The following is a 110,921-nucleotide window of genomic DNA, read 5'->3' on the forward strand; positions in this document are numbered from 1 at the left end:
CCTGGCCGCGTCCGGCGCGGACGTGCTGGCCCTGGAGGAGATCACCGCTGAGGACCGGGGCGTGTACGAGACGGAGCTGGCGGAGGCGTACCCGTACCACGCGGTGCGGGGCACGGTCGGGGTGTGGAGCAGGCTGCCGCTGTCGGACACGCGGCCGGTCGACATCGCGACGGACGTCGGACCGCTGGCCGCCACGAAACCGGCCGACGTCAGGGCGGCCGGGGACCGGGCGCTGCGCACCACGGTGGCGACGGAGCGGGGGCCGCTGGCGGTGTACGTGGTCCACCTGGGCTCCGTGCGGCTGAACCCCAGGTCCGGGTTCTGGACGGGCTCGCGCGACCGGAACGCACAGGCCCTCGGCGAGGTCCTCGCCGCGGACCGGAGCGAGCGCGTGGTGCTGCTCGGCGACCTGAACGGCACCCCGGACGACCGCGCGCTGGGCGGCATCACCTCACGGCTGCGCTCGGCCCAGGAGGCGGCCGGGGACGGCTTCGGCTTCAGCTGGCCGGCGAAGTTCCCGGTGGCGCGGATCGACCAGATCCTGGTGCGCGGGGTGGAACCGGCCGGTTCGTGGGTGCTGCCCGCCACCGGCAGCGACCACCTGCCGGTCGCGGCCGCGGTCGACTGGTGAGCCTCGCGGGCTTCGCACAGCCGTCGACCTGAGACCGGCCGCCGTGACCCGCCACCTCATCGGCCTCGTCGTCATACCGGCCGAGGCGGGCGGGACAGCGGGCGACCGGGCGAGTGGGACGACCGGCGGGCGGCACGGCGGACGTCTGGGCGGCGGACGGCTGGGCGGCGGCCAGGAGGGCGGGACGGCCGGTGAGTGGTCCCGCGGGTGGCCCTCGTGGTCCCTTCCGGCGCAATCTGGGAGAGGATCTACGTGTCCTGCGCGCTCGCGGGGGGCCGACCGGGAAGGACCCAGCTCATGATCATTTTCGGCACCAAGGGATATCTCTACCAGCTCGCGATACTGACGCTGGTGTGCGGCCGGTGCGGCAACCCCTCCGCGCACACGCTCAGGAAGCGCGTCACGAAGTTCACGCTGTTCTTCGTGCCGCTGTTCCCCTTCTCCACGAAGTACGCGATGCAGTGCACCTTCTGCGGTGTCGAGCAGCAGGTGACCAAGGAGCAGGCGGAGCAGCTCCAGGCGCAGGAGACCGGCGGCCAGGGCGGCTTCCCGGGGTCCGGCGGCCAGGCGTACGGGCCGTCGGGGCAGCAGCCGTACCAGCGGCCGTGAGCACGCGGGCCGAGTCGCGGGGCGGCGGGCCCGGCGGCTGCCGCCCGAGGTGCGCGTTGCCGCCTTCCGGCAGCGTTGCCCGTTTCCGGCAGCGCTGACTACCCTCGCACCGTCGTGACACCGCGCACCGGGCGTGAGCGGCAGGGGAGGTGCGGGGTGACGGACCTGCGGACGGACGAGCCGGAGGCGTATCTGACCGGGTACGCCGAGATCCTCGCGGGGGTGGCCGACACGGGCCGCCGGCCGACCCGCGACGAGCTGGAGGAGCGGCGGCTCCTCGGCGAGCGGGCGGCGGAGGCGGGGCACAGTCTGCGCAGTCTCGTACGGCTCCACCTCGACGCCACGCGCACCTCCTGGCCCCGCGTCGGCCCGGCGGCCTCCGGCCAGGACGGCACCGGCACCGTGCTCGCCGCCGTCGCCCAGGCCGTGGACGCCTTCGCCGACGGGTACGAACGCGCGCAGCGGCTCGCCGTGCGCCAGGAAGAGGCCGCGCGGCGGGAGTTCATCGACGACCTGCTCTACGGGCGCAGCGATCTGGGCCGTCTCGCCGAACGGGCCGAGCGTTTCGGGCTCGTCCTCTCCCGTGCCCACGCCGTCGCGGTGGCCGAGGGCCCCGAGGCGTACGACGACACCGCTCCGGTGACCCGGATCGTGGAGGCCGCGCTCATCTCCCGGTTCGGTGACCGGCGGGTGCTGATCACCACCAAGAACGGGCAGTTGATCTGCATCGCGCCCGGCGACCAGGACGACGTCCTGTCCTTCTTCGCCAAGCAGGCCTTCGCCGCCACGGACGGCAGCAGGGTGGCCATCGGGCGCCCCCGGAGCGGTGCGGGCGGCGTGGTGCACAGCTACGAGGAGGCGCTCAGCACCCTCGAACTCGCCGGCCGGCTGAGCCTGGACGAGCCCGTGGTGCGCGCCGCGGACATGCTGGTCTACCCGGTCCTGGCCCGGGACCGGCAGGCGATGGCCGACCTGGTGCTGAGCGCGCTGGGTCCGCTGCGCGGGGCCCGCGGCGGTGCGGAGCCGCTGCTGCGGACCCTGGAGGTGTACTTCGACGCCGGCTGCACCGCGGCCGAGGCCGCCCGGCGGCTCGCGCTCAGCGTGCGGGCGCTGACCTACCGGCTGGACCGCATCCACCAGCTGACCGGGGCGAACCCGTCCGACCCGGTGCACCGCTACACGCTGCAGACCGCGGTCATCGGAGCCCGTCTGCTCCAGTGGCCCGCGCAGGAGCTGTAGCCCCCCCGGCAGTCCCCCTTCGCCCCCGGCACCCTTCGCCCCCGGCACAACGCCGTCGGGCGCCCACCGGCGCGGTCCGCCGAAGTCCAGCGACAGGGCGGGCGGCACGCCCCCCGTGCGGCCCGGTCCGAGAAGCCGGGCCCTGCGTGCCGTCCCCCGCCCGCCCGTCGCTGAGCTTCGGTGAGAGGGATCGTCACACGGGGCGCGGCAGCGCGTCACTGCCGGGTTCCGGCAGCCTTCGGGCGTCTTCGATGCCGCCTTCGCTCTCTTCCGCCGCCCCCTGGAACCGCACCGGGTGCCTGTGCTGTCCTTGCCCCAATGGGGACTCATACGGGGAACGTTCCGAACCAGCTTCCGCAGGCCGACGGTTACGCGCACATGGTGGTGTGCGGCGACGACGGGCTGGCGCACCGGCTGGCCGCCGAACTGCGCGGCGTCTACCGCGAACAGGTCACCCTCGTCGTCCCGCCCTCCGTACGCCGGGTGCGGCAGCCGGTGGTCGGACGGGCCCGCGCCGCCTCGGCGGCGCTCCTCGACCGGGTCAGCGCGGCCGTCAACCGGACGGGCAACGGCGATCCGGTCGGCCCGGGCCGCGAGGTGGAGGCCACCGAGCCGACCGAGGACGTGCTCGCCGAGGCCGGTGTGGAGCGGGCCACCGCGCTGGCCCTCGTGTACGACGACGACGAGACCAACATCCGCGCCGCCCTGACCGCGCGGCGGCTCAACCCCCGGCTGCGGCTGGTCCTGCGCCTGTACAACCGGCGACTGGGCCAGCACATCGAGGAACTCCTCGACCAGACGGCCGCGTTGGCGTCCGGTGACGGTACCGCACCGGGTTCCCCTCCCGGTGGCCGACCCGGTGGCGGCGAGGGGTCGACGACCGTGCTGTCCGACGCCGACACCGCCGCGCCCGCGCTGGCGGCCACCGCCCTCGTCGGGACCAGCAAGGTCGTCGATACGGACGGCATCCTGCTGCGCGCCGTCGAACGCGACCCGCCCCGCCCGGGCGAGGTGGCCGACCCGGGACTGTGCACCCTCGCGCTGCTGTCCGCGACGAGCAACGACCCGGCCGGCGCGGACGGTTCGGAGAACAGCGGCGCGCAGGGGCCGCAACTGCTGCCCGATGCGGCGGCGGTGAGGGCGGCCACCGGACGCGGGACCGTCGTCCTGGAGCAGGTGTCGTACTCCGGTCCTTCGCTGTCCGCCGGGCGGGCCGGGGTGCCCGCCTTCGGCGAACTGTTCTCGCGGCGGCTGCGGTGGTCGCTGGCCGGTCTGGGCGCGTGCGTGGTCGCGCTCGCCGTGGCGCTGATGGTGGTCACCGGGGACCATCCCCTGCACGCCACCTATGTGACGCTGCTCGACCTGTTCTCCATCAACGAGCCCGCCCACAACAAGGACTCCGGCCGTCAGATCCTCCAGCTCCTCTCCGGGTTCGTCGGGCTCCTGCTGCTGCCCGTCCTGCTGGCGGCCGTGCTGGAGGCCCTCGGCACCTTCCGCAGCGCCTCGGCCCTGCGCAAGCCCCCGCGCGGGCTCGGCGGGCACGTCGTGCTGCTGGGTCTCGGCAAGATCGGCACGCGGGTCCTGACCCGGCTGCGGGAGATGAACATCCCCGTGGTGTGCGTCGAGGCCGACCCCGAGGCGCGGGGCATGGCGACCGCGCGACGGCTGCGGGTGCCGGTGGTGCTCGGGGACGTCACCCAGGAGGGCGTCCTGGAGGCCGCCAAGATCCACCGCGCGCACTCCCTGCTCGCCCTGACCAGCGTGGACACGACGAACCTGGAGGCGGTGCTGTACGCACGGTCCGTACGGTCGCGGCTGCGGGTGGTGCTGCGGCTGTACGACGACGACTTCGCGACCGCCGTGTACCGCACCCTGCGGGCCGCGCACCCCTTCGCGCTCACCCGGAGCCGCAGCGTGACGCACCTGGCGGCGCCGTCGTTCGCCGGGGCGATGATGGGCCGCCAGATCCTGGGGGCGATCCCCGTCGAGCGGCGGGTGCTGCTGTTCGCCGCGTTGAGGGTGGCGGGGCATCCGCAGCTGGAGGGGAAGACGGTCGGGGAGGCGTTCCGGGCGGGGGCGTGGCGGGTGCTGGCGCTCGAGGTCTCCGACGGTGTCCTGGACGGGGAGCGGGCGGGAGGCGCCGCTCCCGAGGGGGCGGCGGGGCGGGGGTCGCGGTTGGTGTGGGAGCTGCCCGACACGTATGTCCTGCGGGGCTCGGACCGGGTGGTGCTGGCGGCCACGCGGCGAGGGCTGGCGGAGTTGCTGGGGCGGCGGGCGCGGCGGGGGGCGGACGTGTAGGGGCACCCGCCCCTACACGTCCGCCAGGGGGATCCGGCACTAGGACCCCGCCAGGAGGATCCGCCCCTTCGACCCGGCCGGGGGGAACCGTTGCTTCACCCCCGCCAGGGGCACCTCCCCCACGACCGCCGGCCCGTGCCCACCCGCCACCCGACTCGGTCGGCCGAGGAACCGGCGTTACGGCAAGTGCCTCCTGGCGAAGTCGAGTTCCAGGGAGACCTGCTTGATGCGTTCGTCGACGACCAGGGAGCCGTGGCCCGCGTCGTAGCGGTAGACCTCGTGGACGGCGTCCCTGGCCTCCAGGCGCTTGACGTAGTTCTCGACCTGGCGGATCGGGCAGCGCGGGTCGTTGACCCCGGCGGAGATGTACACCGGGGCCTTGACCGCGTCGACGTAGGTCAGCGGGGAGGACGCCTCGAAGCGCTCGGGGACCTCCTCGGGGGTGCCGCCCAGCAGGGTGCGGTCGAGAGCTTTGAGGCCCTCCATCTCGTCGTGGTACGCGGTGACGTAGTCGGCGACCGGCACCGCCGCGATGCCCAGCGCCCACGCCTCGGGCTGGGTGCCGATGCCGAGCAGGGTGAGGTACCCGCCCCAGGAGCCGCCGGTGAGGATCAGGCGCTCGGGGTCGGCGAGGCCCGAGGCGACCGCCCATTCCCGCACCGCCGCGATGTCCTCCAGCTCGATGAGGCCCACCCGGTGCTTGAGGGCGTCGGTCCACGCGCGGCCGTACCCGGTGGAACCCCGGTAGTTGACGCGGACGACGGCGTATCCGTGGTCGACCCACGCGGCCGGGCCCGCGGCGAAGGCGTCGCTGTCGTGCCAGGTCGGACCGCCGTGGATGTCGAAGACCGTCGGGAGCGGACCGGCCGCCCCGGCCGGCTTCTGGACCAGGGCGTGGATGCGGCCTCCGGGCCCGTCCACCCACACGTCCTCCACCGGGACCGAGCGGGGCGACTTCATGCCGGGCGGGTCCAGGACGACGCGCCCGGTGGTGGAGCGGACGGCCGGCGGCTCGGCGGCCGAGGACCACAGGTACTCCACGCTGCCGTCGGGGCGGGCCGTGGCGCCGGAGACGGTGCCGGGCGGGGTCTCGATCTCCGTCAGCCCGCGCTCGGCGAAGTCGTACCGGAACAGCTCGCTGCGGGCCTCGAAGCCGTGCACGATCAGCAGCCCGGAGCCGTCCGGATACCACTCCGCGCTCACGTCGCCCGGCAGCTCCAGGGCGAGGTCGGTCTGCTCCCCCGTCGCCACGTCCCACACCAGGGGCTCCCAGCGGCCCCGGCGCTGGTGGCCGATGAGCAGACGGGTGTCGCCGTCGACCGGCGCGAAGCCCAGGACCTCCAGGCCCAGCTCCTCCTCGCCGCCCCGGGTGTCGTCCAGCTCGGCGACCTTGCTCCCGTCGGGACGCAGGACGCGCAGCGCCGAGTGCATGGCGTCGCCGTGCTCGGTGTGCTCGATCGCGATGAGGGAGCCGTCGTGGGAGAGGTCGCCGACGCCCGCGGACTCGCGGTGCCGGTAGATCTCCGCCGGGGGCCCGCCCGCGTACGCGAGGTGGATCGTCGTGCCGTCCTCGTCCGTGGAACGGCCGATCACCGCCGTGCGCCCGTCCCGGCCGAGGGCGAGACCCGCCGGGTAGGAGGGGTCGAGGCCCGGCACGGCGAGCTCGTCCTCGCCGCCCGCGAAGGGCTGGCGGCGCCAGACGCCGAACTCGTCGCCGTCCTTGTCGTCGAACCACCAGATCCACTGCCCGTCGGGCGCGAGCACTCCGTCCGTCGTGCCGTTGGGACGGTCCGTGACCTGGCGCTGCTCACCGCCGGCGCGGTCCCACGCGTACAGCTCGTACGTCCCCGTCGCGTTCGACACGAACAGGGAGCGGTCCGGGGCGTCCTCGGCCCAGTCGGGCAGCGACACCCTCGGCGCGCGGAACCGCTTCTCCCAGTCGGGCAGCTGCCCGTCCCGCGTCCGCCGCTCGTCCGCGCCCCGCTCGTCCGCGTCCACGTCCCTGTCCGGCGGTACGGACCCGTTGCTCTCAGTCATGGCCCCATACTGCCCCGACCGGGCGACCACGCGCAGAAGAGATCCCCAGCCTGTGGACAACCTCCCCCGCCCCTCCCCTCTCCCCCACGTTTTCCACAGCCCCGAGGCAGGGGCGCCGGGTCGCGCACCGTACCGTGGAGGGCGTGTACCGGTTTCTGCTGACGCCCCGCTGGTGGGGGATCAACGTCTTCGTCGTCCTGGCCATCCCGTTCTGCATCTTCATGGGGTCCTGGCAGCTCGGCCGGTTCGAGGACCGGGTGCAGGACCACGAGACCGCCTCCACGCAGCAGGACTCGGCCCGCCGGGAAGCGGCGCGCCCGCTGAGCGACATGCTGCCCGTGGACAAGGCGACGGTCGGCGAGCAGACCACCGTCACCGGCCGGTACGACGATCAGCTGCTGGTCCCGGAGCGCAAGCTGGACGACCGGGAGGGTTTCTACGTCCTCACCCTCCTGCGCACCGACGACGGCGAGGCCCTGCCCGTCGTGCGCGGCTGGCTGCCGGGCGAGCCCGACCCGGCGAAGGCCCCGGCCCCGCCGGCCGGCGAGGTCACCGTGACCGGGGCGCTCCAGGCCGCCGAGTCCCCCGGCAGCAACGGTGTCAGCGGCCGCTCCGGCTGGCCCGCCGGGCAGACCGGCGCGATCAGCGCGGCGACGTTGCTGAACCTCGTGCCGTACGACGTGTACGACGCGTGGGTCACGCTGAACGAGGGCGACTCCGGGATGCGGACCGTGCCCGTGAGCGCGCCGCAGAACACGGGGCTCGACCTGAAGGCCTTCCAGAACCTCGGCTACACCGCCGAGTGGTTCGCCTTCGTCGGCTTCGTGATCTTCATGTGGTTCCGGCTGCTGCGCCGCGAGGTCGAACTCGCCCGCGACGCGGAGCTCGGCCTGGTCACGGAGGACGAGCAGAGCGCGCAGGACCGGCAGAGCGAGCAGGAGCGGCAGGGCGGGCGGGACCAGCGGGACGAGACCGACGGGGCCGACGGGGCCAAGGCGGGCCTCGTCTCCTGACCCGCCCAGCGTGACCCCGGGGTCACGCCCCCTGGTCCGCCAGCAGCCCCGTCCAGTACACGGTCCCCACGCACGCGTCGGTCACCGTGGCCGTCGCCGAGCCGGAGCCGCCCTCGGGGCTGTACGTCACCGACACGCTTCCCTCGGCCGGGCCGTCCTCGGTGAGCAGCTGCGCCGTGGGACCGGCCTCGCCGCCGCCCCCCGCGGAGCTGCCCCCCGCGGCGGTGGTGTCCCCGGTGGGCGAGGGCTCGGGCGAGGGCCCGCCCGTGCCGCCCCCCGTGGTACCGCCGGGAGTGGGACAGGTCTCCGAGGGCACCCAGGCGAACTGCACCTCGTACGCGGCCCCGGGCGCCAGGGTCAGCGCGGCGGCCTCCAGCGACGGGTCCGGCAGACCGGCCGCGGCGTCCCCGGCGGCGTGCCGCGCGGTGCCGATCCGGGAGGCGTCCGCGGCGCCCAGCGCGGCGGTGACGACGCTGCCGGGGCCCGTGACGGTACAGCCGGCCGGCGAGACGTTGGTGACCCGGAAGGAGCCGTAGACCACGCCGGTGGAGTCGGGCGCGGCGCTGCTCGCCACGGCCGGGCCGAGCGAGCCCGGCGCACACGCGGGGACGTCGGCGGGGGTGCTGGTGCTGGGGGCGCCCGAGGGGGACGATCCCGCCGCGGCGCCGCTCTCCTTGCCGCCGGGCGTCTCCTCGGGGTCGGCCTTGTCCTTGCCCTCGTCGGTGTCCCCGGTGCCCGCGATACCGCTCTGGCCGCCGGCCGGGTCCTTGCCCTGGGAGGCGCCGCCCTGGGCCTGCGAGGCGTTGCCCGCGACGGACGGGTCGGCGCCGGCGCCGGTGGAGTTGGAGACGTGCACCAGGGCCGGGACCGCCGTGCCCAGGAAGAGGACGGCGGCGGCCGCGCCGACGAAGGCCTGCCGCTTGCGGGCCCGCCGGGCGGGCACGGCACGCCGCAGGTGGTCCAGGGTGCCGTCGCTCGGCTCCATCTCGCCGACCGCGCGCCGCATCATCGCGCGCAGGGCGGCCTCGCCGGTGACCGGTCCCTCGGCCCCGGGAGCGTCGGCCCCCGGAGCGTCGGGGCCCAGGCCGTACGGTCCCTGCTCACCGGGGTTCAGCCCCTCCGGGCTCAGCCTCTCGGGAACCTGCCCACCGGCCCTCACGCCCTCCGGCCCCAGCACATCCGCACCCTGCTCATCAGGGTTCAGACCGTCGGAACCCTGCTCGCCGGGCTGGTCGACACCCTGCTCGGCAGGCTCGCCGGGCTCGTCGGGACCCTGCTCGTCGGGGCCGTGGTTCACGTTTCCGTTCCCAGCGTGCGTGTGCCTGTGCTGATCTCGCCCGTCCGGCCCGGAGGGCACGGGCCCCTCGGGGTCGTGCGGTCGGGCGTCGTTGCCGTCGCTCATGCCGGCGCCTCCATGGCCACCCTGAGCGCCGCGATCCCGCGCGAACCGTACGCCTTGACCGAGCCCAGGGATATGCCGAGCGTCTCGGCTACCTGGGCCTCCGTCATGTCCGCGAAGTAGCGCAGGACCAGCACCTCGCGCTGCCGGCGTTGCAGTCCCTTCATCGCCTTGATCAGGGAGTCCCGCTCCAGCTGGTCGTAGGCCCCCTCCTCCGCGCTCGCCATGTCCGGCATGGGCTTGGACAGGAGCTTGAGTCCGAGGATGCGGCGGCGCAGCGCCGAGCGCGACAGGTTGACGACGGTCTGACGCAGGTACGCCAGGGTCTTCTCCGGGTCACGGACGCGTTTGCGCGCCGAGTGGACGCGGATGAAGGCTTCCTGGACCACGTCCTCGCAGGAGGCGGTGTCGTCGAGGAGGAGGGCGGCGAGGCCGAGCAGCGAGCGGTAGTGCGCCCGGTAGGTCTCGGTGAGGTGGTCGACGGTGGTTCCCGCCGCCACGTCCTCGGCGCCGTCGCGCTGGTTCGGTATGCGGGCCGGCCGCGCTGCGGGCATGGGCGCGATCACCGGCATGCCACCGGCCGGGCCGGCCACACGGGGACGGACGGACCGGACGGGCGGGACGGGCGGGCGCAGTGCCGCTCCCCGTGCCCCTGCGGTGAATTCGAGAACCTCTGCCACGCCAGTTGGACACGCTCACCCCCGAGAGGGTTGTACGTGCCGGACGTCACGTTCCGGTGTCCGCCGGACAGCCGTCCGGACGGTCTTCCGGGCGGCCGCTCTCCTGACGGTGCGTCATAGGCCCTCATCGTCCCGCTCTTCCCCTATGTCCCATGGGCACGAGCGTCCCCACGCCCGTGCTCGGCGTCCCCACGCCGACCCACGCGTCTCCGCGCCCTGAATGGGTGACCGCAAAGACGCTCCCCGCCGCTCGCGCGGTTGCGGAGGGCGGGGAGGAAATCCTCTGACGGCTCGGGTGTCCGGTACAAGTAGTCCGGACCAACTTCCGGATCACATCTCGTCCATGGATCCTACAAACGACGCCCACGATGGCCAGGGCTTTTGCCCTACTGATCCGTTTCTGACCGCGGGTCAGCCGAACTCGGCCGCCACCAGTTCCGCGATCTGCGCGGTGTTCAGCGCGGAGCCCTTGCGGAGGTTGTCCCCGCACACGAAGAGTTCGAGGGCGGTCGGGTCGTCCAGGGCCCGGCGCACCCGGCCGACCCACGTCGGGTCGGTGCCGACCGCGTCGGCGGGGGTGGGGAACTCCCCCGCGGCCGGGTTGTCGAACAGGACGACACCGGGCGCGGTGGCGAGGATCTCCCGGGCTCCCTCGACGCTGACCTCGCCCTCGAAGCGGGCGTGCACGGTCAGGGAGTGGGTGGTGACCACGGGGACCCGAACGCACGTCACGGCGACCGGCAGCTGCGGCAGCCCGAGGATCTTGCGGGACTCGTCCCGCACCTTCATCTCCTCCGACGACCAGCCGTCCTCGCGCAGCGACCCGGCCCACGGCACGACGTTCAGCGCGACCGGCTCCGGGAACGGCCCGGTGTCGTCGCCGACGGCCCGCCGTACGTCGCCGGGGTGGGTCCCCAGCTCCGTCCCGGCCACCAGGGACAGCTGCCGGCGCAGGGTGTCCACGCCGTCCCGCCCGGCCCCGCTGACCGCCTGGTACGAGGAGACGACCAGCTCGCGCAGGCCGAACTCGGCGTGCAGCGCACCCAGCGCCACGATCATGGACAGCGTCGTGCAGTTCGGGTTGGCGACGATGCCGCGCGGCCGCATCCGCAGCGTGTGCGGGTTGACCTCGGGCACGACGAGCGGCACGTCCGGGTCCATCCGGAACGCGCCGGAGTTGTCGACCACCACCACGCCCTTGGCGGCGGCGACGGGGGCCCACTGCGCGGAGACCTCGTCGGGTACGTCGAACATGGCGACGTCGACCCCGTCGAGAGCCTCCTCGCTCAGCGCGACGACCTCGACCTCCTCCCCGCGCACGGTCAGCTTGCGGCCGGCCGAGCGCGGGGAGGCGATCAGGCGGATCTCGCCCCAGACGTCCGCGTGCTGGGACAGGATCTGGAGGATGACCGAGCCGACGGCACCGGTCGCGCCCACGACGGCGAGTGTGGGCCTGCCGGTACGGCCGTCACGGCCGTTGCCCTGCGCGGCGGACATCAGCGTCCGGTGCCTCCGTAGACCACGGCCTCGTCGCGGTCGGAGTCGAGCCCGAAGGCGGTGTGCACGGCGCGCACGGCCTCGTTCACGTCGTCCTTGCGGGTGACGACCGAGATGCGGATCTCGGAGGTCGAGATCAGCTCGATGTTCACACCGGCGTCGGAGAGCGCGGTGAAGAAGTCGGCGGTGACGCCCGGGTTGCTCTTCATCCCCGCGCCGACCAGGGAGATCTTGCCGATCTGGTCGTCGTAGCGCAGCGAGTCGAAGCCGATGCCGGGCCGGTTCTTCTCCAGCGCGTCGATGGCCTTGCGGCCCTCGGCCTTGGGCAGCGTGAAGGAGATGTCCGTCAGGCCCGTGGACGCGGCGGAGACGTTCTGGACGACCATGTCGATGTTGACCTGGGCGTCGGCAATGGCGCGGAAGATCGCGGCCGCCTCGCCCGGCTTGTCGGGCACCCCGACGACCGTGACCTTGGCCTCGGAGGTGTCGTGCGCGACTCCGGAGATGAGGGCCTGCTCCACGTGCTTTTCCCCTTGCTTGATCGGCTCGCTGCTGACCCACGTGCCCTGCAGTCCGCTGAAGCTGGACCTCACGTGGATCGGAATGTTGTACCGGCGGGCGTACTCCACGCAACGGTGGAGGAGCACCTTCGAGCCGGAGGCAGCGAGCTCCAGCATGTCCTCGAAGGAGATCCAGTCGATCTTCTTCGCCTTCGGCACCACGCGCGGGTCGGCGGTGAACACGCCGTCGACGTCCGTGTAGATCTCGCAGACGTCCGCGTCGAGCGCGGCGGCGAGCGCGACGGCCGTGGTGTCGGAGCCGCCGCGGCCCAGCGTGGTGATGTCCTTGCTGTCCTGGCTGACGCCCTGGAAGCCGGCCACGATGGCGACGTTGCCCTCGTCCACCGAGGTGCGGATGCGCCCCGGCGTGACGTCGATGATCCGGGCCTTGTTGTGGACCGAGTCGGTGATGACTCCGGCCTGGCTGCCGGTGAACGACTGGGCCTCGTGGCCCAGGTTTTTGATCGCCATGGCCAGCAGCGCCATGGAGATACGCTCTCCGGCGGTCAGCAGCATGTCGAGTTCCCGTCCGGCAGGGATCGGGGAAACCTGCTCGGCGAGATCGATCAGCTCGTCCGTCGTGTCGCCCATCGCGGAAACGACGGCGACCACCTGGTTGCCGTTCTTCTTCGCTTCCACGATCCGCTTGGCGACGCGCTTGATGCCCTCGGCATCGGCTACGGAGGAGCCTCCGTACTTCTGCACGACAAGGCCCACGTGCGCTCCTCGCTCAATCCGTCTCTTTCCGCAGGTACGTACATGTACCGCGGTCGGCTCATTTTACCGAGCGTCCGGATCCCGCCACTGCGGTATCGCATGGTGAGACCCGGGTACTCGCTCCGGTTGGCTCATGCCCAGGGCCACGCGGGTCACTCGGGAAAGTGCGGCGTGTCACACGTTCACAAGTGTCTCCCGGCCGCGTGAAAAGGGCTCGCGGAACGGGCAACCCTTGGGGCCGGTGGTGAGTCTGAGGGCTGTGGCGCGCGGTGCGCCACGTCCTGGGGAGGACCACCGCCTTGTCTCACGCACGCCCACCCGGCCGCCGGTTCGCGGCCGCCGTCACCATCGTTCTCGCCGTCACGGCCGGTCTGACCGGCCCGACCGGCCCGACCGGTCCGGTCCAGGCCGCGCCCGCGGCCCCAGCCGTGTCGACGGCCCGCGAGGCGGGGGCCGAGTCCGTCGCCGCGTTCCCGGTCGGCCACAAGATCGAGGGGGTGACCGAATCGGGCTACCTGACCAAGAGCGCTGGGGCCTCGGCAGCACGCACCTGGGTCCGGGCGTCGGACGCAGCCGTGACCGCGCTGCCGGACGGCCCGTCCGTGTCGCCCACCGGTGCAGGCGACCTGCTGGCGATGAACACCGGCTCCGAGGCCTGGCTCCAGGACGCACCCAGCGGTGCACAGCTCTTCAAGGTCCGGTTCAAGGAAGGCGGAGGCACCGGCGCCTACAAGGGCGCCGCCGGGCGGGCGCTGTTCAGCACGGCGGCCAGGCCCGAGGGGGGCGTCGACCTGCGCATGCACACCGAGGGCGACGTGACCTCGACGGTGTCCAGCTTTCCCCGTGAGTTCCACGGCTTCTCCGTCACCCCGGGCACGTCCGCACACGCCGTGCTCACCTACTGGTCCGACAACGAACCCGGCTCCGACGAGCACTGGGCCCTGATCGACCTCGCCACCGGCACCCTCACGGAAACCGGCACCCGCAAGAACGTCACCGCCGACAACATGGCCGTCTCGCCGACCCACCTCGCGTGGGTCGAGTACGGCGATACGGAGACCAGTGCGGTGGTCCGTACGCGCGCCACCGGAGAGACGCGCCGGATCCTCTTGACGGACCGGTGGGGCACCCCGAAGATCGGCCTCCAGGGCGACCACCTGCTCTACGGCCTTCCCGGTGGCCTGACCGCCAGGGCCCCCGACGAGCGCTTCGCCCTGACGGCCTACGACCTGACGACGGGCTCCAGGACCACGCTCCTGGACCATTTCACCTCGTCCGCGGTCTCGCCCGACGGTGTCTTCCACGCCCGCGGCGGCACCGTCGCCCACGGCGAGGGCCTCTACCGCGTCGATGCGGGCACCGACGGCGGGGCTCCGAGCGCGTCCCTGGTCGCGAGCACGGGCGAGCCGACGAGCCTGGCCCTGGTCGGCCACGACGTCCCGGACGTGATCGATCTCAGCCGCAGCGGACGGAAGCTGACCTGGACCCTCTCGCGGAGCAACGCGGTCATGTCGGCCACCTTGCGCCACGTTCGCACCGGGAAGACGGTGAGGCTGCAGTTCTACACCCCGGGCCCGCCACCACAGACCTCACCGCAGTTCACCGCCCACTGGAGCGGCGACCTGGAGGACTCACAACTCACCGCGTACAACGGCGACTACGAGTGGGAGATGTCCGCAAGCCCGCTCAACGGCATCGGCCCCGACATGACCGCCTCCGGCACCTTCAAGGTCGTCAGGTCGTCCGACGCTCCGCACGACTTCAACGACAACGGGACCCCCGACCTCCTCGCGCGTGACGCCTCCGGCCGTCTGTGGCGCTCGGACTGGCTCGCCGCGGGCTACGCGGGGAAGACCAACCTGGTCGGCGGTGGCTGGAACGCGTACGACCGGATCGAGGCGACCGGGAACGTCGGCGGTGCCGCGACGGGCGATCTGGTCGCCCGTGACAAGAGCGGCGTGCTCTGGCTCTATCTCGGCAAGGGCGACGGCACCTTCGCCACCCGCAGCCGGATCGGTGGCGGCTGGGGCGTCTACGACCAGATCGCCGCCGGCAGCGACCTCACCAACGACGGCAGGGCCGACCTCCTGGCCACCGACAAGAGCGGCGTCCTGTGGCTGTACAAGGGCACCGGCGACTGGCGCGCCCCCTACGCCGCACGCACCCGCGTCGGCGGCGGCTGGAACGTCTACGACCAGCTCACCGCGACCGGTGACATCGGCGGCGCCGCGAGCGGCGACCTGGTAGCCCGCGACAAGGCCGGCGTGCTCTGGCTCTACCTCGGCAAGGGCGACGGCACCTTCGCCACCCGTACCAAGATCGGCCGCGGCTGGGACATGTACCGGCACACCGTCGGCATCGGCGACGCGAACCAGGACGGACACCCCGATCTGCTCGCCTACACGGACTACGGGACCAACTACTATCCGGGCACAGGAAACTGGCACGCCCCCTTCAACACCAGTCAGCCGGCAGAACTCCCGGTCTGGAATGCGGCCTACACGGCGGTGCTCTGAGCGGCAGACCCCGGCCCGGGGGCGCGCAGACCCGGGCCGGGCTCAGTCGGCCAGCTCCTTGAGGAACTCGGTGTCGAGGGTGATGTCGACGGGAGCGGGGAGGTGGACGGTCGCGCCGAACGGCAGCCTCTCCTCGTGCTGGTAGCTGCCGTTCTTCGGTTGGTTGAACACGACGACGGAGCAGCTTTCCCGGTCGATGAGGAGGTAGACCGGGATCCCGGCAGCCGCGTACCCGTCGGGCTTGTCCACACGGTCCCGCCGCGCGGCATCCGCGTCCCACGAGGTGACTTCCACAGCCATCAGAGCGCCGTCGGGCGGCGACCACTCACCGTGCCCCTTGAAGGCACCCGGGGGAACCAGCACCCCGTCCGCTCGCGCCCGCCCGTTGCGGTACGCCTCCGTCTTGAGACCACGCTCCGCGTGCAGCCAGAGATCGGGGCGGTGCTGCATACAGAGCCTTTGCAGCCAAGCGACGATCTCACTGTGGTTGCCGTCCGGCATGGGCTTGACCGCGACCTTTCCCCTGATGAACTCCAGCCGCACCAGCTCTGGTGCACGGCGGTCGAGCTCCTCGAACTCCTCGACGGACATATCGGGCCGGTGCTCGGTCCTGGGGGTCATGGCGTCGCCTCCTCGACACCATGGTGCCCTGGCCGGCGCCTGCCGCACGCTCACAGCGCCCGCTCCGGCCCGGGGCGCAAGCCGGCCGCCGCGCGTACCTCGGCCGCGCGGCGGGGGACGTCCACGATCTCGTACACCGTGTCGGGGGCGGCCAGGAACGTGTCCGGCACGTACCCGACGTCCAGCAGACCGGCCGCCTCGGCGGCCTCGGCCGCCTTGAACTCGGCGTGGCAGTCGGGGCACATGCCGTCCTTGATCTCCACCGTCCGCTCGTCCGCGTCGCAGTCCATGCAGGCCATGACCGCACGGGTCACGCGGGCCCGGCGCGGGGCGGCCTTCTGGCGGATCTTCGCCTTCTTCGGGGGCATCCTGTTCTCCAGTCGGTTGCGGGCGAGACCGCCCGGGTTGTTCACGGTCGCGGGAAGGCCGTCGGTCACCGCGCGGGTGATGTCCTGGGGTGTGGCGCCGCGGGTCAGCCATTCCTCGGCCAGAGCCGCGAGGGAACGGCAGTCGGCCTCGGACAGGCGCATACGGGGCTCCGCCTCGCGGATCGCGGCGAGGGCGAGGTACGAGATCCTGGCCTCCGGGTCCGCCCCGGCGTCGGAACGCGGCTCGGGCTCCGGCTCCGGTTCGGGCAGCTCGGGCTCGTCGGTGCGGGCCAGGCCGGGGCGAAGGTCGCCGGGCACGATCCGGCCGCCCCGCCGCCGCGCGAACTCCGCCCACCACTGCGGTGACCTGCGGGTACGCGACCAGTACGTCCGCGTGACCCACCGCATGGTGTTGTCCTCGACGGTGAGGTGCTCCCTGATCCAGCGCAGGTGGCCGGCCTCGCTGATGCGGTTGAGGGACGTGCGGATCGCCTGCTGGCCGTAACGCGGGTGCTCCGCCGCGAGCACCTTGTGGCCCATCGCCTGACCGTCACCGAGGTGGTCGACGAAGACGGCGACCTCGGCCTCACGCGGGGACAGATGTGCGAAGTCCGGGTCGGCGTACGGGTCTTCGTCGCCCGCAGGGCGTTTTCCGTAGCCCGGATTGGCCATGGGGTGGGACGGGGAGGGCAGGGCGGGACTAGGCTTGGCGTAAGCCACCATCGAAATTACCTGTTCGTCGATGCGTCGGTTAGGTCCCGGATTGGTGTTGGCGCACCGCCGGGGCCGACTCATTTGTCGGTCATATGCCGCGAACCTAGAGCGGCTTGACGTAGCGACGCAAGCTGATCACGGAACGTCACCCTAACGAGGTACGGCGCCTCAACTCACGTTCAGACTTGGTTGGTTGGGTATTTCAACCAGACCAGAAAACCAAAGGAAGAGCTCGGATCCCGAGGCTCAAGCTCCGGGCTGAACTGCGGCGATAAACGCCGACCAGGCGGGGGCCGAGACCTGGAACTCAGGCCCTGACGGAGCGGACTTGGAGTCGCGGATGTGTATTGCACCGCAGCGCGCGACCTCTACGCAGTTGCCGCCCTCGTTGTCGCTGTAGCTCGACTTGACCCACTTCAACTGGTCGCTCACGACTGTTCGCCCATCCGCTCGATGAAACGGGCCGACTCATCGGGATCGAGCGCCCGCGTGCGGATCATGCTTAGCCGCTCGGTCACGCGGCTGACAACACCTGGTTCGGCCGAAAGCTCGCTGGCGAACGCACCCTCCATGAAGGCGAATCGCTCATGGTCCTGCCCCTCAACCAACACCATGGGCCCCATCAGCGCATCGCTGAAAGCCTGTCCGAAGGGGAGAACCTGCAACGCGACGTTGCGCAGCCGGGAGACGTCCAGCAAGCGATCCAACTGCTCCTCGTCCACCAACGGGCTGCGCAGCACCGCCTCGTACAGAACGAAACTCAAGCCCACCGGAGGCTTTCGTTCGGTAAGGATCGCCTGTCGCTCCATCCGGGCCGCGACCCGCTCCTCCACCGTCTCCTCGTCCAGGGGTGGGATGCGGTTGTCGATGAGCGCCTGAGCGTAGGCCCGTGTCTGCAACAGGCCAGGGACGAGCGCGACTTCGTACGTCCACAGGCTCGTCGCCTCCCGCTCCCGCTCGATGAAGTCGACGGCCCGGGCGGAGTACCGCTCCCTGCGGACGTACTCTTTCGCCGCGCTCAGCATCCCCTGTGCGCCGCACAGCTCGTCCGCGATGTCGAGGAGGCGGGGCGACGGCATCCGTACGCCGCGCTCCATGGACGAGATGGTCTCGGGGGCGTAGTTGGCGGCGGTGGCCAGGGCCTCGCGGCTGACGTTGGCCAGGGTGCGCCAGCGTTTGATCTGGTTGCCGCTGTAGCACCAGGCCGCGGGCGGCTGGGAGTTGTGGTTGGGGTTCGGCACGGCGCCCACCTCCGACTGCTCGTTGGCTACCGAGCGTAGGCGAGCGGAGCCACTTGCGTGACCTACTTCACCGGGCGCAGCCCCAGCGGGCCCGCGATCTCCCGCACCATGACGCGGCCCGCCTCGGACTCCAGGGCGTCGTCGCCGAGGTCCTGGTCGGTGTCGAGGCCGTCCAGCTCCTCCAAGGGCTGGTTCAGGCGGACGTGGGCCACGACCGACTGGAGCGCGCGCAGGGTCGCGGAGGCCGTGGAGCCCCAGTTGGAGAAGTAGGAGAACTGCCACCACCACAGGGCCTCCGTGGTGCGGCCGGCCTTGTAGTGGACCATGCCGTGGCGGAGGTCGGTGATGACGTCGGTGAGGTCGTCCGAGATACGGGCCGGGACCGGGGCCTTCCGCGGCTCGTAGGGGTCGAAGACCTCGGAGTACACGTCGATCGGGTCGAGGATGCGGGCCAGGTTCTCGCGGATCTCGTCCACGTCCAGCTCCGGTCCGGGGTCGGGCTCGTAACGCTCGTCGGGGACGATGTCCTCGTGGGCTCCGAGGCGGCCCCCGGCCAGCATCAGCTGGGAGACCTCCAGGAGGAGGAAGGGGACGGCCGAGGCGGGCTCGTCGCCCTTCGCGACCTCGGTGACGGCCACCAGGAAGCTCTCGATCTGGTCGGCGATCTGGACCGCGAAGTCGTCCGGGTTCTGGTTCGTCGCGTGCAGCGTGGCGTCAGACATCTAGGAGTCGTCTCCCCTCGAAGGCGCGGCCGAGGGTCACCTCGTCCGCGTACTCCAGGTCGCCGCCCACCGGGAGGCCGCTGGCCAGGCGGGTGACCTTGAGGCCCATGGGCTTGATCATGCGGGCGAGGTACGTGGCCGTGGCCTCGCCCTCCAGATTCGGGTCCGTGGCCAGGATCAGTTCCGTGACCGTGCCGTCCGCCAGGCGGGCCAGCAGCTCACGGATGCGGAGGTCGTCGGGGCCGACCCCGTCGATCGGGCTGATCGCGCCGCCGAGCACGTGGTAGCGGCCGCGGAACTCGCGGGTGCGCTCGATGGCGACGACGTCCTTCGGTTCCTCCACCACGCAGATGACGGAGGGATCACGCCGGGCGTCGCGGCAGATGTTGCACTGCTCCTCCTGCGCGACGTTTCCGCAGGTCGCGCAGAAGCGGACCTTGGCCTTCACTTCCATGAGGGCCTGGGCGAGCCGCCGTACGTCGGTGGGCTCCGCCTGGAGGATGTGGAAGGCGATCCGCTGCGCGCTCTTGGGACCGACGCCGGGCAGCCGCCCGAGTTCGTCGATGAGGTCCTGGACCACGCCTTCGTACAACGGACTGCCGTCCTTCCTGAGGTTGCTGCACTACGTACGGTAGATGGCTGGGGCCGGTCTGAGAAAGGCGAACCGGGAAAAGGCGCGGTCAGAAGGGCAGACCGGGAATGCCGCTGCCGCCGCCGCCCAGTCCCTCGGCGAGCGGGCCGAGCTTCTGCTGCTGGAGGGTCTGCGCGTTCTCGTTGGCCGCCTGGACGGCCGCGAGGATCAGGTCGGCGAGGGTCTCGGTGTCCTCCGGGTCCACCGCCTTAGGGTCGATCTTCAGGCCGCGCAGCTCACCGGAGCCGGTGACCGTGGCCTTCACGAGGCCGCCGCCCGACTGGCCGTCGACCTCGGTCTGTGCCAGTTCCTCCTGGGCCTTCGCCAGGTCCTGCTGCATCTTCTGGGCCTGCTGGAGCAGCTGCTGCATGTTGGGCTGGCCACCACCGGGAATCACGTTCAGCTCCCATCACGTCGGGTCACGACGGTTTTGCCGTTCGGCACGAGCCTACGTGGTCCGGGCGGCCCTCGCCCCAGCACTCTTTCGAGTGATGCCGCCGCAGCCCTATACCTGATCAACGCCCTCTTCCGGGCGGAAAAGCGGCGTAACCCGGCTCTTCGCCACCCATTGGGCGGTAGGAAGGGTTCCGGCACAGTGTTCCGGCGCAGGATTCCGGCGCATGAGTCCTCGCGGACGGCGAGCGGTACGGCGAGCAGGTAGGGAGTGCCGGGTGGGTCAGCCGGAGATGCAGCCCGAGGGGCCGGCGCAGTACGGGCGGGACGGCAAGGAGGCGGCCGGACCGCGGCCGGGCGACCTGACCGGGCGGCCGTTCCCCCTCGGGGACTGGGCCCTGCCCGCGGAGCGGCTGGACGAGCTGTACCGGTGGGTGGAGCGGGGCGCGCTGGACGCGGCGGCCTGGTACCTCGCGGACCGGGTGTGGAAGCGGCGCGGCGCCGTGCTGCTGCGGGCCGGGGCCGCGGCGGGCGCGGTCGCCGGGGCGGCGCTGCCGCTGCTCGACCTGTCCGGCGCGGTGGGCGGCGCCGCACGCTGGGGGTATCTGGCGCTGCTGTGGGCGGTGGCCTGCGTGGCGGGTGACCGGTATTTCGGGGTCACGTCCGGGTGGATGCGGGACGTGGCCACGGCGCAGGCGGTGCAGCGCCGGCTCCAGGCGCTCCAGTTCGACTGGGCGTCGGAGAGCGTGCGGGAGGTGCTGGGGCCGGCGGAGGGCACGGCGAGCGAGGCGGCGGAGCGGTGCCTGTCGGTGCTGCGGCGGTTCTCGGAGGACGTGTCGGAGCTGGTGCGGGCGGAGACGGCGGACTGGATGGTGAGCTTCCGTCCGGGGCCGGCACGGCTGGGTCCGCCCGCCGGGGCGGCGGACGGACCGCGCCCCGAGGGTGGGGGCGCGGGGGGCACCGGGCGCTTCGCGGTCCCGCCGCAGAACGGCTCCCGGCCGAACATGCCGCGCCAGCGCCCGCCGGAGCCGCGGTGACCGGGCCCCTGCGGCGGGCGGGGCACCGGCCGGGTCAGTACGCCGGGTCGCGGGTGTAGACCAGGGACTCGCCCGTGTCGTCGTTGGTGCGCTCCAGCCCGCCGCCCGGCAGCAGGGTGACCGTGCTCGCCCCGCCCGGAGCGCAGCTGCCGGACGGCCCGGTCGTGACCCGGGAGGGGCCGAGCCGCAGCGGCCCGTCACCGCCCGGATCGGCGGCGAGGGGGGCCTCGAACACGCAGTGGTACGTGCCGGTGTCCGTCGGGCCGTCCGCCACGAGGGTCAGCACCGTGTCGCCGACCTCGCCCTGCACGATGCTCAGCTTCCGGGGGTGCGTGCCGGACGTGTTGTCGATGGTGGTCGTCCAGTCACCCACGTAGGCGGCCGGGACCGTGCCCTCGTCGGCCGCCGGGGCGGTCGAACCGGTCGACGGTGATCCGTCCCCGGTCGTGCCGGACGTGCCGGACGAGTCGGTGCTCGGGTCCCGCGGCGCGCCGGTGGACCGGGTGGGGGCGGGGCCGCCGTCCGCCTGCTGTTCACCGTCCCCGCGCATCAGCGCGTAGACCGTGCCGCCGGCGCCCAGCGCGACGACCAGGGCGACGACGATCAGCAGCGCGGTGGAGCGGGCGTTCCGGGCGGGATCGCGCGGGGGGCCGTAGGGCGGGGGCCCGTAGGGCGGGGTGGCGTAGGGCGGGGTGGCGTAGGGAGCGGGCCCCTGGGGCGGGAGCCCTGGGGGCAGGGGCCCCTGGGGCGGGAGCCCTGGGGGCAGGGGCCCCTGGGGCGGGGTAGGGCCGAGGCCGCCTCCGGCGCCGTACGGCGGCTGGTACCCGGGCTGGGACGCCTGCCACACCGGGGCAGGGGCGTATCCCGGCACGGGCGGCTGGGGGTGGCCGTGGGCGGTGGGCGGAGGCGTGGGCGGGGCCTGGCCCGCGACCATCGTCGGGAGGTGGTTCAGCGGAGTGACGCCGCTGCCCGGCTCACGCGGGGGCGGCGGCCCCACCCGCGTCGGACCGTCCGACGCCGTGCCGTCCGGCGCCGTGCCGGACGGGTGCGCGACGCCGGGGGTCCCGGCGTTCGACGTCTCGCCGTGGGGCGCCGCGCCGTGGGGCACCTCGGCACCGGGGCGTGCACCATCGGGCGTCACGCCATCGTGCTCCGCACCACCGGGCGCCACGCCACCGGGGCGCGCGCCACCGGACACGCCACCGGTCCCCGCACTGCCGCTCCCCGCACCACCGGACGCCACGCCACCGTGCTCCGCACCGCCGGGGCGCGCGTCACCAGGCGCCACGCCGCCGGGGCGCGCACCACCGGGCGTCACCCCGCCGTGCTCCGCACCGCCGGGCCCCGCGTCTCCCGGCCCCGCACCCCCGCGCACCGCTGCCGCACCCGCGGCCGGCGTCCCGGGGGCGCCGGCGTGTCCGTGGCTCCCGGCGGGTCCGGGGTCTTCGGGGTTCTCCGTGTCCAGGAGCCGTACCGCGTGCCGGCCGAGCTGGGCCACCAGCGCGCTGGGCAGCCACGGGTCACGGGAGCGGCCGTCGGAGACCGTGTCCTGGGCGCCGGTGCGCTCCAGGACCTCGGCGAGGCCCGGCCGGGCGGCGGGATCCTTCTTCAGGCAGTCGCGTACGAGGTCGGCGATGCCCTCGGGCACCCCCTCCAGGACGGGCTCCTCCTGCGCGATGCGGAACATCAGCGCGTGCACGCCGCTGTTCGCGGTGCCGAAGGGCAGCCGGCCCGTCGCGGCGTAGGCGAGGACCGAGCCGAGGCAGAACACGTCGCACGCGGGCGTGATCCGGTCACCGCGCACCTGCTCGGGCGCCATGAAGCCGGGCGAGCCGACGAGCGCGCCGGTGCGGGTGAGGCCGCCGTCGGTCACCGTCTCCAGGGCCCGCGCGATACCGAAGTCGATGACGCGGGGGCCGTCGATGGTGACCAGGACGTTGGACGGCTTGAGGTCGCGGTGGACGATCCCGGCGGCGTGGATGTCCTGGAGCGCGTGGGCCAGACCGGCGCCCAGCGTGCGGACCGAGCGTTCCGGCAGCGCCCCGTGGTCGTGCCCGACGACCTGCTGGAGGCTGGGCCCCGCGACGTAACCGGTGGCCACCCACGGCACCGCGGCCTCGGTGTCCGCGTCCAGTACGGGAGCCGTCCAGTACCCGCCGACCCGGCGCGCGGACTCCACCTCCTGCCGGAACCGCTCGCGGAACTCGTCGAGCGCCGCCAGCTCCTCGCGCACCAGCTTCACGGCGACGGTGCGCCCGCGGTCCGAACGGGCCAGGTAGACGTGGCCCATGCCGCCCGCCCCCAGCCGCCCCAGCAGCCGGTAGGCCCCGATGTTCCCCCAGTACCTACCGCCCGGGGAGACCCCCAGTGGGTCCCCGTCCCCCAGTGCCCGCATGCTGCGCCGCCTTCCCCCGAACGTGAGCAACAGAGCGAGGATAGTGCGGGTGCGGGCCCGCGGAGCGCGGGCGATGTCCACGGTTCCGTAACGGAGCGCCGCCGTGCGCCGACCACGCGTCGCCGGCGCGTCGACAACCTGTCGTGGAAAGCTCCCGACCGCAGACAGGACGCCGATTCCGTTTCCGCATCGCGGACATCTACCCTCGGCCGCATGACCCCTCAGCCCTCCCCCCAGGCCGGCGCCGCCGTGAAGGCCGCGGACCGTGCGCACGTCTTCCACTCCTGGTCAGCGCAAGAGCTGATCGACCCGCTCGCCGTCGCCGGCGCCGAGGGGTCGTACTTCTGGGACTACGAAGGCAAGCGCTACCTCGACTTCTCCAGCGGACTCGTCTACACCAACATCGGCTACCAGCACCCCAAGGTCGTCGCCGCGATCCAGGAGCAGGCGGCGAAGATGACGACGTTCGCTCCCGCCTTCGCCGTCGAGGCGCGCTCGGAGGCGGCCCGGCTGATCGCCGAGCGGACGCCCGGCGACCTGGACAAGATCTTCTTCACCAACGGCGGCGCCGACGCCGTTGAGCACGCCCTGCGCATGGCCCGGCTGCACACCGGCCGCCCCAAGGTGCTCTCCGCGTACCGCTCGTACCACGGCGGCACCCAGCAGGCGGTGAACCTCACCGGTGACCCGCGCCGCTGGGCCTCCGACACCGGCACGGCCGGGGTCGTGCACTTCTGGGCGCCGTTCCTGTACCGCTCGCGCTTCTACGCCGAGACGGAGGAGCAGGAGTGCGCGCGGGCGCTGGAGCACCTGGAGACGACGATCGCCTTCGAGGGCCCGGGGACGGTCGCCGCGATCGTGCTGGAGACGGTCCCGGGCACCGCGGGGATCATGATGCCGCCGGCCGGCTACCTGGCCGGGGTGCGCGAGATCTGCGACAAGTACGGCATCGTCTTCGTGCTGGACGAGGTCATGGCCGGTTTCGGACGCACCGGCACCTGGTTCGCGGCCGACCTGTACGACGTCGTGCCCGACCTGATGACCTTCGCCAAGGGCGTGAACTCGGGGTACGTGCCCCTGGGCGGCGTCGCGATCTCCGGTGAGATCGCCGCGACCTTCGCCGAGCGGCCCTACCCGGGCGGTCTGACCTACTCCGGGCATCCGCTGGCCTGCGCCGCCGCCGTCGCCACGATCGACGTGATGGCGCAGGAGGGTGTGGTCGAGCACGCCGCCCGGCTCGGCGCCGAGGTCGTCGGACCGGCGCTGCGGGAGCTGGCCGAGCGCCACCCGAGCGTGGGCGAGGTGCGCGGGACCGGCATGTTCTGGGCGCTGGAACTGGTGCGGAACCGGGAGACCCGGGAGCCGCTGGTGCCCTACAACGCGACCGGCCAGGCGGCCGCCCCCATGTCCGCGTTCGCCGCCTCCGCCAAGGCCCACGGCCTGTGGCCGTTCGTGAACATGAACCGCACCCACGTGGTCCCGCCGTGCAACATCACCGAGGCGGAGCTGAAGGAGGGCCTCACGGCCCTCGACACGGCACTGTCCGTGGCGGACGAGTACACGGAGTAGGCGGGACGGGGCGAGGGGTCCGAGCGCGTAGGGTTGCGTGCTCGTACGCGGTAGACATGTGTACGAGCACGCCCCCGAACGCCGCTCCCGGACGCGTCACCTCCCCCACGACGCTCCGGCCGGCGCCCCGGACCCGACGAGGAGACGCCCGCCCATGCCCGGCCCCAGCGCCACCGGTGCCGTCACGCGCAGCACCCTGCGGCGGCAGATCGCCGACGCGCTTCGCGACGAGGTGCTGGCCGGGCGGCTCCAGCCGGGGCAGGAGTTCACGGTCAAGGAGATCGCCGAGCAGTACGGGGTGTCCGCGACGCCGGTGCGCGAGGCCCTGGTCGACCTGTCCGCGCAGGGGCTCCTCGACGCCGACCACCACCGCGGCTTCCGCGTCCACGAGTACTCGGTGGACGACTTCCGCGGCATGATCGAGGCCCGCAGCCTGGTGACCGACGGGATGTTCCTCGCCCTCGCCGCCGACCTGCCCGACCCGGCCGACCCGCGCATCGCCGCCTCCCTCGCCGGGGTCCGCCGACGCGGCGAGGAGGCCCAGCGCGCCGCCGCGGCCGGGGACCTGACCGTCCTGATCGGCTACGACCTGCGCTACTGGCGCGAGCTGGCCGCCCTCTTCGGCAACCCCTACCTCGCCGACTTCCTGCACCGGCTGCGCGTGCAGAGCTGGGTGTGCACGGTGCAGCACCTGCGCCGGCTCAGCGAGCTGCGCGGCGCGCTGTGGTCCGGGCACACCGAACTGGTCGACGCCCTCGCCCGCCGTGACGTCCCCGGCGCCCGCGCGCTGGTCGACGCGTACAACGGCCACTCGCTCGCCCTCATCGAGAGCCTCACGGCCGGATGACCAACGCCGGACGTGTCGTGCTCCGGCCCCAGATGGGTATGGGACCTGCACGCAACGCGCACCTACTACGCTGCCCTGACCACCGTGCTGTGTGAGGAGCCCTCTTTTGGCCTGTGACCTGTGGCTGGTACCGCTCGTCGACGTCTTGTGCCACACGCCGGACAACCCGTTCGCCGAGGAACTCGCGCAATACGACAAGGTGCTGGCCGAGGCCGGGCTGCCGCCGGTGCCCGTGTACCAGTACATGCCGGGTCTGTCCGGCGAGGTCGCGCCGGTGGCCGGTTTCGACTACGACGCACTGCATTTCCTGCGCCGGGCGTACCTCCTTCAGGTGTGCGGCCTTCCGGTGACCCCGGTGGACGAACTCGGCGGCGACTACGAGCAGTTGCTGGAAATGTTCGAGTCGACGGCCCAGCAGTCCCACCTCGTCTGGCACTACGACCACGCCGGCGCCTACGTCCCGGTCGACTTCCCGCACCCGCTCGCCGACGACGAACTCCTCGCCGGCGGCGGCCCGCTGGGCTCCGCGCACACCCTGCTGCGGGAACTGGAGGCCGTCGCCCCGGCCCTCGGCATCGACCCGGCCAACCCCCCGGCCCCGCCGCAGCCGCCGCTCGCCCCGACGGAGTTGGAGGAACCGGCCGTTCCCGCGCCGTACGACTCCAGCCCGTTCGCCCGGGAGCGCCATGTGTGGCTGGGCCTGCACGCCGCGGCGACGCGGAGCCTGGCGCAGGGGTCGATGATCGTCTTCAGCTGAGCCCGCGGGTCACCGCAGTCCGTCGAGGCCCTTGGCCAGGTCCTCGCGGTTCATGATCGGGCAGACCTCGACCTCGGCGTTCAACTCGGTGAAGAACGGCTCACCGACCCGGGGCATGTCCGAGTTGTCCTGCATGTCGAAGACCAGCAGGGCCGTCCGGCGCCCACCGAGGGCGCCGAAGTAGGCGGCCTCCGGCTTGATGTCGTCGAGCATCTTCTTCATGAGGTCCGGCATTCTGCCGCTGCGGACCAGGTCGTTCGACGTCTCCGTGTCCATCGTCGCCTTGAGCAGCATGCGCATCGCACTCACCTTCTTACACCGACGCGACGCGTGAAGCCTCGGCTCCAGCCTATGCCCGCGGGGTGCGGCCCGCTCAGCAGCTCCGGCCGAGCGACGTGGCTCCGTCACCGCACCAGGGTGATCCCCGGCGGCCACAGCACCCCGTCGGCCAGCAGCAGCGACGGTCCCAGGTGGACGGGGCACACCCGCAGCGGCGCCCGCAGGTGCCGGGCGACCTCGAAACGGGCGGGGTCGCCGCAGTCGCCGGGCCCGGTCTCGCCGCCGTACGGGCCCTGGCAGACAGCGGCGCGGTCACGGTCGGTCATGCCCCGATCCGACACCACCGCACGCGCCGCCGCCCGGCGGAGGGGGCCGAACGAAGGGCTACAGCGTGGTGTCGGCGTCGTCGAGGCCGATGCACTTGCGCTCCTGCGGGAGCCACTTCACGGCGGGGTCCAGGGCGGCGAGGATGCCGCCCACCTCCTCGCGCGGACCGGAGTACGTGAACTCCACGGCCGGTGAGCGGCCGTACGTGCGCAGTACGCTCACGCCGTCGCGCTTGAGCCGGGCCTCGTCCAGGACCCAGTCGACGCCGTCCGCGGTGACGCAGAGGTTGACGTTCGGCTGGAGTTCCTCGGCGCCGCAGCGGAACACCGCCTTCTGGCCGCCCCAGGACGCGACGCCGTTGCCGAGGGCCCAGTCGCGCGAGGCGCCGGGTATGCCGTCCGGGAGGCGGGAGACCACCTTGTCGCACTTGGGGTCGTCGGCGTGCGGGGCCGCGGAGACGCGGTGGCCGTCGACGTAGAAGGCGCCGCCCGTCACGGCGACGGCCGCCACGGCCAGCCAGATCCACGTCCGGGTGGTGGGCTTCCGCATGTTCCGCTCGCTCCGTGCTGTCGGTGGTGGCCGAGGCGGCCCTGGTGGCCCGGTGGCTCTGGTGGCCGTGCCGTCCGTGGTGGCCGTGGTGGCCGTGGTGGCCGTGGTGGCCGTGGCCCGTCCGTGTTGTCCGGCTCCTGCCGGTCCGGCCAGCGTATCCGCCGTCCGCACGCCGACGGCCGGGACCCCGTGCGGGGTCCCGGCCGTCGGTGCGCGAGCGCGGTGCGCGGGCGGTCTAGAGGAACGAGTTGATCTCGATCGTCTCGTCCCGGCCCGGACCGACGCCGATCGCGGAGATCGGGGCGCCGGACATCTCCTCCAGGGCCTTGACGTACGCCTGGGCGTTCTTCGGCAGGTCGGAGAACGACTTCGCCTTGGTGATGTCCTCGCTCCAGCCGGGCAGCGTCTCGTACACCGGCTTCGCGTGGTGGAAGTCGGACTGCGAGTACGGCAGCTCCTCGACGCGCTTGCCGTCGATCTCGTACGCCACGCAGACCGGGATCTGCTCCCAGCCGGTGAGGACGTCGAGCTTGGTGAGGAAGAAGTCGGTGAGACCGTTGACGCGGGTGGCGTAACGGGCGATCACCGCGTCGAACCAGCCGCAGCGCCGGTCACGGCCGGTGGTGACGCCGCGCTCGCCGCCGATGCGGCGCAGGGCCTCGCCGTCCTCGTCGAACAGCTCCGTCGGGAACGGTCCCGCGCCCACGCGGGTCGTGTACGCCTTGAGGATGCCGATGACCCGGCTGATCTTCGTCGGGCCCACGCCGGCGCCGGTGCAGGCGCCGCCCGCGGTCGGGTTCGACGAGGTGACGAAGGGGTACGTGCCGTGGTCGATGTCCAGGAGCGTGCCCTGGCCGCCCTCGAAGAGGACCACCTTGTCGTCGTCGAGGGCCTGGTTGAGGACCAGGACGGTGTCGGCGACGTACGGGGCGAGCTTGTCCGCGTAGCCCAGCAGCTCCTCGACGACCTGGCCGGTGGCGATGGCACGGCGGTTGTAGAGCTTGGTGAGCATCTGGTTCTTGACGTCGAGCGCCGCCTCGACCTTCTGGGTGAGGATCGACTCGTCGTAGAGGTCCTGGACCCGGATGCCGACGCGGTTGATCTTGTCGGCGTAGGTGGGACCGATGCCGCGACCGGTGGTACCGATCTTGCGCTTGCCGAGGAAGCGTTCCGTCACCTTGTCGACGGTGACGTTGTACGGCGTGATGATGTGAGCGTTGCCGCTGATCAGGAGCTTGGACGTGTCGACGCCGCGCTCGTTCAGCCCGCTCAGCTCGGAGAACAGGACCGACGGGTCGACGACGACGCCGTTGCCGATGACCGGCGTGCAGCCGGGGGAGAGAATCCCGGAAGGGAGCAGGTGCAGGGCGTACTTCTGGTCGCCCACGACTACCGTGTGGCCGGCGTTGTTGCCGCCCTGGTAGCGCACCACATAGTCGACGGAACCACCGAGCAGGTCCGTCGCCTTTCCCTTGCCTTCGTCACCCCACTGAGCACCGAGCAGCACAAGTGCGGGCACGCGCGTACACCCCTTCCGGGCGGGGCATGTCCATGGTCGAGGGCGTATGCGACGGATTTCCGCCACGTACACCGCGACCGTCGTTGGCCGCCAACCGTCGGACCGGGTGCCCCGGAATAGACGAAGCCCCTGGCGCAACAGCGCAAGGGGCTCTTGCACCAAGATGCTACCCGAGGAAGCGAGGCATGGCCGAGGTGGCGACTTCCGCGAGCTCTTCCGCGAACTCATCCGCGAGGTCCGATCCGCTTCTGGTGGTCGTCGATCCGGTCGCCCGACGGACGGACGGGGAGTCCGTCCGGATCGCGAAAGACGTGCTCAGCGCGGGTGCGTCGCACACGAAGGTGTGTCTGCCCGACGGTCCGGAGGAGTTCGCGCGGGCGCTCGGGCGACGCGGTTCGCGGCGCCCCGTGGTGGTGGGGGACGACAGCACCCTGCTGCGGGCCGTCGCCCTGCTGCACCGGCAGCGGGAGCTGGCGGAGTGCGCGCTGTCGATGGTGCCGGTGGGCCCGGCGCTCGGCCTCGCCCGCTCGCTGGGGCTGCCGACGGGCGCCGTGGCGGCGGCGCGGACCGTCCTCGACGGCGCGGAACGGCGCCTCGACCTGCTCGTCGACGACAGGGACGGGGTGGTGCTCGGGACGGTGGCGATTCCGCCGCTCCCGGTGCCGCTCCCGGGACGGGTACCGGGACGGGAGGACCCGGTCGCCGGCCCGGGAGGACCGGCGTCGCTCCGTCCCTGGCTGCGGACCTGCCAGTCGCTCGTCCGGACGCTGGCGTCCTCGCGTCCGGCCCGCACCGCTCTCGCGCCGGGGGCGGCCGGTCCGGCGCGGCTGCGGGTGGAGGTGGACGGCTCGACGCTGGTCGACCTGGACCAGCCGGTCGAGGGGGTGTCGGTGACGCCGGGCGCGGCGGGGGCGGCCGTGGTGGAGGTACGGCCGCTGTCGGTGGGCGCCCAGGCGTCGCCGCTGACGGTGAGCGGGCGGACGGTGACCGTGTCGGGGGCGCACTTCCGGTACCGGGCCGACGCGGTGGTGTGCGGGCCGGTGGGCACCCGGACGTGGGTGGCGCGCGAGGGGGCGTGGGGGCTGACGCTGCCGGCGACCTGAGCGGCGGGGCCGGGCGGCGGGCGGCGGGCGGCGGGCGGCGGCGGTCTCACCCCTGCCCGAAGGTCTTCTCCCGATGCACGCGCCAGCGTTCCATCATGGCCGCGATCTCACCGTCGACGAACTCGAAGAAGGCGAGCGTCTCGGCCATGCGCCGGCCCGCCGGAGTGTCGGCGCCGAGGCTGGTGACGCCCTCGCGCAGGGCGCTCTCCCAGCGCTTGAGGACGGCCTCACGGTTGGTGAGCGCCTCGTACCACTGGTTGCTGTGCACCCGGTAGCGCTCCCGGCGTGAGCCGGGTTCGCGCTCGCGCGCGACCATGTGCTGCTGCGCGAGGTACCGCACGGCGCCGGAGACGGCAGCCGGGCTGACCCGCAGGCTCTCGCCGAGTTCCGCCGAGGTCAGGGAGCCCGAGTCGGAGGCCAGCAGCGCGGCGAAGACCCGGGCCGGCATGCGCTGCATCCCGGCCTCCACGAGCTGGGCCGCGAAGCCCTCCACGAACTTCGACACCGCTTCGGGGTCGCGCCCCGGTTCCGCCTGCTCCGCTGACTGCCTCATCCTCCGATCATCCCTCACCCTCTTGACTGTTTCTTAACTTCACAAATTTCTGAAAGAAGCGTACTTTCCGAACCATGACGAAGGCAATCAGCGTCTCCGGACTCCACAAGTCGTTCGGACGCACCCGCGCGCTGGACGGGCTCGACCTGGAGGTCGAGACCGGCGAGGTGCACGGGTTCCTCGGCCCCAACGGAGCCGGCAAGTCCACCACCATCCGCGTCCTGCTCGGCCTGCTGCGCGCCGACCGCGGCGCCGCGCAGGTGCTCGGCCGCGACCCGTGGGCGGGCGCGGTCCAGGCACACCGCCGGATCGCGTACGTCCCGGGCGACGTGACGCTGTGGCGCAACCTCTCCGGCGGCGAGGTCATCGACCTCTACGGCCGGCTGCGCGGCGGACTGGACCCCCGCCGCCGCGCGGACCTGGTCGAGCGCTTCGAACTCGACCCGACCAAGAAGGGCCGCACGTACTCGAAGGGCAACCGGCAGAAGGTGGCCCTGGTGGCCGCCTTCGCCTCCGACGTCGACCTGCTGATCCTCGACGAGCCCACCTCCGGACTCGACCCGCTGATGGAGGAGGTCTTCCGGCGCTGCGTGGAGGAGGAACGCGAACGCGGGCGGACGGTGCTGCTCTCCTCGCACATCCTCAGCGAGGTCGAGGAGCTGTGCGACCGGGTCAGCATCATCCGCAAGGGGCAGACCGTCGAGAGCGGCTCGCTCGCCGACCTGCGCCACCTCACCCGGACCAGTGTCACCGCCGAACTCGCGGCCGCCCCGAACGGGCTGGCGCAGCTTCCGGGCGTGCACGACGTCGATGTCCGGGGGCACCGGGTCCGGCTCCAGGTGGACACCGGCGAGCTGGACGCCGTGCTCAGGTCGCTGAGCGAGACGGGCGTGCGGTCGCTGACGTCCACGCCGCCGACGCTGGAGGAGCTGTTCCTGCGGCACTACCAGGCCGGGGACGCGGTGTCCGGTGCGGAGGTGACGGCACGATGACCGCCACCGCCGGCGCCACCACCCCGGCCTTGACGACCACCCGGCGCAAAAGCTCGCGGCAACTGGCCGGCACCGGCACCCTGCTGCGCTTCGCCCTGCGCCGCGACCGCGTACTGATCCCCGTCTGGGTCGCGGTGAACGCCCTCATGGTGCTCTCCATGCCGAGCACCCTCGACGGCCTGTACGGCACCGCCGCCGAACGCGCCGACCTGCTGCGGCAGATGCGGACCAACTCCTCCCTGCGGGCCCTGGTCGGCCCCGTCTTCGGCGACGGTCTCGGCGCGCTCACCGCCTGGCGCGTCGGCCTGTACGCCGGCGCGCTCGCCGCCGTGACGAGCCTGCTGATCGTCGTACGGCACACCCGGGACGAGGAGGAGAGCGGGCGGCAGGAGATCGTCGTCTCCGCGGCGGTCGGCCGCCGGGCCCCGCTGACGGCGGCGCTGCTCACGGCGGCGGTCGCCAACGCCGCCCTGGCCCTGCTGATCACCGCGGGCCTGGCCGGGCAGGGGTCGGCCGGCGCGGCCGCCCTCGGCCTGGGCATCGCGGGCGTCGGCATGCTCTTCGCGACCACGGCGGCGATCGTCGCCCAACTGACCGAGAGCGCACGGCTCGCCCGGGGACTCACGGCGGCGGTGCTGGGTCTGGCCTTCGTCCTGCGCGCGGCGGGCGACTCGGGAACGGACGACGGGTCGTCGGTATGGACGTGGGTGTCGCCGCTGGGCTGGCTGTCGAACCTGCGGGCCTTCGCCGGTGAACGATGGTGGGTGCTGCTCCTGATCGTGGGCGCCGCGGTGGCGCAGGCGGCGGTGGCCTACGGGCTCGCCGGGCGCCGGGACCTCGGCATGAGCTTCCTGCCGACCCGCCCGGGACCGGCCGCCGGGCGCCTGCGGACGGCCGGTGCGCTGGCCTGGCGACTCCAGCGCGGCGGCGTCCTCGGCTGGAGCGTCGGCTTCCTCCTCGCCGGTCTCGTCTACGGCGGGGTGACGGAGGGCGCGGCCGACCTCGTCGGGGACAACGAGCAGGCCCGCGGCGTCATCGAGCGGATGGGCGGACAGGCCGGGCTCACCGACGCGTTCGTGTCGGCGATGGTCGGCATGCTCGGACTGGTCGCCGCGCTGTACGTGGTCGCCTCGGTGCTGCGGCTCAGCGGCGAGGAGACCTCCGGGCGCGCGGAACCGGTGCTCGCGGGCGCGGTGGGCCGGCTGCGCTGGGCCGCGGGGCACCTGGTGATCGCCTTCGGCGGTGCGGTGCTGCTCATGCTGCTCGCCGGGCTCGGCTTCGCCGCCGGGTACGGGCGGGACTCCGGGGCGATCATCGGCGCGTGCCTGGTGCAGCTGCCCGCGGTGTGGGTGATCGGCGGGGCCGCGGTCCTGCTGCACGGCCTGCTTCCCCGGGCGGCGCCGGCCGCGTGGGCCGTCGCGGGCGCGGTACTGCTCCTCGGCTGGGTCGGACCGGCCCTGGACGTACCGCCGGCCGTCCTCGACCTGTCCCCCTACGGCCACCTGCCGAAGCTGCCGGGAGGGCGGATGGACTGGCCGCCGGTGCTGGTGCTCACGTCGCTCGCGGTGGTGCTGGTGGGGGCGGGTCTGGCCGGCCTCCGACGGCGCGACCTGACGACGTGAGGTGACGGCGGGGCCTGATGACGTGTTCCGACGGCGGGGACCTGACGACGTGTGACGCCGGCTCGGGAGGCGGGCGCAACCGCCCGGGCGGGGGGAGAACCGCCCGGGCGGGTGGGAGCGTCGGGGCAGGTATGGGTCGGGATGCGGTGGCGGGCGGTGGGTGTGCGGTCTCGATCGCCGGGGCCGTGGGTGCGGTGGTCGTCTGGGGGCGGACCTCGCGGACCCAGCGGCACCTGGGCAACGGGTTCGAGAACAACGGGCAGGACTTCGGCGCCGTCCTCACCGAGCTGCCGCTGGTCTTCCTCGCCGGGGCCGTCGTGCCCGCCGTGCTCTGGGGGCTCGGCGCCTGGCTGCTGGGGCGGCGCCGGCGCCCGCGCTCGTCACAGTTCCACGCGTAGCCCCGTCAGTCCGCGCATCACGAAGTTCGGCCTGCGTTCCGGTTCCGCCGCCAGGCGCAGCGTGGGGGCGTGCTCCAGCAGGGACGCCATGGACGCCGCCAGTTCGATGCGGGCCAGCGGGGCGCCGATGCAGTAGTGGATGCCGGCGCTGAAGGAGATGTGCGGGTTGTCCCGGCGGGTGAGGTCGAGGCGGTCCGGGGCGTCGAAGACCGCCGGGTCGTGGTTGGCCGAACCGAACAGCATCGCCACCTCGGCGCCGCGCGGGAGGACCGTGCCGTCGATCTCGATCTCGTCGAGGACCCAGCGCTCGAAGAGCTGCAGCGGGGTGTCGTAACGCATCAGCTCCTCCACGGCGGACGGGACGAGGGAGGGGTCGGCGCGCAGGGCGGCCAGCTGGCCCGGGTGGCGGAAGAGCGCCAGCCAGCCGTTGGTGGTGGCGTTCACCGTGGCCTCGTGGCCGGCGTTCAGGAGCAGGACGCAGGTCGAGATCATCTCCTGCTCGGTGAGCCGGTCGTCGTCCTCGTCGTGCGCCGCGATCAGACCCGAGATGAGGTCGTCGCCGGGCTCCTTGCGACGCGCCGCGATCAGTGAGCGCAGGTACTCCGAGAAGTCGAGCGACGCGCGCACCGCCTTCGCCGCCGTCTCCTCGGACGGGTTCAGCTCGTACATCCCGCAGATGTCTGCCGACCAGGGGCGCAGCGGGGCACGCTCGGACTCCGGGATGCCCAGCATCTCGGCGATCACGGCGACCGGCAGCGGCTCGGCCACGTCGGTGAGCAGGTCGCCGCCGCCCGCCGCGACCAGCCGGGACACCAGGTCGTCCGCCAGCCCGTGCACGTACGGCTTCAGCCGCTCCACCGTGCGCGGCGTGAACGCCTTCGACACCAGACGCCGGATGCGGGTGTGGTCCGGCGGCTCCAGGTCGAGCATCCCGTGGTCGTTGAGCGTGTGGAAGGGCTCCTGCTCCGGCGGGGGCGCGGTGCGGCCGAAGTCCTCGTCCGAGAAACGGTGCCGGTAGGTCCGGCCGAGGCGGCGGTCGCGCAGCAGCGCCGAGACGTCCGCGTGGTGCGGCACCAGCCACTGGTCGCTCGGCTCGTAGTAGAGCACGCGCCCCCGCGCCCGCAGCTCCGCGAAGGCGGGGTACGGGTCGGCGAGGAACGCCGGGTCCCACGGGTCGAACGCGAGGTCGGACTCATCGGTTGCAGCCGTCATGGACGGACCATAGGAAACGAGGAGCCGCCCGCGGAAGGGGACGGACACGGCCGGAGGAGCGCCGGGCCCTCGTCGCCTGTCCCGGTTCGGCCATGGGGGCACAAGCAGGGGCAGACACACGTGTGTGTGGTGCGAGGCCGGTGCCGGTCAGCCCGGGTCACCGGCGGGTCCGGTCAGCCCGGGGTCACCAGGCGGGCCTCGTAGGCGAAGACCGCCGCCTGGGTGCGGTCGCGCAGGCCCAGCTTCACCAGGATGCGGCTGACGTGGGTCTTGATCGTCGACTCGGCGACCACGAGACGCTCGGCGATCTCCGCGTTGGACAGGCCCTGCGCGATCAGCACCAGCACCTCCGTCTCGCGCTCCGTCAGGTCGCCGTAGGCCGCCTGGGCCGAGGGCATCAGGCGCGGGGTCTCGGAGAGCTTGGAGAACTCGGTGATCAGGCGCTTGGTGATCGACGGGGCGAGCAGGGCCTCGCCGGCCGCCACCACCCGGACACCGTCCGCGAGCTGCCGGGCCGAGGCGTCCTTGAGCAGGAAACCGGACGCGCCCGCGCGCAACGCCTGGTACACGTACTCGTCGAGGTCGAAGGTGGTGAGGACCAGCACCTTCGACGTGCCGTCCGCCGCGACGATCTCCCGCGTCGCCTCGATACCGTTCAACTCGGGCATACGGATGTCCATCAGCACGACGTCCGGAGCGAGCTCGCGGACCTTCGCCACCGCCTCCCGGCCGTTGACCGCCTCACCGGCGACCTCGATGTCCGGCATCGCGTTCAACAGGACCGAGAAGCCCTCCCGCACCATCATCTGATCGTCGGCGATCAGCACCCGGATCGTCATGCGTCACCCTCGGCCTGAGCGGGGACCGGCAGGAACACCGCCACCTCGTACCCTCCGTCGTCCGTCGGTCCCGCCGTCATCTCACCATTCAGCATGGAGACGCGCTCACGCATCCCCGTGATGCCGTGCCCCGCCCCCGGTGACGGCTTGACCAGGGTGTTCTGCGGGACGGCGGTGTTGACCACCCGCAGGCCCAGGCCGCCCAGGACGTAGGAGACCTCGACCCGGGCCGTCGCGCCCGGCGCGTGGCGCAGGCTGTTGCTCAACGCCTCCTGCACGATCCGGTACGCCGAGAGCTCCACGCCGGGCGGCAGCTCGCGCACCGCTCCGGTCACCGCCTTGTCGACGGCCAGACCCGCATCGCGCACGTTGGCCAGCAGGGCGTCCAGGTCCGCGAGCGTGGGCTGCGGGGCGTCCGGGGCCTCGTAGTCCTCGGCGCGGACGACTCCCAGGACACGGCGCAGCTCGGTGAGGGCCGCCACCGCGTTCTCCCGGATGGTCGCGAAGGCGCGCTCCAGCTCCTCCGGCGGATTCTCCACCCGGTAGGGCGCGGCCTCCGCCTGGATGGCGACCACCGACATGTGGTGCGCGACCACGTCGTGCAGCTCGCGGGCGATGGTGGTGCGCTCCTCCAGCAGGGTCCGCCGGGAACGCTCGTGCGCGGTGACCGTCTGCTCGGCGGTCACCTGCTGCCGGGCGTCGCGCCGGATGTGCCAGACCGATATGAACAGCAGCGCGAAGGCGGTGAGGACCAGCAGCGGGGTGGAGTTGCTCCCGTAGTGCCCGGCGCCCCAGAAGGAGTCGTTGAGGAATCCGTACGCCGCGGTCAAGGTCCACATCCACGCGGCCGTCCGGGGCCGGGTGCGTATCGCCACGATCACCAGGACCACCGTGTGGCACAGGAAGGCGCCGGGCAGCCACGGCCACTCCCCCCAGCTGCTGCCGAGCAGCGCGACCACGGGGGTCGCCGCCATCGACATCCAGAAGGCACCGACCGGCCGGACCAGGGTGGCCAGCACCGGCGCCGCGCACACCAGCCCGCTCAGCAGGGCCAACGGGCCGTCGGTCGCCCCCTCGACCGCCCCGGCGTAGAAACACAGCAGGGCGAGGGCGGCCACCACGGCGTGCGGGAGGCGCGCCGCGTGGGGCTTCAGCCTGGCCGGCAGACGGCGGAACACCGGACCGTCCGTGCCGGCGCGGGGCAACGGCCGGTAGGCGAAGGCGTCGTGGAACAGGTCCTCGCGCAGCCCGCTGAGGGCATTCTCCGCCAGCCGGTACTCGGGGCTGCGCGATCGGCTCCCCTCTCCGGGGGGCGGGGTCCGCATCTGGGTCGTCTCGGTCACGTTGGCAACGGTAGGCGCAGCACGGGTACGGCGTCGTCACCAGTGAGAGGGGTCCTGACGCATCCGTCTCAGGTACTACGGGGGTGAGGACGGACAGCCCGCCTGCCCACCCACACGGCTCGGCACCACAGCACCACAGCACCGCGGCACCGCGGCACCGCGGCACCGCGACCAAAGGCTCAGAACCCCAGACCGAGACGTCAGTACCCCGACGGGCGCACCAAGCCCGACTCGTACGCGAACACCGCCGCCTGCGTGCGGTCCCGCAGGCCCAGCTTCACCAGGATCCTGCCCACGTGCGTCTTCACCGTCTGCTCGGCGACGACCAGACGCTGGGCGATCTCCGCGTTCGACAGGCCCTGCGCGATGAGGGCGAGCACCTCCGTCTCCCGCTCGGTCAGCTCGCCGACACGGGCCTTCAGCGGGGCGGGCGGCCGGTCGTCCAGCCGGGCGAACTCGGAGATCAGCCGCCGCGTGATCCCCGGCGCGAGCAAGGCGTCACCGGCGGCCACCACCCGGACGGCCTCGGCGAGCTGGTCGGCGGAGGCGTCCTTGAGCAGGAACCCGGAGGCCCCCGCACGCAGTGCCTCGTACACGTACTCGTCGAGGTCGAAGGTGGTCAGCACGAGCACCCTGACCTCGGGGGTCGCCGCGGTGATGCGCCGGGTGGCCTCGATACCGCCCAGCTCGGGCATGCGGATGTCCATCAGCACCACCTCCGGGGCCAGCTCGGCGACCTTGGCCACGGCGTCCAGGCCGTCCACCGCCTGCCCGATCACGTCGATGTCGGGCTGCGTGTTGAGCAGTACGGAGAAGCCCTGCCGGACCATCTGCTGGTCGTCGGCGATCAGCACGCGGATCAGGCGGCCGTCGCGGCTGGTCGTCGTCGTCATCTGGTGTCGTCCTCGGTCGGAGGGATGGGGGTGGGGTGAGGGACCGCGGGACGGCCGGGGGGAGGCGTGCGGTCGGAGGCGGAGGCGGGGTCGGCAGGAGAGGGGAGGTCGGGGCCGCGGGCGAGGTCGGGACCCGGGGCGAGGTCGTCGACCGGCAGGAAGGCCGCCACCTGGTAGCCGCCGCCCGGCATGGGGTGAGCCGTCAGCGTGCCGTCGAGCATCGCCACCCGCTCGCGCATGCCGAGCAGCCCGTGCCCGGCTCCCTGCGACGGTGGCGGTGCGTGCTTAGGCCGGGTGTTGGAGACCTCCACGCGCAGTCCGATCGGGAGGTGGGTGAGGTGGACCCGGGCACTCGCCCCGGGCGCGTGCCGCAGCACGTTGCTGAGCGCCTCCTGCACGATCCGGTACGCCGACAGCTCCACGCCGGGCGGCAGCGGTCTGCGGGTCCCGCTCGCACCGGTGGTGACGGTCAGCCCGGCGGCCCGGGTGTTCTCCACCAGGGCGTCGAGCCGGTCGAGGGTGGGCTGCGGGGCGTGCGGGGCGGCGTCGTCTCCCGTCGGCGTCTCCAGCGCGTCCGGGTGCTCGGAGCGCAACACGCCCAGCACCCGGCGCAGCTCGGTGAGGGCCTCCAGCGCGTTCTGCCGGATGCCGGCGAGGTTCTCCTTCAGCTCGTCCGGTGGGTCCTCGACGAGGAGGGGCGCGACCTGGGCCTGGATGGAGATCACCGACATGTGGTGGGCGACCACGTCGTGCAGCTCGCGCGCGATGCGGCCACGCTCCTCCAGCAGCGTGCGCCGGGCCCGCTCCTCGGCGGTCAGCGACGTCTGCTGCGCCAACTGCCTGCGGGCTTCCCTGCGGCCGCGCAGGGCGCTGCCCAGAAGGACCACGACCGTGAACAGTGCGACCGCCAGCCAGCCGGTGGGCTGGTAGTTCCGCGCGCCTATCAGTCCCTCGAGGATGTAGGTGACCAGCGCGCTCAGGGCGAAGGCCTCTACAGCCACCCGGGTGCGGACCCGCAGAGCGAGCAGCAGCAACACGAACATGTGAGCGATGAGCCCGGCCGCGGTCCATGGCCAGGTGAACTTGTAGTCCTCGGCGTCCAGCCGCACCGCGAGGGCCCCGACCACGGCGGCCGCCGTCGACAGCCACCAGGCGGGGAGCGGCCGCCACAGTGCGAGCACCATCGCGGACGCCTGCCCCAGAGCGATCACGAACGCGAACTCCGGCGCCAGCTTGCTGTGATCGTTGAGCTGGGCGGCGTCGCCGAGCAGCACCCCGAAGGCGGCCAGACACACCACCCCGTGCGGGAACCAGCGCAGCCACACCGATGGCGGCAGCGGGTCCGTCCGCCAGGTCCACAGGTCGTCGTGCAGCACGCCCCACGCGCGCCCGGCGCGGACACGTGACCGGTCCCACTGCCGTCTCCCCCATCGCGTCACGGGCCCCACCCTAGACATGGCGCACCCCTGGCGTCCTCGGGCGGCTATGGGGGCGATGCGTACGCACGACCGTCGAACGCCGGCGGCCCGTGCCGCGCTCACAGGTGCGGAAGGTGGCCCAGCAACCCGCCAGGACCAGCGCGAACACCGGCAGCCAGGCCAGCCGGGCCGCGACCCAGTCCAGACCGTCGGGACGCGTGTGCAGGCCGGGCAGGCGGCCCGCCGGCAGACCCAGGGCCGTCGTCGCCATCAACGCCGTCTGGTGCCAGAGGAAGATCGTCATCGCGGACAGGTTCACCAGCGCGACCGCCGCCCATGCCGCGGGGCGCCGCATCGCACGGCGCAGCCGCTCGCGCAGCAGCAGGGCGAGGCCGCACTGGGCCAGGCCGAAGGTGACGGCGGCCAGGGTCGGTGGGTTGAGGTTCGACACCGGCGCGCCGGGGACACCGACCATCGACGCCGGGTAGCCCGCCCAGGCGACGAGCGCCGCGGTCGCCGCCGCGCCGCCGACGAGCAGGATCCGGCCCGCATGGCGCCGGTCCAGCTCGCCGCGGGTCCAGGCGGCGCCGAGGGTGTAGGGGACGAGCCAGCCGGCCGCGAGGTTGACCCACCCCAGCCAGGACGGGGCGCCGAACCCGAAGCGCAGCAGGTCCACGTGGAGGACGACGACGAGCGGCCACAGCGGATGCAGCCGGGTCAGCAGCGGCGTCGCCGCCGTCAGCGCGGCGAAGACCAGCAGGAACCACATCGGGGACAGCGCCAGCTTCACCAGCGTGTGGACGGTCACGAACTCCGCGCCCGTCAGGAGCAGCAGCACCGCCGTCACCGCCCACAGACCGAGGACGGCCGCGACCGGCCGGAAGAGCCGGGACAGCCGGGCGGTCAACCAGCGGCCGTAGGAGTCGCCGCGGGCCCGGGCCGACGCGTACCCGCGGGTGGCGACGTGGCCGCCGACGAGGAAGAAGACGGCGAGGGTCTGGAAGGTCCAGGAGACCGGGGCCAGCCAGGGCATGTCCTGGAGGGGGCTGGCCGCGTGCAGGTCGGGGCCGTCGGCGACCAGGGCGGTCACCAGCCAGTGCCCGAGGACCACTCCGAGGATGGCGAAGGCTCGCAGGGCGTCGACGGCGCGGTCCCGGCCCTCGGGGGTGGCCGCGTCGAGGCGGGCGGCGGCGCGGCGCAGGGCGCGGCGGGAGAGCACCGGGGCCGGGTCAGCCATGGGTCACCTCCGCGGGCTCGCCCAGGGCGATCCGGGCCAGGTTCGTCAGGGAACGGGAGCCGGTGTCGAAGTAGTCGCTGTGGCCGCCGTCTCCGGCGTCGAAGACCCGGGCGCCGAAGTCCCGGGAGACCGGGTCGGTGCCGAAGCCGACCGTGCTGCCGAACAGGCGGGCGCTGACGTGCGGGACGTGCTCCACCCAGTCGTCGGCGCCCCGGCCCGCCCATATCCGGGCGTCGGTGTGCAGGCCGGCGGCGGTGTCGGCGCCGGTGCCGGGGCTGCCCACCAGGGCGATGTCGGCGACGTCCAGGCCGCCGGCGGCGCGGGCGCAGACCACCGAGCCGTAGGAGTGGCAGAGGAGGGCGAGACGGGTGGCCGGACCGGTGATCCGGTGCAGGTCGTCCACCAGGTCGCGCAGCGCGGGTGCGGCGCGGTCGGCGCGTGCGGTCGTGGCGACGGCGGTGCTGACGGTGCCCGGCGTCTCGTAGCCCAGCCAGGCCACGACGGCGGTACGGGTCCCCGCGGGAGCCTCGGCGCCGAGCTGCCGGTGCAGGGCGAGGGCGGCGGCCCGGAACCGGCCGTAGGTGTCGAGACCGGTGTCGGAACCCGGCACCAGCACGGCGACGCGGTCGGCCCGCGCGAGGTCGCCGAAGACCTCGGTGGCCAGCCCGGCGCCCCGGCCGTCGAAGGCGAGGAGGTGGCGGGAAGGGTCCGCCATCGCACGGTCCGCCGCTGCGCGGTGCCGGTCGCCGTGGTCGGCGGCCATCCGGGACGCCCGGGCCGCGTCGGCCCGGTGGACGGCGTAGATCTTGTCCAGCGTGCCGGCCGTCGGGGCCGCCGTCGAGGCGGGGGCCGGGGCGGGGATCTCGGGCCGCGCGGCGGCGGAGAGGGGGAGCACCACGGCACCGGTGATCAGGGCGGCGCAACCGGCGCGGCGCCATCTGTCCACCCGCCGCCGCCAACGTACCGTCGTCCCCGGCCTCATGGCCTCTCCCCTCCGCCACGCCCGTCCATCGGGCGCGTCTGAGAGGGAAGTTATGAATCGGGCCGGGTAACCCGCGTCCCGCCAGGGAACTCACCTGCGAGGTAGCTCTCAGGTATTACGGGTACGACGGCACCCGCCTTCCGCTCGTTCGAGCGGGTCGAGGACACTCCCGGCGGACGTGTTCACGTTCTTCGCGGCACACACCCTCCCCGCTCCCGCTCACCAGGCGAGCTGCGCGATCTCCTCCGCCACCACCGCGCACGCGTCCGCCACCGGGTCGATCAGCGGGTAGTGGCCCACGTCCTCCAGCAGCGTCACCCCCACCACCTCGCCGGCCTGCGCCGCCGCGTCGGCGTACGCCTCGGCCACCGCCTGCGGCACGTCCACGTCGGCACGGCCCTGCACGAGGGTCGTCGCGATCCCGGTGGGCAGCAGCAGGGCGGGATCGGCGTACGGCCGCCGCTCGGCGAACAGCTCGCCGCCGCCGAGCAGTTGCCGCGCCGCGCCACCGCACACGCCGAGCTTGTCGGCGACCTCAAAGTCGGCGATCGGGGCGAGGGCCACCACGCCCCGCAGGGGGGCCGGGCGGCCGGTCCGCCACGGGGCGTCCGCCGGCAGCAGATGCCGGGCGGCCGCCCACAGGGCGAGGTGACCGCCGGCGGAGTGGCCGGTGAGCACCGTACGGCGGACGTCGGCCCCCGGCAGGTGCCGTCGGACCAGCTCCGGCAGCGCGTCCAGCGCTGCGGCCACGTCGTCGAACGTGTCGGGCCAGCGCCCGGCCACAGGGCCTCCGGAGCCCCCGGCGTCGGGACCCTCGGCCCCGCGACGGTACTCGACGCTGGCCACGGCGAAGCCCCGCCCGGCCAGGAAACCGGCGAACGGGCTGATGTGGTGCCGGTCGTACGGAGCGCGCCACGAACCGCCGTGCAGGACCACCACCACGGGAGCGGCCGCGCCCGGTCCGGCTTCGCCGCGCGGCACGTAGAAGTCGATCACCTGGTCGGGGTGATCGCCGTAGCCGGCGGTGGAGTCGGGCGCGACGGCCGGGTGGGAGAGGGCCGATTTCTCCTCCGCGGCGTTCCTCGCTGCAGCGGTGCCCGGTTCTGCGGCGGCGTCCGGCATGCTCAACCTCTCAGCGACGAAACGGTGTTGGCGGACCGCGAGTGGGGAATCGGCCGTTGGCGGGACGTTATCAGGCCGGTGACGTGCGCGGACACGGGGATGTGACGCTGGGTGAGGACCGGACGAGCACGCGTCCGGCCCCCACCCCGCGGCTCGCCCCGGGCCCCTCCCGCGGCGGATCCCGGGGGGGGCCGTCCACGGCTCACCCCGGACCGAGCCCCGCCGCGCCGCGCCGGGCACCGTCCACCGCTCAGCCACCCCGGGACCCGGCCCCGCGGCCCATCCCGGGACCGAGTCCCACGGCGCACCCCCGGGACCCGCCCGCACGGCTCAACCCCGCCGGTGCCCGGCTCAGTCCGCCAGCGCCCGGGCCAGTACGCGCGCCGCCCGCTCCACGTCCGCGAAGCCGACGTACAGCGGGGTGAAGCCGAAGCGCAGTACATCGGGAGCGCGGTAGTCACCGACCACCCCGCGTTCGATCAGCCGCTTCATCACGTCGCCCGCGTCGTCGCAGCGCAGCGCGACCTGGCTGCCCCGCTCGGCGTGCGCCCGTGGGGTCACGGACTCCACCCGGCCGTCCGGGACGTACGCCTCGACACAGCGCAGGAAGAAGTCCGTCAGCGCGAGTGACTTGGTCCGCACCGCCGCCACCGAGACCCCGGCCTCGTCCCACACGTCCAGCGCCGCCTCCAGGGCGAGCAGGGAGAGGATGTCCGGCGTACCGACCCTGCCGCGCGCCGCGCCCGAGGCCGGCGCGTAGGCGGACCGCATGCCGAACGGCTCGGCGTGCGAGTTCCAGCCCGGCAGCGGGGAGTCGAAACGGGCCTGGAGGTCGCGGCGCACATACAGGAACGCGGGCGAGCCGGGGCCGCCGTTGAGGTACTTGTAGGTGCAGCCGACCGCCAGGTCGACGCCGTGCTCGTCGAGCCCGACCGGCAGCGCGCCCGCACTGTGGCACAGGTCCCAGACGACGTACGCCCCCGCCGCGCGCACCGCGGCCGTGAGCGCGGGCAGGTCGTGCAGCCGGCCCGTGCGGTAGTCGACGTGGTTGAGCAGCACGGCGGCGACGCGATCGCCCCGGTCCGCCAGCACCGACGGCACCTCGGCCGGGGTGAGCGGCCGCAGGGTGCACCCCGTCATCCGCGCCGCCGACTCGGCGATGTACCCGTCCGTGGGGAAGGTGCTGGCGTCGACCAGGATCTCGTCCCGGACCGGCCCGCCCCCACCGGTCCGGTCGCCGCCCCCGCCGGTCCGGTCGCCGGTCCGGTCGCCGGTCCCGTCACCGCCCGTGCCCGTCCCGCCGGTCGCACCGTCCGCCTGTGCCATGCGCACCGCGGCGACGAGCGCCTTGAAGACGTTGACGCTCGTCGAGTCGCCGACGACGACCTGCCCGGCGGCCGCGCCGACCAGCGGGGCGATGCGGTCGCCGATCCGCTCGGGCGCGGTCCACCAGCCGCTCTCCTCCCAGGACCGGATGCGCAACTCGCCCCACTGGCGCCGTACGACGTCCGCCACGCGCGCGGGGACGTGCGCGGGAAGGGCGCCGAGGGAGTTGCCGTCGAGATACGTGACGTCGTCGAGGACGAACCGCGCGCGCAGTGCGGCCAGCGGGTCGGCGGCGTCGAGTGCTTCGGCCGCGTTCTTGAGGTCGAGCGGTTCAGACATAGGACCGCGCCGTCCACAGCTCGGGGAACACGTTGTTGCGGGCCCGCTTCTCCAGCCAGGCCACCCCGGCGGAGCCGCCCGTGCCGGTCTTGGAGCCCATCGCGCGGCGGGTGGCGACCAGGTGGTCGTTGCGCCAGCGCCACACCAGCTCCGCGACGTCGGTGAGGGCCTCGCCGAGGCGGGCCAGCTCGCCGTTCTGGTCGCCGGAGTAGACGGCCGTCCAGGCGGCCTCCACCTCGGGGGCGGCCTCGTACTTCCGGGTGACGTCACGCTGGAGCACGGCGTCGGGGATGGCGTGGCCGCGCCGGGCGAGCAGCCGGACCACCTCGTCGTACAGGCTCGGCTCGTGCAGCGCCTTCTCCAGTTCCGCGTGGACGCGCGGGGCGCCGCGGTGCGGGACGAGCATGGACGCGGACTTGTCGCCGAGGAGGAACTCCAGGCGGCGGTACATCGCCGACTGGAAGCCGGAACCCTCGCCGAGGGCGGACCGGTAGGAGTTGAACTGGGCGGGCGTGAGACCCGCGAGCGGCGTCCAGGAGGCGTTCAGCGCCTCCAGCTCCCGCACCGAGCGCTTGAGCGCGTCGGTCGCCACCGGGATCCGGTCCTCGCGCAGGGCGCGGGCCGCGGTCTCCCACTCGTGGACGATGACGGTGAACCACAGCTCCATGACCTGGGTCGTGACCAGGAAGACCATCTCTCCGGGATCGTCGGAGAGGGTGTGCTGGAGGTGGGTGAGCACGTCCGCCTTGACGTAGTCCTCGTACGGCGTGCTGCCCTCGAAGTCGAGATTCGGGGCGTCGTGGGACATCGCTGTCTCCTGATGGCACTACGGGTAGCGGTCCGCCCTGCCGTTACCGGCACGGGGCCCCGGTCCCCACACGGCATCCTCCGCAATGGTCGCAGGAAACCGCAAGGGCCGCCCGCCCACCACGGGCGGGCGGGCCCCCTCCCGCCTGCGCGGACTCAGCCGAGCACCTCGGCCGCCTCCGGCGAGGAGTCCTTCAGGAACTGGCTGCAGCGCTCGTACTCCTCCTTCTCGCCGATCGCCTGTGCGGCGCGGGCGAGGGCGTGCAGGGCGCGCAGGAAGCCGCGGTTCGGCTCGTGCTCCCAGGGCACCGGGCCGTGGCCCTTCCAGCCGCTGCGGCGCAGGGCATCGAGGCCGCGGTGGTAGCCCGTACGGGCGTACGCGTACGACTCCACGACGCTGCCCCGCTCGAACGCCTCGTCGGCCAGCCGGGCCCAGGCGAGCGAGGACGTCGGGTACTTCGCGGCGACGTCGGCGGGGGAGGTGCCGCCGGCCAGCAGCTCGCGCGGCCCGGGGTCGTCGGGGAGGTGGGTCGGGGGCGGTCCCCCGAGGAGGTTCTCGTGAATGGCCATGGGACAAGTCTGCGGCATGCGCCGGGGTCGGCCGGACGGGTCCGCGGGACGGGTCCGCCGGTGCGTCCGGTTCCGTCGCCGGCCGCGGGTGCGCCGTGGCTGGTCGCGCGGTTCCCCGCGCCCCCGGCGGCATCGGCACGGCCCGGCCCTCGGCCGGAAAGGCACCCGGTGCACCCCGCGCGGCTAGGCGCCGCGCTCCCGCTCCAGCGGCGGCGTCAGCACCGATCCGTGGGTGCGGCACTCGGGGCGGACGCAGTCCGGCGCGGGGCGGCGCACCGTCGCGAAGGCGATGACGGAGCCCGCCACCAGGACGCCCGCGCAGATCAGCATCGCCGGGCCGAACGCGTCGTCGAACGCCGCGGGCGACCGGTAGGCCTCCTCCCCCATGCCGGTGAGCAGCGGCAGCGCGGCGACCGCGACGAGCCCCGCCGCGCGGGCCGCCGCGTTGTTGATGCCGCTGGCCAGACCGGCGCGCGCGGTGTCCACCGCGGCCAGCACGCTCGCCGTCAGCGGCGCGACCAGCGTGACCATGCCGAGGCCGAGCACCAGCAGGGCGGGCAGCACGTCGGCGAGGTAGGAGGCGCCGGGGCCGACCCGCAGCATCAGCAGCATCCCGGCCGCGCACAGCAGCGGACCGGCGGTGAGCTGGAGGCGCGGGCCGAGGCGCTCGGCGAGTTCGCCGGAGCGGGCGGAGAGCAGCAGCATCAGGACGGTGGTCGGCAGCAGGGCGGTGCCGGCGGCCAGCGCGGACCAGCCGACGACGACCTGGAGCTGCAGCGCGGCCAGGAAGAAGAAGCCGCCGAAGGCCGCGTACACGCACAGCGTGACCAGGTTGACCGCCGTGAACTGGCGGGAGGAGAAGACGTCGAGCGGCATCATCGGGTCCTTGCCGCGCCGTTCGACGAGGACGAAGGCCACGGCGGCCACCACCCCGGCCACCGCGCTGACCGCCACCGCCCAGGACGCCGTACGGGCCTCGATCAGCGCGTAGGTGAGCAGCGCGAGGGCCGCCGCGCACAGGGCGGCACCGAGCACGTCGAAGCGGGTGTGGGCGCGCTGGTCCGAGGACTCCGGCACGTGCCGCAGCGCGACCGGCGCGCACAGCAGCGCCAGCGGGACGTTGAGCAGGAACACCCAGCGCCAGCCCGGGCCGTCCACCAGCCAGCCGCCGAGGAACGGCCCCACCGCCGCGCCGACGCCCCCGAACCCCGACCACAGGCCGACGGCGCGGCCCCGGTCGTCGGCGTGGAAGGAGGCCTGGATCAGGGCGAGGGAGCCCGGCGTGAGCAGCGCCCCGCCGACCCCCTGGAGAGCGCGGGCGGCGATCAGCACACCGGCGTTCGGCGCGAGGCCGCACAGCAAGGACGCGGCGGCGAACCACAGCACGCCGAGCACGAAGATCCGGCGGCGGCCGAAGCGGTCGCCGAGGGCGCCGCCGAGCAGGATCAGACCGGCCAGCGTGACCATGTACGCGTTGACGGTCCACTGCAGCGCGGCGAGGTCCGCGCCGAGGTCGCGCCCGATGTGGGGCAGCGCGACGTTGACGACGGTCGAGTCCAGCAGGGCCATGCTGGACCCGAGGACGGTGGTGAGCAGGATCCACTTGCCCTGCGGTGAGGCGAGCCGGACGTCGGGCATGCCCCAGGTATACAGCGAGCCCGGCGCGAAGGGCGCCGGGCTCGTGCGTACGGTCGTGTCGACCGGGAGTTACTTGATCTTCTGGCCCGCCGAACGCAGGTGGCCGCAGGCCTCCACGACGCGCGCGGCCATGCCGGCCTCGGCCAGCTTGCCCCAGGTGCGCGGGTCGTAGGTCTTCTTGTTGCCGACCTCGCCGTCGACCTTGAGGACGCCGTCGTAGTTGCGGAACACGTGGTCGACGACCGGACGCGTGAAGGCGTACTGGGTGTCCGTGTCGATGTTCATCTTGACCACGCCGTTCTCCAGGGCGGTGGCGATCTCCTCGGCGGAGGAGCCGGAGCCGCCGTGGAAGACGAAGTTGAACGGCTTGCTGCCGGCCGGCTGGCCGTACTTCGACGCGATGCCCTCGTTCAGCTCCTTGAGCAGCTCGGGGCGGAGCACGACGTTGCCCGGCTTGTACACCCCGTGCACGTTGCCGAAGGACGCGGCGAGCAGGTAGCGGCCCTTCTCGCCCAGGCCCAGGGCCTCGACGGTGCGGACCGCGTCGTCGACCGTGGTGTAGAGGGAGTCGTTGATCTCGTGGGAGACGCCGTCCTCCTCGCCGCCGGTCGGGGTGATCTCGACCTCAAGGATGATCTTGGCGGCGCGGGCGCGCTCCAGCAGCTCCTGGGCGATGGAGAGGTTGTCGGCCAGGGTCTCGGCCGAGCCGTCCCACATGTGCGACTGGAAGAGCGGGTTGCGGCCCGCCTTCACGCGCTCCTCGGAGACCGCAAGCAGCGGACGGACGTACCCGTCGAGCTTGTCCTTCGGGCAGTGGTCCGTGTGCAGGGCGACGGTGACGTCGTACTTCTCGGCGACGATGTGCGCGAACTCGGCGAGGGCGACGGCGCCGGTCACCATGTCCTTGTTGTGCTGGCCGCCCAGGAACTCGGCGCCGCCGGTGGAGATCTGGACGATGCCGTCGCTCTCCGCCTCCGCGAATCCGCGCAGGGCCGCGTGCAGCGTCTGGGAAGAGGTCACGTTGATGGCGGGGTAGGCGAACTTTCCTGCCTTCGCCCGGTCCAGCATCTCGTTGTAGACCTCGGGAGTTGCGATGGGCATCTGTCCGCTCCTTGTATGTGCGGGTGGGCGTGTTGTTGCTTATGGCCCTGACCTAGGACTGGGGGGCGACGTCATCGTCGGCCCCATCCTTCCAGACCGGACGGGAATACCCGAGCGGACCCCGGCCCCGTCTCGGCCCCCGGTCTCAGTCCAGGCCCAGCTCGTCCTTGTCGTACGCGTACCGGTACGGCACGCCCGCGCCGTCCTGGATCTTCTCGGCGGCGCCGGTCGCCCGGTCCACGATCGTCGCGACCGCGACCACCTCCGCACCCGCCTCGCGCACGGCCTCGACGGCGGTGAGCGGGGAACCGCCGGTCGTGGAGGTGTCCTCGACGACCAGGACGCGGCGGCCCTTGATGTCCGGGCCCTCGACGCGGCGCTGCAGCCCGTGCGCCTTGGCGGCCTTGCGGACGACGAACGCGTCCAGCCTGCGGCCGCGCGCGGCGGCGGCGTGCAGCATGCTCGCGGCGACCGGGTCGGCGCCCATGGTCAGCCCGCCCACCGCGTCGAACTCCAGGTCGGCGGTCAGGTCGAGCAGCACCTGCCCGACCAGCGGCGCGGCCTCGCCGTCCAGGGTGATGCGGCGCAGGTCGACGTAGTAGTCGGCCTCCAGGCCCGAGGAGAGGGTCACCTTGCCGTGCACCACGGCCTTGTCCTTGATCTGCTGCAGCAGCGCGCCGCGTGCGCCTTGCGGCACTGCTTCGTTGACGTCCGTCATGTACGCCAGCTTAAAGGCGCCGCCAGGCCCAGGTCGTCGTGGCCTCCAGCGGCTCCAGGGGCGTGACCAGGCGGGGAAGGGTGTTCAGCCCGTTGGGCGGCCCGGTCTGCGGCTCCACGCAGACGGCGGCCTCCTGCTCGTCGTACACCACGACCCACGGCTCGGGGCTGGTCACCTTCAGCTCCAGCCGCCCCGGCCAGGTCAGCGTGACGTCGACGCCGTCCGGCATGCCGAAGCAGTCGTCCCAGGGGCCGGGCTTCGGCTCGACGCGGTTGCCGGTGGGGAGGTGGTCGTCGCCGCGCTCCTCCTGCCAGGCGGGGTCGAAGGCGATCTGCGCGCCGGCGCCGTCGAGGGTCCGGTTGAACCAGGGGTGCCAGCCGATCTGCGCCGGGAAGGACGACTCGTACGTCTCCACGGACATCGTCAGCGTCAGCGCGTCCTCGCCGAGCCCGATCACCTGCGTGACGCGGCCGGAGTAGGGCCAGGGATCCCCGAGGTCGTAGGTGAGGACGGCCTCGTCCGCGGTGACGCGGGCGGTGCGCCAGGCGGCGTCGCGCGCGGTGCCGTGGATGGCGTGCGGCGGGGAGTTCAGGGGCATCCGGTGGACCGCGGCGCCGTCGCTGAAGCGGCCGTCGCGGATGCGTCCGCACCAGGGGACCATCGGGAAGCAGCCGTAGCGCTCGCCCTGGCGGAGCAGTTCCGTGCCGCCGACGCGGAGCCCGCCGATCCGGCCGCCGTTGCCCGGCAGCACGGTCGCCTCCGCGTCACCCGCGGTCAGCGTGATGGGTTCGTTGCTCACGCCATGACCCTACTGGGGCGATCAAGGGCGCCCCACTCGGTCGCCGCCCCCGCGGCCTGTCGGGGAGCGGTTCGAGGAAGCGGTTCAGCGGCGGCGGCGCAGCGCCCGGCCCACCACGATCGCCGACGCCACGACCAGCGCCGCCGCGGGGGCGGCCCAGCGCAGGGGGGCGCCGACCGCGTTCGCCTGCGGCGCGGGCACGGGGGCGTAGCGGCCGCGCGGCGGGGCGTGGTCCACCTCCTCGGCGCTGCGGCCGATCATCGTGCGGCGCGCGTGCGCGGCCTCGGCGGGAGGCTGGACGGCGGGCTCGGCGCGGGCCTCCTCCGGCGCTCCTCCACCGTCCCCGGAGTCGTGCCCGTCGGTCCCGGCGTCGTGCCCGCTCGCGGCCGCGGTGTCGTCGGTGCCGTCGGTGTCCGCCAGGGACGGCGGGGGGACCTCGGTGTCGGAGACGGAGCCGGGGCGCGCTTCGGGCTCCGCCTCCGGTGCGGGCTCCGGTGCCGCGGCGGGGGGTGCCTGCGCCGCCGTACCGAGGTTCTCCGCGAACCGGGTGAGCAGCCGGGCCGCGGCCGACGTGACCGACTCCGGCGGCAGCTCCGTGACACGCCCGTCCGCCGTGGCCGTCCCGGTGAACGCGAGGGTGCTGCCGCCGTCGGCGTCGTCCACGCGGAGGGTCAGCGCCAGCGTGACCTCGCCGGTGCCACGCGACTCGGTGGCCTCGCCCTCGACGGCGTACGCGCCGTCCTCGGGCCCGGACAGGCGCAGGGACCCGCGGTAGGTGATGGAGTGACTGCCGATGCGCACCTTCAGCCGGCCCGCGACAGGCTCGGCGCCGGCGTCCTGCTGGAGCCCCGGGACCGCCCGGGCGACCCGGAGGGGGTCGGCCAGCACGTCCCTGAGCCGCTCGGCCGGAACCGGAACGAACACCTCATGCTCCATGGCAGCGCAGCCTACCGCTCCCGGCGTGGTCGGCCGGGGTGGTTGGCCGGGGTCATCGCGCCGTCGGGCCGATCGGCCGCCCGCCGGACTCAGTACCGCGGGTGCACCAGCGTGGAGGGCGGCAGCCCGGGGAGCCGGGTGCGCGCCGCGTCGCGGGCGTCCCGGGCCAGGGACTCGGGGGTGAGGGTGTGCGGGCGGGGCGCCGCCGGGCCGAGGCGCAGGGCGGGGGGCGTACGGGCGGCGAGGAGGAAGCCCCAGCCGCGCGGGGCGCGCAGGGCCGCGGTGGTGCGCCCGGGGCCTGCCGCCGAGCCGGGGTGGCGGGCGCCGACGCGGTAGGCGACGGCCGGCAGGCCGGCCGCGCGGAGGGTGGCGTCCACCGTCCAGAAGGCGCGGGGGCGCGCGACCGGCGGGCCCGCGTGGACCGCCAGCCGCCCGTCGGGCGCGAGCACCCGCCGCAGCAGCCCGTAGAACTCCTGCGAGTACAGCTTCGTGCTCGCCGTGGCGGACGGGTCGGGCAGGTCCGAGATCACCACGTCGTACGTCGCGGACGGCGTCGCGCGCAGCCGGTGGAAGGCGTCCCCCGTGACGACGTGGACGCGCGCGTCGCCGTAGGCGTGCTCGTTGAGGGCGGACAGGCCGGGGTCCTGCCGGGCCAGCCGGGCGAGCTGGGGGTCGAGTTCGACGACGTCGAGGCGGCGCACGCCGGGGTGACGCAGGATCTCCCGCGCGGCGAGGCCGTCGCCGCCGCCGAGGACGAGCACGCGCGCGTGGGGGCCGTTCATGGCGGGGAGCACCAGCGCCTCGTGGTAGCGCCGTTCGTCGCCGTCCCGCACCCGCAGCCGGCCGTCGAGAAAGAGGTCGAGGGGCCGCCCGTCGGTGTCGCCGGTGAGGACGACCTCCTGCACGTCGGTCCGCACGGCCACGCGGACGTCCTGGCCGTACACGGCCTGCCGGGCGGCGCGTTCGAAGTCGTCGGCGAGGACGGTCGCCGTGGCGAGCAGGGCGAGGACGACCGCGTTGGCGGTCAGCAGCAGCCAGCGCGACCGGCGGGTCAGGTCCCGCCGGAACAGGCCGAGGACGAGGGCGGCGCCGACGACGGCGTTGACCGTGCCGGTCAGCAGCGCGCCGGTGAGCTGGCCGAGGAAGGGCAGCAGGACGAAGGGGAAGGCGAGGCCGCCGACCAGCGCGCCGACGTAGTCCGCGGCGAACAGGTCGGCGACGGCGCCGCCGGGGTCCTGCCTGCGCACCCGCTGGATCAGCTCCATGAGCAGCGGCACCTCGGCGCCGATCAGCACCCCGATGGCCAGGGAGAAGGTGACCAGCAGGACGCGCGGTCCGTCGCCCCACAGGCCGCCCCAGCCGCCGGTCCAGGCGAAGGCGGCGTACAGCACCATCGCGCTGGAGCCGCCGACGAGGGCGAGGACGGCCTCGAGCGCGCCGAAGCCGGCCGCCGCGAGGCCGCGCAGCCGTTTGGCGGCGAGCGAGCCGAGGCCCATGGCGAAGACCATGACCGACAGGACCACGGACGCCTGGGTGACCGAGTCGCCCATCAGGTACGAGGCGAGCGCGACGAGTTCGAGTTCGTAGACGAGCCCGCAGGCCGCGCACACGAACACGCCCGCCAGCACCAGGAACCGGCCGACGGCCGGACGGACGGGCAGCCGCGCGGGCGCCTCGGGGCCGCGGGGACCGCGGGGGCCGTCCCAGGACGGCGGGGAGCCGGGCGGGGCGGGCGCGTGCGGTTCGATCACGGAGTGACGTTACGTCACACCCTCACTGCGCTTCGTCACCCACACGTGTGAAACTCGGATCCCTTCGGGCATCACGGGTTTATCCGGCCCCCACCCGCTCATGCCGTCGGCCGTCACCCACCCGCTCGGCCGTCGGCCGTGACCCGCCCGCGGTCGGCGGTCGGCGGCCGCCCGTTCACACCGGGGACGGGCTGAGCCGCGAGGTCGGCACGGGCACGCCCACCCGGGTGCGGGTCGCCACCAGGCGGCCCTCCTGCGGGTAGGCGTGCCAGGTCCGCCAGTGCACCTGGCCCTCGTGCCGACGGGCCAGCAGCGCGGTGAAGGCGTGCGGACTGCCCGGGAAGACGCCGGCCAGACCGTGCGGGTGGTCGGAGACGAGGGCGAGCAGCTCCTGGGCGCGGGCGGCGAAGGAGCCCGGCGTCATCACCTCCACGCGGGCGGCGAACTCGTACTCCCAGTCGCCCACCCGCTTGGCCACGCCCAGGGGCAGGGGGGTGCTGCTGCCGGCCAGGCAGGCCACCGTCTCGGAGCAGGTGCCCCGCTCCTCTTCGAGCAGGACCTGGTGGGAGGCGCCGAGGAGTCTCAACTGCAGTTTCGCGCCCGTGAGTTCGATATCGAGACGGGCGAGTGCGGGCAGCGGCTCGCGTCCCAGCGCCCAGGCCAGGTCGGCGGCGCGCGTGTCGGTGTAGGCGGTTGTCAGGGTCGTGAGCATGGATCGGCTCCGCAAGCACACAAGGAGAGGAAGGTGGGGGGCCTGCGCATCCGGGGCGCTGCCGGGGATGCGGCCCGCTCAGCCCAGTCGGCCGGTCAGGAGGGGGGTCAACAGGTCGTCCGAGGAGCTGCGTTGATGAGGGGAAGCGAATCATGAACGATGGCACCGTCACAGCGTTTTTACCCAACTTCGTGGCGTTTCCATCCCTCAGGGGGCTCAACAGCTCAACTGTTCAACCACAGCGCACACCCCGCCCGTACGGAGTGCGCCGGTGCGCGGAAGCGCCCGCCGGGCAGACGGCCCGGCGGGCGCTCCGTGTGGGGACGCGGGGCCCGGTCCCAGGAAGGGGCCCCGTGGCAGGGATGCGGTTCCCCCTGTCGGAGCTCAGCTGCCCCGTGTCAGCTGCCTCCGCCGCATCCGCCGCCGCCCCCTCCCCCGCAGGACGACCCGCCTCCGCAGGACGAGCCGCCGCCGCAGGAAGAACCGTTCCCGCAGGAGTTGCCCGAGTGGTGCCCGTCCGAGGACGAACCGCCCCCGTCACCGACCCACCAGCTGTTGCCGCCGTCCCCGCCCGTGCCCGACCGGCGCGAACTCCTGCCGCCCCTCGGCCGGACGGTGTGCGAACTGCGCCGCGCCCCCATGAACAGCTTGACCAGCAGGGCTGCGACCACGATCAGGATGATGCCTGTGAACACGGCTCCACCCTCCTTCCGTATCCGGGCCCGCGCCCGGAAGTCCCCCGAAGCAATCCCCCGTCGGATGCCTCGCCGCGTGTCGATCACGTCGTGAAGCTCTTCGCGTCCAGCTCTTCGCTTGCGGCTCTTCGCGACCAGCTCGTTGCGTCCAGCTCGTTGCGTGAACGGGAGATGCCCTTCGCCGCCACGGCCCAAAGCAGAGTTGAGGAAGTCCAGAGCTTCGGCGCAGGATGACCGCCATGACCTCGATGAGCTCCAGCGCCCGTCCCCTCCTGAACCGCCGGCTCGCGGAGTTCGGGACGACGATCTTCGCCGAGATGTCCGCCCTGGCGGTGCGGACCGGCGCCATCAACCTCGGTCAGGGTTTCCCCGACACCGAGGGCCCGGAGGAGATCCGCGAGGCCGCCGTGAGGGCGCTGCGCGACGGGCGCGGCAACCAGTACCCGCCGGGCCCCGGAGTGCCCGAGCTGCGCGCCGCGGTCACCGACCACCAGCGCCGCCGCTACGGCCTGTCCTACGACCCCGACACGGAGGTCCTGGTCACCGCGGGCGCCACGGAGGCCATCGCCGCCGCCCTGCTGGCCCTGCTGGAGCCCGGTGACGAGGTCGTCGCGCTGGAGCCGTACTACGACTCGTACGCGGCCTGCATCGCGATGGCGGGCGGTACGCGGGTGCCCGTCACCCTGCGCCCGCACGAGGGAGCGTTCCGGCTGGACCTGGACGAGCTGCGCGACGCGGTCACCGACCGCACCCGTCTGCTGCTGCTGAACACCCCGCACAACCCGACCGGCACGGTCCTCACCCGCCAGGAGCTGACGGCGATCGCCGAGCTGGCGGTGGAGCGGGACCTGCTGGTGGTGACGGACGAGGTGTACGAGCACCTGGTCTTCGACGCCGCCGAGCACATCCCGCTGGCGTCCTTCCCGGGGATGCGGGAGCGCACGGTGACCATCGGTTCGGCGGGCAAGACGTTCTCCTTCACCGGCTGGAAGGTCGGCTGGGTGACCGCCGCTCCCGCCCTGGTCACGGCGGTCCGCTCGGCCAAGCAGTACCTGACGTACGTGGCCTCGGGCCCCTTCCAGTACGCCGTCGCCGAGGCCCTGGCGCTGCCGGAGTCGTACTTCGCCGCCTACCGGCAGGACATGGTCGCCAAGCGGGACCTGCTGGCGGCGGGGCTGGCCCGGGCGGGTTTCGGCGTGTACCGGCCCGCCGGGACGTACTTCGTCACCACCGACATCCGTCCGCTGGGCGAGAGCGACGGCTTCGCCTTCTGCCGTTCGCTGCCCGAGCGGGCCGGTGTCGTAGCCGTCCCCAACGCGGTCTTCTACGACCACCGCGAGGAGGGCGCGCCCTTCGTGCGCTTCGCGTTCTGCAAGCGGCCCGAGGTGCTGGAGGAAGCGGTGCGGCGGCTGGAGACGCTGGCGGGGTGAGCCCGCGCGGACGACGAGAGCCCGGCGCCCCGCGACTGCGGGGGGCCGGGCTCTCCTCGGTGCGGCCGCGAGGGCGGACTACTCGCCGTCCTCGTCGGTCGGCTTCTCCGACTCGTTGACTTCCTGCTCCAGGCCGAGCTGCTCCACGAGCCACCGGTCGAACTCGATGGCGGCCCGCACCCAGCTGACCGTCGAGGAGACGAAGTGCTCCAGGCTGACGCCCATGCCGATCAGCATCTGCGCCTCGCCGATCAGGCGGACCGTGCCGTCGTCGTGGGTGTGGGAGTACACCTTGGGCCACAGGGTGCGCCGGTTCCAGTCGTCGACCGACTCGAGCAGCTGCGGCTTCTCGTCGATCTGGTGGGGCCGGTCGTAGAACGTCCGCACCGAGAAGACCTGCTGGTCGCCCTCGCCGCGGAACATGAAGTACGTGCGGAACTGCTCCCACGGCGCCGCGAGGTCGCCCTCGTCGTCGACGACGTACTTCAGCTCCATCTGTTCGAGGAGCTGCTTCACAAGATCCTGATCCGGGACGACGGGGCCCGCCGGTCCTTGGGGCTGCGGCTCGGGCTGCTTGCCCCCGAAGTTCGGAATCGAGGACGGGTCGATGCTCACCGTGAATTTCCCTTCGTACGGATCTGGCCATCCTCCACCATGCGGGGAGGGGCCTGGCAAGCCGCCGGGCGCCTGTCAGCCCTGGGCTGACTCGATCCGGACGGTCGAGTACCCGCCGAGGGCCCCGGCAACCCGACGGGCGGGTCGCCGGGGCGTCCGGTCACAGCGTCTTTCCGGTGGCCGGTCCCACGATCAGGTCGTCGCCGAAGCGGTCCACGCGGACCGTGTCGCCGTCCTTGATCTCGCCGGAGAGGATCTCCCGGGCGAGCCGGTCGCCGATCGCGGTCTGCACGAGGCGGCGCAGGGGGCGGGCGCCGTAGGCCGGGTCCATGCCCTCGACGGCCAGCCAGGCCAGGGCGTCGTCGGTGACGTCCAGGGTGAGGCGGCGCTCGGCGAGCCGCCGGGCGAGCGCCTCGATCTGGAGCCGCGCGATCCGGCTCAGCTCGTCCTTGCTCAGGGCCGAGAAGACCACGAGGTCGTCGAGCCGGTTGAGGAACTCCGGCTTGAACGACGCCCGGACCACCTCCAGGACCTGCTCCTTCTTCTCCGCCTCCCCGGTCAGCGGGTCGACCAGGTACTGGCTGCCCAGGTTGGAGGTGAGCACCAGGATGGTGTTGCGGAAGTCGACGGTGCGGCCCTGTCCGTCGGTGAGACGGCCGTCGTCCAGCACCTGGAGCAGGATGTCGAAGACCTCGGGGTGCGCCTTCTCCACCTCGTCGAGGAGCACGACGGTGTACGGCCGGCGCCGCACCGCCTCGGTGAGCTGGCCGCCCTCCTCGTAGCCGACGTACCCGGGCGGGGCGCCGACCAGCCGCGCGACGCTGTGCTTCTCGCTGTACTCCGACATGTCGATGCGGACCATCGCCCGCTCGTCGTCGAAGAGGAAGTCGGCGAGTGCCTTGGCCAGCTCGGTCTTGCCCACACCGGTCGGACCGAGGAAGAGGAACGACCCGGTGGGCCGGTCGGGGTCGGCGATCCCGGCGCGGGAGCGGCGCACGGCGTCGGAGACGGCCCGTACGGCCTCGGTCTGCCCGATCAGCCGCCTGCCCAGCTCGTCCTCCATGCGCAGCAGCTTCTGCGTCTCGCCCTCCAGGAGGCGCCCGGCGGGGATGCCGGTCCAGGAGGCGACGACGTCCGCGATGTCGTCGGCGCCGACCTCCTCCTTGACCATGGTGTCCCTTGCCACCTCCTCCTCGGCCTCGGAGGCGGCCTCCAGATCCCGCTCCAGGGTGGGGATCTCGCCGTACAGCAGCTTGCTGGCGGTGTCGAAGTCGCCGTCGCGCTGGGCGCGTTCGGCCTGGCCGCGCAGCTCGTCGAGCTTCTCCTTCAGCTCGCCGACCCGGTTGAGGGACTGCTTCTCCTTGTCCCAGCGGGCGTTGAGGCCGCGCAGCTCCTCCTCCTTGTCGGCGAGGTCGCGCCGCAGCCGCTCCAGACGCTCCAGCGAGGCGGCGTCGGTCTCCTTGCCGATCGCCAGCTCCTCCATCTTCAGCCGGTCGACGGCGCGCTGGAGTTCGTCGATCTCGACGGGCGAGGAGTCGATCTCCATGCGCAGCCGCGAGGCGGCCTCGTCGACGAGGTCGATGGCCTTGTCGGGCAGGAACCGGGAGGTGATGTACCGGTCGGAGAGACTCGCGGCGGCCACCAGCGCGCTGTCCGCGATCTGCACCTTGTGGTGGGCCTCGTAGCGGCCCTTGAGGCCGCGCAGGATCGCGATGGAGTCCTCGACGGACGGCTCGGCGACCAGCACCTGCTGGAAGCGCCGCTCCAGGGCGGGGTCCTTCTCGATCCGCTCCCGGTACTCGTCGAGCGTGGTCGCGCCCACCATGCGCAGCTCACCGCGGGCCAGCATCGGCTTGAGCATGTTCCCGGCGTCCATGGCGGAGTCCCCGCCGGCGCCGGCCCCGACGACGGTGTGCAGCTCGTCGATGAAGGTGACGACCTGGCCGTCGGAGTCCTTGATCTCGGCGAGCACGGTCTTCAGCCGCTCCTCGAACTCGCCGCGGTACTTGGCGCCGGCGACCATGGCGCCGAGGTCCAGCGCCACCAGCCGCTTGTCCTTCAGCGACTCGGGCACGTCCCCCTTGACGATCCGCTGGGCGAGTCCCTCGACCACGGCGGTCTTGCCGACGCCGGGCTCGCCGATGAGGACGGGGTTGTTCTTGGTCCGCCGGCTGAGCACCTGGACCACCCGCCGGATCTCCTGGTCGCGCCCGATGACGGGGTCGAGCTTGCCGTCCCGGGCCGCGGCGGTGAGGTCGGTGCCGAACTTCTCCAGGGCCTTGTACTGGCCCTCGGGGTCGGGAGTGGTCACCCGGCGCCCTCCCCTCGCCTTGCGGAAGGCCTCCTGCAGCTTCTTCGCACTCGCTCCCTGCCCCTCCAGTACCTCACCGGCCGCGCCGCCCTTCGCGGCGATGCCGAGGAGCAGGTGCTCGGTGGAGAGGTACTCGTCCCCGAGTTCCTTGGCGCGGGCCTGGGCGTCGGCGACCACGGCGAGCATCTCACGGCTGGGCTGCGGGGGCGCGACGGTGGACCCCGTCACGCTGGGCAGCCCGGCGACGATGCGCTCGGCGCCGGAGCGCACGGCGGCGAGGTCGGCCTCGACGGCGGCCAGCAGGTCGGTGATGTTCTCGTTGTCCTGCCCCTGGAGCAGTGCGAGGAGCAGGTGGGCGGGGGTGAGGTCGGCGTTCCCCTCGGTCACGGCCCGGTTGCTGGCCGCGTTGATCGCGTCCCGGCTCCGGTTGGTCAGCTCGGCGTCCACGTTCTTGCTCTCCTCCTCGCGTCGGCCGTCGGCGGTCCGGCCTGTCTCCGGTCTCCCTGTGCTGCCTCTTAAAGCCTACACAAAGTTGAGTCTATTCCACTCAAGGGGAGCCGGACGCGTGTTCCCGGAGCCGGGTTCGCCGGGACGGCACGGGAGAACGGTGTACCCACCGGGGCCGGTGCGCATCGCACGAGGGCCTTTTCGGCCACGCCGCGGGCCGGCGGGTGTCGCGAGATGTCCGCACATGCGACAGCGGCGTCACCGTGTTCAGGTCACGGTGACGCCGCTGCCGGGGGGAAGCACCTGAGCGATTTGTTACGACGGGGGAATCGCGTCAGGCACTGCGGGGGGTGGCCGAGATGGACCGCACTTCGGGACTCTCCGGCTGATCGAGCCGGTGGTCCCGCTGGTCCAGGTTCACAAAGATCATTCCGTACCGGATGGCACACCGCACGGGTTGCGGCGCCCCCCGAGGCCGCCGCAGACACCGGTACGCCCGCACGTCGCCGTCCTCGTCCAGCGTGACGACGACCGGCTCGCCGAAGACGGTCACCATCAGGGAGTCCCCGGCGTGCGGGATCGCGGTGACCAGGTCGATGAAGTGCCAGCCGGAGCGGTAGGCGGTGGCCATCTCCCGCCGGAAGGAGCGGTCGTCAGGTGGAGTAGTCATGTCACGACCAAATGGTGTCACTCGTAGTGGCTTCGGCGTTCGCACTGACGGACGCAGCGGGCACCGCCGCCACTGACTCCACGCTACTCACTCGTCCTTCACCCTGCGCGGTACCGAGGCCATTCAGAGCCCCGAAGGCCACGACGGCGGAGAAGGCGGCGACAAGCACCGAGCGAAGCATTCTCTTTGACATAGTCGGCTTCGTCCTCATTTAAAGGTCCCCTCTTCCCCCGTCGGATAAGACGATGGCTCATTCAGGCACGTCATGGCCACACAATCGGTGCATCATGTTCCTGCATGTTCAGGACCCTGGGGGGTGGAGATTTGACAACGAATCGGACCAACGGGACACATCCCCATACCCTTGCTGAACTGTGCAGGGAAGGAGGGCGTCTGTACGCGAACGCCCTGCGTACCGGATACATCACCCGCGCCGACGCGCAACCCGCGCCGTGCCTCGTGGAGTTGGCCCTCCTGCATCCCGACCCCGACGATGCCGACCTGCTGCGTCCGGTGTCCCCCGCGGTCGCCCTGGCCCAGCGTCTCAATCCGATCGAGCGGGAGATCGCCGAACGCAGGCGGGCATCCGTCGAGCTGGCCGAAGCCCTGGAGCCGTTCATGGCCCTCAGTGCGCAAGGCGTGACCTCCACCCACTCGATCACCGTGCTGGAGGGCCTCGACCGCATCAACGCCGCCCTCGACCTGGCGACGAACCAGTGCACGAACGAGGTCCTGAGCATCCAGCCCAGCGCACGCCATCCGGAGCGGAGGGTCATCGAGGGTCTGGAGCGCGACAGGACCCTGACCGAGCGCGGAGTGCGGATCCGGACGCTGTACCAGCACACAGCACGCTACAGTCCCGAGCGGCTCGCCTACGTGGACCGCTTCTCCAGCGGCAAGGCCGAGTACCGCACCATCGACGAACTGGTGGAACGCCTGATCATCTGCGACGAGACCGTGGCGTTCATTCCCGTCCGCGACGATCGACAGGTGGCTCTGGAGATCCGCCACCCGGGCCTGGTGGGTTACCTGATCAAGGTGTTCGAGTTCATCTGGAGCCGAGCGGTCCCGCTCACCGCCGGCGCCCCCTACGAGACGGCCCCCGACGGCCTCACCGACATCCAGCACTCCATAGCCAAGCTCCTCGTGGAGGGCCACGTCGACGAGGCCATCGCCCGGCGCCTCGGCATGAACGTACGCACCTGCCGGGCGCACATCGCCAAGCTGGCGACGGCACTGGGCAGCGGCAGCCGCGCCCAACTCGGTTACCTCATAGCCCAGTCTGGGATCCTTGAACAGGGGAACCAGAATCCGGGAGGGGAGGCCCACCGATGACGGGCGGGACGCACGAGCACCGCGGCGACGAACTGTGCGAGACGGGGCTCGCTCTCTACGCCCGTGCTCTGCGTGAGAGCCACGTGAGCAGTGACGAGGTGTCGACCGCTCCGTGCCTGGTCGACCTCGGCTTCCTGCACCCCGCCGTCGACGACCTGGAGCGACTGGAACCCGTCCCGCCCACGGTGGCGCTGCAACGCCTCCTCCGCTCCTCCGAGGACCGCATCGCCGACGAGAGACGCCGCGGCCAGCGCATGGCCGACGCCTTCGAGCCCCTCATCCGCATGGGCGGCCGTGACCTCGCCCACGAGGACACCCCGGCGCTCAGGATCCTGAGCAGCAAGAGACGCACGGGACAGGCCATCGAGGAGGCGATGGCCGAGGGCACGCAGGAGCTCCTCGCGATCCAGCCGCACGACGCACACGTCACCAAGCGCCCCGACATCCTCGAAGGCGCCCTGAAACGGGACCAGGCCTTCCTCGACCGCGGCGCCCGCATCCGGGCCCTGTACCAGCACACCATGCGCCACGCCCCCTACGCGCGCGCCCGCTACGAGCAGTTGACCGGCGACGTGGAGGCCCGCACCCTCGACGAGATCACCGAACGCCTGATCGTCGTCGACCGTGCCGTCGCCTTCATCCCCGCCAGCGCCGACCGCTCGCTCGCCCTGGAAGTGCGCCACCCCGCCCTCATCGCCTACTTCGTCAACACCTTCGACCGCCTGTGGCGCCTCGCCACTCCCATGTATCCCCAGGCCGTCCACCAGCCCACCCTCAACGGCATCCCTCCCCGCCAGCGCGCCATAGCCGCCCTCCTCATCGAGGGTTACACCGATTCGGACATCGCCGACCGCCTCGGCATGAACGTGCGCACCGCCCGGGTCCACATCGCCAAGCTCGCCGCCACCCTCGGCAGCGAGAGCCGGGCTCAGCTCGGGTACCTCATCGGGCGGTCGGGGATTCTCGACCGGGAAGGATGACGGGGGCCGGGGCGCTGCGGGGGGAGCCGTCCAGGCCGGCCTGGGCGATGCGCACGCCCAGCTGGGTGCGGCTGGTCGCGCCCAGGGTCTCCGAGAGGCGCGCGATGTGCGCGCGGGCCGTGCGGACGCTGATGCCGAGGCGCTCCGCGATCACCGCGTCCTGGTGGCCCTCGGCGAGGAGCGCCGCGATGGACTGCTCGCGATGGGAGATGCCCTCGATGCCGGTGTCGGGCAGGGGCGCCGTCAACGGGATCGCCAGGCGCCACAGCCGCTCGAAGACCGTGACCAGGTAGGCGATCAGGGCCGGGTGACGCAGTTCGAGGGCCACCGTGCGGTCGGTGTTGGCGGGGATGAAGGCGACCGTGCGGTCGAAGAGGATGAGGCGGTCGATGACCTCGTCCAGGGTGCGGGCCTCCACCGCGTCACCCATCAGCTCCAGGTAGTTGAGCAGACCCTGCCCGTGCCGGGCCACGTGCGTGTACAGGTCCCGCATCCGCACCCCGCGCCCGCGCAGCGCCAGCGCCCGGTGCAGCCCCTCCGACAGCTCGTGCTCGCGCCGGATGCCGCCGGGCTGCACGGTGAGCACCTCCGTCGTGCAGGCCGCCGTCGCCTCGTCCATCGCGGCCTGGATACGGGACAGCCCGTCGAGGACCCGGATCGCCGTGCTCTCCGGGCCGGCCGGGGCCTGGAACAGCCGGCCGAGGCTCGCGTACCACTCGAAGGCCTCCACGGCCGAGCCCACTCGCCGCTGACTGGCGCTGACCTCGTCGTGGACCCCGCGCAGCAGCCGTGTCATGACCTCCTGCGGGGAGGTCGGCACCAGCCAGTCCATGTCGTCGGGGTCGGGGTGCAGCAGGGCCAGTTCGAGGAGGCAGGGAACCGGCTCGGCGTCCCGGCGACGCACCCGGCCGCGCCGTACGGCCCGGGAGTACACGCGGTCGCCGGTCGCGCACAGCCGGTCGGCCCCGTGCGGGTGCTCCTGAGCCCCGTGCCCGGTCATCGCCCATCCCACCCCCGGTTCCGGCTCCTCCGCAGCGCAACTATGCGCGGCTCGCACCGGCCACCGCAACACGGGTCCGCGCGCAGCGGAACGCGCGGGGCGCCGGTCGCGACCGAAATGTCCGGGCCGGAGAACCGGGGCGACACGAGGACCGCTACAGCCCCGCCTCCTTGCACGCGGCCTCGAACTTGGCGGTGCAGATGTCGGTGACCTTGTAGAAGCCCTCCGCGAGCACCGTGTCCTCGATGTTGTCCTTGGTGAGGGCGACGACGGGCACGAGCTGGGCGGGGATGCCCTTGTGGGTGGGGCTGTCGACCTTGTCGCGGGCGAGCGCCTCGAACTGGATGTCGCGGCCCTGGACCCGCGCCACGGCCATCTCCGCGGCGTTCTCCGCCTCCTGCGGGTAGGACTTGTACACGCTCATGTACTGCTCGCCGGTGACGATGCGCTGCACCGCCGCGAGCTCCGCGTCCTGGCCGGTGATCGGGGGCAGGTCGGTGACGCCCGCGTCCTCCAGGGCCTTGATGATGCCGCCGGCCATGCCGTCGTTGGCGGAGTAGACGCCCGCGATGTTCTTCTTGCCGATCTTCCCGATCGCCTCGGTCATGTTCGCCTCGGCGTTCTCCGGCTTCCAGTCCTTGGTGTCGAAGGACTGGGCGATCGTCAGCTTGCCGTTCAGCTCGGACAGCGCGCCCGCCTTGAACTGCTTCGCGTTCGGGTCGGTGGACGAGCCGTTCATCATGACGATCTTGTCGGAGCTGCTCGGGTCGCCGCCGAGCGCCTCGATGAGCGAGCGGCCCTGGACCTCGCCGACCAGCTCGTTGTCGAAGGAGATGTAGGCGTCGATCGGGCCCTCGGCCAGCCGGTCGTAGGCGATGACGGGGATGCCGGCGTCCTTGGCCTTCTGGACGCTGTCCCCGATGGCGTGCGCGTCGACCGCGTCCAGCACGATCACGTCGACCTCTTCGTCGACCATCTGCTGCATCTGCTGGGCCTGCTTGGCGGCGCTGGCCTCGGCGTTGGCGTACTTGACGTTGCCCTCGTCGCGCGTGAGGTCACCGACCTTCGCCTTGAAGAAGGGGTAGTCGAACTGCTCGTAGCGCGTGTTCTCCTTCTCCGGGAGAAGCAACCCGACGGTGATGTCGTTGCCCTTGGTCGGGCTCGCGTCGTCGCTGCCCCCCGACGCGCCCAGCACGCCGCAGGAGGCCAGCGGGAACGTCAGCAGGGACGCGGCCACGGATATGGCGATACGACGGGCACGGCTACTCACTGCGCTTTGCCTTCCGACACACGGGTGTGGGTGGTGAACCGGGGGCCGGGGGCGACTCGGGTGGCCCCGGCGACCCTTGGTGAAGGAAGCCAACGCTGTCTTCACCAAATCGTCAAGAAGTACTAGACCAATGAGACAGCACCGTTGCGAACAAGCCCCGGAGGACGGGTGGGTCCTCCGGGGCTCGCCGTGCCGTTTCCGTTGCGCCGCCTGCCGGTCCGGTCAGTCCGGGGACTGCCCGTGGCGCTTGGGCCGCCAGACCACCAACGCGCTGGTCTGCTGTACCTCTTGGTAAGGGACCAGGTCACGGCGGTACGACGCGTGTACCGCGGCCTCGCGCTGACGCATCGCGGTGGCCGCGCCGTCGAGTGCGTCGGCCAGCTCGGCGGCCCGGGCCTGGAGCGCGGCGACCTGGTTCTCCAGTTCGATGATGCGCTTGATTCCGGCCAGGTTGATGCCTTCGTCCTGCGACAACTGCTGGACCTGACGGAGCAGTTCGATGTCACGGGCCGAGTACCGACGGCCGCGGCCCGCGGTGCGGTCCGGGGAGACCAGGCCGAGGCGGTCGTACTGGCGCAGGGTCTGCGGGTGCAGTCCGGAGAGCTGGGCCGCCACCGAGATGACGTAGACCGGGGTGTCCTCGGTCAGTTCGTACGGATTGCGTCGCCGACCGTCCATTCCCGTCAAGCTCCCTTCGCGGCCTGGAACAACTCCGCCCGCGGATCCTCGTCCGCGGTCGCCTCGCGATACGCCTCCAGCGCGTCACGAGCCTTCCCCGTCAGGTCCTTCGGAACACTCACCTCCACGGTGACCAGAAGGTCGCCGCGGGTGCCGTCCTTGCGTACCGCGCCCTTGCCCCGCGCCCGCATCGTACGACCGCCCGGCGTACCGGCCGGCAGCTTCAGCGTGACGGGCGGCCCGCCCAGGGTGGGGACCCGGATCTCACCGCCGAGGGCCGCCTCGGTGTAGGTGACCGGGACGGTGACGGTGAGGTTGTCGCCCCGGCGTCCGAAGACCGGGTGCTCCTTGACGTGCACGACCACGTACAGGTCGCCCGCCGGGCCGCCCCGCTCGCCGGGCGTGCCCTTGCCGCGCAGCCGGATGCGCTGCCCGTCCGACACCCCGGCGGGGATACGGACCTGCATCGTCCGCGAGGACTTGGCGCGCCCGGAGCCCTTGCACACGTCGCAGGGGTCCTCGGCGATCAGGCCGCGGCCCTTGCAGTCCGGGCACGGGTCGGTCAGCGAGAAGCCGCCGCCCGAGCCCCGCGCGACCTGCCCGGTGCCGACGCAGGTCGGGCACACGCGCGGCGTGCCGTTCTTGTCGCCGGTGCCCGAACAGGCCTTGCAGGGCGCCTGCGAGGACATCCGCAGCGGCACGGTCGCGCCCTCGATGGCCTCGGTGAAGCTGAGGGTGACCTCGGACTCGATGTCCTGCCCGCGCCGCGGCTGGGTGCGGGTGCCGCCGCCCGGTGAGCCGCCGGTGCGGTTGAACAGGCCGCCGAAGACGTCCCCGAGGCCGCCGCCGAAGCCGCCGGCGCCCTGGCCCCCGCCCTGGGCGCCGCCTCCGAAGAGGTCGCCCAGGTCGAAGTTGAAGGTGCCGCCGCCGCCCGCGCCCGGCCCCGGACGGAAGCCTCCGTTGCCGAAGAGGGAGCGGGCCTCGTCGTACTCCTTGCGCTTCTTGGGGTCACCGAGGATGTCGTTGGCCTCGGAGATCTCCTTGAAGCGCTCCTCCGCCTTGACGTTTCCCTTGTTGGCGTCCGGGTGGTTCTCGCGGGCGAGCTTCCGGTACGCCTTCTTGATCTCGGCCTCGGTGGCGTCCTTGGGGACGCCGAGAACCTTGTAGTAGTCCTTCTCGATGAAGTCCTTCGTGCTCATCCCCGACGTCCCTCCTCTCGCGCCTTACCCGTCGTCACCTCGAGCTCAGCCCTCGTCCGGGCCACCGCTCTCCTTGTTCCCGGCGGACCCGGCGGTCCCGGAGCCTCCGGGGTTCCCGGCGCCGTCCTCCGGGCCGGAGGCGTCCTGCGCGTCGGTGGCGTCCTCGGCCGGCTTGACCGTCTGGGCGCCCGGCTGGGGCTCGGCGACCGCCACCCGCGCGGGGCGGATGGTGCGTTCGCCGATCCGGTACCCGGGCTGCAGGATCGCCACGCAGGTCGTCTCGGTGACGTCCGGTGCGTAGGAGTGCATCAGGGCCTCGTGGATCGTCGGGTCGAAGGGCTCGCCCTCCTTGCCGAACTGCTGGAGGCCCAGCTTGGCGACCGTGGTCTCCAGCGACTCCGCGACGGACTTGAAGCCGCCGACCAGCTCGCCGTGCTCCCGGGCGCGCCCGACGTCGTCGAGCACGGGAAGCAGCTCGGACAGGAGGTTCGCGACGGCGACCTCCTTGACCGCGACGCGGTCCCGCTCCACCCGGCGGCGGTAGTTCTGGTACTCGGCCTGGAGCCGCTGGAGGTCCGCCGTGCGCTCGTTCAGCGCGGTGCGCACCTGGTCCAGCTGGGCCACCAGGCCCGCGTTCTCGCTCGCGTCCCCGGCCGGGGCCGCCCCCTCTTCGGAGGCGGCCTTCGGCTCGGCGTCGTCAGGGGTGGCGCCGGAGGGGACGTCGGGCTTCTCGTCGAAACCCGGGGTCTCCTCCGTCACGCGGCACCGTCCTTGCGCTCGTCGTCCACGATCTCGGCGTCGACGACGTCGTCGTCGGCCTTGTCACCGGAGGCGGCACCCGCGTCGGCGCCCGGGGCCTCGCCGCCGGCGGCCTGCGCGGCCTGGGCGTCGGCGTACATGGCCTGGCCCAGCTTCTGCGAGACGGCGGCGACCTTCTCGGTGGCGGTGCGGATCTCGGCGGTGTCCTCGCCCTTGAGCTTCTCCTTCAGCTCGGCGACGGCGGACTCGACCTCGGTCTTCACCTCGCCGGGGACCTTGTCCTCGTTGTCCTTGAGGAACTTCTCCGTCTGGTAGACGAGCTGCTCGCCCTGGTTGCGGGACTCGGCGGCCTCGCGGCGGGCGTGGTCCTCCTCCGCGTACTTCTCCGCCTCCTGGCGCATGCGGTCGACCTCGTCCTTCGGCAGCGAGGAGCCGCCGGTGACGGTCATCTTCTGCTCCTTGCCCGTGCCCAGGTCCTTCGCGGTCACGTGCATGATGCCGTTGGCGTCGATGTCGAAGGCGACCTCGATCTGCGGCACGCCGCGGGGCGCCGGCGGCAGACCGGTCAGCTCGAACATCCCGAGCTTCTTGTTGTACGCCGCGATCTCGCGCTCGCCCTGGTAGACCTGGATCTGCACGGAGGGCTGGTTGTCCTCGGCGGTGGTGAAGATCTCCGAGCGCTTGGTCGGGATCGTCGTGTTCCGCTCGATCAGCTTGGTCATGATGCCGCCCTTGGTCTCGATGCCGAGGGACAGCGGGGTGACGTCGAGCAGCAGGACGTCCTTGACCTCACCCTTGAGGACACCGGCCTGCAGGGCGGCGCCGATGGCGACGACCTCGTCCGGGTTGACGCCCTTGTTGGCGTCCTTGCCGCCGGTCAGCTCCTTGACGAGCTCCGCGACGGCGGGCATGCGGGTGGAGCCACCGACGAGAACGACGTGGTCGATCTCGGACAGCTGGATGCCGGCGTCCTTGATGACGTTGTGGAACGGCGTCTTGCAGCGCTCCAGCAGGTCGGAGGTCAGCTGCTGGAACTGGGCCCGGGTGAGCTTCTCGTCCAGGTGCAGCGGGCCCTCGGCGGACGCCGTGATGTAGGGCAGGTTGATCGTCGTCTCGGTGGACGAGGACAGCTCGATCTTGGCCTTCTCGGCGGCCTCGCGCAGACGCTGGAGGGCCATCTTGTCCTTGGCCAGGTCCACGCCGTGGCCGGACTGGAACTGCTTGACCAGGTAGTCGACGACGCGCTGGTCCCAGTCGTCACCACCGAGGTTGTTGTCACCGTTGGTGGCCTTCACCTCGACGACACCGTCGCCGATCTCCAGCAGCGAGACGTCGAACGTACCGCCACCGAGGTCGAAGACCAGGATGACCTGCTCGTCCTTGTCCAGGCCGTACGCCAGCGCGGCGGCGGTCGGCTCGTTGACGATGCGCAGGACGTTGAGGCCCGCGATCTCACCGGCCTCCTTGGTGGCCTGGCGCTCGGCGTCGTTGAAGTACGCCGGGACGGTGATGACCGCGTCGGTCACCTTCTCGCCCAGGTAGGACTCGGCGTCCCGCTTCAGCTTCTGCAGCACGAAGGCGCTGATCTGCTGCGGGTTGAAGTCCTTGCCGTCCAGGTTGACCTTCCAGTCGGTGCCCATGTGGCGCTTGACCGAGCGGATGGTCCTGTCGACGTTCGTGACCGCCTGGCGCTTGGCCACCTCGCCGACGAGCACCTCGCCGTTCTTGGCGAAGGCGACGACGGACGGCGTGGTCCTGGCGCCCTCGGCGTTGGTGATGACGGTGGGCTCGCCGCCCTCCAGAACGCTGACGACGGAGTTAGTCGTGCCCAGGTCGATGCCGACCGCACGTGCCATGGTGAATAACCTCCAGCTGACTTGAGTGGAACAGGCTCAAGTGTGCATGACGCCCGGCGATGGGTCAACAGACGTGAGCCGGGCAGGCTCAACTCTTATCCGTTCCTTACACGCAACAGCGTTCTGACCTGCGCTTTCCCGGCACACCCGGCCTGACGAACCGGAAAAAACGCCACGCGGAAGAGGCGTCGCCCGGGGCTCCGGTTGCCCCGTGAGGCGGCGCCGACTCCCCCCGCGCCCGGCGGACGGCGACCCCGGGCGGTGAGCGGACCCGCGCGCGCCGCCCGGCTCACCCGGACGTACGGGGCCGGCGGGGTCAGGGTTGCCTCAGCGACGCAGATCACCGCACGTCCGACTACAGTGCGGCGGAGGATGGGGGTAGTCTCAGACGGACTGAATAAGTTACCGCTTAGTAATACCGCCCCCTCGTAACCTCGCAGGCCCGAGGAGCCCCCAAATGCAACTCGCCGCGATCATCGTGTCGCTGGTCCTGATCGTGGTCGGCGTCGCACTGTTCGGCCGCGCCGTCCTGCAGATCTTCAACTACATGCGGCTGGGCCAGCCGGTGCCGGCCGGAACGCGGACCAACGACCCCGTGGACCGCACCGTCACCGTGGTCAGGGAGTTCCTCGGCCACACCCGGATGAACCGCTGGGGCATCGTCGGGGTGGCGCACTGGTTCGTCGCGGTGGGCTTCTTCTCCCTGCTGCTGACCATCGTCAACGCCGTCGGCCAGCTCTTCGAGGCCGACTGGATCCTGCCGGTCATCGGCGACTGGGCGCCGTACAACGTCTTCGTCGAGTTCATCGGCACGATGACGGTGCTCGGCATCCTGGTCCTGATCGCGATCCGCCAGGTGAGCAAGCCGAACCGGCCGGGCCGCAAGTCCCGCTTCGCCGGCTCCAACTTCGGCCAGGCGTACTTCGTCGAGGCCGTCATCCTCATCGTCGGCGTCTGCATCTTCATGCTGCACGCGCTGGAGGGCGCCCTCCACCACGTGGACGGCTACGAGGCGTCGTTCTTCATCTCGTACCCGGTCGTCTCCGCGCTGCGGGACGCGGACCTCGGCACGCTGCAGAACCTCGTCTACTTCTTCGCCGGCCTGAAGATCGCTACCTCCTTCATCTGGATGATCACGGTCGCGCTGAAGACCGACATGGGCGTGGCCTGGCACCGCTTCCTGGCCTTCCCGAACATCTGGTTCAAGCGGGACGCGAAGGGCGGCACCTCGCTCGGCGCGCTGCTCCCGATGACCTCGGGCGGCAAGCCGATCGACTTCACCGACCCCGGCGACGACGACGTCTTCGGCGTCTCCCAGGTCGAGCAGTTCTCCTGGAAGGGCCTGCTGGACTTCTCCACCTGCACCGAGTGCGGCCGCTGCCAGTCGCAGTGCCCCGCCTGGAACACCGGCAAGCCGCTCTCCCCCAAGCTCCTGATCATGTCCCTGCGCGACCACGCGCACGCCAAGGCCCCCTACCTGCTGGCCGGCGGCGGCAAGACGATGGAGGGCGAGGAGAAGGCGAGCGAGGAGCAGCTCGCCGGTGTCCCGGCGGCCGCTCTGGCCGAGGCCGAGCGCCCGCTGATCGGCACCCTCGAAGAGAACGGCGTCATCGACCCGGACGTCCTGTGGTCCTGCACCACCTGCGGCGCCTGCGTCGAGCAGTGCCCCGTCGACATCGAGCACGTCGACCACATCGTCGACATGCGTCGCTACCAGGTCATGATCGAGTCCGCGTTCCCGTCCGAGGCGGGCACGATGCTCAAGAACCTGGAGAAGAAGGGCAACCCCTGGGGCCTGGCCAAGAAGCAGCGCCTGGAATGGCTCAAGGAGCTGGACTTCGAGGTCCCGGTCGTCGGCAAGGACATCGAGGACCTCACCGAGGTCGAGTACCTCTACTGGGTCGGCTGCGCCGGCGCCCTGGAGGACCGCGCCAAGAAGACCACCAAGGCCTTCGCCGAGCTGCTGCACATCGCGGGCGTCAAGTTCGCGATCATGGGCGGCGACGAGAAGTGCACCGGTGACTCCGCCCGCCGCCTCGGCAACGAGCCCCTGTTCCAGGAGCTCGGCATGGAGAACGTCATGTCCCTCAACGCCGCCTTCGGCGAGGAGATGGACGACGACGGCAAGGTGACGCCCGAGTCGGCGAAGCCCAGGTCGGCGAAGAAGATCGTCGCCACCTGCCCGCACTGCCTCAACACCCTCGGCAACGAGTACCCGCAGCTCGGCGGCGACTACGAGGTCATCCACCACACCCAGCTGCTCCAGCACCTCGTCGACGAGGGCAAGCTGCTCCCGGTCACCCCGGTCGAGGGCATCATCACCTACCACGACCCCTGCTACCTGGGCCGGCACAACAAGATCTACACGCCCCCGCGCGAGATCATCGCCGCCGTCCCGGGCGTCCGCAACGAGGAGATGCACCGCCACAAGGAGCGCGGCTTCTGCTGCGGCGCCGGCGGCGCGCGGATGTGGATGGAGGAGCGGATCGGCAAGCGCATCAACAACGAGCGCGTCGACGAGGCCCTCTCCGTCAACCCCGACATCGTCTCCACCGCCTGCCCGTTCTGCCTCGTCATGCTGACCGACTCGGTCAACGGCAAGAAGAACGAGGGCAAGGCCAAGGAGTCCATCCAGGTCGTCGACGTCGCCCAGCTCCTGCTGGACTCCGTCAAGACCCCGGCCGACCCGGCCGGCGAACCCGAGCCGGAGAACGAGCCGACGCCGGAGCCGGTGAAGTAGCCGCCCGCGTCCGCCTCCTGCGCCGACACCCCCGAGTCCCGAGCGGACCCGGGGGTGTCGCCGTATCCCGAACGCGTGCATCATGAACCGGTCGTTGTCGCTGATACGGGTTGATACGGACGAGGTGAACGGTGCGCCTGCGAAGACACACGCTGACCGGCACGGCCGCCGCCGGCTGTCTGCTGCTGCTCACCGCCTGCGGCCACGACACGGCGCCCGCCGCCGAGGACGCCGGACCCACCCCGGTGCGCGCCGCCGAGGCCCCCGCCCTGCTCCCCGTCCCGCGCGGCCGGGGCAGCGAGGTCCCCGACGACTTCAACGGCGACGGCCACCGCGACCTGGTCCTCGACGACCTGGTCACGGCGGAGAGCCACGCGGACGACGCGGGCATCGGCATCGTCTACGGCTCGCCCCGCGGACCGGTGCCCGGGGCCCGGCAGCTGCTCACCCCGAAGCGGCACGCGGCACCGACCGACGGCCAGGTGCCGGCCGTGTTCGAGGCCGAGGCGAGCTGCGACCTCGACGGCGACGGCTTCACCGACCTGGTGGTCACCACCGACCCGCCCTACGACGGCCGGGGCCGCCCCCCGGTCCCCCTCCAGATCCTCTTCGGCTCCCCCTCGGGACCGGTCCGCGCCGTCCCGCTCACCGTCCCCGCCCGGGCCCGCTACGGCAACGACTGGCCCGAGCGCCCGGTGTGCGGCGACTTCGACGGCGACGGCGCCGAGGACCTGGTCGTCCACGCCTCCGCCGGCCGCCTCAGCTACCTGCGCGGCCCCTTCACCCGCAAGGGCGCCCCCGCCCGCACCGGCGCCCCCGTCCCCTCCCCCGGCGAGGCGCCGACCGGCCCCGCCGCCGACGTGAACCGCGACGGGTACGACGACCTGGTCGTCCGCACCTCCACGGGCCCCGGCCAGGCGGCCGTCGTCCTGGGCGGCCCGGACGGCCCGACCCGCCCCGGGGTCACCCTGCCCGCCGGCGTCGACGTCGCCCTCGGCGCCTTCGGCAGGGGCGAGGCCCTGGACGCGGCCGTGGGCACCGGGGACGCCACCGCGCTGCGCTACGACCTGCCCACCGCCGCACGAGGCACCCTCGACACCCCCGGCTCGACGCTCGACGCCGCCGACTTCGACGGCGACGGCCTGAGCGAGCTGGTCACCGGCGGCTCCGGCGTACGCGTGTACCCCGGCAGCCGGACGGGCCCCACGACACGGGGCGCGGTCACGGTGCGGTCGGCGACGACGGGCACGACGCGGGTGCTGACGGTCGGCGACTTCGACGGCGACGGCCTGGCCGACCTGGTGGTGTGCACGGCCCGGGGCGACACGAAGGACACCGTCGAGGTCCACCGGGGCACGGCGAAGGGCACGGTGACGGCGGAGCCCGCGGTCACCTTCTCGACCTCGCAGTTCCTGACGCCCTGAGGCACGACGGAACACGCGCGCGACCCGTCGGCGGGGCCTCGGGGACGCCTCGGGGACCACCCGTAGGGGATGTCACAGCTCGGCCGCAAAGGACCCCCCGAACGGCCGGGCCCCGCACGTCACTCTCCGGGACCAGGTACGTTCGAAGGCGTGGCTGGATTCAGGATCGGACGCGGCCGGGACAACGGCGCTCCACACACGCGACCGCAACGCCCCCCGTACGGACAGCAGGCGCCCCAGGGACCGTCGTACGGCGGCCCGGCGACGCCCCAGCAGCCGTACCCGCAGCCGCCCTACGGAGGTGGCGGCCCCGGCCCGGCTCCCGGCGGATCACCATGGCCCCAGGCACACGGCGGCGGCCACGGTGAACCGGAGTACTTCGGCGACGGCGGCTACGGCCACGGCGGACAGCCCCCGCAGGCCCCGTACGACCCGTACGCGGCCAACAACCCGGGCCACACCCAGGCGTTCACCGTCGACGACCCCTACAGCCAGGGCGACACCTACCGCGCCGGTTCCGCCCCGGCGCCCGGCCCCGTCGGCCCCCGCCTGCACTGGAAGGACCTGCTGAAGGGCGTCGTCCTCGCGCCCGGACAGACCTTCCTCCAGATGCGCGACTACGCGATGTGGGCCCCGGCGCTCATCGTCACCTTCCTCTACGGGCTGCTGGCCGTCTTCGGCTTCGACGGCGCCCGCGAGGAGGCGATCAACGCCACCCTGTCCAACGCGATCCCGATCGTCCTGACCACGGCGGTCGCGCTGGTGCTCAGCGCCTTCGTCCTGGGCGTGGTCACCCACACCCTGGCCCGCCAGCTCGGCGGCGACGGCGCCTGGCAGCCCACGGTCGGCCTCTCCATGCTGATCATGTCCCTCACGGACGCACCGCGCCTGGTCGTCGCGATGTTCGCCGGCGGCGACGCGCCCTTCGTCCAGATCCTCGGCTGGGCCACCTGGGTCGCGGCCGGCGCCCTGTTCACCCTCATGGTCGGCCGCTCCCACGACCTGCCCTGGCCCAAGGCGCTCGGCGCGTCCGCGATCCAGCTGATCGCCCTGCTGTCGATCGTGAAGCTCGGCACCTTCTGACAGCCGGCCGCACGAAGGCCCCCGGTGTGACGCACACCGGGGGCCTTTTCCCTGCCGCGCGGCGATCACCAGGTGCTACTGTCGCCCTGCTCGCGCAGGACGAGCGGCGGCATCGTGAAACGCCCCCCTGCGCGACCGCCCTGGGGAGGGACCTCTTTCGTGATTCGTCCGCTGCACAAGCGGGCCGTGCGCCGTCGGCGTGCGCTCGGCCGTACCGCTCTCACCGTCACGCTCGCCGTGACCGCCGGCATCGGCACCGCGACCGTCGGCACTCCCGCCGTGGCGGCCGCCGGGACCACCGCCGCGTCCGCCGACCCCGTCGTCGTCAGCCCGGGCGCACGCTTCGTGCCCCGCGCCACCGTCGTCCTGAACTCCGGCGAGACCGGCTTCCTCACCGCGCAGGAGGGCGACGACCGCCTGCGCTGGATCGACTACGCCACCGGCGCGACGACCGTCCTCGACCACCGGCTGCCCGAGCCGCTCGCCTACGACGTGGACGACTTCCGCTTCGCCGAGTACCCCGGGGACTTCGGCCACGGCTCCGACACCGTCGCCCTCTACGCACCGTCCCCGTCCCCGCACGTGACGCTCCAGCAGCGGGCCGGCAGCGAAGGACCGAAGGTCACCGTCCCGATCCCGGAGGGCCAGACGTACGTCGCCACCTACGGCGACACCGTCATCACCCGCACCGGAACCGAGGACGCCGCGACCGGCCTGCACCTGCTGCGCCAGGAGAACGGCTCGGTGCGGGACCGGAAGCTGGAAGGGCTGCCGGAGGGCTGGCACCTCAGCATCAGCTCGGGCGACACCCGGTCCGTGGCCGTCCGCGCGATCAAGTGGGAGGACTCCCGGATGTCACAGGGGTGGTGGGTCGTCGACCTCGCCACCGGGTCGCTGAAGACGCTGTCCACGCACGGCGAGAGCGTCGCCTTCGACCGCGACACCGTCTTCCACCTCGGCGCCCCCGAGTCCTACGCCGCCCAGGTGTACCGGCGGGACGACCTGAACGCCGAGCCGACCACCCTCGACCTGCGGGAGGTGGCCTACGGCGACACGATCGTGCCCTTCGCCGGCGGCTTCGCCACCGTGTCCCCGCCCAACGGCGGCAACAACGAGTACCGCGGCAACGCGCTCACCCTGAGGGACGCCGAGGGCCGCAGCGCGAAGACCCTGCTGACCGTCGCCTCCCCCCCGCTGCACCGCACGCCCGACGGCTCGCTGCTGGTGACCGGCGCGGTGAAGGCCACCGACTACGGTCCGCTGGACTGGGGGTACTACCTCCTCACCCCCGCCGCCGACGGCACCGTCACCCGCAAGCGCGTCGCCGACATCGAGGACCGGGAGGCCGAGCCGTACGGCATCTCGCTGGGCAGCGGCATCCTCACCACGGCCGACGACTCCAAGCTCTACATGCCGGGCACCTACGTCGGCGCCTACCGCAGCACCTGGCTGAAGACCTCCGGCCGCCCGGAGGAGCTGAACTCCACCGTCGACGGTCTCGTGAGCGGCCGTGACGACGACTGCGGCGACTCCGAGAACGGCTACTGCGTCACCATGTTCGCGAGCGGCGACGGCCACCACGGACGCGAGGCCGCGACCGAGCAGGGCGTCACCATGCTCTACCGCAACGGCGACTCCGCCTGGGGACCGCGGGTGACCTCGGGCTTCTACAGCCCCGAGCTGATCGGCCTCTCCGGCCGGTACGGCATCGCCAACGAGGCCTCGGGCGGCACGCAGGCCGTCCTCCGCTTCAAGGACGGCGACACCGGGAACGTCCTGGAGAAGCGGGAGATCACCGCGGCCTCCGTCTGGGGCAACACGCTCTGGAGCGCCACCGGCAGCTGGGACGACCCCGCACTGGAACTGCCGACCACGGTGACCGCGAAGAACCTGTCGACGGGTGCCGCCGGCGAGACCTTCGACGCGGGATGCGTCCCGCGCGACCTCCAGGCCGTCGGCCGCTGGGTGTACTGGCAGTGCGACGACTCCTGGCCCAACTACCCGGGCGGCGGCGTCTACGACCGGCAGACCAAGCGCTCCCTGCGGCTCGGCACCGGCAAGGCCCTCCTCGGCGACGGCTACCTGGTCCGCCAGTCGGACACGACCGGCCTGACCCTCGTCGACCTGCACGGCGGCCTCCCGGCCGGCGGCACGGAGGCGGACCTGCCGCGGCACGTGATCGTCACCGCCGCCGAGCTGGGCGACCGGACCGTCCCCCGGGCCGGCTGGACCGTGGACCGCTTCGGCGGCCACGTCGCCTACACGGGCGAGGACCGCCGGGTGCGGATCGTCCCGTCGGGCGTCCCCGCCTCCGGGATCAGCGTCATCGACGCGGAGACCTCACCGGCCCTGGACATCCGGGCCGGGGCGCCGTGGACGTCCCGCTGGTGGCTGTCGAAGCCGGCGGCCTCCTGGACGCTGACGCTGAAGAACAAGGCGAGCGGCAAGACCGTGCGCACCGTGTCCGGCGGTGAGGCCCGCGGCCTGGTCTCGGCCTCCTGGGACGGCAAGGACGCCGCCGGGAAGTACGTCGCGAACGGCGCCCACACCTGGACCCTGACCGCGAAGCCCGCCGACGGCGTCGGGGCCGGCCTGTCCGTCTCCGGCACCGTGCCGGTCACCGGCGGCACCGCCGTGTGGCGGGACATGGCCGGCGACGACGGCTTCGGCGACCTCCTGACGACGGACGCCGCCGGCGCCGTGTCGATGTACCGGGGCACCGGGACCGGCGGAGTGTCGTCCCGCCTCGCCGGAACCGGCGGCGCGCTCCCCACCGGCTCGGTGCTCGTGCCCGTCGGCGACGTGGACGGCGACCGCTGCGCCGACGTGCTGGCGCGGGTCGGCGACGAGCTGCGGGCCTACCGCCCGGGCTGCGGCAAGATCGTCGGCGCCTCCTCGCCGTACACGCCGATCGGCAAGGGCTGGGCCCAGTACGACCAGCTGACCTCGCCGGGCGACCTGAACGGGGACGGCTTCACCGACCTGATCGCCCGCCAGAAGAGCACCGGCGACATCTACTTCTACGCGGGCACAGCGGACCACCACCTGAAGTCCCGGGTGCGGATCCAGACCGACTGGAAGCTGTACAAGTGGATCACCGGCGCCGGGGACCTGAACGGCGACGGGCGCGGTGACCTGCTCGGCCAGGACTCCGCCGGTGTCCTGTGGCGGTACTACGGCACCGCGGCCGGCGGCGTGACCAAGCGGGAACGGATCGGCGGCGGCTGGAACGTCTACTCCGCCCTGGTCGGCACCGGCGACCTGACCGGCGACGGCCGCGCGGATCTGCTGGCCCGCGACACCACCGGGAAGCTGTGGCGGTACGCGTCCACGGGAGCCGGCACGTACGCCGGCCGGGTCCTGGTCGGCACGGGCGGCTGGAACACCTTCAAGGGGCTGTACTGATCCCACCCGGCCCGCACACGAACGAGGGGCCCCCGGCGCGACGACATCGCACCGGGGGCCCTCTTCCGTCACCGTCAGGCGTCGAGCACCTGGCCGTCGCGCCGCACTACTGGAGGCAAGACGCTCCACGGGAAGTTGATCCACTCGTCGGTGCGCTTCCACACGTACTCGCACTGGACGAGGGAGTGCGACTTCTCGTAGATCACCGCGCTGCGGACCTCGGCGACCGTGTCGAGGCAGAAGTCCCGCACCAGCTTGAGCGTCTTGCCGGTGTCGGCGACGTCGTCGGTGATCAGGACCTTCTTGTCGGAGAAGTCGATGACGTTCGGGACGGGCGCGAGCATGACGGGCATGTCGAGGGTGGTCCCCACGCCGGTGTAGAACTCCACGTTCACCAGGTGGATGTTCTTGCAGTCGAGCGCGTACGCGAGCCCGCCGGCGACGAAGACGCCACCGCGGGCGATGGAGAGCACTATGTCCGGCTCGTACCCGTCGTCCGCGACGGCCTGCGCCAGCTCGCGCACGGCGACGCCGAACTGCTCGTAGGTCAGATTCTCCCGAACATCACTCATGCGCGCGTCCTGCTCATCACTGGGTTCATACCTGGGTCCGATGGAAATTGAGGAAGGACCGGGAGGCGGTCGGCCCCCGCTGGCCCTGGTAACGGGACCCGTAACGCTCGCTCCCGTACGGGTGCTCGGCCGGCGACGTGAGCCGGAACATGCACAGCTGCCCGATCTTCATCCCCGGCCACAGTTTGATCGGCAGGGTCGCGAGATTGCTCAGCTCCAGCGTCACGTGCCCCGAGAAGCCCGGGTCGATGAACCCGGCGGTGGAGTGCGTGACCAGCCCGAGCCGCCCGAGCGAGCTCTTGCCTTCGAGCCGGGAGGCGAGATCGTCCGGCAGCGTGATGACCTCGTACGTGCTGGCCAGCACGAACTCGCCGGGGTGCAGGATGAACGGCTCGTCGCCCTCCGGCTCCACGAGCCGGGTCAGATCCACCTGCTCGACGGAGGGGTCGATGTGCGGGTACCGGTGATTCTCGAACACCCGGAAATAGCGGTCGAGGCGCACGTCGATGCTCGACGGCTGCACCATGGAGTCGTCGAACGGATCGATCCGCACCCGACCGTTGTCGATCTCGGCCCGGATGTCCTTGTCTGAGAGAAGCACGCACCGAGGATACGCAAGGCGCGCGGAGCAGCGACAACCGCCGCCGCGCCGCGCGCCCGGACCTACTCTGTACCGCTGTGCTGCTCCCGCTCTGCCGCTCCCGCGCTACCGCCTCTCCGCACCCACCGGCACGGCACTCCGCAGCCGCGCACACCGCGGACATCGGACGAGCCGACCGGGGCCGAGCCGCTCGGCCTTCTGCATCGGGAACGAGGTGGCGGTGAACACGTGCCCATCGGCACAGCGGACGACGGTGTGCTCCATCAAGTCCTTCAAGTCCCTTCCCCAAGAGCCGCGTCTGACGTACTGCCCTGACGACAAAAGCCACAGTACGGGATGAAAGAGACGACTCTCCAGGCGGCACTCCGCCCTCGCGCGGACCCTCTCCGGGGCCCCCACCGTACGCCCCAACTGGTGCCCCCCGCAGCCGCGTCGACACCCCGGAAAACGGCCACCGGCCCCACGGCGCGAACACCGGGGGCCGGGCATGGGGTAGAGTGAGCGGGCGTCCGGACACCGGCTGTGGTCGGCGTCTTACGCGGGTGTAGTTTAATGGTAGAACATCAGCTTCCCAAGCTGAGAGCGCGAGTTCGATTCTCGTCACCCGCTCCGTGACTGAGGCCCAGGTCAGAGACCTGGGCCTTTTTTGCTGCCCTTGGCGATCACTCGTCGCGTGCAGGAAAGCTCGTCGGTCGTCCTGGGCAGCCTCCGCCCGAGCCCGGAGGACTCGATCCCGCTGACCATCGTGGCCTTGGTCGCGCGTGCATGACGCCGCTTCCGATCGACGGAGGTGCGCCCGGAAGCAGCACCCTTCTACCCGACGTCAGGATCGTCACCCTGCCGGGATGCTGCAGGGCGGTCGCGCACAGCATGGCGTCAATGGCGTGACCACCCCGGCGCTCGGGAGTCAGTACGCTGAGCGAAGCGGGATCGGGCCCGCCGCACAGTCTCCGGGAGGCATGTCATGACTGCCGAGATGGTGGCCCCGGCGTGGATGCACCAGCAGATCACGGCCGAGCAGTACGAGTCGTGGTCCGAGGAGCAGTGCGCCGGCATCGAGATCGTGGACGGAATGGTCGTCGTGAGCCCCAGCGCCTCCAAGCGGCACCATCGGCTGGCCCGGATCCTGGCGAACGCCTTGGACGTCGCGGCCGGCCCCGACTGGAACGCCGACACGGAGTTCGACGTCCGGCTGCAGGACGTCCCGCTGACCAATCGTCGTCCCGACGTCGTCGTCTACCGTGCGGACACGATCGACATCAGCCCCACCCGCCCGGAGCACGTACTGCTCGTGGCCGAGGTGGTGTCGCCGGGCTCGGAGACCACCGACCGGATCGTGAAGGTGGACCAGTACGCCAAGGCCGGGATCGGCTTCTACTGGCGGATCGAGCAGGCCGCGACGGGCGCGCCGCTGGTCTACACGTATCTGCTCGATCCCGCGACGAGGAGGTACCGCGAGGGGGACGTGTACGTCGGCGTCCTGAAGATCACCGCTCCCTTCGCGGCGGAGGTCGACCTCGGTCGGATCTGAACCGGCCGCGGGGCAGTCAGAGGGGCCGCTCCGCGCGCAGCGGTGCGTCCGGCGGACGGAACCGGCCGGTCTCCGCGACCGCCATGGACGTTCGCGGCGCCGTGACGTCCACGCCTCGACCTGGAGTCCACAACTGTTGGTTGTGGCGGATGGGAGGCGGCGTTGTTTGATCCGGTGTTCCGCGCGGTGGTGGGATCGGCGCATGTCTACCCGCACAGAGCAGGTCATGTACATCCGGACGCCCGAGTTCGCCCGCTATGCGGAGAGGGTGGCGGAGGTGACCGATGCGACCTCTCGGCTGAACGTCCTTCCGTTCAGCGACACCGGAGGCCGCGCGGAGCTTCTTTCCGTCGTCTTCGGTGGACCGCTGCCGGAGTCGGTGGTCATCTACCCGCCGTTCTACACCGAGCACGGGCTCAACACGACGTTCGAGGGAAAGGCCTTCGTCAATCAGGGATGCACCTTCATGGACAAAGGAGGCATCCGTATCGGAAACGGCGTCATGATGGCCCCGAAGGTCAGCCTCATCACCGGGGGCCATCCGCTGCCCCTGGCCGAGCGTCGCGAGCACCTCTCCTTCGCCCCGATCGTCATCGAGGACGACGTCTGGATCGGGACGGCCGCCGTGATCACGCAGGGAGTGACCCTCGGCGCCGGTTCGGTGATCGCTGCCGGTGCGGTGGTCACGCATGATGTTCCGGCCGGCACCATGGTCGCGGGAGTGCCCGCCCGGGTGATCAAGAGGATCGACTGACCCGGGCCTGACCGAGGTCGGTGGCAAAGGGCGGCGTACACCGTCGGAAGCAGGGTATTCGGTGGTCCGCAGAGGAAAACTCGGCACTACCGAATACGGATACCAGCACCTCAGCAGTGACCGGTCGAGGCGTATGCCTGGCGGAACCAACGGTCGAGATCCACTCATACGCCTACGCGTACTGGAAAACTCGAGAGGAAAGAATCGCAATGATCGTCATTGGCCTCATCCTACTGATCATCGGAATCCTGGCAGGAATATCCCTCCTGACGACGATAGGCGGGATCTTGATAGCGGTTGGTGCGGTTCTGTGGATCCTCGGCGCCACCGGGCGTGCCGTCGGCGGTCGAAAGCACTATTTCTGACCCAGCCGTCGGGACTTTCCCTCCCCCAGCCGTGAGCGCCGTGGCGGTTTCCGCTCCGCGCTCGAACCCCCCGGGTCGTCGACCCGGGGGGTTCTCTGCCGTCAGGCCGGTGAGCGGGCGCCGCACGGGCCGAGGCCGGGGACGTGTGCGGCGCTCGCCGGCTCAGCCGAAGTTCACGTCACTGCACCACATGTAGGCCTGGTCGAGGTGCGAGGCCTGCCAGATCACGAACAGGACGTGGTGTCCGGTGTAGCCGGAGGTCTGGACGGGGAACGTGATGTCCTGCGCGGGGGCGTAGCGGCCGGTCTGCGTGATGAAGTCGAGGTTTCCCCAGCCCAGGGTCTGGGTCTTCGGGTCGAAGCCCTGCTTGCTCACGTAGACCTTGAAGTAGTCGGCACCGTGGGACGCCTGGTCGTACAGGTGGACCGAGAAGTTGTTGCCGACGGTGGTGGTCTTCCACGCCCCGGGCTTGTTCAGACTGGCGTTCCTCGAGAGGTTGTTGCTGCAGAGCGTGCCGTCGGGCGTCTTCGCCTGGAACTGGCCGCCGAGGCCGTCGCGGAGTGCGCTCATCCAGTTCCACATGGTGTCGGCGTTGGCCTGGAACGCCTGCCAGCACATGGGGTCTTCGGTCTGCATCGCCGGGTTCGTGTGGTTGCTGCCCCAGTTCTTCCAGCACTGGTACGCGCGGGAGGCGGGGCCGACGATGGTGCCGTGGGCCTGGGCGGGGGCCGACCAGGTCAGTGCGCCGGCGACCACGGCGAACAGCATGACGAGCGCCTGGAGAGGCCGGCGGAGCGACGACCGCGAAGGCCCGGTTAACGGACTCTGTGTGCGCATGTGGGGGGAACTCCTTCCAGTGGCAAGGCTGTAGTGGGAGCGCTCCCAACGGTAGGACCTCCGAGTGAAATGTCAATGCAACAAACAAAGTCGATCACGGGCCGCACGAGGAGGCCGCGTGGACCTGCACGAATCCTCAACTCGCTTGATCTCAGGGCTTGGTGGGACGCCTTCCCGCACCCGGGTCGGTCTCGACGGGCCACGGTGACACCGGGAACATGACTGGCCGAGGAAACCCGACCAGCGCATCCGGAGGGGGCCGTCGACAGGTCGGCCCGCCTCCACCCCACCGAGATGAGGTCCCATGACCCGGAACCGAGCCGCCGTCGGCGCGGCCGCCGTGATCCTGTTCACCGCCGGACTCGCCGCCGGTCCGGCAGCCGCCGCCACCCCGGCCGCGACCACAGGCACAAGCACCGCCACCGCCACCGCCACCGCCACCGAGGCGAAGGCACACGTCGGAGCCGACTGGGCAAGCCAGTCGATCGTCTTCACCGCGGCCGCGGGGCAGGCCAACGACGTCAACATCTTCTCCATGTACACCAGTGACGGGATCCGGCGGATCGGCTTCACCGACGTGGTCCCGCTCCAACCGGGCGACCACTGCGCGTACTCCAGAGCCGAGGACACCACGTCCGTCGTCTGCGAGCTGCCGGCCGAGAGCTCCCGGCCCGACAGGATCGACGTCCTCCTCGGCGACGGCGACGACACGATCGCCGCCTTCGACCCCGGGGTCGGCACCGTCCGCGGCGGCCCCGGCGACGACGAACTGCACGCCCACACCGCCCGCACGGTGCTGGGCGACGCGGGGGACGACATGCTCATGGGACCCGCCACCCTGAACGGCGGCGAGGGCATGGACCACCTGATGGGCGACGACGGCGACCAGCGGATGTGGGGCGGTCCGGGCGACGACATGATCGAGGGCTACGGCGGTGACGACACCGTGTACGCCGGCACCGGCGACGACCACGCCATGGGCGGGGACGGCCGGGACGTCGTCCTCGGCGGCCCCGGCGACGACACCCTGGACGGCGAGGGCGGCGACGACCTGGTCTGCGGCGGCCCGGGGCAGGACACCGTGGAAGGCGGGCCCGGCCGCGACCTCGTCCTCCGGTAGGCGCGCCCACCGACGTCCGCACCAACGCCCGTATCCACGCCCGTACCCGCACTGATGACTGCGGCCCGCGGCGCGAACCGCGTCGCGGGCCCCGAGCGCCGCTCTGCACCGCGAGCGAATAGTTGGCTAGCCACGTAATCGGTGCTACTTTTATGTGGCTGGCCACAGAAGTGGTGGGCGCAACGGACCCCACGTCAGGAGAGCAGTCATGAAGGCCATCGTTTTCGATGCGTTCGGCGGTACCGAGGTCCTGCACGAGGCGGAGATCGCGGTCCCCGAGCCCGGACCCGGCCAGGTCCGCGTGCGGGTCCGCGCCGTCGGGGTGAACCCGGTGGACGGCAAGATCCGTTCGGGGAGCATGGAGGCCGTATTCCCCACCACCCTGCCCGCCGTGCCCGGCGGGGAGATCGCGGGCGTGGTCGACGCGGTCGGGGCGGACGTCGATCACCTGAAGGTGGGCGACGAGGTGCTGGGCTGGTCCGACACCGGCTCCTACGCCCAGTACGCCCTCGCCCCGGCCTCGGTCCTCGCCCCCAAGCCGGCCGGCCTGGACTGGACCCACGCCGCCGCGCTGCCCGTGGCGAGCGACGGCGCCGAACGCGTGCTGGACCTGCTGGGCGTCGGTGCGGGCGAGACGCTGCTGATCCACGGGGCCTCGGGCGCCCTCGGCACCGTCGCCGTCCAGCTCGCCGTCGCCCGCGGCGCCCGGGTCATCGGCACCGCGGGGCCGGGCAACCAGGACTACGTCACCTCGCTCGGCGCCACCGCGCTGGTCTACGGGGACGGCCTCGTCGAGCGGGTCCGCGCGCTCGCTCCCGAAGGAGTGGACGCGGTCTTCGACGCGGCCGGCAAGGGCGCGTTGGAGGACTCCATCATCCTGCGCGGCGGCACCGACCGGATCGTCACCACCGCCGACTTCCGCGCCCGCGAACTCGGCGTGGTCTTCGCCGAGGGGCCCCAGCGCCGTTCCGCGGTCCGTCTCGCCGAGATCGCCCGGCAGGCGGCGGACGGCACACTGGTCACCACGGTCGGCGCCACCTACCCGCTGGCGCAGGCCGCCCAGGCGCAGCAGGCCAGCGACGCGGGCCACAACCGGGGCAAGATCGTCCTCACCGTCAACTGAACGACCACTGCCACCGCGGTGGCCGAGGGAGCAGCCATGTCCGGTTCCACGTCGTCCCAGCCGCCGTCGGCGGCGAGCGAGGGACGGTTGAGCTACGCCGTCTTCCAGCTCGCCCGCGCCCACCGCGGCCATGCCGCCGCCATGCTGCGTGCCATGAATTTGCACCCGGGGCAGGAGCTGCTGCTGATGCAGCTCTTCGACCGGGACGGTCAGACCCAGGCCGAACTGCTGGAGCAGGTGGGCCTCGACCACTCGACGGTCTCCAAGTCGCTGCGCCGCATGCAGGAGGCGGGGCTGCTCACCCGGGAGCCCGCCCCCCACGACCGGCGGGTCATGGTGGTCCGTCTCACCGATGCCGGGCGCGCGCTGCGGGAACCCATCGCCGACATGTGGCGCACCCTGGAGCGGATCTCGGTGCGGGACCTGACTCCTGAGCAGGTCGACGTGTTCACCGGGTGCGCGCGGGTGATCGAAACGTCGATCAGGGAGCACGGCCGGCCGACGGCCGCGGAGTGAGCCCGCGCGGCCGGGCGGTCGCTTCCGCCGCTGTTCTATCTTGGCGGCCATGCAGGCATACACGATCGGCCAGGCGGCCCGGCTGCTCGGCGTCAGTCCGGACACCGCGCGGCGGTGGGCGGACGCGGGACGGGTGGCGACCCACCGCGACGAGGGCGGGAAGCGGCTCATCGACGGGAAGGACCTGGCGGCGTTCTCCGTGGAGCTCGCACAGGGCGGCAGCGGGGAGGAAGGCACCTCCTACACGTCGGTGCGCAACGCCTTTCCCGGCATCGTCACCGCGATCAAGCTGGGGGACGTGGCGGCCCAGGTGGAGATCCAGGCCGGGCCGCACCGGCTGGTCTCGCTGCTCACGCGGGAGGCCGTGGAGGAGTTGGGTCTGGAGGTCGGCGTGGAGGCCACCGCCCGGGTGAAGTCGACGAACGTGCACGTCGATCGGGTCTGATCCGATCCGGTGGCCGGCGCCGGTGGTCCGTGGCCTGCGCCGGTGGTCGCGGGCGGGCCGCGGTGTCCGGGGACGTCTCACCGGGTCGCGCGTGCCGTGGGGTAGCCGCCGTCGACGCGGATCGTGTCGACGGCGCTGATGTGGCGGCCGCCGCAGCGGTCCTGGGGCAGCACCAGCTGCGGGCCGACGCGGTCGAGCGGGGTGCCGTCCAGGGTGACGGCGAGCAGCACGGGGGCGCGGCCGAAGTCCGGGTCGATCTCCGCCCAGGACAGCAGCGCCCGGTGGCCGTCGGCGCCGTGCACGGAGATCAGGAAGCGCAGCCGGTCCTTGCGGCGGGCGGGGTCGAAGGCCGGGGCGCTGTCGCTGAGGACGTCGTGCAGGAGCGGTCCGGTGAAGCGGTGGTGGCGGATGCCGCTGGTGGCGCACTCGAAGGCGACCTGCGCGGTGTGCTGGGGCCGGGCAAGCAGGTCGGACACCGTCAGCCGGGCCGGCCGGGCCAGGTCCCCGGTGAGGACGATCTCGGCCGGGGGGCCGGGTGCCGTACCGGCGGCTGCGAGGGACTGACTCACGGGCTACCACCTCCCGCCGTCTACGTACCCGGCCGACCCCGCCGCACAAACGCCCCGTACGAACGCACATGCCAGGGCAAGGGTTCATAGGGCCTGCTCATGCGAAGCGACAGGAGACTTACGGCTCGCATCTGCGGCAGTATGCTCGGCGTATGTTCTGGTCAGGAACTTGAGGGAGTGGACCCGTGATGACCCGTTCCGCGCGTCGGACCCGCCGGATGCTTCAGGTGGCCGGCGCAGGTGCCGCCGCGCTGCTGGCCCTGAGCGCCTGCTCGTCCTCCGATTCCGATGCCGGCTCCGGCTCCGGCTCCGGCTCCGACGCGGAGGCCGGTGGTTCGGACAAGCTGTCCGGGACCGTGAACGTCTTCGCCGCGGCCTCGCTGACGGAGAGCTTCACCGAGCTGGGCAAGGAGTTCGAGAAGCAGCACCCCGGCACCAAGGTGGTCTTCAACTTCGGCGGCAGCGACTCGCTCGCCGCGGGCATCACCAACGGGGCCCCGGCCGACGTGTTCGCCTCCGCCAGCCCCAAGACCATGAAGGTCGTCACCGACGCGGACGCCGCCGCCGGGACGCCGGCCACCTTCGTCCGCAACCGGCTGGAGATCGCCACCCTGCCCGGCAACCCGGACAAGGTCGCCTCCCTGAAGGACCTCACCGGGGACGATCTCAAGGTCGTCCTGTGCGACAAGACGGTTCCCTGCGGCGCGGCCGCCCAGAAGGCGCTGACCGCCGCGGACCTCAAGCTCACCCCGGTCTCCTACGAGGAGGACGTGAAGTCGGCGCTCAACAAGGTGGTCCTCAAGGAGGCCGACGCCGCCGTCGTCTACAAGACGGATGTGCGGGCGGCCGGTGACAAGGTGGAGGGCGTGGAGTTCCCCGAGTCGGCCGAGGCCGTCAACGACTATCCGATCACCCTGCTCAAGGACGCCCCCAACACGGCGGCCGGCAAGGCGTTCATCGCGCTGGTGCGGTCCGCCGAGGGGCAGAAGGTGCTGACCGGGGCCGGGTTCACCGCCCCGTGACCGCTCCGCTCGAGTCAGGTGCCGCGGCCGATCCCCGTCCGGGTGGGCCGCGGCGCCGCCGTGTCCGGCCGGGGGGCCGGGGGCGCGGTGGCGCGGCTCCCCTGCCGCTGCTCGTGCCCGCGCTGATCGGCCTGGCCTTCCTGGTCCTCCCGCTGGTCGCGCTGCTGATCCGGGCGCCCTGGGCGAGCATGCCCGAGCTGCTGACCAGTACCGAGGTGTGGCAGGCGCTGCGCCTGTCGCTGATCTGCGCCACGGCGGCGACCGCGGTGAGCATGGTGATCGGCGTGCCGCTGGCCTGGCTGCTGGCCCGGGTGGAGTTCCCGGGACGCGGCCTGGTCCGGGCCCTGGTGACGCTGCCGCTGGTGCTGCCGCCGGTGGTGGGCGGTGTCGCCCTGCTCATGGCCCTGGGCCGCAACGGGGTCGTCGGGCAGTGGCTGGACTCCTGGTTCGGGATCACGCTGCCGTTCACCACCACCGGCGTGATCCTCGCGGAGGCGTTCGTGGCGATGCCGTTCCTCGTCATCAGCGTCGAGGGCACCCTGCGCGCCGCCGACCCCCGCTACGAGGAGGCGGCCACCACCCTGGGCGCCTCCCGCTTCACCGCGTTCCGCCGGGTCACGCTGCCGCTGATCGCGCCCGGCATCGCCGCCGGCGCCGTGCTGGCCTGGGCGCGGGCGCTCGGCGAGTTCGGGGCGACGATCACCTTCGCCGGGAACTTCCCCGGCCGCACCCAGACCATGCCGCTGGCGGTCTACCTCGCCCTGCAGAGCGACCCGGAGGCCGCCATCGCCCTCAGCCTGGTCCTGCTGGCCGTGTCCATCGCCGTACTCGCCGGACTGCGCGACCGCTGGATGACCGCCTCATGACCGGCACGGAGCAGACCACCGAGGGCACGGACGCCGGGGCCCAGGGGCTCGACGCCCGTCTCGTCGTCGAGCGGGGCGCCTTCCGCCTCGACGTGGCTCTGACGGCGGCACCCGGCGACGTCGTCGCGCTGCTCGGGCCCAACGGCGCCGGGAAGACCACCGCCCTGCGCGCCCTCGCCGGTCTCGTCCCGCTCTCGGACGGCCGTCTGCGCCTCGACGGCGTGGAGCTGGACCGTACGCCGCCCGAGTCCCGGCCGGTCGGGGTCGTCTTCCAGGACTACCTGCTCTTCCCCCACCTGACCGCGCTCGACAACGTCGCCTTCGGACCGCGCTGCCGGGGCGCGACCAAGGCCGAGGCCCGGGCGCAGGCCGCCGCCTGGCTGGAGCGCCTGGGCCTCGCCGGACACGCCGGCGTCCGGCCGCGCCGGCTCTCCGGCGGCCAGGCCCAGCGCGTCGCCCTCGCCCGGGCCCTGGCCACCCACCCCCGGCTGCTGCTGCTGGACGAGCCGCTCGCCGCCCTCGACGCCCGCACCCGCCTCGACGTCCGCGCGCAACTCCGGCGCCACCTGGCGGACTTCGAGGCCGTCGCCGTACTCGTCACGCACGACCCGCTGGACGCGATGGTCCTCGCCGACCACCTCGTCGTCGTCGAGGACGGCCACGTCGTCCAGGAGGGCACTCCCTCGCACATCGCCCGCCACCCGCGCACCGACTACATCGCCCACCTGGTCGGGCTCAACCTCTACCGGGGGCGGGCCGAGGGCCACACGGTACGGCTCGACGACGGGCCCGCGATCACGACCACCGAGGAGCTGACCGGGCCCGCCTTCGTCGCGTTCGCGCCCAGCGCCGTCACCCTGCACCGGGACCGCCCCACCGGCTCCAGCGCCCGCAACGTGTGGCGCTGCGAGGTGGCCGGCCTGGAGACCCACGGCGACCGGATCCGCGCCGACCTCACCGGCGAACTCCCCCTCGCCGCCGACCTGACCACGCTCGCCGCCGCCGAACTCGGCCTGCATCCGGGCGCGGTCGTCTGGGCCACGGTGAAGGCCACCCAGACCCACGCCTACCGCGACTGACGGGGTCCGCCCCCGCGCAGGGCGGGACCGTCACCGGACCGGGCGGACCGGGCGGACCGGGCGGACCGGGCGGACCGGGCGGACCGGGCGGACCGGACGGACCGGGCAGTCTCCCGCGAAATGTCCGTGCTTGGTAACGGACGGAGCCCGCGGCCGCTTTCTCCCGTCCTGTCATGTGGTCCCCGGCGTGAACGGGGCCGGCGGCGAGGTACTACGCGAAGGCGGGGCGGCGGACATGGCGCGGCACGGTGGTGGACGGGGCTGGTACGGCAAGGTGGTCGGGGCGGCGCTCGGCGTGACGCTGCTCGCCGGCGCCGCCTCGATGTGGACCGCGCAGGCCGACTCCGTGGGCGGCGACCCCGCGCCCCGGGTGTCCGCGTCGACCGCTTCGGGCAAGGGCGTCGAGCCCGTCGGCACCGGCATCGCCCACGCCTCGGACGCGGGACCGCGGGGCGTCAACATCACCGTCGACGACGGCCCCGACCCGGCGTGGACGCCCCAGGTGCTCGACCTGCTCGACGCGTACGGAGTGAAGGCGACCTTCTGCATGACGGGCCTTCAGGCGCAGGCCCACCCGGAGCTGGTGAAGGACGTCGTCGCGGCCGGGCACCGGCTGTGCGACCACTCGGTGTCGCACGACACCGCCATGGACCGGAAGTCCGAGGCCTACCAGTCCAAGGAGATCCTCGACGCCGAGCGCATGATCACCGAGGCGTCCGGGGGCGTACGGCCGATGTACTACCGGGCGCCCGGCGGGGCGTTCACCCCCTACAGCCGCAAGCTGGCCGCCTCCCGGGGCATGCGTCCGCTGGGCTGGAACGTGGACACCAAGGACTTCGAGCGGCCGGGCACGGACGCCATCGTCACCACCGTGCAGCGCGAGCTGCCGAACGGGCCGACGATCCTCTTCCACGACGCCGGGGGCGACCGCGCCCAGACCGTCGAAGCGCTGCGGCGGGTCCTGCCCCGGCTCCAGGAGCAGGGCTACGCCTTCGGCTTCCCGGTGCGCTGAGTACGGCTGCCGCTCAGACCGCCGGGGCCGGCTCCGGACTCCTGGGCGCGACCGGGCGGCGGCGGCTCGGGACGCCGAGGGTCGGGTTGGCGACGCCCCAGGCCGCCGACCGGCAGACCAGTTCCTTGTAGACGGCGGCGAGCCGTCCGGTCAGGGCCGCGCTCACCGCGCGGTCGTCGGCCGTGACGTACTGGATCAGGCCCTGCCTGCGGCCCAGGGAGATGCACTGGTTGAAGTAGCGGGGCGTCACCTCCGGCAGCTTCCGGCCGGTCAGGCGGGCCGCGACGGCGTCGGCCGCCTGCCAGGCGCTGGGGACGCCCGAGGCGCACGACATCCGCAGGGGCTTGCCGCCGGGGCCCGCCGCCAGGGCCGCGTCGCCGACGGCGTACACGTCCGGGTGGGACACCGAGCGCATCGTCGCGTCGACCACGATCCGGCCCGTGTCCGTGACGTCCAGCGTGGTGGCCTTCGTCATGGGGTCGACGGCGAACCCGGTGGTCCACACCGTGACGTCGGCCGGGACGCTCGTGCCGTCGGCGGTGACGACGCGGTCGGCGCCGACCGAGGTGACGGTGGCGTTCTCGCGCACCGTGATGCCGAGGCCGGTGAAGACCTTCCGCAGGTGGCGGCGGCCCCTGGGCGAGAGCCAGTCGCCGAGGCCGCCACCGGCCGTGAGCGTCACGTCCAGGTCCGGCCGGGCCTCGGCGACCTCGGACGCGGCCTCCAGGCCGGTGAGGCCGCCGCCGACCACCACCACGGACCGGCCCGCCTCCAGAGCGGCCAGCCGGGCCCGCAGCCGCAGCGCGCCCGCCCGGCCGGCGATCTCGTGGGCGTGCTCCACCACGCCCGGCACGTCCTGGTGGTTCCAGGCGCTGCCGAGGGCGTAGACGAGGGTGTCATACGCCAGTTCACCGGCGCCGTCCTGATCGGTGACGGCCACGGCCTTGCGGTCGACGTCCACACCGGTGACCGTCGCGATCCGCAGGTCGACGCCGGTGCCCGCGAACATCTCGGCGAGGGGCCGGGGCTCGACGTCCTGGCCGGCCGCGAGCTGGTGCATCCGGACCCGCTCGACGAAGTGGGGCTCGGCGTTGACGAGGGTGATGGCCGCGTCGGTGCGGCGCAGGCGCCGGGCGAGCCGCCCGGCGGCGACGGCCCCGGCGTATCCGGCGCCCAGGACGACGATGCGGTGCTGGGTGGCGTGCTGCATGACGGGCTCCCTTGTCTCGGCCGCTGAGGCTCTCCAGCGGGACTCGCCCCTTGAACCGGGCGGCCCGCCGATTCCTGACAGCCGCCGGACGTGACGTGCGTCACTCACTGGCCGGAGGGCGGCCGGAGGACGGCGCAGGCCGCTCCGAAAAGGGCGGCACGGGCCGCTGCGGGAAGGGCGGCGGAGGGGGTCAGAAGGCCCGGAACAGGGGTTCTCCGTGGTCGGTGGCCGCCCACCGCCGCGTGGCGCGTTCGAGCTTGTCGGGGTTGACCTGGTTGCGGAAGCCCGCGATGCCCTCGGTGGTGACCTCCAGGCACATGATCCCGACGACCCGGCCCTGCACGACGGCCACCACGGCGGGGTCGCCGTTGGCAGTGGCGGCGTGAATCTCCGCGGTGCCGCCGACCAGGTCGCGCTTGGCCTTGCCCGGCTTGAACAGGCCCCGCAGGAACGTCGCCACCGCACGGGCACCCTCGAACGCCTTGGCGCGGGCCGGGACCTTCCCGCCCCCGTCGCCGATCGACACGGCGTCCTGGGTGAGCAGACGGACCAGCGGTTCGGTCCGGCCGCTGGTGGCCGCCGTGAGGAACTCGTCGACGATCCGCCGGGCCGCGGCCTCGTCGATCTCCGTGCGGGCCCTGCCCTGCGCGACGTGCTTCCGGGCGCGGTGCAGGGTCTGCTGACTGGCGTCCTCGCTGATGTCGAGGATCTCCGCGATCTCCCGGTGCGTGTACTGGAACGCCTCGCGCAGCACGTACACCGCCCGCTCACCCGGTGAGAGCCGCTCCAGCAGCGCGAGCACCGCGAGGGAGACCGACTCGCGCTGCTCGGCCGTCTCCGCCGGGCCGAGCATGGGGTCGCCGGTGAGCAGCGGCTCGGGCAGCCACTGGCCCACGTAGGTCTCACGCCGTGCGCGGGCCGAAGTGAGCTGGTTGAGACAGAGGTTGGTGAGGACCTTGGTCAGCCAGGCCTCGGGGACCTCGACGCGCTCCACCTCGGCCGCCTGCCAGCGCAGGAACGTCTCCTGCACGGCGTCCTCGGCCTCGCTCGCCGAGCCGAGGAGACGGTAGGCGATGGCCTCCAGACGCGGCCTGGAGGCCTCGAACCGTTCCACGTCGCTCACGGTCAGGGCCATGGCCCGGATCATAACCACTCCCGGGGCCGCGCCTCGGCGCCCGGCCGGCACGGCCGGTCACCGGGCCGGACATGGCGGCGCGTACGCCTTCGGCACCTCCCCGACGACGTGCGCGGGGCGGGACGCCTCAGGCCGCCTCGAGGCGTGGTTCCGGCCGGGCCGGGGGTACCGCCACCACCGGTTCCCAGGTCCTTGTAGTGCGTATGTAGCCGTGGATCACCGAGGCCATCGCCAGCAGCAGGAGCGGGCCGAAGAGCCACGGGTGCCGGGCCATCTCCAGGGGCAGGTAGCGCGTCGACAACAGGATCGCGGTGAAGACCACCGCCCCGTGCGCGACCAGCAGGCTCCCCGACCGGTCCCAGCCGCGGTCCAGCGCGCGCAGTCCCGCCTCGACGGTGACCGCGAAGACCACGCCGGCGACGAGGTCGATGGCGTAGTGGTAACCGAATCCCAGCGTCGCGGTGAGCGTGGCGACCAGCCAGAACGCTCCCGCCCAGCGCAGGACGCGCGGGCCCGTGCGGGAGTGGATGAAGATCACGGTGGCCCACGCCGTGTGCAGGCTGGGCATGCAGTTGCGGGGGGTGACCCCGTCGTACGTGAACGGGTGCGGCGCGCTGATCGGGGGCGGCGTGTGCGGCCACAGATTGGCGATCGCCCACTCCTCGCCGCCGGTGCCGAAGGCGCCGGTGCCGTAGGCGAAGACCGGTCCGACGACCGGGAAGACCATGTAGACGGCCGGCCCGAGCAGGCCGATCAGCAGGAAGGTGCGGACCAGGTGGTGGCGCGGGAACCGGCGCTCGGCCGCCACCTTGCGCAGCTGGTACAGCGCGACGACGACCGCAGCCACCGCGAGCTGGACGTAGACCCAGTCCAGCAGGTGCTCACCGACCGGGCCGGTGGCCTCGACGGCCCGGCCCACCAGCCAGGACGGGTTTCCCAGCGCGTGGTCGGCGGTCGCCACGTACGGGTCGAGCACCGCGGGGCGGGTCTTCGAGGTGATCAGCAGCCAGGCGTCGCCGGTCTTGCGGCCGGCCACCAGCAGCAGACCGAGGCCGGCGCCCTTCAGCAGGAGCACCCGCTGCGGTCCGGTGCGTCGGGTCACGGCGACGACCCCGCAGCCCAGGACCACCCACAGCGCGCCGTTGCCGAAGCAGTGGCTGCCGGTCACGGTGGCGTCCGCCGCCCACCGCACCAGGGCGACGACGAGGTCGATGCCGACCGCGGCGGCCAGCGCGATGCGGCGCTCCCGCCAGGTCAGGACCACCATCGTGAGCGCCAGGCCCGCGTAGAGCAGGGGGCCCGACGCGGGGGCGAACACCAGCTCCTTCGCCTGGTTGGTCATCGGCCCCGGCAGGCCGTAGTGGCGCGCGGCCACCTCCAGCGCGATGAGGAACGCGAGGGTCGTCGCACCGGCCACGGCCCAGAGTCTCGCCCGCGACCGGCGCCCGGGTATTCGCGGAGTTTCCCGTGATGACATGCACAGGAAACTAGCGGATCAGTGGCTGAGTTCCGGCTGCCAGGTGAAGCCGTCGGGGTCGGCGAACGCGCGGGTGCCGCCGGTCACGACGAGACGGTGCGAGCCGGTGCCCTCGTCCGGGACGCCCGCGACCTTGGCGAGGGCGCGACGCTTGTACAGGGAGAGCTTGACGGTACCCGGGCCGGTGGCGAACTCGACGTACTTCCCGCCGAAGCTCTTGCCCACGGTGAGGCCCTGCTCCACGTAGAACCGCTTGGTGGCCTTGACGTCCTCCACGCCCAGGAGCAGCACGATCTCGTCCACGTCGCGGGAGACCGGGGCGGTGTCCTTCTTCGCCGAGGTCGCGATCTGCCAGACCGTGCCGTCCGGGGCCTGCACGACCCCGCCGTAGCCCCACAGCGACTTCGCGGCGGGCTTGAGGACGGTGGCGCCGGCGTCGACGGCGGCGGTGAAGAGCGCGTCGACGTTGCCGGGCTGGGCCGTCACGAGCGACAGCGTGAAGCCGCGGAAGCCGCTCGTCGGGGAGTCGGAGGCGCGCAGCCGCACCCGCGAGGCGTCGAGCCCGAAGGCGTCGGCGTAGAAGCGGGCGGCGGCCTCGGTGTCGGCCACCTCGAGGGTGACGGAGTCGATGGAGTTCATGTCTTCGACGGTAGGGGCGGCAGGGCCCGGGGTGCTTCTCGAAAACTGACCGGCCGCCCCGCCCTGCCGAAACCTCCGGGCGCCAGGCAGACTCGGCGTCACAGGCACCACGACGGAGGATGACCCACACATGATCACGCTCACCAAGGAAGGCGGCCCCGCGGACCTGGACGGAGTGACCCACCTGTCCATCGGCGTCTCCTGGGACCCCACCGCCGGCAGCAGCGGCGGAGTGCTCGGCAAGCTGCGGCGCAAGACCGGCACCGACCTCGACCTGATCGCCGTCGCCCTCCAGGGCGGCGACCCGGTACGACTCGCCGGACTCGACTCGCTCGACCCGATGGGCAACGGTTCGCTGCTGCACAGCGGCGACAACCAGACCGGCCACGGGGACGGCGACGACGAGACGGTGACCGTCGAGTTCGCGCGGCTTCCCGACGTCATCACGTCGATCGTGTTCGTCGCCGCCGCCTACAAGAAGGGCAGCTCCTTCCAGAAGGCGCGCAACATCAGCTTCAAGGTCTACGACGCGACCGGGGGCAGCTCGGAGCAGGTCGCCGACATCTGGCCCAGCCTGCTCAGCCAGGACAACGGCTGCGCCGTGGCCAAGGCCGTGCGGGTCGGCGGCAGTTGGAAGCTGGAGGTCGTCAACGAGACGGGCAAGATCAAGCAGGGCGACGAGCACGCGCTGATGCGCTTCGCCGTCAGCAAGTAGCTCGGGACGGGGTGCGCGGCGGCGCCCCGCCGGGCACGGGCCCGCGGACGGCGCCCGGCGCTCACCCCTCGCCGGCGCCGGTCCCCTCACCCGGGCTCGCCCGCCCCCTCGCCGGCGCCGGTCCACGCGTCCGGGCCCGGGGCCAGGACCGCGCGGACCACCTCGGCGGAGGAGGCCATGACGTCGGCCGTGAAGCGGCGGCGGCCGACGCCGAGCCTGCGCAGCCCCGCGCCGTGGTCGGCGGCGACCACGGCGGTGACCGCGAGGAGCAGCAGCCGCCACAGGGCCATCACGGGGCGGCGCGCCACCGCGGGCAGTCCGGCCAGCGAGTCGTGCAGCCGCTCGCAGTGGAACGGGACGTGGCGCCGCTCGTCGGCCAGGATGCGGCCCGCCACCTCCGAGGTGAGCGCGTCGTCGGTGCCGTCCCTGAGGGCCCGGTAGTAACGCAGCGCCACGACCTCGGCGATCATCAGCACCAGCAGTTCGGTGCGCAGGCCCAGCAGCCGCCGCAGCCGCACGAAGACGGTGTCGCTCCAGTGGCCGCTCAGCGTCGGCCGGCCGCCCGCGGCCAGCAGCCGGGCGAGGAGCCGGGCGTGGTTCTGCTCCTCGGCGACGAAGAGCCGCACCGCCCGCGCGTAGTCGGCGTCGCCCGCCTCCTCGGCCTTCGCGACCAGGTTCGCGCCGTCCCCGTCCTCGCCGACCTGGAAACGCTGGATGCCCGCCCACACCGCCCGGTGCAGCACGGCGCCCCGCGCCCAGTCCGGATCGCCCAGGGCCGCTCTGCGCTCCCGCTCGTCCTCGAACCGCCGTGTCCACCGGGCGAACCCGTCCGTACCCACTGCGCCGCCCCTCCCCGGGGCACGGCCGCCGCGCCCCGGAAGAGGACGACGCAGCCGCATGCCGAACCGTTCCGCCGGGCCGCCCCGGCCGCTCGGGCCGACGTGTCCTTTGTCTCCACAGGGGCTGATCCGCGGCCCGTACCGGCGAGACCCGCCGGGCCGGCGGGAGGAAATGGGCCGCCGGACGGGGAATATTCCCGGACGTCCGACCGGGCCGGGATTATCACCGGCACCCGCCCGATCACGGCGTGCTACTGTCGATGGAAGTTGCAGTTGTGGTTGCCTGAAGGTTTTTCCGACGGGGTGATCATCGCGGCGACCGGAGTGCACACAGGGTGAACTCCGAGCACCGTACCGAAGGAGAAAACATGGCTTCCGGCACCGTGAAGTGGTTCAACGCCGAAAAGGGCTTCGGCTTCATCGAGCAGGACGGCGGCGGCCCCGACGTCTTCGCCCACTACTCGAACATCAACGCTCAGGGCTTCCGCGAGCTGCTCGAGGGCCAGAAGGTGACCTTCGACATCGCGCAGGGCCAGAAGGGCCCGACGGCCGAGAACATCACCCCGGCCTGACGCTCTCGCACACTCCGCAGCTGGGGCCCGCACCTTGGGGTGCGGGCCCCAGCTCGCCGCGTTTCCGGGCGCGCAGCGCCCCGCGGGGGTCACGGATTCCTCCCCCGCGCTTTCGCGTCCAGCGCGCTCACCGCGCTCACCGCGTCTCCTGATTTCACCAATTCTCCCGGTCCCCTCGGCCCTCCGCGCCGAAACCGACCGGACCGGCTCGTTCTTGCGATTCCCTGCGCCGCTCTTCCGCTGCGGGTCTCCCTTGCTACGTGCCGTAACAAGGAAGGTTCCCCATGAACCGCGTACGCACCAACGACCGCCGACGCTCCGGCGACGGTCCCCGCCGCTCCCGCTCGGGCGGCCGCCCGCAGAACTCCGGCCGCCGGCCGGCCGCCGCCCCACAGGGGGGCGAGTTCGCGCTGCCGAAGACGATCACCCCGGCGCTGCCCGCCGTCGAGACCTTCGCCGAGCTCGACCTGCCGGCCCGCATGCTGTCCGCCCTCGGCGACCAGGGCGTCAGCGTCCCGTTCCCGATCCAGGCGGCGACCCTGCCGAACTCCCTGGCCGGACGGGACGTGCTCGGCCGCGGCCGTACCGGCTCGGGCAAGACGCTCGCCTTCGGTCTGGCCCTGCTGGCCCGCACGGCCGGCAAGCGCGCCGAGCCGCGCCGCCCGCTCGGCCTGGTCCTCGTCCCCACCCGTGAGCTGGCCCAGCAGGTCACCGACGCGCTCACCCCGTACGCCCGCGCCGTGGGCCTCAGGACGGCCACCGTGGTCGGCGGCATGTCGATCGGCCGGCAGGCCGGCGCGCTGCGGTCCGGCGCCGAGGTCGTCGTCGCCACACCCGGACGGCTCAAGGACCTCATCGACCGCGGCGACTGCGCCCTCGGCGACGTCACCATCACGGTCCTGGACGAGGCCGACCAGATGACCGACATGGGCTTCATGCCGCAGGTCACCGCCCTGCTCGACCAGGTGCAGCCGGACGGGCAGCGGATGCTGTTCTCGGCCACCCTGGACCGCAACGTCGACCGCCTGGTCCGCCGCTACCTGACGGACCCCGTGGTCCACTCCGTCGACCCCTCGGCCGGTGCCGTCACCACGATGGAGCACCACGTCCTGCACGTGCAGGACGAGGACAAGCAGCGCACGACCGTCGAGATCGCGGCGCGCGACGGCCGGGTCATCATGTTCCTGGACACCAAGCACCGGGTGGACCGGCTGGTGAAGCAGCTGCTGAAGAGCGGCGTGCGCGCGGCCGGCCTGCACGGCGGCAAGTCCCAGCCGCAGCGCACCCGCACCCTGTCCCAGTTCAAGGACGGGCAGGTGACGGCGCTGGTGGCGACCAACGTCGCGGCCCGCGGCATCCACGTCGACAACCTCGACCTGGTCGTCAACGTGGACCCGCCCGGCGACCACAAGGACTACCTGCACCGCGGCGGCCGTACGGCCCGGGCCGGCGAGTCCGGCAGCGTCGTCACCCTGGTGACGCCGGACCAGCGGCGCGACATGACCCGCCTGATGTCCCTGGCCGGGATCACCCCGCAGGTCACGCCGGTCCGCTCGGGCGAGGCCGAGCTGGCCCGCATCACCGGTGCGCAGACCCCTTCCGGCGTCCCCGTCGTCATCGCCGCACCGGTGGTGGAGCGCCCCCGGCGCGCCGCCTCCGGCTCGGGCTCCTCGTCCCGCGGCCGCCGCGGCCGTTCCTCTCAGGGGCGCGGGGGCGCGCAGGGCACCGGCACGGCGAGCCGTACGGGCGCCGCACAGCCGCGTACCGGCCAGGGCCGTCCCGCCGGTGAGGCCCCGCGCCGCAGGCCGCGCCGCCAGTCCGCCGGCGGTTCGGCCGGCTCGACCGGTACGGCGGCCTAGTCCCTGCCGGGACCGAGCCTGGACCACCCCGCTCCAGGACCGTCAGGCCTGGACCACCCGGCCCCCCCCGGGACCGGGTGGTCCCCCGGGACCTTCAGGTCCTCCCAGGACCGTCAGGTCCGACCGGATCCACCCGCCCCGTCCCCTCGTGGAGGCATCATGCGCTGTGTCATCGCCCGGTACCCGTTCGACCTCACCAAGGGCGGGGTGGTGGACTCGATGAAGGGCGTCACGCCCGAGCCCGTCACGGGTGAGTCCGTGACGATCGGCCGCCGCCGCTACCCCGTCAAGCAGGTGGGCGAGGTCGTCACCCGGCAGGACCGCCGCGACTTCTCCGGCGGCGAGGTCACCCGGGCCATGACCCGCCTGGGCTTCACCTGCCACCCCGCCCCGGGTGCCGAACCGGCGCCGGCCTCGCCCGCCGCGACACCGGTCGAGACGGCGTCCGCGCTGCTCGGCGGCCCCACCGCGCCCCAGGAGCACTGAGGTCAGGACAGGCCCGTGGCCCGGCCCTCGTCGTCCCACCGGACCTCCAGCACGCGCCGGACGGCCGTGCGGTCGACGGGGCCGAACACGTGCGGGAACAGAGTGCCGTCGGCGACGCCCGGCGGTGGGGCCGGGTCGGCCGGTTCCCACACGCACCGCGCGGTGAGCCGGTCCTCGTCGAGGACCAGCGCCACCAGGGGCCGGGGCGCGTCCCGGTAGAACGCGTTGACGACGGCGAGGGTGGTCTCCTCGTCCGGCGAGCAGTGGACGAACCCGTCCTTCGTGAGGGAGGCGGGCACGTACGGCCGGCCCGGGTCGGCGTCCCAGTCGGCCAGCGGCACCACGTGGTAGATCATCGTCCTGTTGTAGCAGCCGTGCCGCGCCGCTCTCCCGGACCGGGGGCCGACGGCGTGGGCACCACGGAGCCGGGCGCTCTCGTCGGGGTCTGCCCCGCCGGCGGGTCGCTCGGCGCGGCCGACGGCCTGGTGGCGGTCGGCCCGGGGGTCTCGGTGGGCCGCGCCGGGCTCGGGCCGGGCACCGCCGTGGAACCGCGGGACGGGACCGGATTCGGTACGGCGTCCGGTGCGGGAGCGACCGGGGCCGGGGCCAGCGGCGGCGCCGGGCGCGTGGGCGGGGCGGGGGCCGCCCCGTGCAGCGGGAGCGCGATCAGGGCGGCGGCGGCAGCGGTCGCGGCGGCACCGGCGGCGGCGCGCAGGAGACGCCGGCGGGACGCCGCCCGGCGGATCGCCTCGTAACGGCCCGGGGGCGGGCCCAGGAAGTCGGCGCCCGGGCGCAGCAGGACCAGCAGCGGATCGTCGTCGGTGCATCCGGGCCCCGGCTCGTCGCGGTCGTCCGGTCCGTCCTCAAGGCGTGTGGTCAAGGCTTCTCCTCAAGTGGACGCGGAGCAGTTCGCGGGCCGCGTGCAGGTCGGCCTTGACGGTTCCTTCCTTGCGTCCGGTCAGCACGGACACCTCCCGGATCGGCATGTCGGCGTAGTAGTGGAGCAGGATCGGCACCCGCAGCCGCTCCGGCAGGGACTGTACGAGCAACCGCACCGAGGGATCGGCCTGTTCGGGGTGCGGGCGCACCGCGACCTCCGCGGTGACCCGGCGCACCGCCCGGCGCTCGCGCTCCAGTCTGCGCCAGTGGTCCCGGACGAGGTTGGCCGCGGTGACGTAGAGGAAACCGCGGGGTTCCTCCACGGTCGTCCAGCGGGCCCACAGCCGGGTGAACGCCTCCGAGGCGATCTCGTGGGCCGTCCCGTCGTCGTCGACGAGCCGGCGGCACCAGCCGGCGAGGCGCGGATACAGGGCGGCGAACAGCTCGGACGCCGCCCTGTCACGGGACCGTTTCAACGCTCTCCATGGTCGTGAGGGTATTGCGGGGGTGCGCGGGCGCCGCGCGCCCTCGGTGGCGCTCAGCCGGTGGCGCTCAGCCGGGCGAAGACGATGACGTTGTCCCGGTACTCCTCGCCGTCGCGCGGGCCGCCGCAGGTGATGAGCCGCAACTCCGGCCCGGCCACGTCCCCGTACACGTCGTCCGTCGGGAAGTCGGCCTTGGCGACCGTGCGCAGGGCCGTGACCGTGAACCCGGCCGTCGAGCCGTTCTCCAGGCGGGCCTCGATCCGGTCGCCGCGGTGCAGCCGCGCGAGATGCCGGAAGACCCCGTCCCCGTACCGGCCCACCGTGACGTGGCCGAGGAGGACCGACGGCCCCACCTGGCCCGGAGTGGGCGAGTGCCGGTACCAGCCGGCGCGGTCGTCGTCGGTGACGGGCGGGACCTCCACCGTGCCGTCCGACGCCAGCCCGAGGCCCATCACCGGGGTGTCGACGCCGATGGCCGGGATGCGCAGCTCCACCGGAACCGAACGCGCCAGCGGCCGCACCGGCGCCGAGGCGGGCGGTGTCGCGGCCGCCTCCGTCGCCGGGCGGGCGGCGTCACCGTCACCCCGGCCGCCGCCGCAGCCCGCGAGCAGTACGGTCAGCGCGACGGCGGCCAGGGCGTGGCCGGGACGCGGGATCATGCGCCGGTCGCTCCCGCCCGCCGGCGGCGTACGGCGAAGACGACCGCGCCGCCCGCGAGGAGCACTCCGCCGGCACCCGCGCCGATCAGTCCCCCGTCCGCCCCCGCGCCGTCCGCGGACGTCGCCACCCCGGTGTCGGCCGCGCCTTCCGGTACGGCGGAGACCTGGCCGTCGGCGGGCGCCGGGGCCGGCGCCCGGGTCGGTTCGGCCGGCGGGACGCTGGCACTCGGCGTGGCGGCCTCGGTGGGCTCGGTACCGGTGCCCGGGGCGCTCTCGGCGGCGGCGGAGGGGGTCGCCGTGGGGCCGTCGGCGAGGGCGGGCGTCGTGCCCGCCAGGACGGCGGCGCAGGCCAGGGCCACGGCACTGAGGATGGTTCGGCGCATCGGGTCGCTCTCTCTCGTCGTCGGCGCCCCGGCGCACCGCGTGGGTGCGGTGCGGGGCGGATCGGACGGAGAGACGAGGCAGCGGGAGACCGGGTTGCAAAGGGATGGCAAAGTCGCTTCCCGGATGCCGCCGCCCGGCCCTTACGAAGCGGTGACGTGCCGGCCGGGGCGCCCGGTCCGGCGCCTGCGCGGGCCTAGCGTGAGACGCATGCGCGTACTGGTCACCGGCAGTGCCGGTTTCATCGGGTCCCACGTGGTGGAGGCCCTGCGGGAACAGGGGCACGAGCCCGTCGGCTACGACGTCCGCGAGGACCCCGGCGCCGACGTGCGCGACCCGGCGGCCCTCGCGCGGGCGCTGGCCGGTGTGGACGCCGTGTGCCACCAGGCGGCGATGGTCGGCCTCGGCAGCGGGTTCGCCGACGCGGCGGAGTACGTCTCGCGCAACGACCTGGGCACCGCCGTACTGCTCGCCGCGATGGCCGCCGCGGACGTCCGGCGGCTGGTGCTCGCGGGCTCGATGGTCGTGTACGGGGAGGGGCGCTACGCCTGCCCCGCGCACGGGGTGGTGCGGCCGGGGCCGCGTGCCGTCGCGGACCTGGACGCGGGCCGCTTCGAGCCGCTGTGCCCCGAGTGCGGCGCGGACCTGTCCCCGGGTCCGGTCGGCGAGGACGCCCCGGCCGACCCGCGCAACGTGTACGCCACGACCAAGCTGGCCCAGGAGCACCTGGCCGCCGCCTGGGCCCGGACGGCCGGCGCGACGGCGGTGTCGCTGCGCTACCACAACGTGTACGGCCCGCGGATGCCCCGCGACACCCCGTACGCCGGGGTCGCCTCCTTCTTCCGGTCCGCGCTGGCCCGCGGCGAGGCCCCGCGCGTCTTCGAGGACGGCCGCCAGCGCCGGGACTTCGTGCACGTGCGGGACGTGGCGGCGGCGAACGTGGCCGCGCTGGAGTCCGCCCGGCCGCCGCAGGGCGCCCTGAGCGCGTACAACACCGGCAGTGGTGAGCCGCACACCGTGGGCGAGATGGCCGCCGCCCTGGCCGCCGCCCACGGCGGTCCCGAGCCCGTCGTCACCGGCGAGTACCGTCTCGGCGACGTCCGGCACATCACCGCCGACTCCGCCCGTCTGCGCACCGAACTGGGCTGGCGGCCCCGGGTGGGATTCCCGGAGGGCATGCGGGAGTTCGCGCGGGCCGGTCTGCGCGGGGCGTGACCTTGGGGCTCAGGCCTCCGCCAGGGGCAGGGTCACCTCGAAGCGGCAGCCGCCGGGGACGTTGCGGACCGTGGCGCGGCCCCGGTGGGCCTCGACGATGCCGCGGACGATCGCGAGACCCAGGCCGGCGCCGGCCGGGGGCGTACGCGCGTGGGTGCCGCGCCAGCCGGTGTCGAAGACCCGCGGCAGGTCCTCCTCGGGGATGCCGCCGCAGCCGTCGGTCACCGAGACCACCACGCCGTCGGCGAGACGCTCCGCGGCCACCGCGACCGTGCCGTCGGCGGGGGTCCGGCGGATCGCGTTGACCAGCAGGTTGCCCAGCACCCGGCTCATCTCCCTGCCGTCCACCTCGACCGGTACGGCCGTCACGGCGTCGCCGACCAGCCGCACGCCCTGCTCGCGCGCGAGCGGGTCCGCGCCCGCGAGGGCGTCGCCGACCAGGTCGTAGAGCGAGATGCGGGCCGGGGCCAGGACGAGTGTGCCGGCGTGGATGCGGGAGAGTTCGAAGAGGTCGCCGACCATGTCGTTGAGGCGTTCCACCTCGGAGCGGATCTGCCGCAGGTAGCGGTCGGGGTCGGCGGCGACGCCGTCCTCCAGCGCCTCGGCCATGGCGCGCAGACCGGCCAGCGGGGTGCGCAGGTCGTGCGAGATCCAGGCGACCAGCTCGCGCCGTGACGCCTCGAGGGCGCGCTCCCGCTCCCTGGACCGGGCGAGCCGGGCGCTGGTCGCCGCCAGTTCGCGGCTGAGCGCGTCCAGTTCGGCGGTCGCCGGTGTGCTGGGAGCCGCGTAACCGCCGTCGACGCCGAACGAGCGTGCCGCGGCGGCCAGTTCGCGGCTGCGGGCGACCACCCAGCGGCCCAGCAGCAGAGCGGTGGCCAGGGAGACGACGGCCGCCATCGCCACGACGGTCGTGACCACGGACAGGTCGTGCGGGGAGAGGAACATCGCCCAGGCGACGGCCAGCGTGCCCGCGAGCATCGCGAGGACGGCGACCGCCGCCACCACGGCGAGCGACGCCGTCAGCGAGCGCCGCCGGATCAGCCGCAGCACGGCCGCGCCGGCCAGGCCGGTGGCGGCTGCGCCGGCGAAGGCGTAGAGGGCGATGAGGAGGGTGGCGTGCACGGTCAGTCCGCCTCCCGGCCGGTGGCCTCGAAGCGGTAGCCCACGCCCCACACCGTCTGGATGAGCCGGGGCCGGGCCGGATCGTCCTCGACCTTGCCACGCAGCCGCCGTACGTGGACGGTGACGGTGGAGAGGTCGCCGAAGTCCCAGCCCCACACCTCACGCATCAGCTCCTCCCGGGCGAACGCCCGGCCCGGATGCCGCAGGAAGAACGTGAGGAGGTCGAACTCGCGCAGGGTCAACGCCAGTTCGGTGCCGTCCTTGGTGGCCCTGCGGGCGGCCGGATCGACCGTCAGGCCGGCCGCAGACGGCGGGCGCTGCGCCCGTGCCGGGGCGGGCCGGGCGCGGCGCAGCACGGACTCCACCCGCAGCACCAGCTCCCGCGGGCTGAACGGCTTGGTCACGTAGTCGTCGGCGCCGACCTCCAGGCCGAGGATGCGGTCGTCCTCGTCGCCCCGGGCGGTCAGCATGACGACCGGCACGGGCCCCTGACCACGCAGCCGCCGGCACACCTCCAGGCCGTCCATACCGGGCAGCATCAGGTCGAGCACCACCAGGTCGGGCCGGTGCGCGGCGGCCCGGGCGAGCGCGGCCGGACCGTCGCCTGCCCGGTCGACGCGGTATCCGGCACGGTCCAGGTACCCGGCCACGACCTCCGCGACGGTGGGGTCGTCGTCGACGACGAGGACCCGGGCCGGTCCGCCGGAGAGCGGCGCCGGGGGCCCGGCCTGAGGCGTGGGCGCCGGAGCAGGGGCCGGCGGGTGTTCGGCCGGGGGGTCCGTCGTCGGCCGTGTGGTGCGGGCCTGTGCCGGGGGCCCCGTGGGCGCGGGCGCGGGCCCGCCGGGGGGCGCGGCCTGCGGGGCAGGCTCGGTGGGCTGCATGGGGCCAGCCTCGCACCGGCCGCTCGCCCGTGTCCTTCCCTGGCGGGGCCGGCGCCGCGACGTCCGTGTTTCGTAAGGAGTGAAAGCCCGATTCGTCCGGTTCCGGTTCGTAGGGTGAAGGCCGTGACCACCTCGCCCCCTCCGGACGTCGACGTCGTACTGCCCTGCCTGGACGAGGCCGAGGCCCTCCCCTGGGTCCTGGCCCGCATCCCGGCCGGCTGGCGTGCGCTCGTCGTCGACAACGGCTCCACCGACGGCTCGGCGGACCTCGCCCGCTCGCTCGGCGCCACGGTCGTGACCGAGCCGCGCCGCGGTTTCGGTGCCGCCTGCCACGCCGGGCTGACCGCCGCCACCGCCGACATCGTCTGCTTCTGCGACTGCGACGCCTCCCTGGACCCGTCCCTGCTGTCCCCCTTCGTGGCCGAGGTCCGAGCCGGCGCCTCCGACCTGGTGCTCGGCCGCCGGCGGCCGCAGGCCAGGGGCGTCTGGCCCGCGCACGCCCGGGCCGGCAACCTCGCCCTGGCCCGGCTGCTGCGCCGCCGCACCGGCCTCCGCCTGCGCGACCTCGGCCCGCTGCGCGCCGCCCGTCGCGAGCGGCTGCTCGCCCTCGGGCTCACCGACCGGCGCAGCGGCTACCCGCTCCAGATGGTGGTGCGGGCCGCCGACGCCGGCTGGCGGGTCACCGAGCACGACGTCCCGTACCTGCCCCGCACCGGCGCCTCCAAGGTGACGGGGACCTGGCGCGGCACCTGGCACGCGGTACGGGACATGCGCCGCGTGCTGGCCGAGGCACCGGCCGTCCGCGCCGGAGCGGGCGAGGGGAGCGGGGTCAGGTGACCGCCACGACCACCCTCCTCGTCATCGCCAAGGAGCCGCGTCCCGGCCGGGTCAAGACCCGGCTCACCCCGCCCTTCACCCCCGTCGAGGCGGCCGCGCTGGCCGAGGCGGCGCTCCGGGACACCCTGGCCGCCGTGGCCGCGGCGCCCGCGCGGCGCCGGGTCCTGGTGCTCGACGGCGCACCCGGCCCCTGGCTGCCGCCCGGTTTCGACGTCGTACCGCAGTGCGCCGGCGGCCTCGACGAGCGGCTCGCCGACGCGTTCGCCGGGTGCACGGGTCCCGCCCTGCTGATCGGTATGGACACCCCGCAGGTGACGCCTGCGCTGCTCACCGCGGACTTCGGCGACTGCGACGCCTGCTTCGGTCCCGCCGAGGACGGCGGCTTCTGGGCGCTGGGCATGGCCCGGCCCGAACCGGCCCTGCTGCGCGGCGTACCCATGTCGACGCCGGTGACGGGTGCCGTACAGCGCGAGCGGCTCCTCGCGGCCGGGCTGCGGGTACGGGACCTGCCGCCCCTGCGCGACGTCGACACCGCCGCCGACGCCCGCGCCGTCGCCGCACTGGCCCCGCACGGCCGGTTCGCCGCCCGGCTGGCGGCGTGCGCACCGGCCGGGGACCGGCGGGCGAGCCGGTGAAGGCGGCCGCGCGCCTCGCCCCCGGCCCGCCGGCCGCCACCCCCGCGTGGGAGGCCTCGGACCCGTACGCCGCCGCCCTGCGGTCCGGACACGGGCCGCTGTTCCTGCGCCGCACCGACGGCTGGCTGCTGCCGCTGGACGTGGAGCGCTGGTGCGCCGGGGCCGACGCGGTCGACCTGGAGGTCCTCGACCGCTGCGAGGGCGCCGTCCTCGACGTGGGCTGCGGACCGGGACGGCTGGTGGCGGAACTCGCCGCGCGGGGCCGCACCGCCCTCGGCATCGACGTCAGCGAGGCCGCCGTGGCCCGCACCCTACGGACCGGGGGCCGGTCGCTGCGGCGCTCCGTGTTCGAGCCGCTGCCCGGCGAGGGACGCTGGGACACCGTCCTGCTCATGGACGGCAACGTCGGCATCGGCGGCGACCCCCGCGCCCTGCTCACCCGCGTCGCCGCCCTGCTCGCACCCGGCGGCCTCCTGATCGCCGAGACGGCACCGGTCGAGGTCGACGAACGCGCCCACGTGCAGGTCGTCGACGTCACCGACGGGCGAGCGGCCGGCAGTCCCTTCCCGTGGGCACGGGTCGGCACCGGTGCCCTGCTGCGCCGCGCCGGCGCCGCCGGCTGGCACGGCGCCGCTCAGTGGACGTCGGGGGAACGCCGCTTCGTCGCGCTGCGCAGCGGCCGCAGGGCGAGCAGCAGCGCCGAGCAGCCGAACAGCGCGGCCGTGATCAGCAGCCAGCGGGCGAGGAAGCCGTCCGGCGACAGCCCGGCCGCCGACCGGTAGCGCGCGTCCACCCGCCCGCTGATCAGCGGGAACCACACCAGCAGGAGCAGCCCGGAGAACGCGGCCGGGACGCGTACGTACGGCACCCACGCACGGCGGTGCACCGCGCCGAGCCCGCGTACGAGGGCCCGGTCGGCCACCGCGTACAGCGGCAGCAGCACCAGGTCGTGCAGCAGCGCCGCCCCCACGAACCACAGGGCGACACCGACCGGGTCGCCGTCGAGCAGCCGCACCCCCGCGTAGCCCGCGAGCGCGAACGAGCAGCACAGCAGCAGGATGTGGAGCGGGCTGCCGATCACGGCCCGCGACGGCGGCCGCGGCCTGCGTGCGAGGTTCATGCCAGTTCTCCGAACGTCATCCGGGCCACCCACTTGGTGTTCAGCACGCCGGGCGCGGCGGGCACGATGATCCGCGCCGGATAGCCGTGGTCCGCGCTCAGCGTCTCGCCGTTCACGGACAGGGCGAGCAGGGAGCGCGGGTCGGCCACCTGGTTGGCGCGCAGCGCCCCGCTGCGGAAGGCGCCGCGCCGCTGGAGGGACTCCACGAGCAGATCCGGCGGACCGTCGTCGAAACCGGCCAGCGCCGCGAGGTCCCGCAGCCGCACTCCGTGCCACCACTGGTCGGAGGTCGACCACCCCTCGACGCAGGCGATGGGCAGCGCGGCCCTGTGCTGCGGCAGCCGGAGCAGGTCGGCGCGGCTGAGGCGGACCGTGCCGGTGCGCCCCACCACGGTGAGCCGCCAGGCGTCCTCGCGGGTCTCGGCCGCGTCGATGCCCGCGTAGGCGGCGGTCTTGTTGATCTGGAAGCCGTTCGGGCCGCCGCCCGGTTCGGCACCGCCGTGCGGCGCGAGCAGGGCGGTGGCCCGGGCCGGCCCGTCGAAGGAACGCCCGGCGCTGGTGGCCAGGAGCAGCAGCGAACCCCCGCCGACGGTCCACAGCGCCCCGCGCCGCGACACCGTCGGCGGGTCGGGCCGCGGCGACCGCAGGCCGTCGTCCGGCTCCCGGCCGGCCGGCGTGCCGTCCGGATCCCGGCCGGCCCGCGCGCGCCTGCGCCGTACGTTGCGCAGGGCGGCCGGCGCCTTCAGCACCGCGTGCGCGACGAACGCGGCGAAGAAGACCCAGGCGCCGTAGAAGTGCAGCGGATAGAAGGAACCGGGGAAGAGGTAGTCCAGCTGGATGTTGAGCACCCCGGTGACGAACTCGAAGAGCGCGCCGCCCACCAGCAGCAGCAGCGACACCCGCTCCAGCGCGTGGGCGAGCGACCGCGCCGGAGGCAGCGTGAACAGCCTCGGCACCACCGACCACAGCTTGGCCAGCAGCACCGGGATCAGCACCAGCCCGAGGGTGACGTGGACGCCCTGCGTGAGGCGGTACAGCCAGGGCGGGTCGGTCGGCCAGGCGAAGAGGTAGAAACCGAGGATCCCCTTGTCCGGGGTCTTGTCGTTGACCGGGGACAGGTCCGGGTTGTAGGCGGCGTACGAGAGCAGTCCCGTCACGAACAGGACGGTGATGCCGGCCAGCAGGACGAGGCCGAGCACCGAGGTGAACCAGGGCCCGCGCAGCGGGCTGCGCCAGAAACCCGGCGAGGACGGAAGCCGTGGGGCGAGGTCGCGCATGTCCCGACCGTAGGCCGGGACGGGGCCCCGGAACGGTCCCCGACCCATGACGAAACGCTGACGTCCACCCCGCGCACCACCGCGCGGGCGGTCCCCCGGCCTACGGTGCCGAGGTGAACCGCCTCCGCTCCGTCCCCCGCGACCTGTACGCGGCGGTGGCCGCCGCGCTGCTCGTGGCGGCCGCCGTCCTGGTCGGCCGGTACGTCTACACGTACGACGACCTGATCGTCGGCTGGCCGCCGCTGCTGGGCCGCTGGGACCCGCACGTGGGCCCCGGCACCCCGGCCGCGGTCCTGGTGGCGGCGGCGACGGTGGTGTACGGCCCGGCCGTCGCCGCCCGCCTGCCGTGGCGTGCGCTGCTGCCCGCGGCCTGGGGGGCGTCGATGGCGTGGATCTGGTCGCTGGCCCTGGTCGACGGCTGGCGGACGGGCGTCGCGGGCCGGCTCACCACCCGCCACGAGTACCTCACGGTGATCGACCGCTGGCAGGACATCCCGGCGGTCCTGCGCGACTTCACCGCGCACATCCTGATCCACTCCCCCGACAACTGGCCCGCCCACGTCGCCGGGCACCCGCCGGCGGCCACGCTCACCTTCGTGCTGCTCGACCGGATCGGGCTGGGCGGCGGGGGCTGGGCCGGGGTCTGGTGCATCACCGTGGGCGCCACCGGCTGCGTGGCGGTCCTGGTGACGGTGCGCGCCCTGGCCGGGGAGCGGCTCGCCCGGCGGGCGGCGCCCTTCCTGGTGTCGGCACCGGCGGCCGTGTGGTGCGGCACGTCCGCCGACGGCTACTTCGCCGCGGTCGCCGCCTGGGCGGTGGCGCTGCTGGCCCTCGCCGTCACCGGCCGGTCCCTGTGGTGGTCGGCGGGTTCGGGCCTGCTCTTCGGCCTGACCTGTTTCCTCTCCTACGGCCTCACGCTGCTGGCGGTGGTCGCGGCGGCCGTCCTGCTGCTGGGGCGGCGCGGGGTGCGCAGGCGGCCGGTGCTCCTCGTGCCGCTGCTGGCGGGTGCGGCGGTGGTGCCTGCGGCCTTCACGGCGGTGGGCTTCGACTGGTGGGAGGCGTACCGCCTGCTGGTGACCCGCTACTACGAGGGCGCGGCCGGCGTCCGTCCCTACGGCTACTGGGTGTGGGCCAATCTCGCCTGCACGGTGCTCATCACGGGCCTGGCGACGGCGGCGGGCCTGCGCCGGGCCGGGGGCGTGCTGGTCCGGTGGCACGGCGGGGGCGTGCGGGCCGGGGGCGGAGCGGTGGCGGACGCCCGCGGGGAGGAGATCCGTCTGGCGTTCCTCGTGGCCGCCGCGCTGCTCGCGCTGCTGGCCGCCGACGTGTCCGGTATGAGCAAGGCGGAGACGGAACGCATCTGGCTCCCCTTCGCCCTGTGGCTGCTGCCGTCCTGCGCGTTCCTCCGCCGCCCCCGCGCCTGGCTGGCGGCGCAGACGGTGCTGGCGCTTCTCCTCAACCACCTGCTGGCGACGGGCTGGTAGGGGAAAAGCGTGAGCAGTCGGCCCGCATCCGTCCTCGGGGCGCTCAGACGAGCCCCGCGAGGACGGAAAGGGGGGAGGTGCTCACGCTTCGGCCACGGTGCACCGCCCTCCGCGCCGGTCAGCCCTCGCAGCGCAGCTCCACTTCGAGGGTGGTCGGGCCGCCGGGCGGGCTGGTCAGGCGGAAGGTGCCGTCGAGCGCCGCGACGCGGCGGCGGATGCCGGTCAGGCCCGAGCCCCCGTCCTCGTCGGCGCCGCCCCAGCCGTCGTCCTCGACCAGCAGCCGCAGCCGGCCGCCCCGGCCCCGGACGGTGACCGAGGCCCGCCCGGCGCCGCTGTGCTTCGCGATGTTCGTCAGGGCTTCGGCGACCACGAAGTAGGCCGTCGCCTCCACCGCCGCCGCACACCGGTGCGGCACGTCCGTCTCGACGCGGCACGGCACCGCGCAGTCCGCCGCGAGCCCGGACAGCGCTCCCGCCAGCCCCCGGTCGGCCAGCACCGGCGGCAGGATGCCCCGCGCCACCGAACGCAGCTCCGCCAGTGCCTGTTCCGCCGCGGACTGGGCCCGCTCCAGCAGTTCGTCGGCCCCGGCCGGGTCCCGTGCCGCCATCCGCCGCGCGGCTCCCAGCAGCACGGTGACCGACACCAGCCGGTTCTGCGCGCCGTCGTGCAGGGAGCGTTCGATGCGGCGCAGTTCCGTGGCGTGGGCGTCCAGCGCCGCGGCCCGGGTCGCGGTCAGTTCGGCCACCCGCAGGGACAGGTCCGTGTCCGGTCCCGCCGCCAGAAGCCGCCGGGCCGGGGCGGCCTGGAGCCGTGCCATGCCCGGGCCGAGGCCCAGGAGGATCGCCGTCCAGCCCACGCCCAGCAGCGTCGCCGTGAACGCGTCCAGCCAGCTGTGGGCGGTGCCGACACCGATGGACGTGGTCGTCGCGTCCTCGGGGATCAGGGGCCACCACAGGGGAAAGGTGGTGTCCCGGAAGGCGCACACCGGCAGCAGGAGACCGAGCAGACCCAGCAGCAGCCCCAGCGTGCTGTGCCGCACCAGCCAGGCCAGCTCACGCCGGGTCGCCGGGTCGCCCCACGCGGACCGCAGCCGGGTGGGCGGCGGATCGGGCGGGACGATCTCGACACC

General features: G+C 73.0%; 106 protein-coding genes, 1 tRNA gene and 1 pseudogene (2 of these 108 cut by a window edge). 42 read left to right on the forward strand and 66 right to left on the reverse strand.

Annotation, left to right across the window (positions count from 1 at the left end):
• The 4 genes from ACIBCJ_RS10140 to ACIBCJ_RS10155 all read left to right on the forward strand — a co-directional run.
• Positions 1-631 carry the 3' portion of an endonuclease/exonuclease/phosphatase family protein gene (locus ACIBCJ_RS10140; RefSeq protein WP_399282193.1) on the forward strand. The gene continues 488 nt to the left of window position 1, outside the view, so 631 of the gene's 1,119 nt are visible here — the last part of the coding sequence; the start codon falls outside the window, past its left edge; it ends in the stop codon at positions 629-631.
• 297 nt (positions 632-928) lie between these two features.
• Complete coding sequence (locus tag ACIBCJ_RS10145; RefSeq protein ID WP_362099850.1) at positions 929-1,240, forward strand: zinc ribbon domain-containing protein; 312 nt, start codon at positions 929-931, stop codon at positions 1,238-1,240.
• Positions 1,241-1,396: 156 nt separating this feature from the next.
• Positions 1,397-2,479 carry a helix-turn-helix domain-containing protein gene (locus ACIBCJ_RS10150; RefSeq protein ID WP_362099847.1) on the forward strand — a complete coding sequence of 361 codons (1,083 nt, stop codon included), beginning with the start codon at positions 1,397-1,399 and terminating at the stop codon, positions 2,477-2,479.
• Between the two features lie 378 nt (positions 2,480-2,857).
• A complete protein-coding gene (locus ACIBCJ_RS10155; protein ID WP_365979639.1) occupies positions 2,858-4,777 on the forward strand; it encodes an NAD-binding protein in 1,920 nt (639 codons plus the stop codon).
• Positions 4,778-4,954: 177 nt separating this feature from the next.
• Here ACIBCJ_RS10155 and ACIBCJ_RS10160 read toward each other — a convergent pair whose 3' ends face one another.
• Positions 4,955-6,814 (reverse strand): prolyl oligopeptidase family serine peptidase, encoded by a 1,860-nt coding sequence (locus tag ACIBCJ_RS10160; RefSeq protein ID WP_365979370.1) that lies wholly within the window; start codon positions 6,812-6,814, stop codon positions 4,955-4,957.
• Positions 6,815-6,957: 143 nt separating this feature from the next.
• On the opposite strand from ACIBCJ_RS10160, the gene ACIBCJ_RS10165 reads away from it, so the two are divergent.
• Complete coding sequence (locus ACIBCJ_RS10165) at positions 6,958-7,827, forward strand: SURF1 family protein (RefSeq protein WP_365979371.1); 870 nt, start codon at positions 6,958-6,960, stop codon at positions 7,825-7,827.
• 22 nt (positions 7,828-7,849) lie between these two features.
• Here ACIBCJ_RS10165 and ACIBCJ_RS10170 read toward each other — a convergent pair whose 3' ends face one another.
• The 4 genes from ACIBCJ_RS10170 to ACIBCJ_RS10185 all read right to left on the reverse strand — a co-directional run bounded on the left by ACIBCJ_RS10170 (position 7,850) and on the right by ACIBCJ_RS10185 (position 12,680).
• Positions 7,850-9,124 carry a hypothetical protein gene (locus tag ACIBCJ_RS10170; RefSeq protein ID WP_365979372.1) on the reverse strand — a complete coding sequence of 425 codons (1,275 nt, stop codon included), beginning with the start codon at positions 9,122-9,124 and terminating at the stop codon, positions 7,850-7,852.
• Positions 9,125-9,225: 101 nt separating this feature from the next.
• Complete coding sequence (locus ACIBCJ_RS10175) at positions 9,226-9,798, reverse strand: SigE family RNA polymerase sigma factor (RefSeq protein ID WP_133888855.1); 573 nt, start codon at positions 9,796-9,798, stop codon at positions 9,226-9,228.
• A gap of 519 nt (positions 9,799-10,317) precedes the next feature.
• Positions 10,318-11,403 carry an aspartate-semialdehyde dehydrogenase gene (locus tag ACIBCJ_RS10180; RefSeq protein ID WP_362099833.1) on the reverse strand — a complete coding sequence of 362 codons (1,086 nt, stop codon included), beginning with the start codon at positions 11,401-11,403 and terminating at the stop codon, positions 10,318-10,320.
• Positions 11,403-12,680 carry an aspartate kinase gene (locus ACIBCJ_RS10185; protein WP_133888659.1) on the reverse strand — a complete coding sequence of 426 codons (1,278 nt, stop codon included), beginning with the start codon at positions 12,678-12,680 and terminating at the stop codon, positions 11,403-11,405. Before ACIBCJ_RS10185 ends, ACIBCJ_RS10180 begins: the two co-directional genes overlap by 1 nt.
• Before the next feature lie 299 nt (positions 12,681-12,979).
• Here ACIBCJ_RS10185 and ACIBCJ_RS10190 point away from each other — a divergent pair, with 299 nt between their 5' ends.
• Positions 12,980-15,196, forward strand: coding sequence for a VCBS repeat-containing protein (locus ACIBCJ_RS10190; protein ID WP_365979373.1), 2,217 nt, complete (start codon positions 12,980-12,982; stop codon positions 15,194-15,196).
• 42 nt (positions 15,197-15,238) lie between these two features.
• Here ACIBCJ_RS10190 and ACIBCJ_RS10195 read toward each other — a convergent pair whose 3' ends face one another.
• The 7 genes from ACIBCJ_RS10195 to ACIBCJ_RS10225 all read right to left on the reverse strand — a co-directional run bounded on the left by ACIBCJ_RS10195 (position 15,239) and on the right by ACIBCJ_RS10225 (position 19,890).
• Positions 15,239-15,817, reverse strand: coding sequence for a Uma2 family endonuclease (locus tag ACIBCJ_RS10195; protein ID WP_362099826.1), 579 nt, complete (start codon positions 15,815-15,817; stop codon positions 15,239-15,241).
• Between the two features lie 50 nt (positions 15,818-15,867).
• Positions 15,868-16,908, reverse strand: a complete 1,041-nt coding sequence (locus tag ACIBCJ_RS10200) for a hypothetical protein (protein WP_399282198.1) — start codon at positions 16,906-16,908, stop codon at positions 15,868-15,870.
• 237 nt (positions 16,909-17,145) lie between these two features.
• On the reverse strand, positions 17,146-17,331 hold the full coding sequence (locus tag ACIBCJ_RS10205; RefSeq protein ID WP_365979375.1) for a DUF397 domain-containing protein: 186 nt from the start codon (positions 17,329-17,331) through the stop codon (positions 17,146-17,148).
• Positions 17,328-18,140: a helix-turn-helix transcriptional regulator gene (locus ACIBCJ_RS10210; RefSeq protein WP_365979376.1), complete on the reverse strand. Its 813-nt coding sequence runs from the start codon at positions 18,138-18,140 to the stop codon at positions 17,328-17,330. Before ACIBCJ_RS10210 ends, ACIBCJ_RS10205 begins: the two co-directional genes overlap by 4 nt.
• Before the next feature lie 62 nt (positions 18,141-18,202).
• A complete protein-coding gene (locus ACIBCJ_RS10215) occupies positions 18,203-18,862 on the reverse strand; it encodes a DUF5063 domain-containing protein (RefSeq protein WP_362099814.1) in 660 nt (219 codons plus the stop codon).
• Positions 18,855-19,454: a recombination mediator RecR gene (gene recR, locus ACIBCJ_RS10220; RefSeq protein WP_133888666.1), complete on the reverse strand. Its 600-nt coding sequence runs from the start codon at positions 19,452-19,454 to the stop codon at positions 18,855-18,857. The genes ACIBCJ_RS10215 and recR overlap by 8 nt, the downstream gene beginning before the upstream one ends.
• Before the next feature lie 88 nt (positions 19,455-19,542).
• Positions 19,543-19,890 (reverse strand): YbaB/EbfC family nucleoid-associated protein, encoded by a 348-nt coding sequence (locus tag ACIBCJ_RS10225; protein WP_133888667.1) that lies wholly within the window; start codon positions 19,888-19,890, stop codon positions 19,543-19,545.
• Positions 19,891-20,164: 274 nt separating this feature from the next.
• Between ACIBCJ_RS10225 and ACIBCJ_RS10230 the strand changes: the two genes are divergently transcribed.
• Positions 20,165-20,923 (forward strand): SLATT domain-containing protein, encoded by a 759-nt coding sequence (locus tag ACIBCJ_RS10230; protein WP_362099809.1) that lies wholly within the window; start codon positions 20,165-20,167, stop codon positions 20,921-20,923.
• A gap of 34 nt (positions 20,924-20,957) precedes the next feature.
• Here ACIBCJ_RS10230 and ACIBCJ_RS10235 read toward each other — a convergent pair whose 3' ends face one another.
• Entirely contained in the window at positions 20,958-23,318 is a 2,361-nt protein-coding gene (locus tag ACIBCJ_RS10235) for a protein kinase (protein ID WP_365979379.1), read from the reverse strand.
• A gap of 213 nt (positions 23,319-23,531) precedes the next feature.
• On the opposite strand from ACIBCJ_RS10235, the gene ACIBCJ_RS10240 reads away from it, so the two are divergent.
• From ACIBCJ_RS10240 to ACIBCJ_RS10250, 3 genes are all read left to right on the forward strand, one after another.
• Positions 23,532-24,887 carry an aspartate aminotransferase family protein gene (locus ACIBCJ_RS10240; protein WP_362099803.1) on the forward strand — a complete coding sequence of 452 codons (1,356 nt, stop codon included), beginning with the start codon at positions 23,532-23,534 and terminating at the stop codon, positions 24,885-24,887.
• A 154-nt stretch (positions 24,888-25,041) separates the two neighbouring features.
• Positions 25,042-25,734 (forward strand): GntR family transcriptional regulator, encoded by a 693-nt coding sequence (locus ACIBCJ_RS10245; protein WP_362099800.1) that lies wholly within the window; start codon positions 25,042-25,044, stop codon positions 25,732-25,734.
• Between the two features lie 106 nt (positions 25,735-25,840).
• Complete coding sequence (locus ACIBCJ_RS10250; protein ID WP_362099797.1) at positions 25,841-26,491, forward strand: hypothetical protein; 651 nt, start codon at positions 25,841-25,843, stop codon at positions 26,489-26,491.
• A gap of 9 nt (positions 26,492-26,500) precedes the next feature.
• Here ACIBCJ_RS10250 and ACIBCJ_RS10255 read toward each other — a convergent pair whose 3' ends face one another.
• From ACIBCJ_RS10255 to ACIBCJ_RS10270, 4 genes are all read right to left on the reverse strand, one after another.
• On the reverse strand, positions 26,501-26,791 hold the full coding sequence (locus ACIBCJ_RS10255; protein WP_362099794.1) for a hypothetical protein: 291 nt from the start codon (positions 26,789-26,791) through the stop codon (positions 26,501-26,503).
• A gap of 104 nt (positions 26,792-26,895) precedes the next feature.
• Complete coding sequence (locus ACIBCJ_RS10260; RefSeq protein ID WP_362099792.1) at positions 26,896-27,096, reverse strand: hypothetical protein; 201 nt, start codon at positions 27,094-27,096, stop codon at positions 26,896-26,898.
• Between the two features lie 58 nt (positions 27,097-27,154).
• A complete protein-coding gene (locus ACIBCJ_RS10265; RefSeq protein ID WP_362099789.1) occupies positions 27,155-27,646 on the reverse strand; it encodes a DUF3515 family protein in 492 nt (163 codons plus the stop codon).
• Between the two features lie 235 nt (positions 27,647-27,881).
• Positions 27,882-29,165, reverse strand: a complete 1,284-nt coding sequence (locus ACIBCJ_RS10270; protein WP_003975310.1) for an adenylosuccinate synthase — start codon at positions 29,163-29,165, stop codon at positions 27,882-27,884.
• A gap of 185 nt (positions 29,166-29,350) precedes the next feature.
• Here ACIBCJ_RS10270 and ACIBCJ_RS10275 point away from each other — a divergent pair, with 185 nt between their 5' ends.
• Entirely contained in the window at positions 29,351-30,268 is a 918-nt protein-coding gene (locus ACIBCJ_RS10275) for a diacylglycerol kinase family protein (protein ID WP_362099784.1), read from the forward strand.
• Between the two features lie 46 nt (positions 30,269-30,314).
• Here the strand turns inward: ACIBCJ_RS10275 and ACIBCJ_RS10280 are convergent, their stop codons facing one another.
• Complete coding sequence (locus tag ACIBCJ_RS10280) at positions 30,315-30,821, reverse strand: MarR family transcriptional regulator (RefSeq protein WP_362099781.1); 507 nt, start codon at positions 30,819-30,821, stop codon at positions 30,315-30,317.
• A 74-nt stretch (positions 30,822-30,895) separates the two neighbouring features.
• Here ACIBCJ_RS10280 and ACIBCJ_RS10285 point away from each other — a divergent pair, with 74 nt between their 5' ends.
• The 3 genes from ACIBCJ_RS10285 to ACIBCJ_RS10295 all read left to right on the forward strand — a co-directional run bounded on the left by ACIBCJ_RS10285 (position 30,896) and on the right by ACIBCJ_RS10295 (position 33,833).
• A complete protein-coding gene (locus ACIBCJ_RS10285) occupies positions 30,896-31,813 on the forward strand; it encodes an ABC transporter ATP-binding protein (RefSeq protein WP_365979380.1) in 918 nt (305 codons plus the stop codon).
• A complete protein-coding gene (locus tag ACIBCJ_RS10290; protein WP_365979381.1) occupies positions 31,810-33,435 on the forward strand; it encodes an ABC transporter permease in 1,626 nt (541 codons plus the stop codon). Before ACIBCJ_RS10285 ends, ACIBCJ_RS10290 begins: the two co-directional genes overlap by 4 nt.
• Positions 33,436-33,566: 131 nt before the next feature.
• Positions 33,567-33,833 (forward strand): hypothetical protein, encoded by a 267-nt coding sequence (locus tag ACIBCJ_RS10295; RefSeq protein WP_365979382.1) that lies wholly within the window; start codon positions 33,567-33,569, stop codon positions 33,831-33,833.
• Here the strand turns inward: ACIBCJ_RS10295 and ACIBCJ_RS10300 are convergent.
• The 19 genes from ACIBCJ_RS10300 to ACIBCJ_RS10390 form a co-directional block, all read right to left on the reverse strand.
• A complete protein-coding gene (locus tag ACIBCJ_RS10300) occupies positions 33,816-35,045 on the reverse strand; it encodes a cytochrome P450 (RefSeq protein WP_365979383.1) in 1,230 nt (409 codons plus the stop codon). The genes ACIBCJ_RS10295 and ACIBCJ_RS10300 overlap by 18 nt on opposite strands.
• Positions 35,046-35,218: 173 nt before the next feature.
• Positions 35,219-35,884: a response regulator transcription factor gene (locus ACIBCJ_RS10305; RefSeq protein ID WP_362099766.1), complete on the reverse strand. Its 666-nt coding sequence runs from the start codon at positions 35,882-35,884 to the stop codon at positions 35,219-35,221.
• Entirely contained in the window at positions 35,881-37,227 is a 1,347-nt protein-coding gene (locus tag ACIBCJ_RS10310) for a histidine kinase (protein WP_362099763.1), read from the reverse strand. The genes ACIBCJ_RS10305 and ACIBCJ_RS10310 overlap by 4 nt, the downstream gene beginning before the upstream one ends.
• Before the next feature lie 200 nt (positions 37,228-37,427).
• Positions 37,428-38,120 (reverse strand): response regulator transcription factor, encoded by a 693-nt coding sequence (locus ACIBCJ_RS10315; protein ID WP_365979384.1) that lies wholly within the window; start codon positions 38,118-38,120, stop codon positions 37,428-37,430.
• Complete coding sequence (locus tag ACIBCJ_RS10320; RefSeq protein ID WP_365979385.1) at positions 38,117-39,577, reverse strand: sensor histidine kinase; 1,461 nt, start codon at positions 39,575-39,577, stop codon at positions 38,117-38,119. The genes ACIBCJ_RS10315 and ACIBCJ_RS10320 overlap by 4 nt, the downstream gene beginning before the upstream one ends.
• Complete coding sequence (locus tag ACIBCJ_RS10325; RefSeq protein ID WP_365979386.1) at positions 39,570-40,775, reverse strand: acyltransferase; 1,206 nt, start codon at positions 40,773-40,775, stop codon at positions 39,570-39,572. The genes ACIBCJ_RS10320 and ACIBCJ_RS10325 overlap by 8 nt, the downstream gene beginning before the upstream one ends.
• On the reverse strand, positions 40,768-41,757 hold the full coding sequence (locus ACIBCJ_RS10330; protein WP_365979387.1) for an alpha/beta hydrolase: 990 nt from the start codon (positions 41,755-41,757) through the stop codon (positions 40,768-40,770). Before ACIBCJ_RS10330 ends, ACIBCJ_RS10325 begins: the two co-directional genes overlap by 8 nt.
• 219 nt (positions 41,758-41,976) lie before the next feature.
• Complete coding sequence (locus tag ACIBCJ_RS10335) at positions 41,977-42,879, reverse strand: alpha/beta hydrolase (RefSeq protein WP_365979388.1); 903 nt, start codon at positions 42,877-42,879, stop codon at positions 41,977-41,979.
• A 351-nt stretch (positions 42,880-43,230) separates the two neighbouring features.
• Positions 43,231-44,544, reverse strand: coding sequence for an aminotransferase class V-fold PLP-dependent enzyme (locus ACIBCJ_RS10340; protein WP_365979389.1), 1,314 nt, complete (start codon positions 44,542-44,544; stop codon positions 43,231-43,233).
• A complete protein-coding gene (locus tag ACIBCJ_RS10345; RefSeq protein WP_365979390.1) occupies positions 44,537-45,352 on the reverse strand; it encodes a tryptophan 2,3-dioxygenase in 816 nt (271 codons plus the stop codon). Before ACIBCJ_RS10345 ends, ACIBCJ_RS10340 begins: the two co-directional genes overlap by 8 nt.
• 155 nt (positions 45,353-45,507) lie before the next feature.
• Entirely contained in the window at positions 45,508-45,921 is a 414-nt protein-coding gene (locus ACIBCJ_RS10350; protein ID WP_064728996.1) for a DUF3151 domain-containing protein, read from the reverse strand.
• Positions 45,922-46,104: 183 nt separating this feature from the next.
• On the reverse strand, positions 46,105-47,559 hold the full coding sequence (locus tag ACIBCJ_RS10355; protein WP_362504729.1) for an MFS transporter: 1,455 nt from the start codon (positions 47,557-47,559) through the stop codon (positions 46,105-46,107).
• Positions 47,560-47,628: 69 nt separating this feature from the next.
• On the reverse strand, positions 47,629-48,660 hold the full coding sequence (gene fbaA / locus ACIBCJ_RS10360) for a class II fructose-bisphosphate aldolase (protein WP_362099736.1): 1,032 nt from the start codon (positions 48,658-48,660) through the stop codon (positions 47,629-47,631).
• A gap of 145 nt (positions 48,661-48,805) precedes the next feature.
• Positions 48,806-49,378 carry an orotate phosphoribosyltransferase gene (gene pyrE, locus ACIBCJ_RS10365; protein WP_362099733.1) on the reverse strand — a complete coding sequence of 191 codons (573 nt, stop codon included), beginning with the start codon at positions 49,376-49,378 and terminating at the stop codon, positions 48,806-48,808.
• Positions 49,379-49,388: 10 nt separating this feature from the next.
• Entirely contained in the window at positions 49,389-50,177 is a 789-nt protein-coding gene (locus ACIBCJ_RS10370) for an aldose 1-epimerase (RefSeq protein WP_365979392.1), read from the reverse strand.
• A gap of 84 nt (positions 50,178-50,261) precedes the next feature.
• A complete protein-coding gene (locus ACIBCJ_RS10375) occupies positions 50,262-51,113 on the reverse strand; it encodes an SRPBCC domain-containing protein (RefSeq protein ID WP_365979393.1) in 852 nt (283 codons plus the stop codon).
• A gap of 89 nt (positions 51,114-51,202) precedes the next feature.
• On the reverse strand, positions 51,203-52,864 hold the full coding sequence (locus tag ACIBCJ_RS10380; protein WP_365979394.1) for a polyamine aminopropyltransferase: 1,662 nt from the start codon (positions 52,862-52,864) through the stop codon (positions 51,203-51,205).
• Between the two features lie 175 nt (positions 52,865-53,039).
• Positions 53,040-53,576, reverse strand: coding sequence for a DUF2617 family protein (locus tag ACIBCJ_RS10385; RefSeq protein WP_362099721.1), 537 nt, complete (start codon positions 53,574-53,576; stop codon positions 53,040-53,042).
• Positions 53,577-53,974: 398 nt separating this feature from the next.
• The gene (locus ACIBCJ_RS10390; protein ID WP_365979395.1) at positions 53,975-54,271 is read right to left on the reverse strand and encodes a hypothetical protein; all 297 of its coding nucleotides are present in this window, start codon (positions 54,269-54,271) and stop codon (positions 53,975-53,977) included.
• A 239-nt stretch (positions 54,272-54,510) separates the two neighbouring features.
• Here ACIBCJ_RS10390 and ACIBCJ_RS10395 point away from each other — a divergent pair, with 239 nt between their 5' ends.
• On the forward strand, positions 54,511-55,701 hold the full coding sequence (locus tag ACIBCJ_RS10395; protein ID WP_362099715.1) for a pyridoxal phosphate-dependent aminotransferase: 1,191 nt from the start codon (positions 54,511-54,513) through the stop codon (positions 55,699-55,701).
• Between the two features lie 78 nt (positions 55,702-55,779).
• Here ACIBCJ_RS10395 and ACIBCJ_RS10400 read toward each other — a convergent pair whose 3' ends face one another.
• The 4 genes from ACIBCJ_RS10400 to ACIBCJ_RS10415 form a co-directional block, all read right to left on the reverse strand.
• A complete protein-coding gene (locus tag ACIBCJ_RS10400; RefSeq protein WP_133888695.1) occupies positions 55,780-56,316 on the reverse strand; it encodes a YbjN domain-containing protein in 537 nt (178 codons plus the stop codon).
• A 160-nt stretch (positions 56,317-56,476) separates the two neighbouring features.
• Positions 56,477-59,074, reverse strand: a complete 2,598-nt coding sequence (gene clpB / locus ACIBCJ_RS10405) for an ATP-dependent chaperone ClpB (protein ID WP_362099711.1) — start codon at positions 59,072-59,074, stop codon at positions 56,477-56,479.
• Between the two features lie 334 nt (positions 59,075-59,408).
• On the reverse strand, positions 59,409-59,744 hold the full coding sequence (locus ACIBCJ_RS10410) for a hypothetical protein (RefSeq protein WP_133888697.1): 336 nt from the start codon (positions 59,742-59,744) through the stop codon (positions 59,409-59,411).
• Between the two features lies 1 nt (position 59,745).
• On the reverse strand, positions 59,746-59,925 hold the full coding sequence (locus ACIBCJ_RS10415; RefSeq protein WP_362099917.1) for a hypothetical protein: 180 nt from the start codon (positions 59,923-59,925) through the stop codon (positions 59,746-59,748).
• Positions 59,926-60,041: 116 nt separating this feature from the next.
• On the opposite strand from ACIBCJ_RS10415, the gene ACIBCJ_RS10420 reads away from it, so the two are divergent.
• Both ACIBCJ_RS10420 and ACIBCJ_RS10425 read left to right on the forward strand, forming a co-directional pair.
• Complete coding sequence (locus tag ACIBCJ_RS10420) at positions 60,042-61,079, forward strand: helix-turn-helix transcriptional regulator (protein WP_365979396.1); 1,038 nt, start codon at positions 60,042-60,044, stop codon at positions 61,077-61,079.
• A complete protein-coding gene (locus ACIBCJ_RS10425; protein WP_362099704.1) occupies positions 61,076-62,059 on the forward strand; it encodes a LuxR C-terminal-related transcriptional regulator in 984 nt (327 codons plus the stop codon). The genes ACIBCJ_RS10420 and ACIBCJ_RS10425 overlap by 4 nt, the downstream gene beginning before the upstream one ends.
• Here the strand turns inward: ACIBCJ_RS10425 and ACIBCJ_RS10430 are convergent.
• The 6 genes from ACIBCJ_RS10430 to dnaK all read right to left on the reverse strand — a co-directional run bounded on the left by ACIBCJ_RS10430 (position 62,022) and on the right by dnaK (position 68,821).
• Positions 62,022-63,059, reverse strand: a complete 1,038-nt coding sequence (locus tag ACIBCJ_RS10430; RefSeq protein WP_362099700.1) for a helix-turn-helix transcriptional regulator — start codon at positions 63,057-63,059, stop codon at positions 62,022-62,024. The two genes, ACIBCJ_RS10425 and ACIBCJ_RS10430, sit on opposite strands and share 38 nt — an antisense overlap.
• Before the next feature lie 154 nt (positions 63,060-63,213).
• Positions 63,214-64,329, reverse strand: a complete 1,116-nt coding sequence (locus tag ACIBCJ_RS10435; protein WP_362099697.1) for a substrate-binding domain-containing protein — start codon at positions 64,327-64,329, stop codon at positions 63,214-63,216.
• A gap of 222 nt (positions 64,330-64,551) precedes the next feature.
• Positions 64,552-65,007, reverse strand: coding sequence for a heat shock protein transcriptional repressor HspR (locus ACIBCJ_RS10440; RefSeq protein ID WP_133888702.1), 456 nt, complete (start codon positions 65,005-65,007; stop codon positions 64,552-64,554).
• A 5-nt stretch (positions 65,008-65,012) separates the two neighbouring features.
• Positions 65,013-66,206: a molecular chaperone DnaJ gene (gene dnaJ, locus ACIBCJ_RS10445; protein WP_362099693.1), complete on the reverse strand. Its 1,194-nt coding sequence runs from the start codon at positions 66,204-66,206 to the stop codon at positions 65,013-65,015.
• Positions 66,207-66,251: 45 nt separating this feature from the next.
• On the reverse strand, positions 66,252-66,965 hold the full coding sequence (gene grpE, locus ACIBCJ_RS10450) for a nucleotide exchange factor GrpE (protein ID WP_362099690.1): 714 nt from the start codon (positions 66,963-66,965) through the stop codon (positions 66,252-66,254).
• Positions 66,962-68,821: a molecular chaperone DnaK gene (gene dnaK, locus ACIBCJ_RS10455; RefSeq protein WP_362099687.1), complete on the reverse strand. Its 1,860-nt coding sequence runs from the start codon at positions 68,819-68,821 to the stop codon at positions 66,962-66,964. Before dnaK ends, grpE begins: the two co-directional genes overlap by 4 nt.
• A gap of 457 nt (positions 68,822-69,278) precedes the next feature.
• Between dnaK and ACIBCJ_RS10460 the strand changes: the two genes are divergently transcribed.
• From ACIBCJ_RS10460 to ACIBCJ_RS10475, 4 genes are all read left to right on the forward strand, one after another.
• Positions 69,279-71,561 (forward strand): (Fe-S)-binding protein, encoded by a 2,283-nt coding sequence (locus ACIBCJ_RS10460; RefSeq protein ID WP_365979397.1) that lies wholly within the window; start codon positions 69,279-69,281, stop codon positions 71,559-71,561.
• A 131-nt stretch (positions 71,562-71,692) separates the two neighbouring features.
• Entirely contained in the window at positions 71,693-72,985 is a 1,293-nt protein-coding gene (locus ACIBCJ_RS10465) for a VCBS repeat-containing protein (protein ID WP_365979398.1), read from the forward strand.
• Positions 72,986-73,054: 69 nt separating this feature from the next.
• A complete protein-coding gene (locus ACIBCJ_RS10470) occupies positions 73,055-74,068 on the forward strand; it encodes a Yip1 family protein (RefSeq protein WP_365979399.1) in 1,014 nt (337 codons plus the stop codon).
• A gap of 159 nt (positions 74,069-74,227) precedes the next feature.
• Positions 74,228-77,473 (forward strand): FG-GAP-like repeat-containing protein, encoded by a 3,246-nt coding sequence (locus ACIBCJ_RS10475; RefSeq protein ID WP_365979400.1) that lies wholly within the window; start codon positions 74,228-74,230, stop codon positions 77,471-77,473.
• Positions 77,474-77,547: 74 nt separating this feature from the next.
• On the opposite strand, the gene ACIBCJ_RS10480 is transcribed toward ACIBCJ_RS10475, so the two are convergent.
• A complete protein-coding gene (locus ACIBCJ_RS10480; RefSeq protein ID WP_031043129.1) occupies positions 77,548-78,045 on the reverse strand; it encodes a phosphoribosyltransferase in 498 nt (165 codons plus the stop codon).
• A 25-nt stretch (positions 78,046-78,070) separates the two neighbouring features.
• Positions 78,071-78,646: a dCTP deaminase gene (gene dcd, locus ACIBCJ_RS10485; protein WP_127892587.1), complete on the reverse strand. Its 576-nt coding sequence runs from the start codon at positions 78,644-78,646 to the stop codon at positions 78,071-78,073.
• A 538-nt stretch (positions 78,647-79,184) separates the two neighbouring features.
• Between dcd and ACIBCJ_RS10490 the strand changes: the two genes are divergently transcribed.
• The 4 genes from ACIBCJ_RS10490 to ACIBCJ_RS10505 all read left to right on the forward strand — a co-directional run bounded on the left by ACIBCJ_RS10490 (position 79,185) and on the right by ACIBCJ_RS10505 (position 81,296).
• Positions 79,185-79,255 (forward strand) — tRNA-Gly (locus ACIBCJ_RS10490).
• Between the two features lie 355 nt (positions 79,256-79,610).
• Positions 79,611-80,177 (forward strand): Uma2 family endonuclease, encoded by a 567-nt coding sequence (locus ACIBCJ_RS10495; protein ID WP_365979402.1) that lies wholly within the window; start codon positions 79,611-79,613, stop codon positions 80,175-80,177.
• 226 nt (positions 80,178-80,403) lie between these two features.
• The gene (locus ACIBCJ_RS10500) at positions 80,404-80,931 is read left to right on the forward strand and encodes a sugar O-acetyltransferase (RefSeq protein ID WP_365979640.1); all 528 of its coding nucleotides are present in this window, start codon (positions 80,404-80,406) and stop codon (positions 80,929-80,931) included.
• 209 nt (positions 80,932-81,140) lie between these two features.
• Positions 81,141-81,296 (forward strand): DUF6131 family protein, encoded by a 156-nt coding sequence (locus ACIBCJ_RS10505; protein ID WP_133888716.1) that lies wholly within the window; start codon positions 81,141-81,143, stop codon positions 81,294-81,296.
• A 162-nt stretch (positions 81,297-81,458) separates the two neighbouring features.
• Here the strand turns inward: ACIBCJ_RS10505 and ACIBCJ_RS10510 are convergent, their stop codons facing one another.
• Entirely contained in the window at positions 81,459-82,064 is a 606-nt protein-coding gene (locus ACIBCJ_RS10510) for a lytic polysaccharide monooxygenase (RefSeq protein ID WP_365979403.1), read from the reverse strand.
• Positions 82,065-82,437: 373 nt separating this feature from the next.
• Here ACIBCJ_RS10510 and ACIBCJ_RS10515 point away from each other — a divergent pair, with 373 nt between their 5' ends.
• The 4 genes from ACIBCJ_RS10515 to ACIBCJ_RS10530 all read left to right on the forward strand — a co-directional run bounded on the left by ACIBCJ_RS10515 (position 82,438) and on the right by ACIBCJ_RS10530 (position 85,337).
• Positions 82,438-83,253 carry a calcium-binding protein gene (locus ACIBCJ_RS10515; protein ID WP_365979404.1) on the forward strand — a complete coding sequence of 272 codons (816 nt, stop codon included), beginning with the start codon at positions 82,438-82,440 and terminating at the stop codon, positions 83,251-83,253.
• Between the two features lie 208 nt (positions 83,254-83,461).
• Positions 83,462-84,376 carry an NADP-dependent oxidoreductase gene (locus tag ACIBCJ_RS10520; RefSeq protein ID WP_362099648.1) on the forward strand — a complete coding sequence of 305 codons (915 nt, stop codon included), beginning with the start codon at positions 83,462-83,464 and terminating at the stop codon, positions 84,374-84,376.
• A 36-nt stretch (positions 84,377-84,412) separates the two neighbouring features.
• Complete coding sequence (locus tag ACIBCJ_RS10525; protein WP_365979405.1) at positions 84,413-84,892, forward strand: MarR family transcriptional regulator; 480 nt, start codon at positions 84,413-84,415, stop codon at positions 84,890-84,892.
• Between the two features lie 49 nt (positions 84,893-84,941).
• Entirely contained in the window at positions 84,942-85,337 is a 396-nt protein-coding gene (locus ACIBCJ_RS10530; RefSeq protein ID WP_362099642.1) for a helix-turn-helix transcriptional regulator, read from the forward strand.
• 77 nt (positions 85,338-85,414) lie between these two features.
• On the opposite strand, the gene ACIBCJ_RS10535 is transcribed toward ACIBCJ_RS10530, so the two are convergent.
• Positions 85,415-85,906 carry a molybdopterin-dependent oxidoreductase gene (locus ACIBCJ_RS10535; RefSeq protein ID WP_362099639.1) on the reverse strand — a complete coding sequence of 164 codons (492 nt, stop codon included), beginning with the start codon at positions 85,904-85,906 and terminating at the stop codon, positions 85,415-85,417.
• 188 nt (positions 85,907-86,094) lie between these two features.
• Here ACIBCJ_RS10535 and modA point away from each other — a divergent pair, with 188 nt between their 5' ends.
• The 4 genes from modA to ACIBCJ_RS10555 all read left to right on the forward strand — a co-directional run bounded on the left by modA (position 86,095) and on the right by ACIBCJ_RS10555 (position 89,885).
• A complete protein-coding gene (gene modA, locus ACIBCJ_RS10540) occupies positions 86,095-86,928 on the forward strand; it encodes a molybdate ABC transporter substrate-binding protein (protein WP_365979406.1) in 834 nt (277 codons plus the stop codon).
• A complete protein-coding gene (modB, locus tag ACIBCJ_RS10545; RefSeq protein ID WP_362099633.1) occupies positions 86,925-87,794 on the forward strand; it encodes a molybdate ABC transporter permease subunit in 870 nt (289 codons plus the stop codon). The genes modA and modB overlap by 4 nt, the downstream gene beginning before the upstream one ends.
• Complete coding sequence (locus ACIBCJ_RS10550) at positions 87,791-88,873, forward strand: ABC transporter ATP-binding protein (RefSeq protein WP_362504784.1); 1,083 nt, start codon at positions 87,791-87,793, stop codon at positions 88,871-88,873. The genes modB and ACIBCJ_RS10550 overlap by 4 nt, the downstream gene beginning before the upstream one ends.
• Before the next feature lie 235 nt (positions 88,874-89,108).
• Positions 89,109-89,885, forward strand: coding sequence for a polysaccharide deacetylase family protein (locus ACIBCJ_RS10555; RefSeq protein ID WP_365979407.1), 777 nt, complete (start codon positions 89,109-89,111; stop codon positions 89,883-89,885).
• 13 nt (positions 89,886-89,898) lie between these two features.
• On the opposite strand, the gene ACIBCJ_RS10560 is transcribed toward ACIBCJ_RS10555, so the two are convergent.
• The 4 genes from ACIBCJ_RS10560 to ACIBCJ_RS10575 all read right to left on the reverse strand — a co-directional run bounded on the left by ACIBCJ_RS10560 (position 89,899) and on the right by ACIBCJ_RS10575 (position 94,346).
• Positions 89,899-91,095, reverse strand: coding sequence for an FAD-dependent oxidoreductase (locus tag ACIBCJ_RS10560; RefSeq protein ID WP_365979408.1), 1,197 nt, complete (start codon positions 91,093-91,095; stop codon positions 89,899-89,901).
• A gap of 190 nt (positions 91,096-91,285) precedes the next feature.
• Positions 91,286-92,230: an RNA polymerase sigma factor SigJ gene (gene sigJ / locus ACIBCJ_RS10565; protein ID WP_365979409.1), complete on the reverse strand. Its 945-nt coding sequence runs from the start codon at positions 92,228-92,230 to the stop codon at positions 91,286-91,288.
• Between the two features lie 127 nt (positions 92,231-92,357).
• Positions 92,358-93,647 carry a phosphatase PAP2 family protein gene (locus ACIBCJ_RS10570; protein WP_365979410.1) on the reverse strand — a complete coding sequence of 430 codons (1,290 nt, stop codon included), beginning with the start codon at positions 93,645-93,647 and terminating at the stop codon, positions 92,358-92,360.
• A gap of 78 nt (positions 93,648-93,725) precedes the next feature.
• Positions 93,726-94,346 (reverse strand): glyoxalase, encoded by a 621-nt coding sequence (locus tag ACIBCJ_RS10575; protein WP_362099615.1) that lies wholly within the window; start codon positions 94,344-94,346, stop codon positions 93,726-93,728.
• Positions 94,347-94,476: 130 nt separating this feature from the next.
• Between ACIBCJ_RS10575 and ACIBCJ_RS10580 the strand changes: the two genes are divergently transcribed.
• The gene (locus tag ACIBCJ_RS10580) at positions 94,477-95,061 is read left to right on the forward strand and encodes a TerD family protein (RefSeq protein WP_362099612.1); all 585 of its coding nucleotides are present in this window, start codon (positions 94,477-94,479) and stop codon (positions 95,059-95,061) included.
• 86 nt (positions 95,062-95,147) lie between these two features.
• Here the strand turns inward: ACIBCJ_RS10580 and ACIBCJ_RS10585 are convergent, their stop codons facing one another.
• Positions 95,148-95,900, reverse strand: a complete 753-nt coding sequence (locus tag ACIBCJ_RS10585) for a ferritin-like domain-containing protein (protein WP_362504799.1) — start codon at positions 95,898-95,900, stop codon at positions 95,148-95,150.
• Between the two features lie 368 nt (positions 95,901-96,268).
• Here ACIBCJ_RS10585 and ACIBCJ_RS10590 point away from each other — a divergent pair, with 368 nt between their 5' ends.
• From ACIBCJ_RS10590 to ACIBCJ_RS10600, 3 genes are all read left to right on the forward strand, one after another.
• Positions 96,269-96,472: a cold-shock protein gene (locus tag ACIBCJ_RS10590; protein ID WP_003975209.1), complete on the forward strand. Its 204-nt coding sequence runs from the start codon at positions 96,269-96,271 to the stop codon at positions 96,470-96,472.
• A gap of 284 nt (positions 96,473-96,756) precedes the next feature.
• Positions 96,757-98,331: a DEAD/DEAH box helicase gene (locus ACIBCJ_RS10595; RefSeq protein WP_362099604.1), complete on the forward strand. Its 1,575-nt coding sequence runs from the start codon at positions 96,757-96,759 to the stop codon at positions 98,329-98,331.
• A gap of 159 nt (positions 98,332-98,490) precedes the next feature.
• Positions 98,491-98,817 (forward strand): SCO5918 family protein, encoded by a 327-nt coding sequence (locus ACIBCJ_RS10600; protein ID WP_362099601.1) that lies wholly within the window; start codon positions 98,491-98,493, stop codon positions 98,815-98,817.
• Between the two features lie 2 nt (positions 98,818-98,819).
• Here the strand turns inward: ACIBCJ_RS10600 and ACIBCJ_RS10605 are convergent, their stop codons facing one another.
• The 5 genes from ACIBCJ_RS10605 to ACIBCJ_RS10625 all read right to left on the reverse strand — a co-directional run bounded on the left by ACIBCJ_RS10605 (position 98,820) and on the right by ACIBCJ_RS10625 (position 101,223).
• A complete protein-coding gene (locus ACIBCJ_RS10605; protein ID WP_362099598.1) occupies positions 98,820-99,173 on the reverse strand; it encodes a DUF952 domain-containing protein in 354 nt (117 codons plus the stop codon).
• Entirely contained in the window at positions 99,170-99,697 is a 528-nt protein-coding gene (locus ACIBCJ_RS10610; RefSeq protein ID WP_365979411.1) for a hypothetical protein, read from the reverse strand. The genes ACIBCJ_RS10605 and ACIBCJ_RS10610 overlap by 4 nt, the downstream gene beginning before the upstream one ends.
• Positions 99,681-100,172 (reverse strand): RNA polymerase sigma factor, encoded by a 492-nt coding sequence (locus tag ACIBCJ_RS10615; RefSeq protein WP_133888741.1) that lies wholly within the window; start codon positions 100,170-100,172, stop codon positions 99,681-99,683. Before ACIBCJ_RS10615 ends, ACIBCJ_RS10610 begins: the two co-directional genes overlap by 17 nt.
• 62 nt (positions 100,173-100,234) lie before the next feature.
• Complete coding sequence (locus ACIBCJ_RS10620; protein WP_365979412.1) at positions 100,235-100,840, reverse strand: class F sortase; 606 nt, start codon at positions 100,838-100,840, stop codon at positions 100,235-100,237.
• Positions 100,837-101,223, reverse strand: coding sequence for a sortase-dependent protein (locus tag ACIBCJ_RS10625; protein WP_365979413.1), 387 nt, complete (start codon positions 101,221-101,223; stop codon positions 100,837-100,839). The genes ACIBCJ_RS10620 and ACIBCJ_RS10625 overlap by 4 nt, the downstream gene beginning before the upstream one ends.
• A 208-nt stretch (positions 101,224-101,431) precedes the next feature.
• On the opposite strand from ACIBCJ_RS10625, the gene ACIBCJ_RS10630 reads away from it, so the two are divergent.
• Positions 101,432-102,436 carry an NAD-dependent epimerase/dehydratase family protein gene (locus ACIBCJ_RS10630; RefSeq protein ID WP_365979414.1) on the forward strand — a complete coding sequence of 335 codons (1,005 nt, stop codon included), beginning with the start codon at positions 101,432-101,434 and terminating at the stop codon, positions 102,434-102,436.
• A 9-nt stretch (positions 102,437-102,445) separates the two neighbouring features.
• Here ACIBCJ_RS10630 and ACIBCJ_RS10635 read toward each other — a convergent pair whose 3' ends face one another.
• Positions 102,446-103,558, reverse strand: a complete 1,113-nt coding sequence (locus tag ACIBCJ_RS10635) for a HAMP domain-containing sensor histidine kinase (protein WP_362099580.1) — start codon at positions 103,556-103,558, stop codon at positions 102,446-102,448.
• A 2-nt stretch (positions 103,559-103,560) separates the two neighbouring features.
• Complete coding sequence (locus ACIBCJ_RS10640) at positions 103,561-104,439, reverse strand: response regulator transcription factor (protein WP_365979415.1); 879 nt, start codon at positions 104,437-104,439, stop codon at positions 103,561-103,563.
• 114 nt (positions 104,440-104,553) lie between these two features.
• Here ACIBCJ_RS10640 and ACIBCJ_RS10645 point away from each other — a divergent pair, with 114 nt between their 5' ends.
• From ACIBCJ_RS10645 to ACIBCJ_RS10655, 3 genes and pseudogenes are all read left to right on the forward strand, one after another.
• Positions 104,554-105,276, forward strand: a complete 723-nt coding sequence (locus ACIBCJ_RS10645; RefSeq protein WP_362099574.1) for a glycosyltransferase family 2 protein — start codon at positions 104,554-104,556, stop codon at positions 105,274-105,276.
• Positions 105,273-105,911, forward strand: coding sequence for a DUF2064 domain-containing protein (locus ACIBCJ_RS10650; protein ID WP_365979416.1), 639 nt, complete (start codon positions 105,273-105,275; stop codon positions 105,909-105,911). The genes ACIBCJ_RS10645 and ACIBCJ_RS10650 overlap by 4 nt, the downstream gene beginning before the upstream one ends.
• Positions 105,912-106,051: 140 nt before the next feature.
• Positions 106,052-106,402, forward strand: a pseudogene (locus ACIBCJ_RS10655) (class I SAM-dependent methyltransferase); the annotation flags it as partial.
• Positions 106,403-106,545: 143 nt separating this feature from the next.
• Here ACIBCJ_RS10655 and ACIBCJ_RS10660 read toward each other — a convergent pair.
• Complete coding sequence (locus tag ACIBCJ_RS10660; protein WP_362504828.1) at positions 106,546-107,031, reverse strand: hypothetical protein; 486 nt, start codon at positions 107,029-107,031, stop codon at positions 106,546-106,548.
• The gene (locus ACIBCJ_RS10665) at positions 107,028-108,308 is read right to left on the reverse strand and encodes a molybdopterin-dependent oxidoreductase (RefSeq protein WP_365979417.1); all 1,281 of its coding nucleotides are present in this window, start codon (positions 108,306-108,308) and stop codon (positions 107,028-107,030) included. The genes ACIBCJ_RS10660 and ACIBCJ_RS10665 overlap by 4 nt, the downstream gene beginning before the upstream one ends.
• Positions 108,309-108,421: 113 nt before the next feature.
• Between ACIBCJ_RS10665 and ACIBCJ_RS10670 the strand changes: the two genes are divergently transcribed.
• A complete protein-coding gene (locus tag ACIBCJ_RS10670; RefSeq protein ID WP_365979418.1) occupies positions 108,422-109,792 on the forward strand; it encodes a hypothetical protein in 1,371 nt (456 codons plus the stop codon).
• A 118-nt stretch (positions 109,793-109,910) separates the two neighbouring features.
• Here ACIBCJ_RS10670 and ACIBCJ_RS10675 read toward each other — a convergent pair whose 3' ends face one another.
• A protein-coding gene (locus ACIBCJ_RS10675; RefSeq protein WP_365979419.1) for a sensor domain-containing protein crosses the window boundary here: on the reverse strand, positions 109,911-110,921 show its 3' portion. The gene runs 240 nt beyond the window's last position; the window shows 1,011 of its 1,251 coding nt (coding positions 241-1,251); its start codon lies beyond the right edge, outside the window; it ends in the stop codon at positions 109,911-109,913.

The sequence above is a fragment of the Streptomyces sp. NPDC051136 genome, assembly GCF_044455745.1.
Taxonomy (GTDB): domain Bacteria; phylum Actinomycetota; class Actinomycetes; order Streptomycetales; family Streptomycetaceae; genus Streptomyces.

What these genes read in the sequence shown, in the direction of transcription:
- ACIBCJ_RS10590 (WP_003975209.1), top strand. Translation starts at nt 96,269, where the DNA reads ATGGCTTCCGGCACCGTGAAGTGGTTCAACGCCGAAAAGGGCTTCGGC.
- ACIBCJ_RS10200 (WP_399282198.1), bottom strand. Translation starts at nt 16,908, where the DNA reads ATGGTGGCTTACGCCAAGCCTAGTCCCGCCCTGCCCTCCCCGTCCCAC.
- ACIBCJ_RS10160 (WP_365979370.1), bottom strand. Translation starts at nt 6,814, where the DNA reads ATGACTGAGAGCAACGGGTCCGTACCGCCGGACAGGGACGTGGACGCG.
- ACIBCJ_RS10285 (WP_365979380.1), top strand. Translation starts at nt 30,896, where the DNA reads ATGACGAAGGCAATCAGCGTCTCCGGACTCCACAAGTCGTTCGGACGC.
- dnaJ (WP_362099693.1), bottom strand. Translation starts at nt 66,206, where the DNA reads ATGAGCACGAAGGACTTCATCGAGAAGGACTACTACAAGGTTCTCGGC.
- ACIBCJ_RS10600 (WP_362099601.1), top strand. Translation starts at nt 98,491, where the DNA reads ATGCGCTGTGTCATCGCCCGGTACCCGTTCGACCTCACCAAGGGCGGG.
- ACIBCJ_RS10620 (WP_365979412.1), bottom strand. Translation starts at nt 100,840, where the DNA reads ATGATCCCGCGTCCCGGCCACGCCCTGGCCGCCGTCGCGCTGACCGTA.
- ACIBCJ_RS10525 (WP_365979405.1), top strand. Translation starts at nt 84,413, where the DNA reads ATGTCCGGTTCCACGTCGTCCCAGCCGCCGTCGGCGGCGAGCGAGGGA.
- ACIBCJ_RS10560 (WP_365979408.1), bottom strand. Translation starts at nt 91,095, where the DNA reads ATGCAGCACGCCACCCAGCACCGCATCGTCGTCCTGGGCGCCGGATAC.
- ACIBCJ_RS10550 (WP_362504784.1), top strand. Translation starts at nt 87,791, where the DNA reads ATGACCGGCACGGAGCAGACCACCGAGGGCACGGACGCCGGGGCCCAG.
- ACIBCJ_RS10460 (WP_365979397.1), top strand. Translation starts at nt 69,279, where the DNA reads ATGCAACTCGCCGCGATCATCGTGTCGCTGGTCCTGATCGTGGTCGGC.
- ACIBCJ_RS10555 (WP_365979407.1), top strand. Translation starts at nt 89,109, where the DNA reads ATGGCGCGGCACGGTGGTGGACGGGGCTGGTACGGCAAGGTGGTCGGG.
- ACIBCJ_RS10300 (WP_365979383.1), bottom strand. Translation starts at nt 35,045, where the DNA reads ATGACGGCTGCAACCGATGAGTCCGACCTCGCGTTCGACCCGTGGGAC.
- ACIBCJ_RS10355 (WP_362504729.1), bottom strand. Translation starts at nt 47,559, where the DNA reads ATGCCCGACGTCCGGCTCGCCTCACCGCAGGGCAAGTGGATCCTGCTC.
- ACIBCJ_RS10410 (WP_133888697.1), bottom strand. Translation starts at nt 59,744, where the DNA reads ATGACTACTCCACCTGACGACCGCTCCTTCCGGCGGGAGATGGCCACC.
- ACIBCJ_RS10245 (WP_362099800.1), top strand. Translation starts at nt 25,042, where the DNA reads ATGCCCGGCCCCAGCGCCACCGGTGCCGTCACGCGCAGCACCCTGCGG.
- ACIBCJ_RS10515 (WP_365979404.1), top strand. Translation starts at nt 82,438, where the DNA reads ATGACCCGGAACCGAGCCGCCGTCGGCGCGGCCGCCGTGATCCTGTTC.
- ACIBCJ_RS10425 (WP_362099704.1), top strand. Translation starts at nt 61,076, where the DNA reads ATGACGGGCGGGACGCACGAGCACCGCGGCGACGAACTGTGCGAGACG.
- ACIBCJ_RS10180 (WP_362099833.1), bottom strand. Translation starts at nt 11,403, where the DNA reads ATGTCCGCCGCGCAGGGCAACGGCCGTGACGGCCGTACCGGCAGGCCC.
- ACIBCJ_RS10265 (WP_362099789.1), bottom strand. Translation starts at nt 27,646, where the DNA reads ATGCGGAAGCCCACCACCCGGACGTGGATCTGGCTGGCCGTGGCGGCC.
- dnaK (WP_362099687.1), bottom strand. Translation starts at nt 68,821, where the DNA reads ATGGCACGTGCGGTCGGCATCGACCTGGGCACGACTAACTCCGTCGTC.
- ACIBCJ_RS10235 (WP_365979379.1), bottom strand. Translation starts at nt 23,318, where the DNA reads ATGCGGGCACTGGGGGACGGGGACCCACTGGGGGTCTCCCCGGGCGGT.
- ACIBCJ_RS10320 (WP_365979385.1), bottom strand. Translation starts at nt 39,577, where the DNA reads ATGTCTAGGGTGGGGCCCGTGACGCGATGGGGGAGACGGCAGTGGGAC.
- ACIBCJ_RS10325 (WP_365979386.1), bottom strand. Translation starts at nt 40,775, where the DNA reads ATGGCTGACCCGGCCCCGGTGCTCTCCCGCCGCGCCCTGCGCCGCGCC.
- ACIBCJ_RS10145 (WP_362099850.1), top strand. Translation starts at nt 929, where the DNA reads ATGATCATTTTCGGCACCAAGGGATATCTCTACCAGCTCGCGATACTG.
- ACIBCJ_RS10470 (WP_365979399.1), top strand. Translation starts at nt 73,055, where the DNA reads ATGTCACAGCTCGGCCGCAAAGGACCCCCCGAACGGCCGGGCCCCGCA.
- ACIBCJ_RS10580 (WP_362099612.1), top strand. Translation starts at nt 94,477, where the DNA reads ATGATCACGCTCACCAAGGAAGGCGGCCCCGCGGACCTGGACGGAGTG.
- ACIBCJ_RS10480 (WP_031043129.1), bottom strand. Translation starts at nt 78,045, where the DNA reads ATGAGTGATGTTCGGGAGAATCTGACCTACGAGCAGTTCGGCGTCGCC.
- ACIBCJ_RS10260 (WP_362099792.1), bottom strand. Translation starts at nt 27,096, where the DNA reads ATGACCGACCGTGACCGCGCCGCTGTCTGCCAGGGCCCGTACGGCGGC.
- ACIBCJ_RS10595 (WP_362099604.1), top strand. Translation starts at nt 96,757, where the DNA reads ATGAACCGCGTACGCACCAACGACCGCCGACGCTCCGGCGACGGTCCC.
- ACIBCJ_RS10155 (WP_365979639.1), top strand. Translation starts at nt 2,858, where the DNA reads ATGGTGGTGTGCGGCGACGACGGGCTGGCGCACCGGCTGGCCGCCGAA.
- pyrE (WP_362099733.1), bottom strand. Translation starts at nt 49,378, where the DNA reads ATGACGGACGTCAACGAAGCAGTGCCGCAAGGCGCACGCGGCGCGCTG.
- ACIBCJ_RS10415 (WP_362099917.1), bottom strand. Translation starts at nt 59,925, where the DNA reads ATGCTTCGCTCGGTGCTTGTCGCCGCCTTCTCCGCCGTCGTGGCCTTC.
- fbaA (WP_362099736.1), bottom strand. Translation starts at nt 48,660, where the DNA reads ATGCCCATCGCAACTCCCGAGGTCTACAACGAGATGCTGGACCGGGCG.
- ACIBCJ_RS10420 (WP_365979396.1), top strand. Translation starts at nt 60,042, where the DNA reads ATGTTCAGGACCCTGGGGGGTGGAGATTTGACAACGAATCGGACCAAC.
- sigJ (WP_365979409.1), bottom strand. Translation starts at nt 92,230, where the DNA reads ATGGCCCTGACCGTGAGCGACGTGGAACGGTTCGAGGCCTCCAGGCCG.
- ACIBCJ_RS10430 (WP_362099700.1), bottom strand. Translation starts at nt 63,059, where the DNA reads ATGACCGGGCACGGGGCTCAGGAGCACCCGCACGGGGCCGACCGGCTG.
- ACIBCJ_RS10395 (WP_362099715.1), top strand. Translation starts at nt 54,511, where the DNA reads ATGACCTCGATGAGCTCCAGCGCCCGTCCCCTCCTGAACCGCCGGCTC.
- ACIBCJ_RS10505 (WP_133888716.1), top strand. Translation starts at nt 81,141, where the DNA reads ATGATCGTCATTGGCCTCATCCTACTGATCATCGGAATCCTGGCAGGA.
- ACIBCJ_RS10630 (WP_365979414.1), top strand. Translation starts at nt 101,432, where the DNA reads ATGCGCGTACTGGTCACCGGCAGTGCCGGTTTCATCGGGTCCCACGTG.
- ACIBCJ_RS10295 (WP_365979382.1), top strand. Translation starts at nt 33,567, where the DNA reads ATGGGTCGGGATGCGGTGGCGGGCGGTGGGTGTGCGGTCTCGATCGCC.
- ACIBCJ_RS10495 (WP_365979402.1), top strand. Translation starts at nt 79,611, where the DNA reads ATGACTGCCGAGATGGTGGCCCCGGCGTGGATGCACCAGCAGATCACG.
- ACIBCJ_RS10215 (WP_362099814.1), bottom strand. Translation starts at nt 18,862, where the DNA reads ATGTCTGACGCCACGCTGCACGCGACGAACCAGAACCCGGACGACTTC.
- ACIBCJ_RS10530 (WP_362099642.1), top strand. Translation starts at nt 84,942, where the DNA reads ATGCAGGCATACACGATCGGCCAGGCGGCCCGGCTGCTCGGCGTCAGT.
- ACIBCJ_RS10305 (WP_362099766.1), bottom strand. Translation starts at nt 35,884, where the DNA reads ATGACGATCCGGGTGCTGATCGCCGACGATCAGATGATGGTGCGGGAG.
- modA (WP_365979406.1), top strand. Translation starts at nt 86,095, where the DNA reads ATGACCCGTTCCGCGCGTCGGACCCGCCGGATGCTTCAGGTGGCCGGC.
- ACIBCJ_RS10290 (WP_365979381.1), top strand. Translation starts at nt 31,810, where the DNA reads ATGACCGCCACCGCCGGCGCCACCACCCCGGCCTTGACGACCACCCGG.
- ACIBCJ_RS10660 (WP_362504828.1), bottom strand. Translation starts at nt 107,031, where the DNA reads ATGAACCTCGCACGCAGGCCGCGGCCGCCGTCGCGGGCCGTGATCGGC.
- ACIBCJ_RS10315 (WP_365979384.1), bottom strand. Translation starts at nt 38,120, where the DNA reads ATGACGACGACGACCAGCCGCGACGGCCGCCTGATCCGCGTGCTGATC.
- ACIBCJ_RS10640 (WP_365979415.1), bottom strand. Translation starts at nt 104,439, where the DNA reads ATGCAGCCCACCGAGCCTGCCCCGCAGGCCGCGCCCCCCGGCGGGCCC.
- ACIBCJ_RS10510 (WP_365979403.1), bottom strand. Translation starts at nt 82,064, where the DNA reads ATGCTGTTCGCCGTGGTCGCCGGCGCACTGACCTGGTCGGCCCCCGCC.
- ACIBCJ_RS10500 (WP_365979640.1), top strand. Translation starts at nt 80,404, where the DNA reads ATGTACATCCGGACGCCCGAGTTCGCCCGCTATGCGGAGAGGGTGGCG.
- ACIBCJ_RS10520 (WP_362099648.1), top strand. Translation starts at nt 83,462, where the DNA reads ATGAAGGCCATCGTTTTCGATGCGTTCGGCGGTACCGAGGTCCTGCAC.
- ACIBCJ_RS10375 (WP_365979393.1), bottom strand. Translation starts at nt 51,113, where the DNA reads ATGGAGCATGAGGTGTTCGTTCCGGTTCCGGCCGAGCGGCTCAGGGAC.
- ACIBCJ_RS10340 (WP_365979389.1), bottom strand. Translation starts at nt 44,544, where the DNA reads ATGTCTGAACCGCTCGACCTCAAGAACGCGGCCGAAGCACTCGACGCC.
- ACIBCJ_RS10175 (WP_133888855.1), bottom strand. Translation starts at nt 9,798, where the DNA reads ATGCCGGTGATCGCGCCCATGCCCGCAGCGCGGCCGGCCCGCATACCG.
- ACIBCJ_RS10330 (WP_365979387.1), bottom strand. Translation starts at nt 41,757, where the DNA reads ATGAGGCCGGGGACGACGGTACGTTGGCGGCGGCGGGTGGACAGATGG.
- ACIBCJ_RS10280 (WP_362099781.1), bottom strand. Translation starts at nt 30,821, where the DNA reads ATGAGGCAGTCAGCGGAGCAGGCGGAACCGGGGCGCGACCCCGAAGCG.
- ACIBCJ_RS10575 (WP_362099615.1), bottom strand. Translation starts at nt 94,346, where the DNA reads ATGAACTCCATCGACTCCGTCACCCTCGAGGTGGCCGACACCGAGGCC.
- ACIBCJ_RS10345 (WP_365979390.1), bottom strand. Translation starts at nt 45,352, where the DNA reads ATGTCCCACGACGCCCCGAATCTCGACTTCGAGGGCAGCACGCCGTAC.
- ACIBCJ_RS10605 (WP_362099598.1), bottom strand. Translation starts at nt 99,173, where the DNA reads ATGATCTACCACGTGGTGCCGCTGGCCGACTGGGACGCCGACCCGGGC.
- ACIBCJ_RS10195 (WP_362099826.1), bottom strand. Translation starts at nt 15,817, where the DNA reads ATGACCCCCAGGACCGAGCACCGGCCCGATATGTCCGTCGAGGAGTTC.
- ACIBCJ_RS10625 (WP_365979413.1), bottom strand. Translation starts at nt 101,223, where the DNA reads ATGCGCCGAACCATCCTCAGTGCCGTGGCCCTGGCCTGCGCCGCCGTC.
- ACIBCJ_RS10240 (WP_362099803.1), top strand. Translation starts at nt 23,532, where the DNA reads ATGACCCCTCAGCCCTCCCCCCAGGCCGGCGCCGCCGTGAAGGCCGCG.
- ACIBCJ_RS10350 (WP_064728996.1), bottom strand. Translation starts at nt 45,921, where the DNA reads ATGGCCATTCACGAGAACCTCCTCGGGGGACCGCCCCCGACCCACCTC.
- ACIBCJ_RS10385 (WP_362099721.1), bottom strand. Translation starts at nt 53,576, where the DNA reads ATGCTCACGACCCTGACAACCGCCTACACCGACACGCGCGCCGCCGAC.
- ACIBCJ_RS10255 (WP_362099794.1), bottom strand. Translation starts at nt 26,791, where the DNA reads ATGCGCATGCTGCTCAAGGCGACGATGGACACGGAGACGTCGAACGAC.
- ACIBCJ_RS10440 (WP_133888702.1), bottom strand. Translation starts at nt 65,007, where the DNA reads ATGGACGGTCGGCGACGCAATCCGTACGAACTGACCGAGGACACCCCG.
- ACIBCJ_RS10335 (WP_365979388.1), bottom strand. Translation starts at nt 42,879, where the DNA reads ATGCCGGACGCCGCCGCAGAACCGGGCACCGCTGCAGCGAGGAACGCC.
- ACIBCJ_RS10665 (WP_365979417.1), bottom strand. Translation starts at nt 108,308, where the DNA reads ATGCGCGACCTCGCCCCACGGCTTCCGTCCTCGCCGGGTTTCTGGCGC.
- ACIBCJ_RS10275 (WP_362099784.1), top strand. Translation starts at nt 29,351, where the DNA reads ATGGCCGAGGTGGCGACTTCCGCGAGCTCTTCCGCGAACTCATCCGCG.